Annotated in this window: 81 protein-coding genes and 1 riboswitch (1 of these 82 running past the window's edge); of the genes, 32 read left to right on the top strand and 49 right to left on the bottom strand. The window is 68.1% G+C overall.

The genetic code is table 11. From position 1 onward, the window contains the following. Together AC5592_RS06210 and AC5592_RS06215 are read left to right on the top strand one after the other, a co-directional pair. A protein-coding gene (locus tag AC5592_RS06210; RefSeq protein ID WP_036507346.1) for an MlaD family protein crosses the window boundary here: on the top strand, positions 1 to 127 show its 3' portion. Its footprint begins 1,043 nt before the window's first position; 127 of the gene's 1,170 nt are visible here — the last part of the coding sequence; the start codon falls outside the window, past its left edge; the stop codon is at positions 125 to 127. Positions 128 to 188: 61 nt separating this feature from the next. After that, complete coding sequence (locus tag AC5592_RS06215) at positions 189 to 1,061, top strand: hypothetical protein (protein WP_051025303.1); 873 nt, start codon at positions 189 to 191, stop codon at positions 1,059 to 1,061. A 179-nt stretch (positions 1,062 to 1,240) separates the two neighbouring features. Here AC5592_RS06215 and AC5592_RS06220 read toward each other — a convergent pair whose 3' ends face one another. The 6 genes from AC5592_RS06220 to AC5592_RS06245 all read right to left on the bottom strand — a co-directional run bounded on the left by AC5592_RS06220 (position 1,241) and on the right by AC5592_RS06245 (position 7,098). After that, positions 1,241 to 1,864 (bottom strand): ribonuclease H family protein, encoded by a 624-nt coding sequence (locus AC5592_RS06220; RefSeq protein WP_063063645.1) that lies wholly within the window; start codon positions 1,862 to 1,864, stop codon positions 1,241 to 1,243. A gap of 10 nt (positions 1,865 to 1,874) precedes the next feature. Beyond that, entirely contained in the window at positions 1,875 to 2,390 is a 516-nt protein-coding gene (locus tag AC5592_RS06225; protein ID WP_036507340.1) for an SRPBCC family protein, read from the bottom strand. 225 nt (positions 2,391 to 2,615) lie between these two features. Then, positions 2,616 to 3,380 carry a hypothetical protein gene (locus AC5592_RS06230; protein ID WP_063063646.1) on the bottom strand — a complete coding sequence of 255 codons (765 nt, stop codon included), beginning with the start codon at positions 3,378 to 3,380 and terminating at the stop codon, positions 2,616 to 2,618. A 385-nt stretch (positions 3,381 to 3,765) separates the two neighbouring features. Next, positions 3,766 to 4,557: a TIGR03084 family metal-binding protein gene (locus tag AC5592_RS06235; protein ID WP_036507333.1), complete on the bottom strand. Its 792-nt coding sequence runs from the start codon at positions 4,555 to 4,557 to the stop codon at positions 3,766 to 3,768. Between the two features lie 55 nt (positions 4,558 to 4,612). Beyond that, entirely contained in the window at positions 4,613 to 5,968 is a 1,356-nt protein-coding gene (locus AC5592_RS06240; RefSeq protein ID WP_063063647.1) for a DUF445 domain-containing protein, read from the bottom strand. Between the two features lie 125 nt (positions 5,969 to 6,093). Beyond that, entirely contained in the window at positions 6,094 to 7,098 is a 1,005-nt protein-coding gene (locus AC5592_RS06245; protein ID WP_063063648.1) for a zinc-binding dehydrogenase, read from the bottom strand. A gap of 342 nt (positions 7,099 to 7,440) precedes the next feature. Between AC5592_RS06245 and AC5592_RS06250 the strand changes: the two genes are divergently transcribed. Further along, the gene (locus AC5592_RS06250; protein ID WP_051025302.1) at positions 7,441 to 8,490 is read left to right on the top strand and encodes an AurF N-oxygenase family protein; all 1,050 of its coding nucleotides are present in this window, start codon (positions 7,441 to 7,443) and stop codon (positions 8,488 to 8,490) included. A 24-nt stretch (positions 8,491 to 8,514) separates the two neighbouring features. On the opposite strand, the gene AC5592_RS06255 is transcribed toward AC5592_RS06250, so the two are convergent. Then, the gene (locus AC5592_RS06255; RefSeq protein WP_051025301.1) at positions 8,515 to 9,249 is read right to left on the bottom strand and encodes a TetR/AcrR family transcriptional regulator; all 735 of its coding nucleotides are present in this window, start codon (positions 9,247 to 9,249) and stop codon (positions 8,515 to 8,517) included. A gap of 267 nt (positions 9,250 to 9,516) precedes the next feature. Here AC5592_RS06255 and lon point away from each other — a divergent pair, with 267 nt between their 5' ends. Continuing rightward, positions 9,517 to 11,901 carry an endopeptidase La gene (gene lon / locus AC5592_RS06260; protein ID WP_063063702.1) on the top strand — a complete coding sequence of 795 codons (2,385 nt, stop codon included), beginning with the start codon at positions 9,517 to 9,519 and terminating at the stop codon, positions 11,899 to 11,901. Between the two features lie 94 nt (positions 11,902 to 11,995). On the opposite strand, the gene AC5592_RS06265 is transcribed toward lon, so the two are convergent. The 3 genes from AC5592_RS06265 to AC5592_RS06275 all read right to left on the bottom strand — a co-directional run bounded on the left by AC5592_RS06265 (position 11,996) and on the right by AC5592_RS06275 (position 13,775). Beyond that, the gene (locus AC5592_RS06265; RefSeq protein ID WP_051025300.1) at positions 11,996 to 12,613 is read right to left on the bottom strand and encodes a DUF1707 SHOCT-like domain-containing protein; all 618 of its coding nucleotides are present in this window, start codon (positions 12,611 to 12,613) and stop codon (positions 11,996 to 11,998) included. 90 nt (positions 12,614 to 12,703) lie between these two features. After that, positions 12,704 to 13,192, bottom strand: coding sequence for a PaaI family thioesterase (locus AC5592_RS06270; protein WP_063014383.1), 489 nt, complete (start codon positions 13,190 to 13,192; stop codon positions 12,704 to 12,706). Positions 13,193 to 13,220: 28 nt separating this feature from the next. Beyond that, a complete protein-coding gene (locus tag AC5592_RS06275; RefSeq protein ID WP_036507319.1) occupies positions 13,221 to 13,775 on the bottom strand; it encodes a TetR/AcrR family transcriptional regulator in 555 nt (184 codons plus the stop codon). A gap of 90 nt (positions 13,776 to 13,865) precedes the next feature. Here AC5592_RS06275 and AC5592_RS06280 point away from each other — a divergent pair, with 90 nt between their 5' ends. The 6 genes from AC5592_RS06280 (at position 13,866) to AC5592_RS06305 (ending at position 21,246) form a co-directional block, all read left to right on the top strand. Beyond that, positions 13,866 to 15,023, top strand: a complete 1,158-nt coding sequence (locus AC5592_RS06280; protein ID WP_063063649.1) for a DNA polymerase IV — start codon at positions 13,866 to 13,868, stop codon at positions 15,021 to 15,023. Positions 15,024 to 15,155: 132 nt separating this feature from the next. Then, complete coding sequence (locus AC5592_RS06285; RefSeq protein WP_063063650.1) at positions 15,156 to 15,941, top strand: enoyl-CoA hydratase/isomerase family protein; 786 nt, start codon at positions 15,156 to 15,158, stop codon at positions 15,939 to 15,941. Positions 15,942 to 15,997: 56 nt separating this feature from the next. Further along, positions 15,998 to 18,166: a hypothetical protein gene (locus AC5592_RS06290; RefSeq protein WP_232329215.1), complete on the top strand. Its 2,169-nt coding sequence runs from the start codon at positions 15,998 to 16,000 to the stop codon at positions 18,164 to 18,166. Positions 18,167 to 18,242: 76 nt separating this feature from the next. Continuing rightward, entirely contained in the window at positions 18,243 to 19,238 is a 996-nt protein-coding gene (locus AC5592_RS06295) for an oxidoreductase (protein ID WP_063063704.1), read from the top strand. A gap of 87 nt (positions 19,239 to 19,325) precedes the next feature. Continuing rightward, positions 19,326 to 19,898: a TetR/AcrR family transcriptional regulator gene (locus AC5592_RS06300; RefSeq protein WP_036507280.1), complete on the top strand. Its 573-nt coding sequence runs from the start codon at positions 19,326 to 19,328 to the stop codon at positions 19,896 to 19,898. 100 nt (positions 19,899 to 19,998) lie between these two features. Next, positions 19,999 to 21,246, top strand: coding sequence for a Cmx/CmrA family chloramphenicol efflux MFS transporter (locus AC5592_RS06305; protein WP_063920250.1), 1,248 nt, complete (start codon positions 19,999 to 20,001; stop codon positions 21,244 to 21,246). 49 nt (positions 21,247 to 21,295) lie between these two features. On the opposite strand, the gene AC5592_RS06310 is transcribed toward AC5592_RS06305, so the two are convergent. Then, positions 21,296 to 23,176 carry an ABC transporter ATP-binding protein gene (locus tag AC5592_RS06310; RefSeq protein WP_036507304.1) on the bottom strand — a complete coding sequence of 627 codons (1,881 nt, stop codon included), beginning with the start codon at positions 23,174 to 23,176 and terminating at the stop codon, positions 21,296 to 21,298. Positions 23,177 to 23,360: 184 nt separating this feature from the next. Between AC5592_RS06310 and AC5592_RS06315 the strand changes: the two genes are divergently transcribed. The 3 genes from AC5592_RS06315 to AC5592_RS06325 all read left to right on the top strand — a co-directional run bounded on the left by AC5592_RS06315 (position 23,361) and on the right by AC5592_RS06325 (position 28,555). After that, positions 23,361 to 24,260: an NADP-dependent oxidoreductase gene (locus tag AC5592_RS06315; RefSeq protein WP_371507125.1), complete on the top strand. Its 900-nt coding sequence runs from the start codon at positions 23,361 to 23,363 to the stop codon at positions 24,258 to 24,260. A 95-nt stretch (positions 24,261 to 24,355) separates the two neighbouring features. Then, a complete protein-coding gene (locus AC5592_RS06320) occupies positions 24,356 to 27,124 on the top strand; it encodes an FAD-binding and (Fe-S)-binding domain-containing protein (protein ID WP_063063705.1) in 2,769 nt (922 codons plus the stop codon). A 429-nt stretch (positions 27,125 to 27,553) separates the two neighbouring features. Then, entirely contained in the window at positions 27,554 to 28,555 is a 1,002-nt protein-coding gene (locus tag AC5592_RS06325) for a DNA-3-methyladenine glycosylase family protein (RefSeq protein WP_232329216.1), read from the top strand. A 5-nt stretch (positions 28,556 to 28,560) separates the two neighbouring features. Here AC5592_RS06325 and AC5592_RS06330 read toward each other — a convergent pair whose 3' ends face one another. The 7 genes from AC5592_RS06330 to AC5592_RS06360 all read right to left on the bottom strand — a co-directional run bounded on the left by AC5592_RS06330 (position 28,561) and on the right by AC5592_RS06360 (position 33,943). Continuing rightward, positions 28,561 to 29,841 carry an ABC transporter substrate-binding protein gene (locus tag AC5592_RS06330; RefSeq protein ID WP_036507277.1) on the bottom strand — a complete coding sequence of 427 codons (1,281 nt, stop codon included), beginning with the start codon at positions 29,839 to 29,841 and terminating at the stop codon, positions 28,561 to 28,563. Then, positions 29,838 to 30,677, bottom strand: coding sequence for a carbohydrate ABC transporter permease (locus AC5592_RS06335; protein ID WP_063063652.1), 840 nt, complete (start codon positions 30,675 to 30,677; stop codon positions 29,838 to 29,840). Before AC5592_RS06335 ends, AC5592_RS06330 begins: the two co-directional genes overlap by 4 nt. Beyond that, on the bottom strand, positions 30,667 to 31,533 hold the full coding sequence (locus AC5592_RS06340; RefSeq protein WP_036507273.1) for a carbohydrate ABC transporter permease: 867 nt from the start codon (positions 31,531 to 31,533) through the stop codon (positions 30,667 to 30,669). Before AC5592_RS06340 ends, AC5592_RS06335 begins: the two co-directional genes overlap by 11 nt. 44 nt (positions 31,534 to 31,577) lie before the next feature. Beyond that, complete coding sequence (gene fabG, locus AC5592_RS06345) at positions 31,578 to 32,330, bottom strand: 3-oxoacyl-ACP reductase FabG (protein ID WP_036507270.1); 753 nt, start codon at positions 32,328 to 32,330, stop codon at positions 31,578 to 31,580. A 136-nt stretch (positions 32,331 to 32,466) separates the two neighbouring features. Then, on the bottom strand, positions 32,467 to 33,330 hold the full coding sequence (locus AC5592_RS06350) for a DUF4190 domain-containing protein (protein ID WP_036507267.1): 864 nt from the start codon (positions 33,328 to 33,330) through the stop codon (positions 32,467 to 32,469). Positions 33,331 to 33,491: 161 nt separating this feature from the next. Then, positions 33,492 to 33,743 (bottom strand): hypothetical protein, encoded by a 252-nt coding sequence (locus AC5592_RS06355; RefSeq protein WP_063063653.1) that lies wholly within the window; start codon positions 33,741 to 33,743, stop codon positions 33,492 to 33,494. Next, positions 33,740 to 33,943, bottom strand: a complete 204-nt coding sequence (locus AC5592_RS06360; protein WP_036507264.1) for a hypothetical protein — start codon at positions 33,941 to 33,943, stop codon at positions 33,740 to 33,742. Before AC5592_RS06360 ends, AC5592_RS06355 begins: the two co-directional genes overlap by 4 nt. Positions 33,944 to 34,410: 467 nt before the next feature. On the opposite strand from AC5592_RS06360, the gene AC5592_RS06365 reads away from it, so the two are divergent. After that, positions 34,411 to 34,608 (top strand): hypothetical protein, encoded by a 198-nt coding sequence (locus AC5592_RS06365; RefSeq protein WP_036507263.1) that lies wholly within the window; start codon positions 34,411 to 34,413, stop codon positions 34,606 to 34,608. Positions 34,609 to 34,709: 101 nt separating this feature from the next. On the opposite strand, the gene AC5592_RS06370 is transcribed toward AC5592_RS06365, so the two are convergent. The 5 genes from AC5592_RS06370 to AC5592_RS06390 form a co-directional block, all read right to left on the bottom strand. Further along, positions 34,710 to 35,456, bottom strand: a complete 747-nt coding sequence (locus AC5592_RS06370; protein WP_036507260.1) for a succinate dehydrogenase/fumarate reductase iron-sulfur subunit — start codon at positions 35,454 to 35,456, stop codon at positions 34,710 to 34,712. 2 nt (positions 35,457 to 35,458) lie between these two features. Then, entirely contained in the window at positions 35,459 to 37,402 is a 1,944-nt protein-coding gene (locus tag AC5592_RS06375) for a fumarate reductase/succinate dehydrogenase flavoprotein subunit (RefSeq protein WP_063063654.1), read from the bottom strand. 60 nt (positions 37,403 to 37,462) lie between these two features. Continuing rightward, complete coding sequence (gene sdhC, locus AC5592_RS06380) at positions 37,463 to 38,293, bottom strand: succinate dehydrogenase subunit SdhC (RefSeq protein WP_036507256.1); 831 nt, start codon at positions 38,291 to 38,293, stop codon at positions 37,463 to 37,465. A gap of 307 nt (positions 38,294 to 38,600) precedes the next feature. Continuing rightward, positions 38,601 to 38,891 (bottom strand): Rv0250c family protein, encoded by a 291-nt coding sequence (locus AC5592_RS06385; protein ID WP_036507253.1) that lies wholly within the window; start codon positions 38,889 to 38,891, stop codon positions 38,601 to 38,603. Between the two features lie 178 nt (positions 38,892 to 39,069). Continuing rightward, on the bottom strand, positions 39,070 to 40,086 hold the full coding sequence (locus tag AC5592_RS06390; RefSeq protein ID WP_084506383.1) for an alpha/beta fold hydrolase: 1,017 nt from the start codon (positions 40,084 to 40,086) through the stop codon (positions 39,070 to 39,072). Positions 40,087 to 40,335: 249 nt separating this feature from the next. Between AC5592_RS06390 and AC5592_RS06395 the strand changes: the two genes are divergently transcribed. Further along, on the top strand, positions 40,336 to 41,466 hold the full coding sequence (locus AC5592_RS06395) for an epoxide hydrolase family protein (protein WP_063063655.1): 1,131 nt from the start codon (positions 40,336 to 40,338) through the stop codon (positions 41,464 to 41,466). A gap of 72 nt (positions 41,467 to 41,538) precedes the next feature. Here AC5592_RS06395 and AC5592_RS06400 read toward each other — a convergent pair whose 3' ends face one another. Continuing rightward, positions 41,539 to 43,494: an acyl-CoA dehydrogenase family protein gene (locus tag AC5592_RS06400; protein ID WP_036507246.1), complete on the bottom strand. Its 1,956-nt coding sequence runs from the start codon at positions 43,492 to 43,494 to the stop codon at positions 41,539 to 41,541. A 95-nt stretch (positions 43,495 to 43,589) separates the two neighbouring features. After that, complete coding sequence (locus tag AC5592_RS06405; protein ID WP_036507243.1) at positions 43,590 to 44,774, bottom strand: ATP-binding protein; 1,185 nt, start codon at positions 44,772 to 44,774, stop codon at positions 43,590 to 43,592. A 160-nt stretch (positions 44,775 to 44,934) separates the two neighbouring features. On the opposite strand from AC5592_RS06405, the gene AC5592_RS06410 reads away from it, so the two are divergent. The 3 genes from AC5592_RS06410 (at position 44,935) to AC5592_RS06420 (ending at position 46,764) form a co-directional block, all read left to right on the top strand. Further along, positions 44,935 to 45,222, top strand: coding sequence for a hypothetical protein (locus tag AC5592_RS06410; RefSeq protein WP_036507240.1), 288 nt, complete (start codon positions 44,935 to 44,937; stop codon positions 45,220 to 45,222). Positions 45,223 to 45,456: 234 nt separating this feature from the next. Continuing rightward, positions 45,457 to 45,621: riboswitch (cyclic di-AMP (ydaO/yuaA leader) on the top strand. A gap of 18 nt (positions 45,622 to 45,639) precedes the next feature. Further along, positions 45,640 to 46,317 (top strand): C40 family peptidase, encoded by a 678-nt coding sequence (locus AC5592_RS06415; protein WP_063820449.1) that lies wholly within the window; start codon positions 45,640 to 45,642, stop codon positions 46,315 to 46,317. Positions 46,318 to 46,377: 60 nt separating this feature from the next. Then, positions 46,378 to 46,764, top strand: coding sequence for an RNA-binding S4 domain-containing protein (locus tag AC5592_RS06420; protein WP_036507237.1), 387 nt, complete (start codon positions 46,378 to 46,380; stop codon positions 46,762 to 46,764). Here AC5592_RS06420 and AC5592_RS06425 read toward each other — a convergent pair. The 4 genes from AC5592_RS06425 to AC5592_RS06440 all read right to left on the bottom strand — a co-directional run bounded on the left by AC5592_RS06425 (position 46,741) and on the right by AC5592_RS06440 (position 55,095). Then, positions 46,741 to 48,495: a fatty acyl-AMP ligase gene (locus tag AC5592_RS06425; RefSeq protein ID WP_063920251.1), complete on the bottom strand. Its 1,755-nt coding sequence runs from the start codon at positions 48,493 to 48,495 to the stop codon at positions 46,741 to 46,743. The two genes, AC5592_RS06420 and AC5592_RS06425, sit on opposite strands and share 24 nt — an antisense overlap. 1 nt (position 48,496) lies before the next feature. Beyond that, a complete protein-coding gene (locus tag AC5592_RS06430; RefSeq protein WP_063063656.1) occupies positions 48,497 to 53,728 on the bottom strand; it encodes a type I polyketide synthase in 5,232 nt (1,743 codons plus the stop codon). Then, positions 53,725 to 53,970, bottom strand: a complete 246-nt coding sequence (locus AC5592_RS06435; RefSeq protein WP_232329219.1) for an acyl carrier protein — start codon at positions 53,968 to 53,970, stop codon at positions 53,725 to 53,727. Before AC5592_RS06435 ends, AC5592_RS06430 begins: the two co-directional genes overlap by 4 nt. Positions 53,971 to 54,123: 153 nt before the next feature. Continuing rightward, positions 54,124 to 55,095 (bottom strand): NAD(P)H-dependent flavin oxidoreductase, encoded by a 972-nt coding sequence (locus AC5592_RS06440; RefSeq protein WP_063063657.1) that lies wholly within the window; start codon positions 55,093 to 55,095, stop codon positions 54,124 to 54,126. A gap of 416 nt (positions 55,096 to 55,511) precedes the next feature. On the opposite strand from AC5592_RS06440, the gene fadD5 reads away from it, so the two are divergent. After that, positions 55,512 to 57,077 carry a fatty-acid--CoA ligase FadD5 gene (gene fadD5, locus AC5592_RS06445; RefSeq protein WP_063063658.1) on the top strand — a complete coding sequence of 522 codons (1,566 nt, stop codon included), beginning with the start codon at positions 55,512 to 55,514 and terminating at the stop codon, positions 57,075 to 57,077. A gap of 31 nt (positions 57,078 to 57,108) precedes the next feature. Here fadD5 and AC5592_RS06450 read toward each other — a convergent pair whose 3' ends face one another. The 3 genes from AC5592_RS06450 to AC5592_RS06460 form a co-directional block, all read right to left on the bottom strand. Further along, positions 57,109 to 59,481 (bottom strand): lysylphosphatidylglycerol synthase transmembrane domain-containing protein, encoded by a 2,373-nt coding sequence (locus AC5592_RS06450; RefSeq protein WP_063063659.1) that lies wholly within the window; start codon positions 59,479 to 59,481, stop codon positions 57,109 to 57,111. Positions 59,482 to 59,729: 248 nt separating this feature from the next. Then, positions 59,730 to 60,500, bottom strand: a complete 771-nt coding sequence (locus tag AC5592_RS06455) for an SDR family NAD(P)-dependent oxidoreductase (protein WP_232329220.1) — start codon at positions 60,498 to 60,500, stop codon at positions 59,730 to 59,732. Continuing rightward, entirely contained in the window at positions 60,487 to 61,260 is a 774-nt protein-coding gene (locus tag AC5592_RS06460; protein WP_063063661.1) for a 2OG-Fe(II) oxygenase family protein, read from the bottom strand. The genes AC5592_RS06455 and AC5592_RS06460 overlap by 14 nt, the downstream gene beginning before the upstream one ends. Before the next feature lie 114 nt (positions 61,261 to 61,374). On the opposite strand from AC5592_RS06460, the gene AC5592_RS06465 reads away from it, so the two are divergent. Together AC5592_RS06465 and AC5592_RS06470 are read left to right on the top strand one after the other, a co-directional pair. Beyond that, a complete protein-coding gene (locus tag AC5592_RS06465) occupies positions 61,375 to 61,974 on the top strand; it encodes a GDSL-type esterase/lipase family protein (RefSeq protein WP_232329221.1) in 600 nt (199 codons plus the stop codon). 108 nt (positions 61,975 to 62,082) lie between these two features. After that, positions 62,083 to 62,643: a dihydrofolate reductase family protein gene (locus AC5592_RS06470; protein ID WP_063063663.1), complete on the top strand. Its 561-nt coding sequence runs from the start codon at positions 62,083 to 62,085 to the stop codon at positions 62,641 to 62,643. A gap of 12 nt (positions 62,644 to 62,655) precedes the next feature. On the opposite strand, the gene AC5592_RS06475 is transcribed toward AC5592_RS06470, so the two are convergent. The 3 genes from AC5592_RS06475 to AC5592_RS06485 are packed head-to-tail and all read right to left on the bottom strand — an operon-like array spanning position 62,656 to position 65,285. Beyond that, complete coding sequence (locus AC5592_RS06475) at positions 62,656 to 63,009, bottom strand: glyoxalase superfamily protein (RefSeq protein ID WP_036507186.1); 354 nt, start codon at positions 63,007 to 63,009, stop codon at positions 62,656 to 62,658. 29 nt (positions 63,010 to 63,038) lie between these two features. Next, on the bottom strand, positions 63,039 to 64,601 hold the full coding sequence (locus tag AC5592_RS06480) for a phytoene desaturase family protein (protein WP_063063664.1): 1,563 nt from the start codon (positions 64,599 to 64,601) through the stop codon (positions 63,039 to 63,041). A gap of 12 nt (positions 64,602 to 64,613) precedes the next feature. Continuing rightward, positions 64,614 to 65,285, bottom strand: coding sequence for a class I SAM-dependent DNA methyltransferase (locus AC5592_RS06485; protein WP_063063665.1), 672 nt, complete (start codon positions 65,283 to 65,285; stop codon positions 64,614 to 64,616). A gap of 97 nt (positions 65,286 to 65,382) precedes the next feature. Between AC5592_RS06485 and AC5592_RS06490 the strand changes: the two genes are divergently transcribed. Further along, positions 65,383 to 65,913 carry an NUDIX domain-containing protein gene (locus AC5592_RS06490; protein WP_063063666.1) on the top strand — a complete coding sequence of 177 codons (531 nt, stop codon included), beginning with the start codon at positions 65,383 to 65,385 and terminating at the stop codon, positions 65,911 to 65,913. Positions 65,914 to 65,924: 11 nt separating this feature from the next. Here the strand turns inward: AC5592_RS06490 and AC5592_RS06495 are convergent, their stop codons facing one another. Both AC5592_RS06495 and AC5592_RS06500 read right to left on the bottom strand, forming a co-directional pair. Continuing rightward, positions 65,925 to 66,644, bottom strand: coding sequence for a class I SAM-dependent methyltransferase (locus AC5592_RS06495; RefSeq protein ID WP_084506417.1), 720 nt, complete (start codon positions 66,642 to 66,644; stop codon positions 65,925 to 65,927). A gap of 26 nt (positions 66,645 to 66,670) precedes the next feature. After that, positions 66,671 to 67,693, bottom strand: coding sequence for an NAD(P)/FAD-dependent oxidoreductase (locus AC5592_RS06500; protein ID WP_063063706.1), 1,023 nt, complete (start codon positions 67,691 to 67,693; stop codon positions 66,671 to 66,673). A 78-nt stretch (positions 67,694 to 67,771) separates the two neighbouring features. Between AC5592_RS06500 and AC5592_RS06505 the strand changes: the two genes are divergently transcribed. Beyond that, a complete protein-coding gene (locus AC5592_RS06505) occupies positions 67,772 to 68,362 on the top strand; it encodes a helix-turn-helix domain-containing protein (RefSeq protein WP_036507174.1) in 591 nt (196 codons plus the stop codon). A gap of 3 nt (positions 68,363 to 68,365) precedes the next feature. Here the strand turns inward: AC5592_RS06505 and AC5592_RS06510 are convergent, their stop codons facing one another. Continuing rightward, the gene (locus AC5592_RS06510; protein WP_063063707.1) at positions 68,366 to 69,901 is read right to left on the bottom strand and encodes an FAD-binding protein; all 1,536 of its coding nucleotides are present in this window, start codon (positions 69,899 to 69,901) and stop codon (positions 68,366 to 68,368) included. Between the two features lie 189 nt (positions 69,902 to 70,090). On the opposite strand from AC5592_RS06510, the gene AC5592_RS06515 reads away from it, so the two are divergent. The 3 genes from AC5592_RS06515 to AC5592_RS06525 all read left to right on the top strand — a co-directional run bounded on the left by AC5592_RS06515 (position 70,091) and on the right by AC5592_RS06525 (position 72,873). After that, positions 70,091 to 71,359, top strand: coding sequence for an MFS transporter (locus AC5592_RS06515; protein ID WP_063063667.1), 1,269 nt, complete (start codon positions 70,091 to 70,093; stop codon positions 71,357 to 71,359). A gap of 105 nt (positions 71,360 to 71,464) precedes the next feature. Continuing rightward, complete coding sequence (locus AC5592_RS06520; RefSeq protein ID WP_232329222.1) at positions 71,465 to 71,821, top strand: ArsR/SmtB family transcription factor; 357 nt, start codon at positions 71,465 to 71,467, stop codon at positions 71,819 to 71,821. Positions 71,822 to 71,868: 47 nt separating this feature from the next. Next, positions 71,869 to 72,873: an LLM class flavin-dependent oxidoreductase gene (locus AC5592_RS06525; protein ID WP_086007317.1), complete on the top strand. Its 1,005-nt coding sequence runs from the start codon at positions 71,869 to 71,871 to the stop codon at positions 72,871 to 72,873. Between the two features lie 73 nt (positions 72,874 to 72,946). On the opposite strand, the gene AC5592_RS06530 is transcribed toward AC5592_RS06525, so the two are convergent. Then, a complete protein-coding gene (locus AC5592_RS06530) occupies positions 72,947 to 74,632 on the bottom strand; it encodes a cutinase family protein (RefSeq protein WP_036507164.1) in 1,686 nt (561 codons plus the stop codon). Between the two features lie 253 nt (positions 74,633 to 74,885). Between AC5592_RS06530 and AC5592_RS06535 the strand changes: the two genes are divergently transcribed. The 3 genes from AC5592_RS06535 to AC5592_RS06545 all read left to right on the top strand — a co-directional run bounded on the left by AC5592_RS06535 (position 74,886) and on the right by AC5592_RS06545 (position 77,302). Next, positions 74,886 to 75,470 carry a helix-turn-helix domain-containing protein gene (locus AC5592_RS06535; protein ID WP_063063668.1) on the top strand — a complete coding sequence of 195 codons (585 nt, stop codon included), beginning with the start codon at positions 74,886 to 74,888 and terminating at the stop codon, positions 75,468 to 75,470. Positions 75,471 to 75,517: 47 nt separating this feature from the next. Continuing rightward, the gene (locus AC5592_RS06540) at positions 75,518 to 76,354 is read left to right on the top strand and encodes an AraC family transcriptional regulator (RefSeq protein ID WP_063063669.1); all 837 of its coding nucleotides are present in this window, start codon (positions 75,518 to 75,520) and stop codon (positions 76,352 to 76,354) included. 126 nt (positions 76,355 to 76,480) lie between these two features. Beyond that, complete coding sequence (locus tag AC5592_RS06545) at positions 76,481 to 77,302, top strand: DUF6585 family protein (RefSeq protein WP_036507158.1); 822 nt, start codon at positions 76,481 to 76,483, stop codon at positions 77,300 to 77,302. Between the two features lie 12 nt (positions 77,303 to 77,314). On the opposite strand, the gene dnaB is transcribed toward AC5592_RS06545, so the two are convergent. The 5 genes from dnaB to rpsF form a co-directional block, all read right to left on the bottom strand. Next, positions 77,315 to 79,963, bottom strand: a complete 2,649-nt coding sequence (gene dnaB, locus AC5592_RS06550) for a replicative DNA helicase (RefSeq protein ID WP_157121612.1) — start codon at positions 79,961 to 79,963, stop codon at positions 77,315 to 77,317. Between the two features lie 767 nt (positions 79,964 to 80,730). After that, a complete protein-coding gene (rplI, locus tag AC5592_RS06555) occupies positions 80,731 to 81,186 on the bottom strand; it encodes a 50S ribosomal protein L9 (protein WP_036507152.1) in 456 nt (151 codons plus the stop codon). A 16-nt stretch (positions 81,187 to 81,202) separates the two neighbouring features. Beyond that, positions 81,203 to 81,475: a 30S ribosomal protein S18 gene (rpsR, locus tag AC5592_RS06560; protein WP_025353551.1), complete on the bottom strand. Its 273-nt coding sequence runs from the start codon at positions 81,473 to 81,475 to the stop codon at positions 81,203 to 81,205. Positions 81,476 to 81,533: 58 nt separating this feature from the next. Further along, complete coding sequence (locus AC5592_RS06565; protein WP_036507149.1) at positions 81,534 to 82,073, bottom strand: single-stranded DNA-binding protein; 540 nt, start codon at positions 82,071 to 82,073, stop codon at positions 81,534 to 81,536. Between the two features lie 110 nt (positions 82,074 to 82,183). Beyond that, positions 82,184 to 82,474 (bottom strand): 30S ribosomal protein S6, encoded by a 291-nt coding sequence (gene rpsF, locus AC5592_RS06570; RefSeq protein WP_030514152.1) that lies wholly within the window; start codon positions 82,472 to 82,474, stop codon positions 82,184 to 82,186. Between the two features lie 260 nt (positions 82,475 to 82,734). Between rpsF and AC5592_RS06575 the strand changes: the two genes are divergently transcribed. Beyond that, positions 82,735 to 84,102, top strand: coding sequence for a glycosyltransferase family protein (locus AC5592_RS06575; protein ID WP_371507123.1), 1,368 nt, complete (start codon positions 82,735 to 82,737; stop codon positions 84,100 to 84,102). 1 nt (position 84,103) lies between these two features. On the opposite strand, the gene AC5592_RS06580 is transcribed toward AC5592_RS06575, so the two are convergent. After that, positions 84,104 to 84,643: a CGNR zinc finger domain-containing protein gene (locus AC5592_RS06580; RefSeq protein WP_063063672.1), complete on the bottom strand. Its 540-nt coding sequence runs from the start codon at positions 84,641 to 84,643 to the stop codon at positions 84,104 to 84,106. A gap of 83 nt (positions 84,644 to 84,726) precedes the next feature. Here AC5592_RS06580 and AC5592_RS06585 point away from each other — a divergent pair, with 83 nt between their 5' ends. Then, positions 84,727 to 85,677 (top strand): DMT family transporter, encoded by a 951-nt coding sequence (locus AC5592_RS06585; RefSeq protein WP_232329223.1) that lies wholly within the window; start codon positions 84,727 to 84,729, stop codon positions 85,675 to 85,677. Between the two features lie 10 nt (positions 85,678 to 85,687). On the opposite strand, the gene AC5592_RS06590 is transcribed toward AC5592_RS06585, so the two are convergent. Beyond that, a complete protein-coding gene (locus AC5592_RS06590; protein WP_063008923.1) occupies positions 85,688 to 86,053 on the bottom strand; it encodes a MerR family transcriptional regulator in 366 nt (121 codons plus the stop codon). 49 nt (positions 86,054 to 86,102) lie between these two features. On the opposite strand from AC5592_RS06590, the gene AC5592_RS06595 reads away from it, so the two are divergent. Continuing rightward, positions 86,103 to 87,191 (top strand): alkene reductase, encoded by a 1,089-nt coding sequence (locus tag AC5592_RS06595; RefSeq protein ID WP_063063673.1) that lies wholly within the window; start codon positions 86,103 to 86,105, stop codon positions 87,189 to 87,191. A gap of 142 nt (positions 87,192 to 87,333) precedes the next feature. Here the strand turns inward: AC5592_RS06595 and AC5592_RS06600 are convergent, their stop codons facing one another. Genes AC5592_RS06600 through AC5592_RS06610 form a run of 3 tightly spaced genes read right to left on the bottom strand, consistent with a single transcriptional unit; the run spans position 87,334 to position 92,275 of the window. Next, positions 87,334 to 88,086: an isocitrate lyase/PEP mutase family protein gene (locus AC5592_RS06600; RefSeq protein ID WP_036507142.1), complete on the bottom strand. Its 753-nt coding sequence runs from the start codon at positions 88,084 to 88,086 to the stop codon at positions 87,334 to 87,336. Continuing rightward, positions 88,083 to 89,798 carry a glycosyltransferase family 87 protein gene (locus AC5592_RS06605; RefSeq protein ID WP_063063709.1) on the bottom strand — a complete coding sequence of 572 codons (1,716 nt, stop codon included), beginning with the start codon at positions 89,796 to 89,798 and terminating at the stop codon, positions 88,083 to 88,085. Before AC5592_RS06605 ends, AC5592_RS06600 begins: the two co-directional genes overlap by 4 nt. 29 nt (positions 89,799 to 89,827) lie before the next feature. Further along, positions 89,828 to 92,275, bottom strand: a complete 2,448-nt coding sequence (locus tag AC5592_RS06610; RefSeq protein WP_063063710.1) for a transglycosylase domain-containing protein — start codon at positions 92,273 to 92,275, stop codon at positions 89,828 to 89,830. Positions 92,276 to 92,438 lie beyond the last annotated feature (163 nt).

Here is a 92,438-nt window from a genome sequence, read left to right on the forward strand (position 1 = left end):
CAACGCACCTCCGGACCAGCAGATTCGTGGTTCGGCCAACGCGCCGCGGCCCGACGTTCCGAACAACGGAGCGCAGATGCCGTCGGGTGCCGATCCGAACGCTCGGACCCCGAAGCCGGTGCGGTAAGTAGAGTGGCCCGAAACATACGGCGTGGTTTCCACATGCCGGGAAGGTGACAGATCGATTCATGTCCGATGACGACACCGCCAAGGACAAGGCGAACAACGATGCCGCGTCGACCGAGAAGGTCGACTCGGCGCAAGACAGCACCGCCGCGGACGCAACGGTCAAGTTCGAATCGGACTCGTCGGTTGCCGCCGATAAGGGTGCCGATACCGCGAAGGCGGGCGATGCGGACAAGACGGTGAAGCTCGAGACCCCAGGGCCGGCCGCGGCCGATGCGGCGACCGTCAAGTCGGCGGCCCCTGCCCCGGCCAGTGCGCCCTCCTCCGGGAAGAGCACTCCGTGGGTGCCGATCGTGGCGGCCTTCGCCGCGGGCGTGCTGCTGGTGGCCGCGGTCACCGCGGTGGTGGTCTTCTATCTGAAGGCCGACAACCGCGAGGATCAGCTCGCCGCGCGCGATGATTCGACCAAGGCGGCGTGCGATTTCGGCAAGGCCGTGGCCAGCTACGACTCGAAGGATCTCGACGCCTACTTCAAGAGCGTCAACGATCTTTCGACGGGTGAGTGGGGCAAGTTCTTCAGCGGCGCCTCGGACACGCTGAAGCAGGCCATGGTCAGCGTGCAGGCCAAGTCGAAGCTGGACGAGATCCACTGCGCGTGGGAGTCCGGCAACGACAGCCAGGCCAACGTGGTGCTGGTGATCACGCAGGAGCAGACCAACCAGGCCGTTCCGCAGCCGGACAAGCTGACCATCCCGGGCGTGGCCCAGATGGAGAAGCACGACGGCAAGTGGCTGGTCGCGAAGTTCGACTCGCCGGTCACCAAGGGTATGGGCCCCTCCGGCCCGGCCCCGGGTGCGCCGCAGGCGGCTCCGGGTACCAGCCCGCAGGCCAACGGTGGGGCGCAGCCCGCACCGGCTCCGCAGCCGGGTAACTGAACCCGGTTACAGGACAACACTTTCCGGCCCCGTGACGGTTTCCGTCGCGGGGCCGGAACGCGTTCGTCCCGGTGATCCGGCTGTGAGCACGCCACCGAGGTGGTAGCAACCGGGCGCCTCCGGCGGTGGGCCGACCCACCACCGCCGGAAGCCATTCGGTTGGTCTGACGCGTGCCCGGTCAGAAAAGGGTGAGGGCGTCCGCGGTTTCGGCTGTCGCGCGTCCGCGTTTCGGCACCGGCTTGTCGGTGACGACGACCGTCAGCGGCGTCGTCGCGGCGGTGTCGGACATCGTCTCGGCGGGTGCGGTGGCGGGGCGAACCGCGGAAGGCAGCGGCGGGAGATCGACGATGCCGTTCGGGGTCGCATCGGCCCGGCCCGCGGCGGCGCGGGCGGCCTCCCCGGCAAGTTTGTCGGCCTGTTCGTTGTAGTAGTTGCCGACATGCCCGCGCACCCAGCGGAAACGCACCGGACCCGGCCGGGTGGCGATCGCGTGATCCATCCACTGGACGAGTTCCACATTCTTCACCGCGCTGCCGGTGGCGGTGCGCCAGCCGTTGAGGCGCCAGCTGGGTAGCCATTCCGACGCGCATTTGATCGCGTACAGCGAATCGCTCTCGATGAACAGCGGTTCGGGGCCCGGATGCGCGCGAATCGCCTCCAGTACCGCGCGTAGCTCGGCCACCTGGTTGGTGCCGGAGGCCGCGCCGGCGCTGGCCGAAGTGCCCTGATGATTGACCCACGCCCAGCCGATGGCGCCGCCAGGATTGCGCAGGCAGGATCCGTCGGTGCTCACGATGATCATGACCGGTACCCTACGCAATCCGGCCGACAAGATCCGTGCCGTGGAATTCCTCGATCTCCCTGCGCAATTGCGTCTCGCTACGACGGACCGCCGCCTTGGCCAGCGCATCGATGGCCTTGGCGGCCGGGCGGGCCGGCCAGCCGTGCGCCGGCGGGTACTCGGCCTCCGAGGTCAGCACCGACCGGCCGTACCCGAGCGGATCGAATCGCAGGGTCAGCGTCGCGAGCGCGGGGGCCGCTTCCGGGTCCTGCGCAGGCGCCACCTTCCCCGGCCGGCGCCTGCGCAGGGTGTACCCGATGACCGCGTTGCGGCGGTATTCGGTGATCTCACAGTCGACCGTGGGATGCCACAGCCCGAGCCGGAACGTCGCCGCATAGACCGCACCGGGTCCGTGGCCGGCTTCGCCGACCGGTTCGAACGTTGCGATACCGAACATCCAATCCGGGACGAACAGATGGTTGTCGGTGTACGTGAATGCGACCTCCACCGGAGCCCCGACGTCGCTCGCGTACCTGATGTGGCCCATAGGCCCTCCCTGTTCCACGCTTGCCCCAAAAGTACTACAGAATTCCTCTTTATTAAACGGTTACCGGGGAATAACGTGCGGCCCGCGCGCCGAGTGGCGGATATCCGCTGACGAGGACAAATGCGGCAAACGACCAGTACGTTTCGAGTGTGCTCGACGGGAGCGGGCACAGACGACAACCGGCCGGGCACCTTGACGGTACCCGGCCGGGAGGATGTCGAAACGCTATGCCGACGTGGAATCCGGCGCTGCCGGAATCACTGCCGCCTCCGCGGAATCGGCGGCCGGACCGCCGGTGTGGTCCGCGGGAATCTGCTCCGGACCGGACGTGGGCACCGGAGCCGGGCGCGCGTGCCGCTGGACCTGTACGTCGTGGCGGCCCAGCAGGGGATCGCTCATCGCGACGCTGAACTCGCCACTGTGCACGTCGACGTCGGTGCGGAATTGGGTCACCGCATCCTGTGCGGCGCCCTGCCGAGGGGCCGGGGAGCCGTTCGCGCCCAAGGCGGCCGGCACATTCGTGTCGAGGGTGACGGCGAACGAATGCTGTTGTGTCCTGGACAGATTCGCGCCGACGTAGGTTTCGCCCGTGAGGTTCAGGCGTCCCCCGACGCCGCCCGGACGGGAACTCGCGGGTGCCGTGTCGATGCTCGGTGAGCGGTCCGCCGGTCCGGGCACGATGTGCACCGGCGCTGTCGCGTCATCGGCCGCGAGGAGCGGCAGGCGACGGGATTCGGCGGCCGGGCGCCACGACCCGGTGGTGGGTGTGCTGCTCGGTGACGCCTCGGATCGGTGGGTGTCGGGTGCCGGGACGATGGTGTCGCCTCGTTCGCCGGAACCGATGACGCCCGGCAGGCCGGAACCGCCGATCTGGTTGACGATGTAGGTACCGGCGGCGACGGTCAGGCCGATACTCGCCATTCCGGCGAATACGACGGCGGTGTGTTGCAGAATTTGGCCGGTGGACCGGGACTGCGCGGACTGAGCCATAGCGGTGCGTCCTTTTCTCTCCCCTGGTTCCCCTCGTTGTCGACCCGCACCGTTGAAAGTCGTACGCACGTCCAGGTTACTGCCTGTCGACAGGGGATTCCGAGGCCCTGCGGTCAAGATCACAACAGCGGGCGAAGCGGCGTGAAAACCGCTGTTCACATCGTCCGGAGGGCGCCGATGCGCCGCCTACGGCCGACGGCCGCGCAGGTTTGCGCCGGAACGACGCCGGGTAACCCGACAAAGCTGGCGAGCGTCAACTTCGAGATGCGATCTCGAAGTCCTCCGGCCAACGGCGTCCGGTCGGCCACAAGCACGTCGCACCCTGAGTCGGCGCTCGCCCGCTCTATCCGAAGTTCTTCAGGCGCAAGTCTTCAGGCGCACATCTTCAGGCGAACTGGCCCACTTCGCGCCCCGATCCCGGGGGTCCGGCGAAGGCCTGCGCGATCGTCAACCATTCCGCGGCGTCGCTTCCAGTGGCCACCAGCGGGAGATCGTCACGATGCCGGCGCTGCGTCACCAGCAGGCAGAAGTCCGACGCCGACCCGCTCACGCGCTGCGCGGCATCCTCCGGGCCCCAGCTCCAGACCGACCCGTCCGGTGCGGTGAGCTCGACTCGGAACGGTTCCGCGGGTGCCTGGCGACCGTGCACGGTGTAGGCGAAATCGCGAGTCCGCACGCCGATATGGGCGATATTGCGCAGTCGCGCCGTCGGCGTCCGTTCCGCGCCCAGCGCATCGGCGACATCCTGGCCGTGCGCCCAGGTCTCCATCAACCGTGCGCTCACCATCGACATCGGGCTCATCGGCGGTCCGAACCAGGGCAACTTCGTGCCGGCGGGCACCGCGCGCAGCGCCTGCGCCAAACCGGCCCGGCCGCGACGCCACCGCTCGAGCAGTTCCGGCGCCGGTGTGCGCGCCACCTCGGCGGCCGCGTCGTCGACGAACGTGGCGATCGTGGCGGTCGCCTCGCGCAGCAGCTCGGCGAACGCCGCGGCATCGGTGGCCGCGATCGTCGATACCTCGTCGGTCCAGGTCAGGTGGGCGATCTGGTGTGCGATGGTCCAGCCCGGGGCGGGCGTCTCCCGCGTCCAGCCTGCCGGATCCAGCGGCGCGACGAGACGGTCCAGGTCCGCGCATTCGGCCTCGAAGTCGTCGAGCAGCGCCTCTAGGTCAGCCATGACCGAAAGCATGGCAACGCCCCTAAAAAAATGCAAGCACGCGTGCTTGTATTTTTCACCAACCGAAGATCAGCAGGTGCACCGCACCCACCACCAGGCCCAGTGCCGCGCCGTGCAGATACAACAGCCAGGCGTCCTGTTCGACCGAGGCGTAGAACATCTCCATGAACTCGCCCGGCGTGAGCTGTTTGAGCTTGCGCGCCGCGAATTCGTCGATCTTCTTGGCCTGGTCCAGGGCGAAGGCCTCGTCCTGCACCAGACTCGGCGCCAGGCTCACCGCGGCCCCGGCCGCGCCGACCTGCAGATTGTCGAACTGCCGCGCACCGAAGGCCGCGCGTACCACCGAGCGCGTGGGTCCCAGTTGGGTGCGGATCTCGTCGGCGATCAGATGTTCCACCAACTGGCGGGTCTTGTCCCCGTTGGGACCGTCCAGCAGTTCGGCCGCCAGATTCGGCAGGGTCAGCACCTGGTAGGCCAGAATCTGGGCGAGGTCGTCGGCGGCCTGCGGTTGCCGCTTGGCCAGCAGCGCCTGCCGCCAGAGGTATTTGTAGCGCGGCTGCGGATCGCCGGGTTCGAACACCATCTTGATGGCGATCATGTTCACCAGCACGCCGATGGTGGCGGCCGCGGCCAGGACCACCAGCCAGCCCGGGATCCACCCGAGCACCGGAATGTCGTGATGGACATGCATATACAGCGCCAGCAGCACACCGAACGGGGCGCCGAGCAACCCGATCCGCACCATGAACCGCAGCTCCGGCGCGGCGATGGTGGTGGTCAGATCCTTGAGGATCTCCGGATTGGCCTGTAGATAGCGGATGACGAAACTCTTGATATCGATGAGCTGGTCGACATTGTCGCCGAGTTGCTCGAAACCGCGCCGGCACAGTTTCGGCAGTTCACGGTCGATGCGCTGATAGAGAATCTGTTTCGCCGGCCGCGGCACGGCCCGCCACAGTTCCGGATTCTCCCGGTACATCACATCGTCGACGATCTGCTGCAACTGTTCGTGTGCGCGGTCGGCGATGTAGTCGGCGATACCTTCCAGGTCCAATTCGTGGATGAAATCGCGCGGGCTGCCGATCCGCATGATCGCCATATCCACGCAGATGCTGGCCATCTTCTCCGCGCGGGCGGGAATGAAGCCCTGGAAGCCGAGTCGCTCACCGTCGCCGGAGAACGTCGGCAGCACCTGCACCCGGCGTGGGAAATAGGGATACAGCACCTTCAGTCCCGGAATCCGGACGCCGCGAAATTGCAACGGCCAGAACAACATGAGCACACCGGTCCAGTTGGTGAGCCAGCCGGCCACCGCGCTGAAGATCGGGAAGGTGATCAGGTCCACGACGAATTTGGACTGTCCGGTCAGTTGTTCCCAGTCGATGAACACACCGCCGGCGACTACCGCCATCGTGGATCCCCCTTGCGCCGTGCGGACTTGCGAGTTGACTGGGACCCCACATTCTCACCGGGGCCAGACGGTGTCAATGCGGCGGGGCGGCACTTTCCCTGGTCGGCGGGGCAAACGCACCCGGTTCAGGGGCGCAGGACGAGCCGAATCGGATTGCCCTCTTTGGATTCCAGTGCCCGCACCGCGGCCGGGGCTTCCGAGAGCGGCAGCACCGCGCTGACCGAACGGGCGAGATCGAGACGATGCAGCCGCCGCAGCCCCACCAGTTCGGTGACATGTTCGGGCTGCGATCCGTAGTGTCCGCGCAATTGCTGCTGGAAGAAGCTGAAGCCGATACCCCCGGTGATCGTGATCGGCTTGTCGGTGAGGCCGACCAGCACCAGCCGCCCGCCTGGCCCCAGGCAGGTGACGGCCTGTTCGCGCACCGCCGCCACTCCGGCGAAATCGAAGGCGGCCGCCAAACCGGCGCCGCCGGTCGCGGCGAAGATCCGCGACCGCAGTTCGGGATCGGCCGGATCGAAGGCCAGATCCGCACCGAAACCGAGCGCCCGTTCCCGCGCCGCGGGCAGCGGATCCACCGCCACGATGGGCGCCGCGCCGACCATGCGCAGCAATTGCACCCCGTGCGCGCCGAGACCGCCCACACCCCACACGCCGACCGGTTCGGCGGGCCGCACCTGAGCGGTCGCCGTGATCGCGGCCCACGGCGTGGAGACCGCGTCCGGGATGAAGCAGGCCTGTTCGAAGGGCAGATCGTCGGGAATGGGAACCAGGGTGTCGACCCGGGCCAGGGTGTACTCCGCCCACCCGCCGTCGTAGTCGACACCACGGGTGAACACCGCGCCGTCGCGCAGTTCACCCGCCTGCAGCAGCACCCGGTCCCCCACCTTCGCGCCGGTCACACCCGGTCCGAGAGTGTGGACCGTGCCCGCGACCTCGTGGCCGAGCGTCACCACGTCACCGGCGAGCATCACCGGGGTCAGCGTCCCGTCGATCAGATGGACATCGGACAGGCAGACACCCGCCGCTTCGACCTTGATCAGGACGTGGTCGGGACCCGGTTCCGGAGTCGGCACATCGTCGAGTTCCAGTCGGCGTTGCGGTCCCAGGTGAAGGCGTGCGGCCAGCATGTCGGGCTACTCCTCGTGGATCGGGCGGGCGGACCCGCGGGCCCCGCGCGGTAGCGCAATGTCGGATGCGCGGCGAATCCGGTCGAGTATCGCATCGACATCGCGGTTTCGGCCGGAGTTGCGGGAGGGTGCGGTCGCGGGCGCCGTCCGAATCGCCGGGCTCCGGGGATTGTGTGGGACTACGAGTCCCATATATCCTCGAAGGATCACACCTGCTGGGTGTCGACCGCCGCCGGGGCCGAGCCTCGGGGCCGGGAGCTAGGAGGCCCGATGAGCCACACTGCGAAGCCCGCTCGCCGGGCCGACCGGGTGCGGGGGTTCCGCGGAGCAGAGGAGACATCGATGACGCTGTCGAAATCCATTCGTACCGACATATTCGGCCCGGACTACCGGGAGATGCTGGCGATCCTGTCCGAGGGGTCGGTCCATCGCAATTTCGACCCCTATCTCGATATCGATTGGGATTCGCCGGAATTGGCGATCGATCCCGACGATCCGAGATGGGTGCTGTCGCCGGAGCTCGACCCGCTCGGCGGAACCGACTGGTACAAGTCGTTGCCGCTGGAGCGCAGGATCGAGATCGGAAAGTGGCGCACGGCCAACGTGATCAAGGTCGGCGCCGCCTTCGAGAGCATCCTCATCCGCGGCATGATGCAGTACATCATGAAGCTCCCCAACGGATCTCCGGAGTTTCGTTACTGCCTGCACGAGATGACCGAAGAGTGCAACCACATCCAGATGTTCCAGGAGTTGATCAACCGGATCGGCGTGGACGTCCCGGGGATGCGGCCGCTGTTCCGCGCGTTGTCGCCTTTCATCGGCGTGGCCGGCGGCTACGCGCACGCCATTCTGTTCATCGGCATCCTCGGTGGTGAGGAGCCGATCGACCACTATCAGAAGGCGATCATCCGGGAGGGCGAGTCGATGCCCCCGGCGGTGCTGCGCACCATGCAGATCCACATCGCCGAGGAAGCCCGGCACATCTCCTTCGCCGGTGAGTTCTTGAAGGCGCATATCGAGCGGATGAGTCCGTTCGGTAAGGCGATGTGCGCGTTGGCTTTTCCGATCACGATGCGCTGGCTGGCCGGTGAGATCATGGCGCCACCGCGCTCGTTCGCGAAGGAATTCGACATTCCACGCGAGGTGATCGAGGACGCCTTCTGGCGGTCCCCGAATTCGCGCCGGATCCTATCCGGCTACTTCGGCGATATGCGCAAACTCGCCGACGAACTCGGCTTGATGAATCCGGTGACGCGCAAGCTGTGGACACTGCTGCACGTCGACGGTGATACGTCGAGGTATCGCGGTGAGCCCGAGCGGCGGAACGCTGCGACCGCGGTGGCGGAGCGGCTGCCCGTGGTCGGTTCTCTCGTCGGCTGGTTGGCGGCCTGACCGGCCGAAACTCGGTGCGCCCGATCAGGGGATGTCGTCGACTCCCTCGGCCAGTGCGTTGATGAGTTCGATCAGCGGCAGTTCGGGGTCCAGGGTCAACCCGTGGGCGCGGGCCGCGCCGTCGAGCACGCTCCAGGCGTAGCCGGCGACCTCGGAGATCAGCTGTTCGCGGCTCAGCAGGGGGTCCGGATCGCGGGCCCAGCGGCCGACGGTCGCCTCGGTCATCGACACGATGGCGAAGGTCATCGTGTCGGCCGTGGCCTCGTCGACCACCCCGATCACCCCCGCCAGGCTCGACACGAGCAGCCGGGTCCGCGCCGCGATGGTGGCCTTGATACTGCTGAGCGCGTCCACATCGTCGGGGTCGCCCATCGCCGGCCCGCTGCGTGCGAAGTCGTACAGCCGCGCATGCTCGGTGAGCCAGTCCGCGACCGCGGCGACCGTGCGATGCAGGATCCGATGAATCGATCCGTCCCAGATGTCCAGCGCCGCGTCGACGGTATCGACGAACTGCTCGGCGATCACGCTCCGAGCCCGCCGATCCAGTTCGTCGCGCCCCGAAAACTGGCGATAGACCACGGATTTCGCCAATCCGGACCGCTTCGCGATCTGTTGCATCGAGATCTCGCCGCCGCCGGACTCCTCCAGCAGTTGGATCAACGCCCCGACGATCCGCCCCCGCCGATTGTCGTTGTGCGTTTGCCACCGCGCCTGCCGGCCCCCGATCGGGGCCGGTTCGGACGGGGAGGGAATCGCCACGCGGTCGAGTTTAAATCACCGGCTCCCCCGCGAATGACCTTCGCTCGAGGTCGGCCCGGATGCGGCCGGCGCCGGTCACGCCTCGTTCGCTGCCGGTGAACAAGGGGTCGGAACAACTCGGCACACCCTGTAGTTGAGTAGGTAGCGCTCAACCCTGGAGGCGAAGAAACACAGGATCCGGGGCATGCTTTGGAAGGGGCTGAATCTGTGAGTACTCCACAGCGTCTGCCGGTGCTGTTTCTGACCGATCCGGTCGTGTTGCCGGGCATGGTCGTCCCCATCGAGCTCGACGAATCCGCACAGGCCGCCATCGACGCCGCACGGGCCGCGAAGTCGGACTCCGTGCTGCTCGCACCGCGTCTGGACGAGGGCTACGCCGCCTACGGTGTGATCGCGACCATCGAACAGGTCGGCCGGATGCGCGGTGGCGCCGCTGCCGCGGTGCTGAAGGCCGAGCAGCGGGCGAGGATCGGGCACGGAGTCACCGGTCCGGGCGCCGCGCTGTGGGTGGAGGCCGAACCGGTCGACACCCCCGCACCCGATGCGCACACGAAGGAACTGGCCGCCGAATACAAGCAGTTGGTCGTGTCGGTGCTGCAGCGTCGCGAGGCCTGGCAGGTCATCGACGTGGTCAACCGGCTGACCGATCCGTCGGCCCTGGCCGACACCGCCGGCTACGCGCCGTATCTGACCGATGAGCAGAAGCGCGAACTGCTCGGCACTCCCGATGTCGCCGAGCGGCTGACCCGGCTGATCGGGTGGACCAAGGACCATATCGCCGAGGTCGAGGTCACCGAGAAGATCAGTGAGGATGTGCGCGAGGGCGTCGAGAAGTCGCAGCGGGAATTCCTGCTGCGTCAGCAGCTCAACGCGATTCGCAAGGAACTGGGCGACGGCGAGCCCGACGGCGCGGACGACTACCGCACCCGGGTGGAGACCGCCGAGCTGCCCGACAACGTCCGCGAGGCCGCGCTGCGCGAGGTCGACCGGCTCGAGCGCAGCAGCGATCAAAGTCCGGAATCGGGCTGGATCCGCATCTGGCTGGATACCGTCCTGGATCTGCCGTGGGCGGTGAAAACCACCGACAGCACCGATGTTTCGGCGGCCCGCGCGGTACTCGACGCCGACCACCACGGTCTGGAAGAGGTCAAGGACCGTATGGTCGAATACCTGGCCGTGCGCGCCCGCCGGGCCGCACGTGGCCTGGAGGTCGTCGGCGGTCGTGGCTCCGGTGCCGTGATGGTGCTGGCCGGACCTCCCGGTGTCGGTAAGACCTCGCTGGGTGAGAGTGTGGCGCGGGCCCTGGGCCGCAAGTTCGTGCGCGTCGCCCTGGGCGGTGTGCGCGACGAGGCCGAGATCCGCGGTCACCGGCGGACCTATGTCGGCGCCCTGCCGGGCCGGATCGTGCGTGCCATCAAGGAGGCGGGTTCGATGAATCCCGTTGTCCTGCTGGACGAGATCGACAAGGTCGGCTCCGACTTCCGGGGTGATCCGGCGGCCGCGCTGCTCGAGGTGCTGGATCCGGCGCAGAACCACACCTTCCGCGACCACTACCTGGATCTGGACCTGGATCTGTCCGATGTGCTGTTCATCGCGACCGCGAATGTCATGGAGACCATTCCCGGCCCGCTGCTGGACCGCATGGAGCTGATCACGGTCGACGGGTACACCGAGGACGACAAGGTGGCCATCGCCCGCGACTTCCTGGTGCCGCGGCAGCTGGAACGGAATGCGCTGACCGCCGAGGAGGTGTCGTTCACCGACGAGGCCCTGCGGGAGATCGCCGCCAACTACACCCGGGAAGCCGGTGTGCGCCAGTTGGAGCGACTGCTCGCGAAGGCCTTGCGCAAGGCCGCGACACGGTTGTCGCAGGACGAGATCGCCGCGCAGACGGTTGCGGCGGACGATGATTCGGATGCCACGGTGCTCGACCTGAGCTACGATCCCGCCCTCGGCTACGGCGAAAAGCCCGGTGTCGCAGGCGGTTCCGAGTCGCTGGTGATCGGTCTCGGTGATCTGAAGGACTACCTGGGCCGTCCGCGCTTCACCCCCGATTCGGTGGAACGCACCTCGGTCCCCGGCGTGGCGACCGGCTTGGCAGTCACCGGTGCGGGTGGCGACGTCCTCTACATCGAGGCCAATGCCGCCGAGGGCGAACGCTCGCTGACCCTGACCGGTCAGCTGGGTGACGTCATGAAGGAATCCGCGCAGATCGCACTGACCTATGTGCGCTCGCACCTGGAAGAGATCGGCATCGAGCCGAAGGTGCTGGATCGCAACATCCACATCCACTTCCCGGCCGGTGCGGTGCCCAAGGACGGTCCGTCCGCGGGTGTCACCATGGTCACCGCCCTGGTGTCGCTGGCCCTGGGCCGGCAGGTGCGCGGGGATGTCGGCATGACCGGTGAGGTCACGCTGAACGGACGGGTGCTGCCGATCGGCGGTGTGAAGCAGAAGCTGCTCGCCGCCCAGCGTGCCGGCCTGAAGACCGTGTTCATCCCGGCCCGCAACGAGCCGGACCTGGACGAGGTCCCCGCCGAGGTGCTGGCCGCCCTGGACGTCCGCCCCGTCGCCGACGTGGCCGACATCCTGGCCTACGCCATCGAACCGGTCACCGAACCGGCCTACCAGGCGTTCGCCGCGAGCGCCTGATCCGGACGACCGGCTGTTACGAGTCGAGGGGCCGTTCACCTTTCGGGGTGAACGGCCCCTCGCCGTGTTTCGGTCTGCCGCTCGCCGTGCTCGGTCACCGGCGAGGGCGGCGCAGCAACCGAGCCCAGAAGGAGCGGCGGGGTGGTTTCGGGTAGCGGACGCGGATCGAGCCCGAGGTGATCGATCCGTCGACGCGCAGTGTCGGACAGCCCGGCAGCGGCGGTTCGGTCACCCGGTTCTTCGCCTTCCCGCTGACGAAGGACACCCGGTCCAGATCCACCTGCCAGCCGCGCGGGACGGTCAATCGCAGACTGCCGGAGGCGATTCCGACGTGCATGTCCACGACGGCGTGCGGGCAGATCGCCTCGGTGAAGTCCAGGCGCACCGAACCGGAGGCGGCGGAGACGGTGATCTCGGCGGGCACGATCCACTGGCCGTCCTTGCGTAGCGAACCACTGACGGTGCTCAGCACCAGGGGTTCGCGCGCGGCCGCCACGGGCAGATCGGCGGTGACCGCGGCGAGTTCCTCACGGGTGTCCGCCGCGTAGGCGACGGCCAGGCGCCGGTCGAGCTCGGCGAGATCGAGGGAGCCGTCGTTCAGAGCCAGTCGCAGCAGCCGCTCGACCTGGGCGCGTTCGTGGTCGGTGATGCGTACCGTGGGGGCCGGCCGGTCACGGGCGATGTCCGGGCGGCGGTCCGGGGATTCGGTCATCGGCACATCCTCATGGTCGTGATGCCGAAATCCTACGTGCGGTGCGGCGGCGTAAGGGTTCCCCGCCGGTGCGCCCGCGGTAATCCCCGCCTACGGCTCACGTGATCCGTTGGTGGGCAGAGCTCGCTCGACCACGCGCACCGTGCCCTGCGCGACGGCACATATCGTGCTGGAACCATCGCTGTCGCAATAGATCTCGCAGCGGGTGACGGCTTGGCGGCGGGTGGCGTCGGTGACCGTCGCGTGCGCGCGAAGCCGCCCGCCCCGCGCGGGGCGCAGGTAGGTGACGGTGAAGCCGCCGGTCAGTACGTTCGGGCCCAGCGCGGATCCGGCGGCGAAGGTGAGCGCGTTGTCGGCCAGATAGGCCATCACCCCGCCGTGCACGAAACCGAACTGCTGAGCGTGCTCGGGACCCACGTCGATCACCAAAGTGGCCGCACCGCCCTCGAACTCGGTGATCTCGGTGCCGACGTGCTGCGCGAACGGCTGCGCGGCCAGCACCGCGCGGGCCTGCTCCACGGTGAGCTTGTCGGTCGATACACCAGCCGGTCGCGGTGGTGACGCGGTAACCTCGTCCATCTGCACTGTCCTCTGCTTGTCGGAGTTGTCAGTTGTTACGCAACGACTTCCACGCCGCCGCGGCCAAATCCGTGGCGACATCGGTCGGCGCGGTGCGGATGCTGCCGCTCACCCACTGCCGCGAGTACTCCTGCGCCGGGCCCAGCCACAGCGCGTACAGCAGGTCGAATTCCAGGTCTCGGACTGTGCCGTAGCGGGCGTGGGTGCGCCACCAGCGCGCGACGGAGGTGAGGAATTCCCGATTGCTGTCGCTGTCGCGTACTCCGGGGGGCCGCGGTGACATGAGAATTGTTGCGCGGTACTGGTTTTCGGTGACCCAGCGCAGATGCTCGGTAACTCCGGCGGTGACTCCGCTCTCGGCGTCGGTGCTGTCGGCGATGCTCGCCCAGAAAGTGCGCTGGTAGTCGGCCAGCGCATTGGCCCACACCTGGCGGTACAGATCGGCCTTGTCCGGGAAGTGGTGGTACAGCGCGCCGACGCTCGCTCCCGCGTCGGCCCTGATCCGGCTCAGCGTCGCGTCGAGCGTCCCGTGCTCGGCGAACTGCCGCTCGGCCGCCAGCAGCAACCGATCTCGAATCTTCATACCCAGAATTTAGTTCTGTTTCGGCGTCGGCGCAAGGCACTACCTGCGAAGTCCCACCGGCTGTCGGTGCCGTGCGGTAAGAACGGTCTCGTGGCCAGGTGGCTGTTGCATGTCGACCTCGACCAATTCCAGGCGGCGGTGGAGTTCCGCCGCCATCCCGAGCTGCGTGGGCAGCCGGTGATCGTCGGCGGCAACGGAGATCCGAACGAACCGCGCAAGGTGGTCACCTGCGCGTCGTATCCGGCGCGTGCCTTCGGCGTGCGGGCGGGAATGCCGCTGCGCACCGCGGTCCGCAAATGTCCGGACGGGGTGTTCCTGCCCCTGGACATGACCACCTACGAGGAGGCGTCCGACGAAGTCATGGAGGTGCTGCGGCGGTTCCCGGTGCGGGTCGAGGTGCTGGGCTGGGACGAGGCCTTCCTCGCCGCCGACACCGACGATCCCGAATCGCTCGCACGCGAAATCCGCAGCGCGATAGCGGAATTGAACCTCACGTGTTCGATAGGTATCGGCGACAACAAATTGCGCGCGAAACTGGCGACCGGATTCGCGAAGAGCGTCGGCAAAGGAACGGACGCGAAGGTCGCGGACAGCACCGACACCGAGGTCGAGGGTACGGCTGCTGACGAGGTTGCGGGACCGGAGCATTCGGAAGGGGAGGCAGCGGTGGCGCCGCGGACCGAGCCCGGTGCGGGAATCTTCCGGCTCACCGCCGAGAACTGGAACGAACTCATGGCGCACCGCCCGACCAGCGCGCTGTGGGGTATCGGCACTCGCATCGCGCAGCGAATGTCGGCCCTGGGCATCGACACCGTCGCCCAGCTCGCGGCCGCCGACCGAAATGTCCTCGCCGCCGAATTCGGTCCGGCCACCGGTCCGTATCTCTGGGTGCTCGGCCACGGCGCCGGCGATACCGATGTGGTGACCGAGCCGCGAATTCCGGTGGGCCGCAGCAAATCCGAGACCTTCCCGCATGATCTGACCGATCGCGAGGAGATTCGCGCCCAGGTGGCGCGGCTGGCCCGCGAGGTCGCGGAGGAGATGGCCGCGGCCGGCCGGATCGGCACCCGGGTGGGGGTCACGGTGCGTACCAACACCTTCTACACCCGCACCAAGCAGAAGAAGCTGCCCGAACCGACGATCGATGCCGAGACGATCACCGCGGTCGCACTCGAGATCGTCGACCGCTTCGAACTCGATCGGCCGGTCCGGCTGCTCGGGGTGCGACTCGAACTCGTCCCGCAATAGCCCGAGTCCCGCAACAGCCCGGGCCTCCGCGTTTCCGTGCCCGGCTGCCGGATATGTCTCGGTGGTGGCGGCGTCGCACGCGGTGCGGCCGTTTGTCATGCTGGGCCCGCAGACTCGACCGAAAGGCAGCCCATGAGCGAGTACGAGACGATCACTTTCGAGCGCACCGGCCCCGTCGCCCGGATCACCCTGAACCGGCCGAAGGCCGCGAACGGTATCGACCACGTCCTCGGCCGGGAACTGGCCGATATCGCGGGACAGTGTGTGGACGATCCCGCGCTGAAGGTGGTCGTGCTGACCGGTGCGGGCAGGTTCTTCTCCGCCGGCGGCGACCTCAAGGCCATGGCTGCCCAGGGCGGCGGCGCCGGCCACTACGTGAAGGGCCTGGCCGACGACCTGCACGAGGCGCTCTCGTCGTTCGCCCGGATGGATGCCCTGCTGGTCGTGGCGGTGAACGGTGTCGCCGCGGGCGCCGGATTCAGTCTGGCGATGGCCGGTGATCTGGTACTCGCGGGCGAATCGGCGGCGTTCACCATGGCCTATACCCGCGCCGGGCTGAGTCCCGACGGCGGCGCCTCCTACTATCTGCCGCGCCTGATCGGCCTGCGCCGCACGCAGGAACTGATGCTCACCAACCGCACCCTGACGGCGGCCGAGGCGCTGGAGTGGAATCTCGTGCATCGCGTGGTGCCGGACGCCGAACTCGCCGCCGCCGTGGACGAACTGGTCGCGGAATTCGCGGCGGGCCCCCGGCATTCGAATGCCAGCGTCAAGAAGCTGCTGCTGGTGAGCTCCTCGCACACGCTCGAGGAGCAGACCGCGCGCGAGGCGGCGTTCATCTCCGCCTGCGCCGATTCGCCCGACGGCACCGAGGGCATCGCGGCATTCCTCGGCAAGCGCGCCCCCGTCTTCGAGTGAGGGACTGAGCCGTCGCCACGAGCGAACCCGGTCGCGGGCCACTAGGGTGGGGTGCCATGTTCTCGGCGCCCGGCTTCGCACGCGGGTGGGCGCCGGTCCCGGTGTGGTCGGCGCGGCGGCGTGGCGAGGTGCGCGGAGGTCGCGCGGAGATCGCCTCGTCCGGCATTCGGATCGACAGCACGACGGAGCTCGCCCCGCGCGGCTCGTCGGCCGCAGACCGCCTCGGATCGGCGCCCGCGGTGCCACGCGGCCCATCCGGCGGATTCTCGGGACTCCGCCGTACTGCGGGTTTCGCCGGTCTGCGCGCGGTGACCCGTCGTCCCGTACTGCTGGTGGCGGTACTGCTGATCCTCGCGCAGATCGGGTTGCGCGGCTGGGTGGCCGGGCGCGGCTATTTCTACTGGGACGATCTCATCCTGGTGGGCCGCGCCGACCGCTATCCGCTCTGGTCCGCCGACCTACTGCTCTACGACCACGACGGCCACTTCATGCCGCTGGCCTTCGCCACCGCGTGGCTGGTGACCCGGATCGCGCCGCTGCAATGGGCAGGGCCGGTGGTGACCATGCTGCTGCTGCAGCTCGCGGCCTCGGTCGCGGTGCTGCGCATGCTGCTGGTACTGGTCCCACGGCGAGCCGGGGCGGTCCGCTGGGCCGTGCTGATTCCCTTGATCGGTTATCTGTTCTGTCCGCTGACCCTTCCGTCCTTCGCCTGGTGGGCGGCTTCGCTCAATGCGCTGCCGCTACAGTTCGCGCTGGCATGGGTGATCGCGGATGCGGTGCTGCTGGTGAGCACCGGCCGGGGCCGGTATGCGATCTCCGGTGTGCTGGTGCTGATCGTGGGGCTGTTGTTCTTCGAAAAAGCGGTGGTGGTGCCGTTCGTCGCGTTCGCTGTCGCGGTGCTGGAGCGCTATATCGTCGGCGCCCGCACCGTCGATGCGGATTCGCCTGCGGGCGAGGCGGAATCGGACCCCGGTGCGGCCAGCGCACTTCCCGAGGACCCAGCGCGGGCGGGCGATCGTGGTGGCCCGAGCGGGTGGGCGTCGATTCGCGACGTGGCGCGCACGGGCGCGGCGCTGTGGGCCGGTTCGGCGTTGATCCTGGCGGGCTGGGGCGCGGCCTATCTCACCGTCGCCGACCACATCGCGGTCGACACCAGCCTGGCCGGGGCGCGGCGACTTCTGCACAGCGCCACTTCCTTGGGGATCGTCCCGACCCTGCTGGGCGGGCCATGGGTCTGGGCGCGCTGGCTGCCGTCGACACCGTGGGCCACGCCGCCGGGGTGGACCGTGGTGCCCGCCTGGCTGATCCTCGCCGCGGTGGTCCTGGTGACACTGCGACTGCGCCGTCGCGTGCTACCGGTGTGGATCCTGATCGCGGGATACGTTCTCGCCGTTGCGCTTCCGATCGTGCTGATCCGCGGTGGCCCCAATACCGCCGCCGAACTCATGCAGTCGCTGCGCTATCTGGCCGACGTGGCGGTGGTGCTGGCAGCGGCGACCGCTCTGCTGCTTGCTGCGCGGCCGCGAACAACGAGCCGGCACCCGGCCGCGATCGGGCCGAAATCACCCGGTGCGGTGATTGCTTCTCGAGCAGTCGCGATCGTGCTGACAGCGGCCTTCGTGGTGAGCAGCGTCTACACGACCGTCTCGTTCGCGCGCTCGTGGGAAATCTCCCCCACGCGCACCTATCTCACGAATGCCCGTGCGGCCTTCGCGGATCGGGACGGCGCACCGCTGCTGGAACAGGAGGTGCCGTGGGGTGTGCTGACGCCGATGACCTATCCGCAGAATCTCATCGCCCAGGTGCTGGGCCCGATCGCCCCGGACGGTGCTTTCGGCACGTCCACACCGCACCTGCGGATGATCACCGACGAAGGCAAACTCGTCGATGCCTCGGTCTGGTGGAATCGCCGCATTCTCGCCGGTCCCGAACCCGGCTGCGGATACCGCATCGACGGCTCCGACCCGGTGGCGCTGTGGCTGGACGGGCCCATGATCGAGCACGGGTGGACCGCGCAGATCAACTATTTCGCGAATCGGGACGGCCGCCTCACCATGGCGATGGAACACGGCGAGACGGTGGTGGCGCCCGTGCGTGCGGGTGTCCACACGGTGTTCGTCCATGTGGTCGGCAGCGGTGAGGTGCTGCGAATCGGTTCTCGTACTTCCGGTTTGGATGTGTGCGTCGGTGTCGGTCCGGTAGGGGTCGCCGCATTCGGGCATTGATCACCTCCGCGCCGAACGGGGTGCGGCCGCAAGTCGGTCGTAGCCGCGAGGCGTCCGCCCTCCTATGCTCGGACGCATGCAGTTCCAGGCGATGGTTGCGCACGAGACCGACGACGGCGTGGTACTGGCCCGCGAGGAGGTGGGCGAGGACTTCCTCGGGCCGGGCACGGTGACGATCAAGGTGCACTATTCGAGTGCGAACTTCAAGGACGGGCTGGCGATCACTCCGCGCGGCGGCGTGGTGCGCAATTACCCGATCATCCCCGGCATCGACCTGACCGGCGAGGTGGTGGCCTCCGAGGATGCCGCCTTCACGGCGGGTGATCTCGTGATCGCGCACGGTTACGAGATCGGTGTCGCGCACAACGGCGGCTTCGCCGAATACGCGCGCGTACCCGCCGAATGGGTGGTCAAGCTGGAGGGCCTGAGCCCGCGCGAGGCAGCGGCCCTCGGCACCGCCGGATTCACCGCGGCCATGAGCGTGCAGGCACTGCTCGACCGCGGACTGGCCCCGGGTGACGGGCCGGTGCTGGTGACCGGTGCGACCGGCGGCGTCGGCAGTGTCGCGGTGGACATCCTGTCCGGCCTCGGCTACGAGGTCACCGCCTCTACCGGAAAGACCGATGCGGGCGAACTGCTGTCCACCCTCGGTGCGGCCGCGGTGATCGGCCGCCTGCCCGAGGATCCGGACGCGAAGCCTCGCCCGCTGGGTAAGGCGCAGTGGGCCGGCGCGGTGGACAGCGTCGGTGGTAAATCACTCGCCCACATCCTCAGCACCGTCCGGTACGGCGGGTCGGTGGCCGTCAGCGGCCTGACCGGCGGGACCGAACTGCCCACCACCGTCATGCCGTTCATCCTGCGTGGAGTCGGCCTGCTCGGCATCGATTCGGTGAACTTCCCGATCGACCAGCGGCGCGCGCTGTGGGCCCGGCTCGGCAAGGACCTGAAGCCCCGGCATCTGTCGACGCTGGAGAATATCGCGCCGATCACCGAGGCCGAGGCGGTGCTGCATGCCATCCGCGCCGGCCACCACTCGGGCCGCACCGTTCTGGCGGTGGCCGGCGAATTCTGATCGAGCGGCGGGCGTCGGATCGAACGCTCGCCGCTTCTCTCCCCCCGATTTTGAACTGATATATCCAAAACGTGTTAGCCTGACCGCATGGCACGACCCAAGCAGTTCGACGAACCAGGGGCGGTGGACGCGGCCATGCGCGCTTTCTGGAGCGCCGGTTACGAGGGCACGTCCACCCAGGACCTCTGTGCGGCCACCGGTCTGGGCCGCTCGAGTATCTACAACACCTTCACCAGCAAGCATGACCTGTTCGAGCGTGCGCTGCGGCATTACATGGAGTTCAAGAACGCGGATACGTTCGAATTGCTCGACGGTCCCGGTTCGGTGCGCGACAAGATCGAGGCGCTGCTGCGGCGTGTGGTGGATGCGCCCGAGGGCGATCCGCTGGGATGTCTGGTCGTGAACACGACAGTCGAGATGGGCCCCCGCGATCCCGAGGTCGCCGCGATGCTGCGTGCCGATCTGGATCGTCGGATGTCCGCGCTGGTCGGCGTGATTCGCGCCGGGCAGGCGTCGGGCGAGGTCGACGAAGGAGCCGATCCGTCCGATCTGGCCCAATTCGTCGTCGCCACCATCGGCGGTATGCGGGTCGCGGCGCGCGGCGGCGCCTCCCGGGACGCGTTGGCCGGTATCGCGGAGGTCGCCCTGCGCTGCCTCTGATCGACCGGCCGGGACGGTCCGTCACATGTTCCGGCGGTGAGTCGCGGCTACGCATGCCCGCATTTTGAACTGAATGATCCAAAATAAGAAGGGAAACGAAATGCCCTCGGCGGTATACATATTGGGCCTGGCGATATTCGCGCAGGGCACCTCGGAGATGATGTTGTCCGGCCTGCTCACGGGAATGGCCTCCGATCTCGGTGTCACCGTTCCGCAAGCCGGACTGCTGATTTCGGCCTTCGCCGTCGGCATGCTGGTGGGCGCGCCGATACTCGCCGTCCTCACGGCGCGCTGGTCGCGGCGCACCGCACTGCTCGCCTTCCTCGCCACACACGTCGTCGCGGCGCTGACCTCCGACTACGGCGTTCTCGTCGGCACCCGCGTCGTCGGCGCCTTCGTATACGCGGGATTCTGGTCGGCGGCCGCGGCGACCGCGGTCGGGTCGGTACCGCCGACAGCGCGCGGGCGGGCGATGAGCGTCGTCGCGGGCGGCCTGACCATCGCCACCATTCTCGGACTCCCCGCGGGCACCTTCATCGGTCAGCATCTGGGCTGGCGGGCCGCGTTCTGGACGGTGGCGGCCGGATGCGCGCTGGTGATGGTCGCGGTGGCGATCGCGGTGCCCGAACAGCGCGCCGAGCAGGCGCCGCCGGTGCGAAAGGAATTGCGCGCCTTGGCCACCCGTCCGGTGGCACTGCTGTACGCCACCACCGTGACGGCCACCGCCGCGCTGCTGGTCACCTTCGGATACCTCGGCGCTTTGCTCACCGAGACGACCGGGATCGGTGCGAATTGGGTGCCGGTGGTGCTGGGTGTCTACGGCCTCGGCTCGTTCGCCGGCATCGTGATCGGCGGACGCACCGCGGACGCACATCCGCTGCGCAGCCTCACCGTCGGTATCTCGGGTCTGGTGCTCGCCTCGGTGATACTCGCGCTGACCGCGCACTATGGGGCGGCGGTCGTCGTGGTGTCGTTCCTGCTGGGCGCCTTCGGTTTCGGGACCAATCCGGTGCTGAACAGCCGGGTGTTCGCCCTCGCCCCGGCCGCCGGAACGCTCGGCGCGGCGGGCAACGTGATGTCGTTCAATATCGGCATCACCCTCGGCCCCTGGCTGGGTGGACTCGCCATCGGCGCCGGCGCGGACTACTCGGTGGTGGGCTGGATCGGCGCGGGACTGGGCGTGCTCGCGTTGGGCCTCGTCGGCCTGAGCCGGACCGCGGGTGGGCCGCGTCCGGGTACGGCGGATCGCTCCGATACGGCGGAAATCGCGGGACCGTCGACCGCCGGCACCTCCCGGAGATCCGCGGCCGCCGACGACAGTACGGCTGTCGTCCCGGCGGAGTTGTAGGGACGGATTCCGGCGTGGAGGTGCGAACCGCACCTCCACGCCGGAGACCTTATGCCGCAGCGACTTCCGTATCGTCGGCGAACTGGGTGCGGTAGAGCTCCGCGTACCGGCCCTGTTCGGCGAGCAGCTGCGCATGACTGCCCCGCTCGACGATGCTGCCGTCCTCGATCACCAGGATCTCGTCCGCGTTCCGGACGGTCGAGAGCCGGTGCGCGATGACCAGGGCGGTCCGTCCCTCCAGTGCCTCGGTGAGGGCCTCCTGCACCGCGGCCTCGGAGGTGGAGTCCAGTGACGCCGTGGCCTCGTCGAGGATGACGACCCGCGGTTGTTTGAGCAGCAGCCGGGCGATGGTCAATCGCTGCCGTTCACCGCCGGACAACCGATATCCGCGTTCGCCGACCACGGTGTCCAGACCGTCGGGCAGCCCGTCGATCACCGTGCGCAACCGCGCCCGCTCCAGCGCGTCCCACAGCTCGGTCTCACTCGCTTCGGGCCGGGCCAGCAGCAGATTGGCGCGGATGCTGTCGTGGAACAGATGGCCGTCCTGGGTGACGAGTCCGACCGTGTCCTGGATCGAGCGGGTGCTCAGGTCCCGCACGTCGACGCCGCCCAGCCGGACCGCGCCGCCGTCCACATCGTAGAGCCGCGAAACCAGTTGGGCGATGGTCGATTTGCCCGCGCCGGAGGACCCGACCAGGGCGATCATCCGCCCCGGCTCGGCGCGCAGCGAAATCTCGTGCAGCACCTCGCTGCCGCCGCGATGATCGAGCGTCGACACATCCTCCAGCGAAGCGAGGGAGACCTTGTCGGCCGACGGGTAACCGAAACGCACCCGGTCGAATTCCACCGAGACCGGGCCCGCCGGAACCGCCACCGCATGCGGCGCATCCTGGATCAGCGGCTTCAGATCGAGAATTTCGAAGACCCGCTCGAAGCTCACCAGCGCCGACATGATGTCCACCCGCGCACTGGCCAGCGCCGTCAGCGGGGTGTAGAGCCGGGTCAGCAGCAGCGACAGCGCGACCACGGCGCCGGCGTCGAGCTGTCCGCGCAGTGCGTACCAGCCGCCGAGGCCGTAGACCAATGCCACGGCCAGCGCGGACACGAGCGTCAACGCGGTGACGAACACCGTCTGCAGCATCGCGGTCCGGACGCCGATATCGCGCACCCGCCCGGCCCGCACCGCGAATTCCGTGGATTCCTGATCCGGCCGTCCGAACAGCTTCACCAGGGTGGCGCCGGGTGCCGAGAACCGCTCGGTCATCTGCGTGCTCATCGAGGCGTTGAGCTGGGCGGCCTCACGCTGGATGCTCGCGATCCGGGTGCCCATCTTGCGCGCGGGAAACATGAACAGCGGTAGCAGGATCAGGGCCAGCAGTGTGATCTGCCAGGACAGCCGCACCATCACCGCCACGGTCAACAGCAGCGTCACGATATTGGTGACCACGCCGGACAAGGTCGTGCTGAACGCGCGCTGCGCACCGATCACGTCGTTGTTGAGCCGGCTGACCAGCGCTCCCGTGCGGGTGCGGGTGAAGAAGGCGACCGGCATCTTCTGCACGTGATCGAATACCGCGGTGCGCAGATCGAGAATCAACCCCTCCCCGATCCGCGCGGACAACCACCGGATCACGATGCCCAGGCCCGCGTCGAGCACGGCGACCAGTGCGATCACCGCGGCGAGGGTGAGGACCGAGCGCGGTGCGGCATGGCCGACGATGTCGTTGACCACTCGCCCCGCCAGCACCGGATTGGCCACCGTGAGCAACGCGGAGGCGATGCTGAAGACCAGGAAGCCGATGAGTTGAGCCCGATGCGGGCGCGCGAATCGCAGAATGCGTGCGGCCGTCTCCCGGCGCAGACCGCGCCGCTGCTGGGGTGCGTGCGCCTGCCGGTACAGCTGACTCCACGCGACCGATTCGATGCTCATCCGCATCTCCTTCCGCTGCCGGGTTCATTCAACCCCGGGCCACCGACATTAAGACCTCAACAAAGGTTGAGAGCAAGTAGTCCCGGTTCGCCACGAGCGAAACGCGCCGGGTGACGTGCGCTGCGGCGCTGCGCCCGGCTGCCGGTCGCCGGTCTCCTAAGGTCGAATCATGTCGAACCACAGCATGCGAGCGATCCAGTACGAGCGAGTGGGCGGGCCCGAGGTGTTGACGCAGGTGGAGGTGCCGATTCCGGACCCCACCGGAGACCGGGTGCGGGTGGCGATCCGGGCGGCCGGGGTCAATCCGGCCGATTGGAAGATACGCGCCGGACTGATGCCCGGTCCGCCCGGATTCCCCCGCCGTGCCGGATTCGAGATCGCCGGTGTGGTCGACGCCGCCGGACCCGAGGCCCGGTTCCGGCCGGGCGACGAGGTGCTGGGCTGGGCTCAGGGCGGCGGCTACGCGGAGTACGCGCTGGGCACCCAACTCGTCGCCAAACCGGCCGAGCTGTCGTTCGCCGAGGCCGCCGCCATCCCGGTCGCCGCCAACACGGCCGGTACCGGCTTGGACGAACTGGCCGTGAAGTCGGGCGAGACGTTGCTGGTGAACGGCGCCTCCGGCGCGGTCGGCGCGTTCGTGGTGCAGCTGGCCCGGGCTCGCGGCGCCACGGTCGTCGGCACCGCCTCGCCCGCCAACCAGGAGATCGTGCGCACGCTGGGGGCGATCCCGACCACCTACGGTCCCGGCGTCGCCGAGCGCGTACGCGAGCTGGCGCCGCACGGCGTCGACGCGGTCTACGACTGCGCCGGTCACGGATTCCTCGAAGCCGCAATCGAATTGCGTGGCGGTACCGATCGGATCATCACCATCGCGGACGGCGCCGCCGCCGACAAGGGCGTCACCTTCTTCGCTCGAACCGGCGGCCCCGCCCTCGACATCGTGGCACGCGTCGCGCAGGCGGTCGCCGCGGGCGAATTCCGCCTTCCCGGGGCCGCGCGTACCTACCCGCTGTCCGAGGCCGCCGCCGCCCAGCGCGACAGCGAAACCGGTCACGGACTCGGCAAGATAGTCCTGCTCCCCTAACCGGCTCGGAGACACGCGCCCGCTCGAACGGGCCTCGCCGCGCGTGGCGCTCCCGAGCGGTGAACGGACGGGTGCTCGCGTTCTACGCTGGCGATATGACCGACTCCTGGGTGCGGGCCCTGCGCCACCGGATCGACGGCGAGGTCGACGACGACGCCCGCCGCCGCGCGGAGTATTCCTCGGACGCCTCGAACTATCGCATCCTCCCGGCGGCGGTGGTCTACCCGCGCGGCGACGAGGATGTGGCCGCGGCCGTGCGATTCGCCCGCGAGGAAGGGAAGCCGATCACCGCACGCGGAGGCGGAACATCCGTGGCGGGCAATGCGATCGGGCCCGGACTGGTGCTCGACTTCAGCCGGTACATGAACGCCGTGCTGTCCATCGACGCCGACAGCCGTTGTGCCCGAGTGCAGCCGGGCGTCGTGCTCTCCGGCCTGCAGCGGGCCGCCGGACACCACGGCCTGCGGCTGGGGCCCGACCCGTCGACGCAGAATCGCTGCACCCTCGGCGGCATGATCGGCAACAATGCCTGCGGCCCGCGCGCGGTGTCCTGGGGGCGCACCTCCGATACCGTGCGTGAGCTGCGCATCCTCGACGGCACCGGCGCCGAGCGCGCACTGGCCGCCGATCTCTCCGTGGTGCCCGGGCTGGCGGAGTTCACGCGCCGCAATCTGGCGACCCTGCGCACCGAGGTGGGCCGCTTCGATCGGCAGGCCTCGGGATACGGCCTGCAGTATCTGACCCCGGAACGCGGTGCGTCGATCGCCAAGGCGTTCGTCGGGTCCGAGGGCACATGCGGCCTCGTTCTCGACGCGACCGTGGATCTGGTCCCGCTGCCGAACGCGACCGCGGTCGCGGTTCTCGGTTATCCCGATATGCCTGCCGCCGCCGACGATGTGAAGGCGGTGATGGCGGGCCGTCCCATCGCGGTCGAGGGCTTGGACGCGCGGCTGGTCGATGTCGTGCGCGCGCACGGGCGCGCGGTACCGGAACTACCCGTCGGCGGAGCCTGGTTGTTCGTCGAATTCGCCGGGGAGACCGAGGAATCGGCGTACGACAGCGCGGCCGCGGTGACCGCCGCCTGTGCGGCTCTGGACACCCGGATCGTCACCGACGCCGGGACGGCCGCCCGGCTGTGGCGGATTCGCGCCGACGGCGCCGGCCTGGCCGGGCGCACGCCCGAGGGCGAACCGGCCTGGCCGGGTTGGGAGGACGCCGCCGTCCCGCCCGAACGTCTCGGTGACTACCTCCGTGATTTCGATCGGCTGATGCGTGATCACCGCGTCGACGGCCTGCTGTACGGCCATATCGGCGACGGTTGCATCCACGTCCGGCTCGACCTTCCGATCGCCCGCGCGCCGCAACGGTTCCGCGACTTCCTGTTCGACGCCACCGATCTCGTCGTCCGTTACGGCGGTTCTGCCTCCGGTGAGCACGGAGACGGCCGTGCCCGCTCGGAACTGCTGTCGCGCATGTATTCACCGGCTGCCCTGCGCGTATTCGCCGAATTCAAGGCACTTTTCGATCCGGACGCGATGCTGAACCCGGCGGTTCTGGTCCGGCCCGAACCGGTCGACACCCACCTGCGTCTGCCCGGGCTGCGGCCGGTTCCGGCGGCGGGCGGTTTCCCGTTCCCCGCCGACGGTGATATCGGCGCGGCCGTGCACCGCTGCGTCGGCGTCGGAAAATGTCGCGCCGACACCCGCTCGGCCGGTGGTTTCATGTGCCCGTCCTACCTCGCCACCGCCGATGAGAAGGACAGCACCCGGGGCCGCGCGCGGGTCCTGCAGGAGGTCGTCCGCGGCGCCCTGGACTGGCGTGCCGAGGCGGTCGCGCAGTCGCTGGATCTGTGCCTGTCCTGCCGGGCCTGCTCGTCCGACTGCCCGGCCGGTGTCGATATGGCGACCTACAAATCCGAGACGTTGTACCGCGCGTACAAGGGACGACCGCGGCCGATCGACCACTATGTCCTCGGCCGATTGCCGCGGTGGCTGGCGGTGGGCACGAAAATGCCACGAATGGTGAACGCGCTCACCGGCATTCGATGGCTACGGCGAACGGGTATGCGCCTGGCCGGTATGGATCCGCGCCGTCCGGCGCCGCGACTGGCGCCGCGCTCGTTCCGCGCTCAGTGGGCGCACCGCGGACGGGACAGGCATCCGGACGGTCCGGTGGCGATGCTGTGGATCGATAGCTTCACCGATGCCTTCGCCCCGGACATCGGCTGGGCGGCCGTCGAACTCGTGGAATCGGCCGGATATCGCGTCCGCATTCCGGATCGCCGGGTGTGCTGTGGCCTCACCTGGATCAGTACGGGTCAGCTCGACGGGGCGCGCAAGCGGTTGCGGGCTGGGCTCGACGCGGTGGAGGAGCACGTTCGGACCGGCGGCTTCGTGATCGGCCTGGAGCCGTCGTGCACGGCCGCGCTGCGATCGGATCTGCCGCAGTTGCTCCCGGACGATCCGCGCTCGGTCCCCACCGCCCGCGCGGTGCGCACGCTGGCGGAATTCCTGACGGAGCAACCGGAGTGGCAGCCGCCGGACCGCTCGGGCGACACCGTGGTGGTGCAGCCGCACTGTCATCAGCACGCCGTCACGGGTTTCGACGCCGACCGGCGGTTATTACGGCGGACGGGTGCGAAGATCACCGAAATCAGTGGATGCTGTGGACTTGCTGGAAACTTCGGAATGCAATCCGGGCATTACGAGATTTCGGTCGCGGTCGCGGAGGGCGGATTACTTCCGGCGCTCCGTGCGGCCGATGCGGCGACACCGCTGCTGGCCGACGGATTTTCCTGTCGAACCCAAGCCGAACAGTTGGCCGGCCGGCCGGGTCGGCATCTCGCGCAATATCTGAACGATTGATGATTCAGATGTTCCGAGGTCGCGGCGGAGACGGACCGCGCATGCCCGCCGCGTCGACGCGCGGCGGGCGGGGGCGGTGACGGATCAGCTGCCGAACGGCAGGGTGCCCGGAGGAATCTGGTAGCCCGAGCTACCGGCGGATACTCCACCCCACGCGCTGAGCAGCCAATTCAGGATGTTGGTAAGCATGGACACCTCCGTTGTGACATTGCCGAATGATTGCTGTTGACATCATTCCCCAGCGAAATCGGCGTGCGTGATCGTATCGTTACATGGTGGCGCGAATCCGTCACGTCCGCCATATTCCCACCTGAGAGTTTCCTCGAGACATCGTTCCGACCGGCGCCGCGCGGCTTTCTCCGGCGGGTCCCGGCTCGGCGGTCCCCGCGGGCGGCGCACAATGGGTCGGTGCGAGGACGCGGCAGGCCGATGATCGAGGACCCCAGATCCGGGGTGACCGCGCCCCGGCACCGTTCCCCGCACACGAACGCCTCGCCGGCGAATCGCGGCGCCACCGAACGCGGCCACGCCCGCACCCTCACCACCTCCCGGCCGATAGCCCTCGCGGACACCCTCGCTCCCCTGCGCCGGGGGCAGGGCGACCCGTGCCATCGCGTCACGCCCGACGGCGCCCACTGGCGAGCGTCGCGCATGGCGAGCGGACCGGTGACCTACCGCCTCGTCCAGGCCGGCACCGATGTGGTCGCGGCGCGAGCCTGGGGCCCGGGCGCGCCGGAATTCCTCGACCAGCTGCCCCGCATGCTGTGTGTCGACGAGGAGCTCGACAGCTTCGCGCCCGACCATCCCCGCATCGCCGAGGCGCACCGGCGCCATCCCGGCCTGCACATGCTCCGCACCGGATTGGTCTTCGAAGCCCTGGTGCCGGCCGTGCTCGAGCAGCGGGTGCACACCGTCACCGCTCGCGGTTCGTATCGAAAGCTGGTGTGGCAGTACGGCGAACCGGCGCCGGGTCCGACGCCCGCGCCGATGCGGGTGCCGCCGTCGGCGCAGACCTGGCGCTATATCCCGTCCTGGGTCTATCACCGCGCCAATGTCGATCCGCAGCGTTCGCGCACGATCGTCACCGCCGCGCGGATGGCGGAGAAGCTGGAAGCCGCCGCGACGATGGCGCCGGAGCAGGCTGCCGAGCGGCTGCGCGCGGTGCCGGGGATCGGGGTGTGGACGGCCGCGGAGATCGCGCAGCGGGCCCTCGGTGACGCCGACGCGCTGTCGGTCGGTGATTTCCATCTGGCCGCGATCGTCGGCTGGAGTCTGCTGGGCCGCCCGCTCGACGACGAGGGCATGGTCGAGTATCTCGAACCGCTACGCCCGCACCGCTATCGGGCGATCCGGCTGCTCGAGATATCCGGTCAGGCGCGCAAGCCGGCATTCGGCCCGCGCACCCCGCTGGTCGACCACAGCCGGATCTGAGCGGATCAGCGCTGCGCCGTCGCCTGCGCGGCGGCCTGGGCGCGACGCAATGCCTCGGGCACCGGGACGCGGCCGAGGAACATCTCGTCGAAGATCGGGTCGATCGCCTGCAGCGCGGCCGCGAATCCCGGCCCGCCGCCCGACGCGATCCGCGGCCCCTTCAGCACATCGAAGAACGGGGACACGTCGATCCCTCGCGCCGCCCAATAGTCCCGGTACAGATGCTGATCCGCCACCACCGCCGGAATGGTCTGCCCACCGGCCGCCAGATAGCGGTTGCCGGCGGCGCTGCCGAGCCAGGTCAGCACGCGCCGCACCGCATCGGGATGGGCGGTGTGGGCGCCCGCGGCGATGCCGATCGCATTGTCGGTGCTCACCCGCCCCGCGGGCCCGGCCGGAATCATCGCGATCCCCCAGCCGAAGCGCGCCTGCTGCGCGATCTGCGCGAGCGTGAAACTCCCGGATTGGAACAACGCCAGCTTGCCCTGCAGGAAGGCGTTCTTCGCGAAATCACTGCCGCTGCGGGTATCGGCCGCCGGCGGGGTGAGCCCTGCCCGAACCAGTCCGACGAGATACCCGAAGGCATCCACACCCTGTGGACTGTCGAAGACGTACCGATCCCCGTCCTGGAATCGCCCGCCCGCCGATCCCAGATACGGCAGCGACAGCGACTGGAAATCGTTGGCGGCGTTGTAAGCCCACGGCGCGGCAGCGGTGATCCGGCGCAGCAGCGGCTCGAAGGAATCCGGTCCGTGCGGATTCCAGGTCGCGCGGGCGAGCTCCGCGGGGTCGATTCCGGCCGCGGTCAGCAGGTCGCGGTTGTAGTAGACCGCCGTACCGCCGTCCACGAATTGCGGTACCGCCCAGAGCTTTCCGTGGCGGGTGTACTGCTCCACCGCGCCCGGATCCCACTGCCGCACCGCCTCGGGTCCAAGCATCGCGCCGATATCGGCCAGCCGCCCGGCATCGGCGTAATCGGTGTACAGATTCGTCCAGAACAGGTCGTCCACCGTGCCGCCCGCCACGTCGAGGCGCAATTTCTGCTGATAGGACGCCCACGGCACCACCGTGATCCGGACCTCGACATCCGGTTCGGCTCGCTGGAATTCGTCGAGTGCGGCGCGATAGGCCGGTACGAAACTCGCATCCCAGATCCGCAGCCGGATCACCGTGCGACCCGCGCCGCCCTCGTCGTCGTGGCCGAGCCACAGCGCCGCGGTCACCAGCAGGACCACGCCGAGCACGACGGCGAACACGTTCAGCGTCGAGGTCTTCACGGCTCTCATTTCAGGCCCGTCCATGCGATGGAACGCAGCACCTGCCGCTGGAACACCACGAACAGCACCAGCAGCGGCACGATCGCCAGCGTCGTCGCCGCCATCACCAGCGTCCACTGCTCGTTGTAGCGGGTCTGCAGATCCGCGGTCGCCACCGTGAGCACCTGCCAGCGGCCCGAGCCGGCGACCAGCGGCCACAGGAAGCTGTTCCACTGGGTCACCACGGTGATCACCGCGAGTGTCGCCAGAATCGGACGGCTCATCGGCACCACGACGTGCACGATCACATCGAGGGTGTTCGCGCCGTCCAGCCGCGCCGCCCCGATCAACTCGCGCGGTATGCCCCGGAAGTATTGGCGCAGCAGGAAAATCGCGTACGGCGAGCCGAAGACGAACGGCAGCACCAGCGCCCAGAAGGTGTTCAGCCATCCCAGGTGCGCGAACATCAGATACAGCGGAATCAACGTGACGATCGGCGGCACCATCATGGTCGCGAGATAGATCCAGAACAGCAGATTGCGGCCGCGAAACTCGGTGCACCCGAACGCGTATGCGGCGGCGATCGAGGTGATCAGCTGCCCGGCGGTGATGAACGCGGTCATCAACGCCGTCACCAGCACCGCGCGGCCGAACCCGTGCTCGAACGCGGCGCGGAAGTTGTCCCAGGTCGTCGGATCCGGGAGTGCGAGCGGGGATTCCGTGGCGAACTGCCCCGGTGTCTTCACGGCCGTGAACGTGCCCAGCACCAGCGGCGCCACCGTACACAGCGCGCCCGCGAGCAGCAGCAGGTATGCGGCGACCGATCGCACAGCTGCCGAAGACCGGTGCCGGACATCAGAATTCATAGCTGGTCCTGGTGCGGAAGTAGCGGTGCTGGAGCACGGTGATCGCCAGCATGATCACGCACACCACGATCGCCATGACCGCCGCCCGGCCGGGCCGCGCCGCGTCGAACGCTTCCGAGAAGATCTGCATCGCCACCACATTCGTGCGATCGGCCGGCCCGCCCTTGGTCAGCGCGTAGACCGTGTCGAAGGTCTGGAACGCGGTGATGGTCCCGGTGACCAGGACGAAGAACAGGGTGGGGCGCAGCAGCGGCAGTGTCAGCCAGCGAATCCGCCGCCAGCCGGTGGCCCCGTCCAGCGCCCCCGCCTCGTGGATCTCCGGCGGGATCGCCCGCAGCCCCGCGACGAAGAACAGGGCCACATAGCCCACGTTCGACCAGATGCTCACCGCCGCAACCGAAGGCAGGGCCAGCGCCGGATCGGCCAGCCATTCGATCCGCCGGCCCAGCAGGGCGTTGAGCGCACCGTCGGTGGGTGCGAACAACCAGCGCCAGATCACGCCGACCGCCACCGGCGCGCACATCCAGGGCAGTGCGAACAGCACCCGGAACACACCACCGGCACGCCGGCGCACCAGCAGCGCGGCCACCGCGAATCCGAGGACGGTCTGCAGCGGCACCACGAGCAGGGTGAGCGCACCCGTCACCAGCAGCGAACGGCCGAATGCGCCATCGGACAGCACCGAGCGCCAATTGCGCAGGCCCACGAATTCCATGGGCCCGAGCAGATTCCAGCTGTGCAGGCTGAGCCAGCCGACCAGCACGATCGGCAGGATCAGGAAGACCCCGATCCCGAACAGGCTCGGCGCCAGCAGCACCCAACTCGTCACGGCACGACGAACCGCTCGTCGGTTCACAGCAGGTGACGCTACCGGGCACCCGATACCGGCGTCGGGCTCGCTCAGTCCAGCGGACCGCCGGCGACGTAGACGACCTGTCCGGAGACGAAGCCGGCGCCCTCGCTGACCAGGAACGACGCGGTATGCGCGATATCCTCGGGCCGGCCCACCCGCTGCACCGGGATCTGGGCGGCGGCCGCCTTCTGGAAGTCCTCGAACGGCACGCCCACCCGCTCGGCGGTCGCGGCGGTCATATCGGTGACGATGAAGCCGGGCGCGATGGCATTGGCCGTGACGCCGAATTTGCCGAGTTCCAGCGCGAGGGTCTTGGTGAAGCCCTGCAGGCCGGCCTTGGCCGCGGAGTAGTTGACCTGGCCGCGGTTGCCCTGCGCCGAACTGCTCGACATGTTCACGATGCGACCCCACTTGGCGTCGACCATGTACTTCTGCACCGCGCGGCTCATGAGGAAAGCGCCGCGCAGGTGCACGTTCATCACGGCGTCCCAGTCGTCGACGCTCATCTTGAACAGCAGATTGTCACGCAGGATGCCGGCATTGTTGACCAGGACGGTCGGCGGTCCGAGCTCGTCGGCCAGCTTCGTCACCGCGGCGGCGACCGAATCCTCGTTCGAGACGTCGGCGCCCAGCGCGACGGCCCGGCCGCCGGCGTCGGTGATCGCCTGGACCGTATCGGCGCAGTGCGCCGCGTCCAGGTCGAGTACGCCCACCTTCAGTCCGTCCTGAGCCAGCCGGGTCGCGATCGCGGCCCCGATGCCTCGTGCCGCGCCGGTGACGACGGCAACGCGTTCAGCCATTGGCGGTCCTCCTGTACCTCTCGGAACATTCGCTGTGAGAGAACGGTACGCGCCGCTATTCCACCCCCCGCGGCGGCAGCCGCTATTCCACCCACAGCGGCGGCAGCCGCTATTCCACCCACAGCGGCGGCAGCCGCTATTCCACCCACAGCGACCAGATACTGCTGCGTCCCTGTCCTTCGCAGACGAGTGCGTGCCCGTCCGGGGTGCGGGCCGTCTTGTCCAGACCGGGATCGCATTTCGCGCCGCCCTCGTACACCGCGGTCGACACCGAGTACGGCCCGGTCCAGCGATAGCCGCTGCTGCCGTGCAGGCACAGCAGGGTGGCGCCGTCGCTCGCGGACCCGATCAATCCGGCCTGGGCCTGCGTGCACACCTCTCCCTTGGCCGCCGAGACGGGCCCGGCGGGAGCGGCCGTGGTGGTGGCCGGTGGGGTGGGCGGAGGTGTCATCACCGTCGACGGTGCGACGGTGCGGGAGGTCGCGGTATTCGAGGTGACGGTGTCGGTGCTGAGTGCGGCGGGAACCGTGCCCAGCGTGGTGTGCGGCAGGGTGACGCCCGAAAGTACCAGCGCCGCAGCCAGAACCAACACCTCGGCCAGGCCGAGCAACAGGGCCGACATCGCCATCACCCGCCCGCGCGGATGGCTGAAGGCGATCAGGCCGAATACTATTGCCACCGGGAACAATCCGAGCAGCGCGGCCACCAGCGCCACGATCGCGTACGGATTGACGATCGGCGGCACCTCGACCCGCAGCCGTCCGGTGCGGCGGCGATTGGGTGCGCTGTCCCAGCGATCGTCCTCGGCTTCGGCCGTCGGCCGGCGCCGGTTCGGTGTGGTTTCCCACCGATCGTCGGACGGTTCGGCGACTCGGGGATTGGCGGCCCGTCGCGGCGGTGGCGGATCCCAGCGGTCGTCCGCGGGGACCGGCTCGTCGGCCCAGTACTCCTCCTCGGGGACCTCGGGCCAGCGTTCGTCCGCGTACTGGTTGCGGGCCATGTGGTTCCTCTCGGTCGTGCAGGAACCTGGACACGCGGACCCCGCCCGTTACCGAGAAGAATAGGTGGATCGGCGCGACCCGCAACCCCCGTTTCTCCAGGGCCGGGCGACGGCGCGCCCGGAGGCGCCGGACGTCATCCCCGAGCGTCCGGCGCGCGCCACTAGACCTCGTCGATCACATGCTCTCCGACGAAGGCGATCCGGATCGCCAGCAGCCAACCAGCAATCGCGAGAACGATGCGGTCGTACAGATCCGGTCCGCTGCGCCGCGCATGGCGTGGGCGGCGGGCGCCGCCGACGGGTAGCGGCCGGGTCTCCGGTAGCCGGCCGGTCGTGCGGTATCCGCCACCGACCCGGTGCCGTGCGTGTCGGTGGGCGGCATGCCGGGCGCCTCCCCCGGCGAACGCGGTCACGGAATGGCCCGATCGTCGAGGACGCAGCGGCCCTGTTCGACCAGCACCGCCCGCGCCCGCCGCCTGACCACGCACGTATCGACGGTGCAGTCGAGGTGCAATTGCATTGCGGCATGGGCTTGTTCGACGGTCATGATGCCCGGATCGGCGCCGCAGCGCAGCAGCCCGGCGACCGGCATGTGCAGATTCGTCAGTTGCATTCGGACACCCCCGCCGCGAACCGGCGGCGCGGTGGAGCTGGTGGATCCTGTGGTCCGGTCGCGGCGCGGCCGGTCGAAGCGGACGAAAGTTCGCTGGTCATCAACGACGACCCGATGACATGAACAGCCATGACTCCTCGTTCCTGCATGCGATACCCGACTGTGCCCGGCGAACCGACTCCGGGGGCCCGCTGCGAGCACACTCCCAGCATCCATCAGATCGGCGCTGCGCGGGGCGGAATCGCCGATCCCGTCCGATTCCCAGCGAATCGTCAGCACTGAAACAGCTTGGGAGAAAAGGACTTTTCGCATCCGCTCGAGCCTCGCTACCTGCGAACACGTCGGGCATGCCCCAGCGCCGCGCCCCCGAATCCGCGCCCCGAATATTTGCCCGCAGATCACGAAACCGCACCCGTTTCGCAACGAACGTATGTTTACCCCGGACGTGATCGGGTAATCAAAACTACATGGATCGCGGGCTGAGAAATACCCCACCTCGGTACCGCAAACTGCTTCCGGGTGATTGGGTCGAACATCTGATCGTCGGAATGTTGTTCGTGGTATCGGCCGTCGGGGTTTACGTACTGACCGGGGCCATGCTCTCGTCGCTGCTGGTAGGAGCACTGGTCGCGGTGGTCGCGATCGGGGTCGTGACAATGCTGTAGCCGGTCGGCGAACCGACCGGCTACCTGATTTCCCTTATTCGAAACGGACGAAATCAACGGCGGAATCTGCGATGAATATCGTCGCCGATTCCGCCGTCGAATTATCGCCGGAACAATTTGTTACCCAACCAGACGATGGGGTCGTATTTGCGATCCACCACCCTTTCCTTCATCGGAATGAGGGCATTGTCGGTGATCTTGATGTGTTCCGGGCACACCTCGGTGCAGCACTTGGTGATGTTGCAGTAGCCGAGCCCGAACTCCTCCTGCGCCATCTCGCGCCGGTCGGCCACATCGAGTGGATGCATCTCCAACTCGGCCACTCGCATCAGATACCGCGGCCCCGCGAAGGCGTTCTTGTTGTCCTCGTGGTCGCGCACGACGTGACAGGTGTTCTGGCACAGGAAACATTCGATGCACTTGCGGAACTCCTGCGAACGTTCCACATCGCGCTGCTGCATCCGGTAGTCGCCGGGCTTCAGATCGGCCGGCGGCGTGAAAGACGGTATCTCCCTGGCCTTCTGGTAGTTGAACGAGACATCGGTGACGAGGTCGCGGATCACCGGGAAGGTGCGCATCGGCGTCACCGTCACCACCTCGTCGGCGGTGAAGGTCGACATTCGGGTCATACACAGCAGGCGCGGGCGGCCGTTCACCTCCGCCGAACAGGAACCGCACTTACCGGCCTTGCAGTTCCAGCGCACCGCCAGATCCGGAGCCTGGGTGGCCTGCAACCGGTGAATGATGTCGAGGACGACCTCGCCCTCGTTGACCTCCACGGTGTAGTCCTGCAGTTCGCCCTTGTCGTCGTCACCGCGCCACACGCGGAAGTGGGCATCGTAACCCATTGCTACTCATCCCCTTTCGCGGATGATTCGGCGGCCGCGGGATGAGCGGCGGTCTCCGCCGGGGTGTAATACTTCTCCAGCTCGCTCAACTCGAACAGGGCGAGCAGATCCGGCCGCATCGGCGTCTGATCCTCCGAGGTGACCGTCACCGGCGGCACGGTCTGGCCGACACCGTCCGGATCGATCCGGCACACCAGCAGCCGATTGCGCCACTGCGCATCCATCTGCGGATGGTCGTCGCGGGTGTGACCGCCGCGGCTCTCGGTGCGCAGCAGCGCCGCCTGCGCGACACATTCGCTGACCAGCAACATGTTTCGCAGGTCGAGTGCGAGATGCCAGCCGGGGTTGAATTGCCGGTGGCCCTCGACGGTCACACTGTCGTAGCGCTCACGCAACTCGGCCAGGCGCCCGATGGCCTGTTCGAGTTCGTGCTCCTTGCGGATGATGCCGACCAGGTCGTTCATCGTCTGCTGCAGATCCGTGTGCAGGGTGTACGGATTTTCCCCGGTCCCCGTGGCCGGCGGATCGAAGGGTGCCAGTGCGGATTTCGCGGCCGCGTCGATATCGGCGTCGGCTACGGCCGGGCGCTGAGCCAGCTGTTCGACGTAGGCGGCCGCGCCCAGCCCGGCGCGTCGCCCGAAGACCAGCAGGTCCGACAGCGAGTTGCCGCCGAGGCGGTTGGATCCGTGCATACCGCCGGAACATTCACCGGCGGCGAACAATCCGGGAACGGTGGCCGCGCCGGTGTCGGGATCGACCTCGATGCCGCCCATCACGTAGTGACAGGTCGGCCCGACCTCCATCGGCTCCTTGGTGATGTCGACATCGGCCAGCTCCTTGAACTGGTGATGCATCGACGGCAGCCGCCGCATGATCTCGGCGGCCGGCAGCCGGGACGCGATGTCGAGGTACACCCCGCCGTGCTCGGTGCCGCGCCCGGCCTTGACCTCTTCGTTGATCGCGCGGGCCACCTCGTCGCGCGGCAGCAGGTCCGGGGTGCGGCGCGCGGAGTCGTTGTCGTGCAACCACTGGTCGGCCTCGTCCTCGGTCTCGGCGTACTGGCCCTTGAACACCGCCGGGATGTACTCGAACATGAAGCGCTTGCCCTCGGTGTTCTTGAGCACGCCACCGTCACCGCGCACACCCTCGGTGACCAGAATGCCCTTCACACTCGGTGGCCAGACCATACCGGTCGGATGGAACTGCAGGAATTCCATATTGATCAGCGAGGCACCGGCCCGCAGCGCGAGGGCGTGACCGTCGCCGGTGTACTCCCACGAGTTCGAGGTGACCTTGTAGGACTTGCCCACCCCGCCGGTGGCCAGCACGACCGCCGGGGTCTCGAACAGGATGAACCGTCCCGACTCCCGCCAGTACCCGAACGCACCGGAGATGGCGCCCGTGCCATCCTTGAGCAGATCGGTGATCGTGCATTCGGCGAACACCTTGATCCGGGCCTCGTAGTCGCCGGTCGCGGCGTAATCCTCCTGCTGCAGCGAGACGATCTTCTGCTGCATCGTGCGGATGATCTCGAGCCCGGTGCGGTCGCCGACATGGGCGAGGCGGGGGTAGGTGTGCCCGCCGAAGTTGCGCTGGCTGATCCGCCCGTCGGGCGTCCGGTCGAACAGCGCCCCGTAGGTCTCCAGCTCCCACACCCGGTCGGGTGCTTCCTGGGCGTGCAGTTCGGCCATGCGCCAGTTGTTGAGGAATTTTCCGCCGCGCATGGTGTCGCGGAAATGCGTCTGCCAGTTGTCCTTCTCGTTGGCATTGCCCATCGAGGCGGCGCATCCGCCTTCGGCCATGACCGTATGGGCCTTGCCGAACAACGATTTACACACCACCGCCACCGAGAGGCCGTGTTCGCGCGCTTCGATCACCGCACGCAGGCCGGCGCCACCGGCACCGATCACGACGACGTCGTACTTGTGCCGTTCGACTTCAGGCATGAAACGAATACTCCTGGGACACTGAGGAATGGGGCTCTATGGCGTTGTCTGTCGCCGGAATCAACCGATGAAACGCGGATCGGAGATGGTCCCGCTGGCGACCAGCATGATGTAGAAGTCGGTGATCGCCAGGGTGGCCAGCGTGGTCCATGCCAGCTGCATGTGCCGCGTGTTCAACTTCGACACCTGCGTCCACATCCAGTAGCGCACCGGATGGGCGGAGAAGTGTTTGAGACGGCCGCCGGTGATATGCCGGCAGGAGTGGCACGAGATCGTATATGCCCACAGCAGAACGACATTCACCACCAGGACGATGTTGCCCAGGCCGAAGCCGAAACCGCCGTCCTTGCCGTGGAACGCCATGACCGCGTCGTAGGTGTTGACCACCGACACGACGACCGCGATATAGAAGAAGTAGCGGTGCACGTTCTGGATGATCAGCGGAAGCCGCGTCTCACCGGTGTATTTGCCGTGCGGTTCGGCGACCGCGCAGGCCGGCGGCGAGAACCACACCGCGCGGTAGTAGGCCTTGCGGTAGTAGTAACAGGTCAACCGGAACAGCAGTAGGAACGGCAGCACCAGGAAACCGAGCGGAATCCACATCGGCAGGTTGCCGACCCAGTGCCCGAAGTGGCTCGAACCCTCGACGCACGAGGTACTCACGCAGGGTGAGTAGAACGGCGTCAGATAGTGGTAGTCGGAGACCCAATATGCCGTTCGCACAAAGGCTCTCACGGTTGCGTAGATGATGAATGCGGCCAGTCCGAGCACCGTGAGCAGTGGGGGGACCCACCATCGGTCGGTACGCAGAGTGCGCGTGGAAATGGCCGCGCGGCCTTTGCTGAAAACTCCCGTGCCCGCCTCGGGGGCGCGTGTCGGTGCTGCGCTCACTGCAAGCTGCCTCGCTGGTCTACCCCGTGGAACGTCATCGTTACCTCCGGCGTCGAATGTGATGCTGAGCACCATACGACAACCGGGCTATGACTCGAGGCCGGTCCAGACAAGATCTATCGCCGCTCCGTCCTATGATTTGCGCCACATTTTCTGAGCGTTCGACGGCGGCGGTGCAACGAGTGAATGACGAGCTACTTCGGACCTTCTTCGCGAATACGGCGGGGTTGGGAACCGGCGGGCCGCAGCGCCGTCACGGCGGAATGGACGGCCGCCGCGACGACCCGTGCTGCTGGTGAACGCCGGGTTACTTGGTGCGCGGCCTCGAATGGAAGCCGAGACCCTCGTCCTGTGCGCCCATCCACGCCGCCTCGTCGGACTTGCTGTCCGGCACGTAGATGACCTCCTGCTGCCGGCGGCTGTCCACCTCGGGCGGCGGGGTGTGCTCGAATTCCTCGGCGTCGATGGCGAGTCGTTCGAGATCGTTCTCCAGTCGGCGGACCGAGTTGGCATCTCCGTAGTGGGTGCGCAACGCGCCGACGCATTGCCGGAGCTGTCCGACCGCGAAGCGCAGTTCTGCGATCTCACTGCGTGTCATCGAAACCTCCTGGTGCTTCCGGGCCGATCACCGGATCGGATCCCGCCCGCGGGCAAGATCAAACCTGTGACGGACCGCACATCGTGATCTACAACACATTACGTGATCATTCGCGTTCTGGCTCGTCGCAGATGGAAAAAGATCTCGCCACCTGCGCGCCCCGCGCGGTGCGCGAACCTCATCCGGCGGTCGGCAGGGGCGCCGCGACCGACGGGGACTCCATCCCGACGAGCGTGGCGAGAACCGGAAGCGCGGCGGTCTCGGCTCCACGACCTCCGTGGGTGACGGCCGGTGTTCCGGTCGCGCGGTCCACGAGTGCCGCGACGGCCACCGCCACCTCCTCGGCGCGCTCCAGGATGACGCTGTGTCCGGCGCCGTCGAGCCGGACCAGTTCGGCGCCGCCGAGTTGCGCGGCAAGGACCACCGAATGCGCGAACGGAATCATGATGTCGGCCGATCCGCCGAGAACCAGGGCCGGGAGATCCGACAGCAGGCGCAGGGTGGGCGTCTCGTCGAAGTGGATGAGTGAATCCAGGAAGTAGGCCATGGTCGGCAGCGGGGTGTCGTTGAGCATCGCGGTGGCGAGTGCGGCCATGCGCGGATTCACCCGCCGCGAGCCGAAACTCGCCTCTCGCACCATCGGCTCGAAAACGCGGCGCCCCAACCGCTTCGACACCTGCAGCGCCCGCGGCGCCCGCTGGACCACGACCCGCAGGGAGGTCACGGTGTGCCGGTTCAGCAATCGGCCCAGTCCCACCGCGGTGATGCCGGCGGCCGCCCCGGCGATCAGCCCGACGCCGACCACCCGGGTGCCGATCGTGGCCGGGAACAGGCGAGCGTATGCCAGCACCACCATCGCGCCCATGGAATGGCCGACCAGCACGACCGGGCCCGTCGGCGCGACCGCCCGCAGGACCGCGTCGAGATCGTGGCCCAGCTGGTCGATGGTGTAGGTCATCGGATCGGCGCCGGCGGAATCGCCGTGACCGCGGTGGTCGTAGAACACCATCCGGGTGCCGGAGCCCCAGTGCCGCAAAAGCTGATCTCGCAGGAACCACCAGGATTCGGTCCGCAGGCAGTGACCGTGGACGAAGACCACGGTCACCGAGGCCGTGGGCGGACCGAAGGTCCAGGCGGCCAAAGGGGTGCCGTCGTCGGCGCAGACGGTGACGCGGGTGGCGATCGTCGTGGACATGACGTCCTCCTGCAGAGTCCGTACCTGCCCGGATGTCGGATTTGATTGCCGTCGCGTTAACGGTCATAACCTGGTGTTATGCAGAAGTTGTACAACTGCTGCCGGTCGTTCGCCGACGATCCGGCGCGAGGGGAATCGTCAGAATATTTCCATCTCTACTAAGATTCATAGAAAGCCCTAGAAAGAACTCGACTCCGGCTCCCGGCACTAGGACCGAAACTGACCTATATCGCCCCTAGCGTGGTGTGCATGAGCGCAGAGATCCGCGGCTTCCGCATCGACATTCCGCAGTCCGATATCGACGATCTGCACGATCGGCTCGAGCGGACGCGCTGGGCGCCGCAACTGCCCGGCGCGGAGGGCAGCCGGGGTGTGCCGGTGACTCGGCTCCGCGAACTGGCCGACTACTGGCGCACCGAATACGGCTGGCGGGCACAGGAAGCCCGGCTCAATCGCTTCCCGCAGTACCGCACCGAGATCGACGGTGTCGATGTGCACTTTCTGCACGTGCGCTCGCCCGAGCCGGAGGCGCTGCCGCTGGTTCTCAACCACGGCTGGCCCAACACCTTCGCCGAATTCGCCGGCCTCATCGACCTTCTCGTCGACCCCCGGGCGCACGGCGGCGATCCCGCGCGGGCCTTCCATGTGGTCGTACCGTCGGTGCCGGGATACGGATTCTCGGCCGCGCCTGCCGAAACCGGCTGGAGCACAGACCGTGTCGGCCGGATGTGGGTGGAACTGATGGCCCGGCTCGGCTACGAGAGGTACGGCGTACAGGGCGGCGACCTGGGCACCTACGTGGGCACCGCGATGGCCGAGGCGGCGCCCGACCGGGTGGCGGGGCTCTACATCACCGCCGGTCTCGGCTTCCCCACCGAGGCCGATGTGCCGGTCCTGACCGATGCCGAACGAGCCGGCTACGAGGCGATGATGTCGGCGGACTGGGTCAACGGCGTGGATCATCACGGGCTGCTGCGTGCGGCGCCGCAGACCTTCTCGATCGGGTGGAACGATTCACCCGCCGCCGCCCTGGCCTGGATGGTGCAGAAGTACACCGACTTCAGCGCCGCCGGCGCGCTCGATGCGGCGATCGACCGCGACGCGCTGCTGACCACCGTCGGCATCTACTGGTTCACCCAGAGCTTCGGGACGTCGGCGTGGTCGTACTACGACAGCACCGGCTTCGCCTGGCCGACCGGTTCGGCGCAGGTCCCGACCGGGGTGTACAGCGGCGCACCGGGCATCCGCCGGCTCGCCGAACGCACCGCGAAGATCGTGCACTGGCCGGAGGGTAATCCGGCGGGACACCATTTCATCGCGATGGATCAGCCGGGGGCATATGCGGCCGACCTGCGCAGATTCTTCGGCGATCTCGCCTGAGTGACGTGCCATCGGGAAATCTGAGGCTCTCGATCATTGAAACTAGACAGCCCTAGATTTCCCGATGGATCGCTACACGTCGGCCGCCGTGCGCGTGGACGGCAGGAACGGGGTGAGCAGATTGTGCTCGGTGGACGGGCCGAATTCCCACTCCGCGATCCACGGACCGGTGCCCTCGCTCGGATCGAGCACGCCCGACTCCAGCCATTCGTAGCGGCCCTCGAGCACCTGCCGGGTCAGCGCGGTGTCGGCGTCGTCGGTGTTGTCCCACAGCGCGTCGAAGGCGGCCTCGACCCGCAATCGGGACTGGCGGCAGAAGGTGTCGGCCAGTTCCGTCGCCGCGGCCGCGTCCCGGCTGTCCTCGGCGCGCATGGCCTGGGCCCGGACGCACGCCGCCGACATGGCGAACAGTTCCGCGCCGATATCGACGAGGCGGCCCAGGAACCCCTGCCGGTATTCGAGTTTCGCCTGCCAGCGCGCCATCGCGTACATCAGTTCGCGCGCCTGCTTGCGCGACATCCGCTCGACGAAGCGCAGATGCGTTGCCAGCGGCCCGAATTCGGTGTAGCCGGCGGGGAGCGTGCCACGGCCGACCGCCAACTGCGGGAACCATTTCGCGTAGAAGCCGCTCGCCCCGACCGCGGCGGTTGCCTTGTCCTTCAGTGCCGCATGGCGATCCACGAGCGCACCCGCGGCGGCCATATGCGCATCGGCCATCTCCCGGGCGATCAGCAGCCGCATGATCTCGCTGGAACCTTCGAAGATCCGATTGATCCGCAGATCGCGCACCAGTTGTTCGGCCGGTACCGCGCGCTCGCCCCGATGGCGCAGGGAGGCGGCGGTCTCGTAGCCGCGGCCGCCGCGGATCTGGACCAGTTCGTCGGCGATGCGACAGCTCATCTCGGAGGCCCACAGTTTGGCCAGTGCGGCTTCGATGCGGATGTCGTTGCGCGCCTCGTCGCACATCGTCCCGGACAGTTCGAGGACCGCCTCCAGCGCGAAAGCGGTTGCGGCGACGAAGGATATCTTCGACGCGACCGCCGCGTGTTCACCGACCGGGCGGCCCCACTGCACGCGCGCCGCCGACCAGCCGCGGCTGATCTTCAGCGACCACTTCGCCGCCGCGGTGCACAGGGCGGGGATGGCCAGCCGTCCCGCGTTGAGCGTGGTCAGCGCGATCTTCAGGCCGTCGCCCTCGCGTCCGATCAGATTGCGCGCCGGCACCCGGACCTTGTGCATGCGGGTGACGCCGTTCTCGATCCCGTGCAAACCCATGAAGGCGTTGCGGCGCTCGACGGTGATGCCGGGGGTGTCGGCCTCCACCACGAAGGCGGATATCCCGCCGCGATGGCCGGGGCTCTTCGGCACCCGCGCCATCACCACCAGCAGTTCGGCGACCACACCGTTGGTCGTCCACAACTTCACGCCGTCGAGTTCGTAGGCCTCGCCGTCGGCGGTCGGGGTCGCGGTACTCGCCATCCGGGCCGGGTCCGATCCGACGTCCGGTTCGGTCAGCAGGAAGGCGCTGACCGCGCCCCGCGCGCACCGGGGCAGGAATTCGCGCTTCTGTTCCTCGGTGCCGGCCAGCTTCAGCGGTTCCGGTACGCCGATCGACTGATGTGCCGACAGCAGTACGCCCAAACTCGCGTGCACCGAGCCGACCATCATCAGCGCCCGGTTGTAGCCGACCTGCGACAGGCCCTGCCCACCGTATTCCGGCGGGATCTTGAGCCCGAAGCAGCCGAGTTCGGCCAGGCCCCGGACGTAGTCGTCGGGGATCTTCGATTCGGCCTCGATGACCGACCCGTCCAGCGTCTCGCAGAAGGCCCGCAGGCGTTCCAGATAGGCCTCGGTCCGCGCGGCGTCGTCGGGAGCCGGTTGCGGATATGGATGGATCAGGTCGAGCCGGAACCGGCCGAGGAACATCTGCTTGGCGAACGACGGTTTGGCCCAGGTGCTTTCGCGCGATTCCTCGACCAGTGCGCGGGCCTGCTCTTCGGTGGCGTGAACTTTCGCGGCTGTCGCCATGGGATCCTCCCTCGAAACGTGACCAGGATCACATTCGAGTGTAGGAGAGTTAGTTACTCGCTGGTAGGCCTACGGCGAAATCGGAAGACGAAGAATTACTGGACGCCGCGCAGATACCGCCCGAAATGTGGCACCGTGAAGCCGATGGTGCCCCGCTCGGCCGAATAGATCAGCCCCTTCTTGATGAGCCCGTCCCGGGCCGGAGACAGGGACGCGGGTTTGCGACCCAGTTCCCTGGCGACCGCCGCGGTCGGTACCGGCCCGTCGTCGCCGGCCAGATCGGCCATCGCCCGCATGTACTCGCGCTCGGCGGGAGTTGCCCGCTCGTAGCGGGAGCCGAAGAAGCCGACCGCCAGTTCCTCTTCGGCCGCCGGGGCCGCCAGTTCCACATCCTCGGCGCCGATCGGGCTGCGGGCGGCCACATCCCAGGTGGCCTTACCGTAGGCCTGGACGAAATAGGGGTAGCCATCTGCCTTGTCGTACAAGGCTTTCAGCGCCTCCTCGGTGAACTCCACCGCCTCGCGCTCGGCGGGCGCGATCAGCGCGCGATCCGCGGAATCGCGATCGAGCCGGTCGATGCGGTGGTAGCCGAAAAGTCGCTCGGAATAGCTCTTGGAGGCCGAGAGCACGGCCGGCAGATGTGGCAGGCCGGCGCCCACCACGATCAGCGGCGCTGTCTCCTGGCTCAATTCATGGCAGGCGCCGCAGATGGCGGAGATGTCGGCCGGTCCCAGATCCTGCATCTCGTCGATGAACACGGCGATGCCGACGCCGATATCGCGGGCCAGCTGAGCCGCCTCGAGGAGCAACTCCACCAGATCGATCTCGATGTCACCGGAGTCCGCGCGTCCCGTGACGGCCGGGACGTCGATTCCGGGTTGCCAGCGTTCGCGCATCCCCTTGTCGGCGGTCGCGCGCAGGGCGAAGGCCTTGAGGATGCCCAGGAAATCGTCGACCATCTCGGGATTGCGATGGGCGACCGCGATCTGGCGCACCGCCATATGCAGCGCCGAGGCCAGCGGCCGTCGCAATTCCTGATCCGGGCGGGCCTCCAGTTTGCCGGTTCCCCACCCGCGCGAGCGGGCCGTGGACCGAAGTTGATTGAGCAGCACCGTTTTTCCCACGCCGCGCAGGCCGGTGAGCATCACACTGCGTTCGGGACGTCCGCGCGAGATGCGTTCGAGCACGATGTCGAACGCGTCGAGCTGTTTGTCGCGCCCGGCGAGTTCGGGCGGGCGCTGGCCGGCGCCCGGGGCATACGGATTCCGCACGGGGTCCATGCCCCGACACCGTAGCGCGTTCGCACCGAAATCTCGGGATATATACGGGATGTCCTAGATTGCGCTATCCAATCGAATGGCAGCCGCCGCGCGGGGTGACCGGGCGCCGTGCGCTCTACGCTGGGGGCCGATCGAGGTCCGAAATGTCCGCAGGAGGGTCATGTCCACCGATTCGGAAGATCAGCAGTCCGGCGATCGGCCGAACCCCACGGTGGCCGAGGTCGTCGGATCCTGGGACGTGCCCGCCGGAGCGAGCGTGGCGCGGCAGATTCGCGACAACATCCTGCACGCGATCGCGCAGGGGTACGACGATCCGCAACTGGTGGCCGATCTCGCGGTCGGTCCCCTCGTGATCGCCCTGGGCCGGCTGGAAACCGAACTGGCGGACGCGCGTGGTCGCATCGCGGAACTGGAGCGCGCGGTCCGGCCGCGCGGCGAGGGCGAGTGAACCGGCCGCCGGTGTAACGCCCGGGCGACTCGTTTCGATAACGAGCGCAAGGCCGTGGATACCGTGTCGTGATCTCCATAGCAGATCGATTCGCCGGGCTGTAATCGGGGGTGGTCCTGGCGATTTGGCGACACGCGGGCAGACACGCCGTCGTGTGGGGTGGACAACAACACCGAGCCGTCGTAATCTCTTCGTGACTTCGCGGAGTATGTCGCTTCATTAGAGGGGCGGCCCGTTGAGTCACCGCCTAATCAGCAGTCGAGTGGGCAGCTCGATCGCTGAACCGGGGACCCAGGTTACTGGGGTGAATCCTCTTCGGTCGCAAGGTCGATGGGGTAGGGCCGAATCTTCCCGGTCCGAACCCGTCAGCTAACCCGGTCGGCGCGTGGGCAAGGAAGAAACAGGAGACTCAGCTCGGTGGGTAAACACAGTCTGCAACGGGAATCTCGGCTGCCGAATTCCGTCAAGGGTGCGCTGGTCTGCGGCGCAGTAGCGGCAACAACCGGTGCGATACCGGCGATTCCGGCCATGGCGGCCACGATCAACGTTCCCGGCGTCGGCAACTTCGACGTTCCGCTGGGTTCGGATTTCGACCAGCAGGTCAGCCAGGCGAACCAGGTGCTCGCCGATCACGCGGATCAGATCAAGGGAGTTCAGCAGGCGCTGAGCTCGCAGGCGATCGCGCCCAGCATCCCCAACGCCGCGCAGAACCCGATGGGTAGCATGTTCGGCCAGCCGCAGCAGCAGCACGGCGTCGGCGACGTCGCCCTCGACGCTGCGCGCAGCAAGATCGGCGCCGACTACGTGTGGGGCGCCTCCGGTCCGGCGAACTTCGACTGCTCCGGTCTGGTGCAGTGGGCGTACAAGCAGGCCGGAATTCAGCTGCCGCGTACCAGCTTCGAACAGTCGCATGTCGGCAAGCCGGTCGCTTTCCAGGACCTGAAGCCGGGCGACCTGGTCATCCAGAACGGCGGCGGCCATGTGGCCATGTACGCCGGGGATGGCAAGATTCTCCAGGCGCCGCAGTCGGGTGAGACCGTCAGCTACGCGCATCTGGATCCTGATTCGGTCGTCACCGCACGCCGCGTCGCCTAGTCGTTTCGCTCGACAGCATGGCCCGGCGGTGACCCGCCGGGCCTACTGTGAGGAGCGAAACTGGAACGGGCACAACCAGCTACAGCTCGGGTCGACTCCTGGATCTGGGCTGTCCGGCTGTTCAAAACTCGATCCGCTGCGGCCACCGCGTGCCGCGGCGGTCACGTACGTGTCAACGGCACCGCCGTCAAACCCGCTCATCAGATCAAGTCCGGTGATGAGGTGCGGGTCCGTAATGCCGGAGCCGAACGTATCGTCGTCGTGGTCCGGCTGGTCGTCAAACGCGTCGGCGCTTCGATCGCCACGCAGTGCTATATCGACAAGAGCCCTCCCCCGCCCGCACCCGAAATCGTCGCCGCGATGCCCAAGCGCGACCGCGGTGCCGGACGGCCCACCAAGCGCGAACGCCGCGAGACCGATCGGCTACTCGGCCGCGATTCGACCTGAGGTCGCGGGGCGGGGCTCCGCTTCGATGCCGGTGCCGCCGCCGAACTTCCCTGCCCGATAGAGTTCGCGGCACTCGCCCCGGCGCAGCTTTCCGCTCGAGGTCTTCGGAATCGCGCCGCGCGGCAGTAACAGCACCTCCGCCGGCGAGATGCCGTGCACCGTCGCCACCGCGGCCCGGACCCGCCGGCCGAGATCGTCCGCGGCGGGCTGTGGGCTCGTCATTTCCGCGATGATCACCAGGTCCTCACGTTCGCCGGTATCGACACCGAACGCCGCGATATGCCCGGGCCGCAGTTCGGGCGCCGCGTCGGCGGCGGTGGCTTCGATATCGGCGGGGAAGTGGTTGCGGCCGTCGATGACGATGGTGTCGCGCAAGCGTCCCGCGATGTAGAGACCCCCGTTGTGGACGACACCGAGATCGCCGGTGCGCAGCCATGTTCCGGGCTCGCCGGGCAGCACCGCGCCGAAGGTGGCGGCGGTCCGCTCGCGCAGTCCCGCATATCCCGCACCGACATTCGGGCCCCGCACCCAGATCTCGCCGACAAAACCGTCGTCGCGGGGGGTGAGAGTGATCGGGTCGACGATGAGCACGGTTTGCCCGGCGGGACGGCCACAGTCGACCAGGGCGATACCATCCGCCCGGCCGCCGAGCGCATGGCGCGCGGACGCGACGATCGCCCGGCCCGAGCCGAGGGCGGCGCGGTCGAATTCGACGCAGACCGGTTCCGCCTCCGGGCGCGAGATGGTGACCGGAAGGGTCGCCTCCGCCAAGCCGTATCCCGCGGTGTGGGCCCGGTGGCGAAACCCGTGCGGTGCGAAGGTACGGGTGAAGGCGCCCAGGGCGGTGGCGCGGATCGGTTCGGCCCCGTTGAGCAGCAGATCCAGCGGCGACAGATCGAGACCGTCGCGTTCCTCCGCGCTGGTACCCGAAACCGCCAGGGACAGACCGAAATTCGGGCTCGCGGTCGCGGTCGCGCGATAGTCGCTGCACGCGCGCAGCCATCGGATCGGCCGTTTGGCGAAGTCGGCCGGTGGCAGCGTGATCGCATGGACGCCGAGATACAGCGGCAGCGCCAGGGCGAACACCAGGCCCATATCGTGGAAGAACGGGAGCCAGTTCACCATCGGGCCATCGTCGGCCGGTGCCAGGGCGCCATGCAGCTGATCCAGTGCCGCAGCGAGGTTCACATGGGAAACACACACTCCCGCAGGCGAAGTGGTGGACCCGGAGGTGTACTGGAGGTAGGCGGGATGCGCGCCGACCGTATCCACTCGGACATCGTCGGTGCGAGCGTGCGCATCGACCGTGAGGAGTTCGCGGTGCGGCAGGCGATCGGCATCGGGACCTCGGGCGCCGGGCACCGGCTGCGCCGAACCGGGCGAGACGAGACACAGCCTCGGCTCGGCATCGCCGAGGATCGTTCGCAACCGGCCGGCATTGTGGCGCAACGTGTCCGGGAACAGCGGCACGGCGGTGCGTGCGCTGTAGAGACAGCCGAGGAAGGCGACGACATAGTCCAGGCCGTGTTCGCACTGAATGGCGACGCGATCACCGGGCACCGACCGTTCGCGGATGGCGGCTGCCAGTGCGCCCGCCGCGCGGTGCAGTTCCGAGGTCGTCACGGTGACCGCCACCGGTCGGCCGCCGGGATGAGAGAGGGCGGTGAAGGCCGGATCGTCCGGTGCTTCCGCAGCCCGCGCCGCGACGGCCGCCGCCAATCGGTCGGTCATATCACTCCTGTCGCGGCAACCGCGCTGCCAGTGCCGCCGACAAGGCTGTGACGGAGGGGTTGTCGAACAGCTCGGCCGTTGCGATACGAATTCCCAGCCCGGCCTCCAAACGGCGTCGTAGATCGATCGCCAGAAGCGAGGAGAGGTTCAGCGTCGCGAAGTCGGCATCGGAATCGACGGATTCGACCGGGCGCGAGAGGGCGCCGGCGACTGTGGCGCGAACGATGCGCCGAACCTCCTCCGCGTTCGTCACGGTATCGGCCGGTGCTGCTTCGCGTGCCGGACCGACCGGCAGTGAGCCGGTCCTCTGCGGTGGTCGCCGAGGCGCGGAGGGATGCCGGTCCGGCCGCGACGAAGAATCATGGTGCGGCGCAGCAGGAATCAGCGCCTCGCGCAGCCGGGCTGCGATCGGACCGGAGTCGTCGGTGGGCGTGTAATCCAGCGCGAGCACCACCGGTTGCGGTCGGCCGAGGACCGCGGAGAGCACGGACATGCCGCGGGCGACATCGAAGGGCGTGATGCCGGCCGTTCGCAGATGTGTGGCGCCCCCGGCCGAGCGGGCGAGTCCGGCGTCCCAGCTGCCCCAGGCGATGCTGGTCACCGATCGGCCGGTGGCGCCGAGCGCCAGCGCGTCCAGAGCCGCATTCGCCGCGGCGTACGCGGCCTGTCCGGGGGCGCCGAAAAGCCCGGTCGCGGAGGAGAACAGGACGGTGAAGTCGACCGGGTCGTCCGCTGTCAGTTCGATCAGTGAGGTGGCGGCGGTCACTTTGGGTCCGAAGTGCAATGCCAGCGATTCGCCTGTCACCCTGTCGAATTCGGCGTCCTGCAACATGCCCGCGGCGTGCACCAGGCCGCGAATCGTCGATCCGCATGCCCGGATGTCGTCGAGCGCGTTGGCCAGGTCCGCGCGATCGGCGGCATCACAGCGCACGACCACCACCCGGTCCTCGGCGCCGTCGAGTAGCGGCGGCAGCGGCCGGGGACGCCGGGTCAGGACTACGACATCGCGCGCTCCCTGTTCGAGCAGCCACCGAACCGCGGCGGCCCCCAGCGCGCCGAGCCCGCCGGTGACCACGTAGGTCCCGTCGGCGCAGAGCGGAACCGCGGAACCGGTTCCTCCGAGCCGTCGGAACCGCCGCACGAGCGTTCGCGCACCTTCGACACGCACTTCCGCGGGCCCACCCGAACGGAGCACGAGGTCGCTTACGGCATCGGCGCCTGATTCGTCGGACCAGATCAGGCGCACCGGTCGGCCGGATTCCAACTGCAGGGTCCGTACCAGTGCGGCGACGGCGTTGTGTGCGGCGGATGCCGGATGACGCAGCACCACGGTGAGGCTCGCCGTCGTCTCCGCGGCGATCACCTGCTGCAGGACGCGCAAGGCTTGCCCGAGGCCGGTGACGAGCGAATCGCCGCGTGCGGCGTCGGCCCCCGTATCGCTCGGGCCCGTATCCGGCCAGACCAGGACGACAGCCGTGGGGGCCGATCGTCCAGCTGCCGCCGACAAGGCCGTCGACTCGCCGGGCTCGCGGGCGATCCGCTCGGCGGGGATATGCCGGTCCAGGGCGCGGGCGATCGACTTCGCGAGGCGCGATTCCCCGACGACCGCAACCCGCTCGATCACCGGATTCACCGCCTCCGCACCTCGGGCGGAGAACGGCGAGGCGATCCACTGTTCCTCGCGCAGTACGGAGTTCGCCCACTCGGGTGCCGTGGCGACCGTGGCGTCGTACTCGGCTCGTCCCCGCACGGCGGTGTGCCCGCGAGGCACGTGCATCCCCGCGCTCGCGATGCCGCCGAAATCGACACCGGCACTGCCTGATTCGCGCGGCGCATCCGAAACCGGTGTGCGAGTTTTCTCCGGCTGCGTGTAGGGGCCGTCGCCGGCGGTGGCGCCGGAACGGTCGCCGCCGAACTCGGTGTCTCCGGATGGGCGGGAGGTGTGTCCGGACCGGAAACCCCGCGCTCGCTCCGAGACGAAACCCTTGCCCGAGAAGGCAATCCGCACACCGATGAACGCGAGTGCGGGGGCGTCGTCCTGGTCCAGCGCGATGACATCGCACAGGAGGCCGCCCGGCTCGTGCTCCCGTACGAACGCGTGCGCCTCGGTCAGCAGTACGCGCTGCGCATCGGAAAGCCACACCGACGCGATCGCCACGGGCACCGTGAGTCCGTCCGCGGGCAGTACCTCCCGGCCGGCGGCGGCGATCAGCTGCAGACAGCCGTCGAGCGCGGCGGTGGACAGCGGAATCGAATCGAAGACGCCGACCGCGGTCCGGCTTCCGGCACGAACGGCCGCCAGCGGGCGAAAGCGCGGACCGTAGTCGAGTCCGCGGTGGCGCAGGGATGCGTAGAACTCGTCGATATCGAGTTCGTCCGCTGCCGCAACGGAGGTTCGATGGTGGTCCACCGTGCGCATCCAGCCGAGGATGTCGGCGGGCGCGGCGGCGCTGTCGGCACGTGCAGAGGCGAGCGACACCGGCCCCAGCAGTACACGCAGATCCGAACCGCTGCGGTAGCCGACCGCCGCGAGATCGGCGATATCCGTGCGTTCGTGCACCGCGAAGTCGGCCAGCCGAATCGGGCCGGGTGCCGAATCCAGCAGGCGCCGAATCCAATACGCGGCGGGCACGGTCGGCACCCCGTCCACCACGTGATCGTCGAGACGCTCGCGCCCGGGGTCGGTCGTGGTGCGGGTGAGCAGTGGGAAAGCCTTTCGCCGCCACCGCCGTTCGATCACCGGACCGGCAGCCGGGCCCTGGATCGACCAGTCGACGTCACGCCCCCGCACATACATCGCGCCGACGGTCCGGAGCAGGGCGGCGACCTCGCCGTCGCGCTGCGCGGCCGCGCAGACGGAGTCGGCCAGTTCGGGATAGTCCCGTACGGCCGGCGCCAGCACCGGATGCGGCGATATCTCCACGATCGAGGTGTATCCCCGGCTTAGGGCCGATTCGACGGCAGCGTCCAGATGGACGGTGCCGCAGAGGTTGTCGATCCAGTACTCGGTGTCCATCGCGGCGGAATCGATGACCAGGCCCGGCCGTGCCGTCGAGAACACCGGCACCCTGGGCGCGCGCGGCCGCGGCGCCCGGAGCGCGGTGGTGAATTCGCCGGCCAGCGCGCGAACCTGCGGGCTGTGCGCCGCGAAATCCACCGGTACCGGCCGCACGTAGTACTGGCGCCGCCGCGCTCGCCGCAGCAGCGTCTCCATGTACCGCGTGGTGCCGGAGACCACCACCGTCCGGGGGCCGTTCACCGCCGCGACGGCGACCTCCGCACGCAGTGGCTCGACCAGCCGCCGCGCCTGGTCCGGTGTCGCCTCGAGCATCGCCATCATGCCCTGCCCGGCCAGCCGGCCCAGCGCCCGCGAGCGCACGGTGACCAGATGTGCGGCATCGTCGAGGGACAACGCTCCCGCGACCACGGCGGCCGCGATTTCCCCCAGGCTGTGCCCCGCCACCGCATCCGGTTCGATTCCCCATGTCGCGAGCAATCGGGCCAGCGCCACCTGGTAGACGAACAGCGCCGGTTGCACCGTCTCGGTGGCGCCGAGGCTGTCGGCGAAGCCGTGCCGAGCCGTCCACACTCGTGGCCCGCCCGAATCCGCCACCGCGTCCGCCGCTTCGGCCACCGCCTGGACGAATTCGGGATACCGGGCCGCCAGTTCGCGCCCCATTCGCGGATGCTGACCGCCCTGTCCGGAGAACAGGAACAGCACGCGCCCGCGCCGGCGGCCACCGACTCCGAGCAGGGCAGGCGAGGGGGAACCGCTCGCCAGCGCGCGCAGTGCGTCGGCGGCATCGTCGGCCTCGTCCGCGACGATCGCGGCCCGAATCGGCTGGGGCAGTGCGCGTCCGGCTGCGGCCAAGCGGGACGGTGACAGCTCGCCGGTGGCCGCCAGCCGGCCCGCGGTCTCGCGCAGTTCGTCCGCGTCGCGACCGGTGAGTCCGATGAGCACCGGAGCCCGCACCTCGCGGACCGGTCCAGGCTCCGCCTCCCGCACGACCACATGCGCATTGGTTCCGCCGAATCCGAACGAGCTGACTCCCGCGCAACGCCGATCGCCGGAGTCCGTGGCCCAGCCGACCACTTCGCCCGGCACCCGGAGGCCGCGTTCGGCCAGCCGCAGCAGCGGATTCTCGCGCTGGAAATTGATGGTGGGGACGATGGTTCCGTGGTGCAGGCACAGCGCCACCTTGGCCAGCCCGGTCACCCCGGCAGCCGCCTCGAGATGGCCGATATTCGATTTGATAGATCCGACATACGGTTTCACCGCACCGCTCGGCGCGTCGAGGACGGCGGCCAGCGCCTCGATCTCCACCGCATCGCCGACCGGTGTTCCGGTGCCGTGACATTCGAAATACCCGGCGGAGCGCACGTCCAGGCCCGCGCGTGCCCACGCCGTCCGGATCACCTGTTGTTGCGCGCGTCCGTTCGGCGCATACAGCCCGTTCGAACGTCCGTCCGAACCCACCGCGGCACCAGCGATCTCGGCATAGCGGCGGTTGCCCTCACGCTGGGCGTCGGCGGTGCGCTGCAGCACCAGCACCGTGGCACCGTCACCGCGCACGTATCCGTCGGCGGCCGCGTCGAACGGTTTGCACCGCCCGTCCGGCGCCAGGAAGCCGCCCTGTTCCAGATACTGCGAAGTATGTGGCAACAGTGCGAGATTCACGCCGCCGACGATGGCGTACGGCACCGCCTCGTCGGCCAGCAGCCGCAGCGCGAGGTCCACCGCGGCGAGCGAGGACGAACACGCGCTGTCGAGCACCACACTCGGTCCGTGCAGATCCAGCGCATAGGAGATCCGATTGGCGATGATGCTGAGCGCCGATCCCGTCACCGCGTAGGGCGCGTCCTGCCCGCCGTTGCCGAGGACGACCGCTCCGTGGTCGAAACCGCAGGCGCCGAACAGAACCGCGGTGTTCGATCCGCCCAGCCGATAGCCGATTCCGGCATCGTCGACCGCCTCGACCGCGACTTCCAGCGCCAGGCGCTGTTGCGGATCCATCAGTGCCGCTTCCCGATCGGAGATCGAGAAGCGCTCGTTGTCGAATTCCGCGATCGAATCCAGATAGCCGCCCCGGCCCGCGCCGTCGCGATCCGGCGGTGGGTCGCCGACGCCGCTGCGGCTCTCGATCAGCAAGCGCCACAAGTCGTTCACGCCGGAGGCTCCCGGCACTCGGCATCCGATACCGATGATCGATATCGGTGGGGTGGCGGGTGTCATCGGCCCTCGAGATGGTCGACGAGCCGCTCGATATCCGGGTTGTCGTAGAGATCGGTGAGCGAGATCTCCACGCCCAGCGCGTCTTCCAGCACACCGGTGAGGCGGGCGAGCTGCGCGGAGGAAAATCCCAGATCGGTGAAAGGCAGTGTGGTCGAAACGGATTCGGGATCGGCGTCCAGCATGTGCGCGATCGCCGCGACTGCCGCGTCCGCCATGGTGTCGATCCGCTCCCGCTGCCCCACCGCCACTTCCTCCCCGTATAGTGCAGGTTCCCCAGCGATTATGCCGACAAGTCGGGGCCCGGTGAAGAGGTCGAGACAGCTGAGGCCACAGGGACGAGAGTGACGGAAACGAGCCGCGACCGTGGCGGTCGCGGCTCGCGCCGTATGCCGGAATCAGACGACCAGTGAGCCCAGCCGCGAGTTGATCAGCGCCTCGGCCTCGTCCACGATGCGCGAGATCAGTTCGGCGCAGGTGGGGATGTCGTCGATCAGGCCCTGCACCTGCCCGGCCGACCAGATGCCGGCGTCCAGGTCACCCTCGTCGAAGACGCGGCGGCCGCGCGCGCCGGCGACCAGATCGCGCACATCCTCGAATTTGCCTCCGGCGGCCTCGATTTCGACCACCTTGCGGCTGATCTCGTTGGCGGCCACCCGGGCGGTGTTGTTCATGGTGCGGAAGATGAGCTGCGTGTCCCGCTCGGTGTGGGCGACGATCTGCTCTTTGACCTTCCGATGCACCGGGGACTCCTCGGTGCACAGGAAGCGGGTGCCCATGTTGATGCCGTCGGCGCCCAGCGCCAGCGCGGCGACCAGGCCGCGGGCATCGGCGAAACCACCCGACGCGACGACCGGGATGTCGAGCGCCTTGGTGGCGGCGGGGATCAGGATCAGGCCGGGCACGTCGTCCTCACCCGGGTGTCCGGCGCATTCGAAACCGTCGATGCTCACGCCGTCGACGCCGATCTTCTGCGCCTTGAGCGCGTGCCGGACGCTGGTGCACTTGTGCAGCACCTTGATTCCGGCTTCCTTGTAGTACGGCAGGAACGGCTCCGGGTTGCTGCCGGCGGTCTCCACGATCTTCACGCCCGACTCGATGATCGCCTGGACGTATTCCTGGTATGGCGGCGGATTGATCGACGGCAGGATGGTGACGTTGACGCCGAACGGCTTGTCGGTGAGTTGCCGGGTGCGCTCGATCTCGCGCCGCAGATCGTCGGGGGTCGGCTGGGTCAGCGCGGTGATGAAGCCGAGGCCTCCGGCGTTGGCGACCGCCGCCACGAGTTCGGCGCGGCCGACGTGCATCATGCCGCCCTGCACGATCGGGTGTTCGATACCGAACATCTCGGTGAATCTGGTGCGCAACATCTGGTTGTCCTCCTGGCCGCGGTACGACTCGGTGCGGCGCGCCCGGCATCTCCGGCACGACTCGATGCCGGTGTGTGCACAGACTGCCGCCCCTCGGGTGCCCGGCCGTGTGCGAGCCGGGCCTGCCCGGATGGGTCGATACTGGCATGGCGACCGCATCGGAGACAACAGGATGTGAGTGGCAGTTTGCCCCGACCGCCTCGAAGGCCGTGGAACTGACGTCACCATGCACTCAGATAAAATCCCAGGTTATCGCTATGAGACGGCGCAGTGTGGCGAACCTTCTGTGAACCGGGATTCTCGTATGTAACCCTTGTCACGGCAAAAAGTTAGTTGCTATTCTCGCTGTTGGTTCAGCCGTCGACGCCGCCGGGCCATTCGGTGGCGAACTCCGACGGGCCGAGAGGAGTTCCTGCATGACCACCGGTGTCCAGACCGACGAACCGATCCGGTCGCGTCGCAACCACTGGAACAATCAGATCGCCACGCATGCGCTGATGCGCCCGGACGCCGTGGCGATCCGGTTCCGCGGGCAGGACACCACCTGGAAACAGCTGCACGAGCGGTCACTGAAATTCGCCGATGCCCTGGCGCGGCGCGGTGTCGGCTTCGGCGACCGGGTGCTGATCCTGGCGCTCAACTACACCGAGTACCTGGAGGCCGTGTTCGGCATCAACGCGCTGGGCGCGATCGCGGTACCGGTGAACTTCCGGCTCACCCCGCCCGAGGTCGCCTATATCGTGGCCGATTCGGGCGCCGCGGCGATCGTCACCGACTCGCTGCTGCAGCCGCTGGCCACCGGTGTGATGGCGCAGAGCGAGACGCTGCGCACCTGCGTCGTCATCGGCGGCACCACCGGCGAGGGTGTCATCGGCTACGACGACTTCCTCGCCGAAACCGGCGAACCCCATGTGCCGCAGGATATTCCGGAGGACACTCCGGCGTTGATCATGTACACCTCGGGCACCACCGGCAGCCCCAAGGGCGCGATCCTGTCCTACGCCAATCTGAATGCCCAGGCGCTGACCTGCATTCGGGCGATGAACTCGACCCCCGACAGCATCGGCTTCTGCACCTCGCCGCTGTTCCACATCGCCGGACTGGGCGCTCTCGCCCCGGCGTTCATGCTCGGCTCCACGACCGTCCTGCATCCGCTGGGCGCGTTCAACGCCTCCGAATTCCTCGACGCCATCGAGGCCGAACAGGCCACCACCGCGTTCTGTGTCCCCGCCCAGTGGCAGCTGATCTGTGAGGACCCGACGGTCAAGCAGCGCAAGCTCGCGTTGGAGACGCTGAGCTGGGGTGCGGCGCCGGCGTCGGAGACCGTGCTGCGGGCGATGGCCGAATGCTTCCCGAACGCGCAGAACGTCGCCGTCTTCGGCCAGACCGAGATGTCGCCGATCACCTGCGTGCTCGAGGGTAAGGACGCGCTGCGCAAACTCGGCTCGGTCGGCAAGCCGATCCCGACCATCCAGAGCCGCGTCGTCGACGAGGAGATGAACGACGTCGCGCCGGGCGAGATCGGCGAGATCGTCTACCGCGGGCCGACCATGATGCAGGGCTACTGGAACAAGCCCGAGGCGACCGCGGAAGCCTTCGCCGGCGGCTGGTTCCACTCCGGCGACCTGGTTCGCCAGGACGAGGAGGGCTTCGTCTGGGTGGTCGACCGCAAGAAGGACATGATCATCTCCGGCGGCGAGAACATCTACTGTGCCGAGGTGGAGAACGTGCTGTTCGCGCATCCGAAGATCCACGAGGCCGCGGTGGTCGGCCGGGCCCACGAGAAGTGGGGTGAGGTGCCGGTGGCCGTCGTCGCGCTGCTCGACGGCGAAACGCTGACCCTCGAGGAACTGACCCCGTTCCTCAACGACAACCTCGCGCGATACAAGCATCCGAAGGATCTGGTGATCGTGCCGGAGCTACCGCGCAACGCCAGCGGCAAGGTCGTGAAGGTGCAACTGCGTAAGGACTACGCGGGCTGACCTTCGGCATTCCGCCGAAACGGCCTGCGGCTCAGATCATGTCGTGCCTGGTGAGCCAGTTCATCAGCGGCCAGCCGCAGAAGACCGGCAACCAGCAGGTCAGTACGCGGTAGAGCAGCACCGCCGGCACGCCGATCGCGGCGGGCACACCGAAGGCGGCCAGACCGCCGATCAGCGCCGCCTCCACCGCGCCCACGCCGCCGGGTGTGGGCGCGGCCGAGGCCAGCGTGCCGCCGATCATCGTCACGACCGTCACGGTCACGAATGTCGTTGCGCCGCCGAAGGCTTCGATGGCGGCCCATAGCGCGCCCGCCGCGCCGAGCGTGGTGGTCGCGCAGCCGCCGACGATCATCAGCAGCCGTCTCGGTTCACGTGCCAGCGTCCGCAGTTCCGCGACTACCTCCGCCAGCTGCGGCCGCACCTCGTTGCGCAGCCAGCGCCGCACCGTCGGGACGAACATGGCCGCGCCGACCGCACCCAGCAGACCACCGGCCAGCAGGTACAGCACGGTCGCACTCGGCACGAAATGTTCCAGGTTCGCCGAGACACCGGCCGCCACACTGAAGATGATCAGCAGCGCCACGTGTGTGATCACCTGCACCGCCTGGTTCAGCGCCACCGCGGCGGTCGCCTTCACCGTGCCCAAACCGCTCTTCTGCAGGAATCGCACACTCAGCGCCAGCCCGCCGACCCCGGCGGGTGTGGTGGTCGCGGCGAAGGTGTTGGCGACCTGCATACCGAGCAGCTTGCGGAAGTTCACCGACGTCCCGGCGCATCCCCACAGCGCCATCGCCGCGCCTACGTAGGTGGCGGCCGAAATCGTCAGCCCCAGCAGCGCCCACCACCAGTTCGCGGTGCGCAGTTCGGTGAAGAAGGTCGGCACCTGGCTGATGAACGGGTAGGCCACGTACACCAGCGCGATGAGCAGCACCAGCTGCACGATCTGGTTGCGCGAGTACCGGGTGATCCGCGCGGCCTCGATCCGATCCTTACCGGTCTGCTGAAGTACCTGAGCGCGGACGGTTTTCATCAGTTCGCCGCTGTCGGGCACCGATTTGCGGACCTGCGCGCCGATCCCGTTCTTGGTGAGCCGTCGGGACGCGTCGAGCACCGCCTGTTCCCCCAGCACGTGAATGGCGGTCGCCACCACGGTTTGCGCTCCGAACAGCGAGCTCGTGGTGAGCAGCAACTGCGCGATATCGGCGGAGAAGCGGGAGTCGAAGGCGCCGAATTCCGCGGCCATGAAGCCACCGAACAGCACCCGTCCCTCGGCGATGCGGATTTCCTCGATCCGCAGATCGCCGTGGGTGATCTGGGCCCGATGCATGTTCTGCAGCGACCGCCAGACGTTGGTCAGCACCACCTCGCTGTCGGTGGCGGCCAGCTGCCGGCCCCGGGGCGCGGTGTGCGCGTACAAGGTCCAGCCGCGGCTCAGGGCGGCCACCGTCAGCGGTTTGTTGCTGGCCAGGCCCAGGTCGCCGAGCGCGATACCCATCAGTGCGCGGTGTTCGACCGCGCGGCGCATCGAGGCGAAGGCGGGGGCGCGTTCACTGCTGCGGAAGGTCAGCCAGCGCCGTACCTGCCGCAACATTCCCCAGCTGCGCTGATTCTGTCCGTACATCTCCACGACCAGCTGGCGATGCGGTCCGGTGTCGGCGCTCAGCAGCAGTGGTCCCGGGCCGGCCGGACGCAGCACGGTGAAGCCGGTGACGGTGTATCCGCGTCCGGCCAGTACCCGCACGGCGGCCTCGAGCGGCACCTCCAACGCGGGAGTGCCGACGACCAGCACGATCACCGCGCCGACGAACCAGCCCACGACCAGCCCGAACATCGCCCGCGAGGGCACCACCAGACTGACGAACAGATGCAGCGGCACGAACGCGATCAGCAACGCCCACCACAAGCGCCGCCACGAGACCGGCAGCCACGGGCTGGCCACGGTCAAGCCGGCGGCCAGCATCGCGATCCAGCGCGGATCGTCGAGAAATTGCGACAGGAAGGTGTCGAGCTGACGTGGCACCGCCAGATGCCACTGCGGCGCCGAGATCCCGGATTCGGTGATCGACAGCGCCAGCACCGCGATCAGACCCGCCGCCACGTAGCCGCTGAGCAGTTTCCACTGCATCCGGAAGATCAGTCGGACCAGGATCGCGAAGGGCAAGGCCAGAATCGCGATGCCGTAGAGCAGGTAGACCAGGTTGGACTGTTCGGGCGTGAGGAAGCCGACGATATCGGAGACCGATCGCTCCAGGGCCTCCCAGCGCGGCCGGGTGACGAGCGATCCGGCGACCACCACCGCCACCAGCAGGGCGGACAGCACCACGCGAATGATGTCGCTGGTCCGCCTGATCCGCGGCTGCAGCAGACTGCCGGAGACGGGGATCTCCCGCCCGTCTACTCGCATGTCGTATCGAAACTTTCGGATCGAGGGAGCTGCGTCGGTCCCAGGGTCGGCTCGGGTGTGAGTATGCAGGAGGCTCTCCGAGCGCCCGTCGGCAACACGCCGTTCCCCGGGTTCGCGCAGGTGGGCGTGCGCGTACTCCACACGAGCCGATCGGACTCGGGCGGATGCTGCGCGTCCGGATCTCCGCTCGCTCGCGCCGGGACCACCGCGCGAGGGCCCGGGTCTTCGCGGACCGGCAGGGCGCAGCGTCACCCGGGCGGTCCCGGACTGACCGGGACGGGTTCGGGTGCGTCGGTGTCGCCGACGCTGAAGACGCCACCGGTCATGGTGCCGGTATCGAGTTCGGCGATCGCGGCCGCGACCAGTTCGGTCGGCACCAGCGCGGGAAAGGAATTGGGGGCGACGGCATTCGCGCGGACCCCGAATTCGGCGAATTCCGCGGCGATATGCCTGGTCAGATGGTCGAGCGCGGCCTTGGTCGCGGAGTAGACGGCCTGTCCGCCGGAATAGACCCGGGAACCGGACAAGCTCGAGACGTTGACGATATTGCGATTACGCACCCGATTCTCGTCCCCGCGATGCAACCAGCAGCGTTGCGCGAGCCGCGTCGCCAGTCGCAGCGGCACCTCGACGTTCATCGCGAACTGCGGCGCGAGCGCGTTCAAGGCGGTGTCGCCGTCGACCAGCCCGTTCGGCTGTAGATCCAGATGCGCCGCATTGTTGACCAGCAGATCGACCGCGCCGAACTTCGCCAGTGCCAGATCCACCACGCGCTCGGCCTCGCCCTCGCGGGTCAGATCGGCGCGCACGACGAAGATGCGGGAGTCGTTCTCCGGAACCGGCTGCCACGGCTCCAGCGGATCGATGAACCATTCCTCCTGCGAGGGCGCGGCCGGAACCCGATTGCGGCAGACCGCCACGATGTCGTAGTTCCGGTAGTACGCGCGGCAGAACGCGTCGCCCAAACGCCCACCCGCCCCGGTGAGCAGGCACACTCGGCGGGCGTCACCAGTTGACAATGCGATCCCCTCCCCAGCGGCCGGCCGCCTGCTCCTTCGGCCGATGCAACCACATCACCACACTGCTGCGGCCCGCGGTGTTCGCGCCGAGGAAGGTGTGCCAGGACCGCGGCGTGCATTCGAACACGACCATCGAATTGTCCAAGGGCGGAACCACCACCGTCGGCGCCGCGTCCGCGGTGCCGACATCGGCGAACAGTCCCGTCTCGCCGCCGTCGCCCGGCTGCCATTCTCCGTTGCAGAGATAGAAGAGCACCGCGACCGCGCGCACCATCTCGCGGGCAGGCACCCCGGCGGGCCGGGCACCGGACTTCAGATCGATATCGTCTGCCGGCAGACCGACCGCCTCCGGACCCGGTTCCACCCCCGGGAACCAGGCCGGGGTGAGGTCGTGGTGCGGCCAGCCGCGCGGACTCCCCGGCGGATGATGGTGCAGCGAGCCCTCCACATCGCCGCTGGCCGAGACGCCCGCGACCCGTTCGATCAGGTCGTGCCAGGCGCGCGACAGGAAGACCTCGAGCGGGCCGTTGCGCATCCGGGTCAGGCTCGCCCCCGAGGCGCCGTATCCCGCGGCGACGGGAGCGAACAGATCCGGGCGCTCGGTGCGCACCCGGTCGAATTCGGCCGCGAGCCGCTGATAGAACTCGGCGACGAAGACGTCACGAACGTAGACGTGGGGGAAGGGGCGGGTGCGGCGAATCCATCGCCGATGTGCCAGCAGATCGATGAACCAGCGCGGCAACGGCGCCTCGGACAACATACAAGCTCCCTCCCGGACTACCCCGCCGATCTTATTGCCTTCCCGGTACCGCGCCGAGTTCGTCCCGGTTTGTGCAACCATCACCCGGTGGTGCGCGACGTTCGGGTCTGTTTCGTGGGGGATTCTCTGGTTGCGGGACTGGGAGATCCGCAATGTCTCGGCTGGGCCGGCCGCCTCGCCGGCCGCGCGACAGCGGCCGGAATACCGCTGACCTATTACAACCTCGGGGTGCGACGCCAGACCTCCTCCGATATCGCCGCCCGCTGGGAAGCCGAATGCGGGCAGCGATTATCCGGCGAGGTCGACGCGCGAGTCGTCTTCTCCTTCGGCGTCAACGACACGCTCTGGGAGAACGAGGCGATCCGGGTGCCGGCCGAGGAGTCCGCGGCCAATCTCCGCCGCATGCTGCGCCGCTGCGCAGAACTCGAATGGACCGTCCTGGTGGTCGCGCCGCCGCCCGGTATCGACGACGAACAGAACACGCGCACAATCGAATTGGATGATCGATTCACCGACATGTGCGCCCGCGAACACGTTCAGTACCTTCGCGTTCACCAACCGCTGCGCCACAACGACATCTGGATGCGCGAACTGCGCGACGGCGACGGCTACCATCCCGGCGCGCCGGGCTACGAGCAGCTGGCCGCGATGATCGGCCCGCACTGGCTGCAATGGCTGACCGAACCCCGCACTCGGCTCCCGACGGTGAGCTGATTCGCGGATTTCTCCGCACCGATTAGTTAGCGTTGTTGTCGGAGTCTTCATGGTTCGAACGCATCGGCCGACCGGGCCGGTGACAGGTTGCAGAGGAGCAGGTCAATCATGGGGAAGATCGTTGTCGCCGAATTCGTTTCGCTGGACGGATTCATCCAGGATCCACTGTGGACCGCACCGTTCTGGTGCGACGGCATCGCGAACTACAAATCCGGTGAGCTGGAGGCGGTCGACGCCTTGCTGCTGGGTCGCACCACGTATCAGATGTTCGCCGCGTCCTGGCCGGACCACCCGGAGGAGGGTGCGTACAAGGACAAGATGAACAGCATGTCCAAGTATGTGGCGACCGATTCGCTGCGCGATCTGGAGTGGAACGCTCAGCGCATCGAGGGCGATCTCGCCGCCGGCATCGCGAAACTGCGGACCGAGCAGAACCTGCTCGTCTTCGGCAGCGCCTCGCTGGTGAAGTACCTGCGCGAACACGAACTGGTCGACGAGTACCGCCTGGTCGTCTACCCCGTCCTCCTGGGCAGCGGGCTGCGGCTGTTCGAGACCGTCGAGCCCGAAGCCACCCTCGCCCTCGCCGACTCCGAGGTGCTCGACAACGGCGTCGTCCTGACCACCTACCGGGTCACCGCCAATTCGGTGGTGCGACCGAGCTTCGGCTGACCGGTTCGCGGTTCACTCGCGGTGGCGGACGATATTCAGCACGTTGCCGTCCGGAGCGCGAACCAGGAACCGGCGAACTCCCCACGGTTCGGTGGTCAGCGGATGGACGATCTCGTAGCCGAGCCGCCGCGCCTCCGCATAGGCCGCGTCGACGTCGTCGACCAGCACCGATGCGACGGAGTCGGCGGGCGCGGCCGCGTCCTGGGTGACGAGCTGGATGTTGGCGCCGCTGTCCGGCGAGGTGTATCGGGCCACCCAGCCCATGTTGAATTCCTCGGTGCTCAGACCGAGGAAATCGGTGTAGAAGCCGCGGGCGGCCTCGATATCGGCCACTCGAAGATTGGTGATGATGCGATGGGTGCGCATGCGGTCCTCCTGTCCGCCGGGCGATGACGCTAGTCCGATACCGGGGTGGTGCGGCCCGTGATCTCCAGAACCGCCATGGCCGCGTTGTGGCCGCCGATCCCGCTCACTCCACCGCCGCGGACCGCGCCGGCGCCGCACAGGAAGATGTTGCGATGGCCCGTGCGGACGCCCCAGCGAGCGGCGGGTGCGGCATCGTCGTCGGTGCGATACGGAAAATCCAGGTCGCCGTGGAAGATATGGCCGCGCGGCAGGCCTAGTTCGGCTTCCAGTTCCAGCGGCGTTCGGGCTTCGATACACGGGTCGCCGTTCGCATCAGCGGCGAGACAGCCGGAAATCGGCTCGGCCAGTACGGAATCCAGCTCACGCAGTGTCGATGCGAGCAGTTCGTCGCGAGATCCGCGCTCGAAAAGGTTTGCCGGAGTGTGCAAACCGAACAGGGTCAGCGTATGCATGCCACGTTCAGCGGCGTCGGAACTCAGAATCGACGGGTCCGTCAACGTATGGCAGTAGATCTCCGACGGCGGGGCGCTCGGGAAGCGCCCGGAGGCCGCCTCGCGATATGCCCGTTCGAGCCGGCCGTATCCCTCCGCGATATGGAACGTGCCCGAAAACGCCTCGCGCGGATCGATATCGGTGCGCAGGCGGGGAAGCCGGCGCAGCAGCATGTTCACCTTGAACTGACTGCCCTCGGGCATCGCGTCGACCGGCTCGCCCATCAGCCGGGCGAGGGTTGCCGGCGCCGCGTTGACCAGGACGTGGCGGGCGTCCGCCAGAGCGGATTCGTCCGGCGTCTCGAACCGCACCTGTGCTGTGTCGCCGTCGGTGTCGATACCGGTCACCGTGCACGAGGTGCGCAGGTGCGCGCCTGCCCGCCGGGCCGCATCGGCGAGGGCATCGGTGAGCGCGCCCATCCCGCCGACCGGAACGTTCCACTCGCCGGTCCCGTTGCCGATCACGTGGTAGAGGAAGCAGCGATTCTGCCGCAGCTCCGGATCGTGCGCGTGCGTGAACGTGCCGATCAGCGCATCGGTGAAGACCACTCCGCGCACCGTGTCGTCGCGGAATCGCGCCTCGACGGTTTCGCCGAGCGGCCGCTCGAACAGCATCTCCCAGGTATCCGGATCGTCGAGCGCCCGCCGCAGTTCGGCACGGGTGGGCAGCGGCCGCAGCATCGTGGGGAAGATCTTCTGCGCGGCTCGCGCGGTCGTCGCGTAGAACTGTTGCCACGCTGCGAAATCCGCATCGGATCCGGTGACCCGGCGGAAGCTCTCGCGAGTTCGTCCGGCATCGGCGGTATCGATGAGCAGTCCGGTGTCGCCGACCGGCGTGTACGACGAGATCCGCCGCTCGCGGGTTCGGAACCGCAGTTCCAGATCCCGGACGATCCGGTCGGGAAGCAGGCTCACCAGATACGAATAGCGCGACAGGCGCGCATCGACTCCGGCGAACACCCGTTCCGATACCGCCGCGCCACCGGTGTGGTCCTGCCGCTCGAGCACCAGCACCGACAGTCCGGCGCGCGCCAGATACGCCGCGGCCACCAGTCCGTTGTGCCCGCCGCCGACGATGACGACGTCATAGGAGTCGCGCATCAGCCCTGGATATCACGAATCCGCGCGACCCGCGTCCGATCCGCCGGGTGTCGCTGACTTACGAACCAGCAGATATCCGTGCGGACACCGCTCGTCGGGCTCCGGCGGGCGCACCGTCCGGACCACCGGGACGAACCCGTGCGACCGCAACATCTCCGCCAGTTTCTCGGGCGACCACCGCACCACCGGCGCCACCTTGTGGTCGTAGGGTTGCCGGTCGGCGCCGTCGTCGGCGGCCTGAAACGCCAGCATCAGATAGCCGTCCGCGGCCAGCGCCCGCGCGAATTCCGCGAACAGATCCGGCAATTGCTCCGGCGGCATATGAATGATGCTGTACCAGGCCACGATTGCGCCGAGGCCGCCGTCGGCGACATCCAGCTTCTCCATCGACCGGTGCTCGAATCGCAGGTGCGGATGAACCTCGCGGGCCATCCGGATCATCTCCGCCGACGCGTCGAGGCCGAAGGTGTTCAGTCCCAACGCATCCAGATGCCCGGTGATCCGGCCCGGCCCACATCCCAGATCCGCCACCGGACCGCGGTCCTCGGCCCGCACCAACTCCGCGAACAATCCCAGCATCGCCCGATCGATCGGTGCGTTCACCATCGCATCCCGGAAGAGGCCGGTATAGAGCTCCGCCACCTCGTCGTACGCCGCCGCCACCGCATCGGAATTCGCACTCACTCCGGCAGCCTACCGACGCCGATCCCCGGCCGGCGCGTGGTTTCGGCGCGTAGGGTCGCGGCATGGCCACCTCGACGCAGCACCGGGAGGCGGACGGATGAGGACGCTCACCTCCCGCATCGTGTATCGCAATCCCTGGATCGAGGTCCGCGAGGACAGTATTCGCCGCGCCGACGGCTCCACCGGCATCTACGGCGTGGTGCACCGCGCCGAATTCGCCGTGGTGGTACCGCTGGCGGGCGATCGGCTGCATTTGGTCGAACAGTTCAGATATCCACTGGGACAACGGTGTTGGGAGTTCCCCGCGGGTGCGCTACCGGGCGGCGAGACCGGCGACCCGGTGGAGATCGCCCGCCGGGAACTGCGCGAGGAGACCGGCCTGCGTGCCGCCGACCTGACCCACCTCGGCATCCTCGACGCCGCCCCGGCCACACTCGCCCAGCGCGGCCACGCCTATCTGGCGACCGGCCTCACCGCGGGCGAACCCGACCGTGAACCCGAGGAACAGGACATGCGCTCGCGGTGGTTCGACCGCGACATCGTCGAACGGATGATCCGCACCGGCGAAATCACCGACTCGCAGACCATCGCCGCCTACGGTCTGCTCCTGCTCCACGAGCGCCGCTGATTCGGCGTCACTCAACGCTTCCGAGCGCGGAACACGCTGTCCTGCAGCGTGATCGACTCGCCGCTCGAACGAACGACGGACCGCGTCCGGGTCTCGACCAACCGGATATCCCAGCGATCCGGCGCCAATCCGGCGGCGATCTGTTCGGCGGTGACGTGCACATGGGCAGCGGAGGTGTGCGCGGCCGACTCGTGGTCACCGGGGGCGTGGCCGACGATGAACAGCGTGCCGCCCGGTGCCACCGCGCCGGCGAGGCGCTCGAACAGGGCGTCGTTCGAATCGGCCGGATGCACGTAGCACGCGCAGACCAGGTCGAAGCGGTCGATGCCCGCGTCCCACTCCGTCAGATCCGCTGCGTGCCAATCGATCCGGTCGGCGATCTCGTGACCGGCCCGACCGGCCTTCACCCGCCCGCGCGCGACGGCCGCCGCCGCGATGTCGACGGCGGTGACGTGCCAGCCGCGTTCGGCCAGCCAGATCGCCTCCGCCCCCTCACCGCAGCCGGCGTCCAGGGCCGTGCCGGGCGGCAGGTCGGCGAGTTCGCCGGTGAGGTGGGGATTGGGTTCGCTCGCGGAGGCCGAACCGGCACCGTGGTAGCGCTGTTCCCAATAGCGCCGGTCGAATTCACGTCCGCCGGAGCTGTGCTCGTGATGTGCGTGCCCGCCCGTCGTGTCAGTGCCGTTCGTGTCACTGCCGTTCGTGTCAGTGCCGTTCGTGTTACTGCCGTTCATGTCGACTCCTTCGCCGGGGCGCGAGTTCACAGGCCGTGCCGCCGATCGCCGAGCACGCGCTCGGTCAGGGCGCTCTCATCGTCGGCGGAGAATCCGCGCCGGTGGCGCTCCACGGCCCGGCGCGTCTCCTCCTCCACCAGGTCGGCATTGATCTGCGCGGCCGCGAACGCACCCGCGGCGGCCGCCGCACCCACCTGCGCGCTCAGGTCGGTGACATTGCCCGCCGCCCATACGCCCGCGACGTCGGTGCGGCCCATCGCGTCCGTCGGAATGTATTCGCCTGCGCCCGAAGGATGTTCGACGGGCTCGAGTCCGAGTTTGCGAAGGATCTCGCTCCGCGCGACCATGCGCGGGCCGACGGTGATCACCTCGCGCGCCACCACCGTCCCGTCGGCGAGCCGCACGCCGGTGATGTGGTCGCCGGCGATCTCCAGTGCCGCCACCTCCCCGGTGACGACCGCGATGCCGCGCGCGGCGAGCTTTTCCGCCGCTTCGGCGCCGGGGGCGTCCATGGTGTGGGTGAACAGGACGACATCATCGGTCCACTGCCGGAACAGCAGCGCACCGTGAACCGACATCGGACCGTTGGCGATCACGCCGATCCCGCGGTCGCGCACCTCCCAGCCGTGGCAGTACGGACAGTGCACGACATCGCGACCCCAGCGTTCCCGCAGGCCCGCGACATCCGGGATCTCGTCGACCAATCCGGTGGTCACCAGCAGCCGGCGCGCTCGCACGGTCCGCCCGTCGGCGAGTTCGAGCAGGAATTCGCCGTCCTCGCGGATCGCGCCGGTGATCTCACCCGACACGATGTGCCCGCCGTAGCCGCGCACCTCGGTGCGGCCGCGGGCGAGCAGTTCCGCCGGCGGCATCCCCTCCCGGCCGAGCAGTCCGTGCACCCCGTCGGCCGGGGCGTTGCGGGGCGCGCCGGCATCGACCACCGCCACCGATCGGCGGGCCCGCGCCAGCATCAACGCGCCGTTCAACCCGGCCGCCCCACCGCCGACGATCACCACGTCGTAGTCGCTGTTCAGCTCATCGGTCACCATGACCACCTCCTGGCGTCCACCGTGCCCGACAGACCGGAAATCTGGCAAACATCTTTGCTGAAATGGCAAACTGGGGTCATGGACGACCACCTGGACCGCGCGCTCGACGCCGTGGGCCCACGGCTGCGCGCGCTGCGACACCAACGCCAGACCACGCTCGCCGATCTGTCCGCGACGACCGGCATCTCGGTGAGCACCCTGTCCCGGCTGGAATCGGGTGCCCGCAAGCCGACCCTCGAACTGCTGCTGCCGCTGGCCCGCGCGCACGGCGTCACCCTCGACGAACTCGTCGACGCCCCACCCACCGGCGATCCGCGCATCCATCTGCGGCCGATCACCCGGCACGGTATGACCATGCTGCCGCTGACCCGGCGCGCGGGCGGCATTCAGGCCTACAAGATGGTGATCCACCCCGAGAACCGCCGCGGTGAACCCGATCCGCAGACCCACGAGGGCTACGAGTGGCTGTACGTCCTCAATGGCCGCCTCCGCCTGATCCTCGGCGAACACGACCTGGTGCTGTCTCCCGGTGAGGCGGCCGAATTCGACACCCGGGTCCCGCACTGGTTCGGCCCGGCCGACGAACGGTCCGTCGAATTCCTCAGTCTCTTCGGCAAACAGGGCGAGCGCGCCCATGTGCGGGCCCGCCCCGCAACCAGCGGAGACTGACGGTCAGCGTCCGGCCATATCCAGCGCGGCCAGATGGCTGAACAGCACCGACGCTCCGATCGGATTGCCGCCGCCGGGATAGACGGTCCCGCTCACCGCGGCCATCGTGTTGCCCGCGGCGTACAGCCCGGGAATCGGTGTGCCGGATTCGTTCAGCACCCGCGCGGCCGTATCGGTGCGCAGTCCGCCCTTGGTGCCCAGATCGGAGATGCCGAAGGCCGCGGCGTGGAAAGGTCCCTTCCGAATCGGCACCAGCGGTGATTTGCCCTCCGAGAAGGCGCGGTCGTAGGCCTCGTCGCCGCGGCCGAAATCCTCGTCGACGCCGCGGTCGGCGAAGGCGTTGAACCGGTCCACGGTCTCGACCAGCGCCTGCGCCGGAATGCCGATCTTCTCGGCGAGTTCTTCCAGGGTCGCCGCACTGTGCCGCAGCCCCGCGCGCACGTACTCCTCGTGGTCGACCATCGGGACGTTGCTGGCCTGCACCGGTGGTACCGGGCCGGCACTGTCGTCGTAGATCATCCAGAACGGGAGCGTCATCGCACCCTCGTCCAGGCGCGTGATGATGTCGCGGCCCAGCCGGTCGTAGGGCGCGGATTCGTTGACGAAACGCTGCCCCGCCCCGTCGACGAAAATGCCCCCGGTGAACCACAGCGCGAAGGCCGCACGGCCGTCGGGATGGATCATTCCCGGCGACCACCACGCCTGATCCATCAGATCGGTATCGGCGCCGACCGCCATCCCGGCCTCGTGCGCCTTGCCCTGATTTCCCCAGGGCCCCATGGTGTCGCGAGCCTCGCCGGGGACGCCGAAGCGCCGGCGCAGGTCGTCGTTGCCTTCGAAACCGCCGGCCGCCAGCAGAACTCCCTTGCGGGCCCGGATCGCGACCCGCGTGCCCTCGCGTTCCACGATCGCGCCGACCACCGCGCCGTCCTCGGTGACCAGTTCGACGAGGGGAGTGTTCAGCTGCAACGAGACGTCGGGAAACTTCGACAGCGCCAGCAGGAACCGCCCGACCAGGGCGCGGCCGCCGATCAGATATTTCGGCTGCGGCTCGCCCAGCCGGTCGGTGCCCAGCGGGCCGCGCACGGCGGTGGCGAGGTCCCCGAGAGTCGCGGCGGGCAGCGGTGCGGGAACGATATGCCGCTTACCGTCGGTGCGAGCCTTGGGCGCCGCCCCGAAATAATCCGGCCACGGGAACATCTGGAATTCGAAACTGTCGTCGCTCTCCAGGTATTCGATCACCCGGGCGCCGTTGTGGATATAGGTCTCCTGCAGGTCGGCCGGCGTCCGATCGCCCACGACCGCGCGGAAATAGGTGAGCGCGTCCTCGAAGGTGTCGTCCACCCCGGCCCGTTGCAGCACCGGATTGCACGGAAACCACACTCCGCCGCCGCCGGAATACGAGGTGGTGCCGCCGAATTTCTCGGTCGCCTCCACCACGGCCACCGAAAGTCCTTCCCGCGCCGCGGTATAGGCGCCGGCCAAACCGCCACCCGAACCCGCGACCAGTACATCGACTTCTTCGTTCCAGTCCGTCACCGCACACTCCCAGCACTCGTCTGTGCTCACGGTAAGCGTTCGGCGCCTACGCGTCACCGAAGATCCCGATGGGCAGGAACGTCGTGGTCACAGCCGCCGATCCGTGCCACCGCGATACAACCGGCGGTTGTGGCGAAGTGCGTGTCGGTTGTTTGCGCGGCGCCCGGACCGATTGCTTCGATCACCTCGATGACGAATCGTTCGCTGGGCACCTCGTTCACCCGGCTCTGGACCGCCTACGCGGTGAGCACCTTCGGCACCTGCCTGGCCCTGGATGCCCTACCGCTGATCGCGATACGCGTGCTGCATGCCGAACCGGGTGCGGTCTCCGCCTTGGCCGCCGCCGGATTGGCGGTCGGCGTGGTGCTCGCCGTCCCGCTCGGTCCCTGGGTCGAGTACCGCCCGAAGCGTCCGGTGATGGTCGCGACGGATCTGCTGCGGTTCGCTGCCATGCTGAGTATTCCGGTCGCCTTCGCGTGCGGCGTGCTCGGTTACGCGCAACTGCTGATCGTCTCCGTCGTGATGGCGGCGGCCGATATCGCCTTCCGCGCGGCGAGCGGCGCCTACCTGAAAAATATTGTCCCGCAAGAGGATCTGCTCGTCGCCAACGGCAGATTCGAATCGACCACGTGGACCGCGACCGCATTGGGACCGCCGCTGGGCGGCACCGCGATCGGGCTGTTCGGCCCGGTCACGACCGTCCTCGCGGACGCGTGCAGTTATCTGCTGTCCGCCGCGGCGCTCGGCTCGATCCGCGCCGGCGAACCGCAGCCGGATCGCGGGAGGGTCGCGCGCACCCGCGCCGCCGATCTGTTCGCGGGCTGGCGCTATCTGCTCACCCATCCGGTGCTGCGACCGCTGTTCCTCAACTCGGTCGCGGTGAACGGGCTGATCATGGCGACCGCGCCGGTCGTGGCCGTGCTGATGCTCGGCAGCCTCGGTTTTCCCGCCTGGCAGTACGGGCTGGCGTTCGGAATCCCCTGCCTGGCGGGCCTGCTCGGCTCCCGGCTGTCGCCCCGACTGGTTCGGCGGTACGGGGAACGCCGGATCCTCCTGGTCGCGGGCAGTCTGCGGGCCTGCTGGCCGATCGGATTGGCGGGTATCACCGCGGGGCTCGGGGGCCTGATGCTGGTGATCGTCGTCGAGGCCGGCCTCATCGCGAGCATCGGAATCTTCAACCCGGTGATGGCCACCTCCCGCCTGCGGCACACCGAATCGGGATCGGTCGCACGCGTGCTGACCGCGTGGTCGATCACCGGTAAGGCCACCACCGCGATACTCACCGCGCTCTGGGGCGTGCTGGCCCAACTTACGGGCCCCCGCACCGCACTCGCCGTGGCGGGCGTGTTGTTGCTGGCCACGCCGCTGCTGCTGTTCCGAGGCGGATACGACGACGCGGACAGGGCGGCGGAACCGTCGCAGTCGCCGACGGCACCGGAGCCGCTGCGACAGGGGTGACCAGCGCTCCGAGTGATCAGCGCTCCGAGTGACCAGCGCCACAGTGCCGCGCCGCGCTTCGGCGCCTAAATTCGTTAATTAGCGAAATGCCGAAGGATGGTGGATGTGCGTGACAGCGGATCGGTTCGCGTGGAGGACCTCGCCGAGCTGAACGAGGCCGAATGCGAGATGCTCGAGGAATGCAAGGCCCTGGCCAACCGGACCCGGCTGCAGATCCTGCACTGGCTCAAGGAGCCGCACGCGAATTTCGCTGAGCTGGACCGAGATTCGGCCGAACTCGGCGTCTGTGTCGGACTGATCCAGCGGCGGGCCGGAACGTCGGCCTCGACCATCTCGGCCCATCTGGCGGTACTGCAGCGCGCGGGATTCCTCATCGCCACCCGGCGCGGGCAGTGGACCTACTACCGCCGCGACGAGGCCCGCATCCGGCACTTCACCGACCGACTACACCGCGTGCTCTGATCCACGCACTCCGAATACGAAAGGCAGCGATCATGCCTACCGCGACTGTGCCCACCGCCCTGTCCATCCTCGACCTGGCGTCGGTGGCCCCCGGCGCGACCGCACGCGAGAGCTTCGCCAACAGCGTCGCCCTCGCCCAGGCCGCCGAGCGCAGCGGATATCGGCGCGTCTGGTACGCCGAACATCACAACATGCGCTCCATCGCGTCGAGCGCCACCAGTGTGCTCATCGGCCACGTCGCCGAACACACCGAGACCATCCGGCTCGGCGCGGGCGGCATCATGCTGCCCAACCATTCCCCGCTGGTCATCGCCGAACAGTTCGGCACCCTCGAAACGCTGTTCCCCGGCCGTATCGATCTCGGCCTCGGCCGCGCCCCCGGCAGCGATCAGAAGACGATGCTCGCCCTGCGCCGCGATCCGCACTCGGCCGACTCGTTCCCGCAGGACGTCCTAGAACTGCAGGGATATCTGAGCGGGCAGTCGCGCATCCCCGGTGTGCAGGCGGTGCCGCGCGCGGAAGGCATTGTGCCGCTCTACATTCTGGGTTCCTCGCTGTTCGGCGCACAGCTCGCGGCGCATCTCGGCCTGCCGTACGCCTTCGCCTCGCACTTCGCGCCGGATGCGCTCCACCAGGCGGTCGAGGTCTATCGCGAGAAGTTCCAGGCCTCCGAGCAGCTCGCCGAACCGTATGTGATGGCCGGCATCAACGTCTTCGCCGCCGAGACCCACGACGAGGCGATCGAGCAGAAGACCGTCTCCTACCGGGCCCGCGCCCGCATGATGATCTCCCGCGGCGCCGGCACGGCAACCTTCACCGACGAGGAGATCGACGCCTTCCTCGCCTCGCCCAACGGTGCCCAGCTGGCCTCGATGACGCGCTACACCGCCGCCGGCACTCCGGACGAAGTACGCGACCACCTCGATGAATTCGCCACCTCGATCGGCGCCGACGAGCTGATCCTCGTCCACCACGCCACCGATATCGCCGACCGGGTCCGATCCGTCGAACTGACCGCGGCCGCGATCCGCACCGAGCGAGCGGCCAACTGAAACGGCCGGGCCCGTGGCTACGGGCCCGGCCGTTACCGGCTCACCTGCGGTGACCGACTACCGCCACGGTCGTCTACTTCGTGGCCGTCGTGGTCGGTGCCGCCGACGTGGTGGTGGTCGGCTGCGTCGTCGTCGGCTGGGTGGTCGTCGGCTGGGTGGTGGGCGGTGCCGTGGTCTCGACCGGAGCCGCGACCTGGGTGCGAGCCGGCGGTTCGGCCGGTGCGACGGTCGTGGTCGTGGTGGGCGGGGCCGGCGTCGTGGTGGTCGGCGCCGTGCCGGTGGTCGTCGGCGTCGCGGTTGTCGGCGCCGGCTGCGTGGTGGTGGCGGCGGGACTCGTCGTGGTGGCCGCCTTGGTGTCGGCCGCCTTGCTGTCCTGGACGGTCTTGTACGCCGCCTGGACGTCGGCCTGGGTCGGCTGCGACTTGGTGTCGATCTGCTGACCCGCCTGCGCCTGCTGCGCCAAGTGGGTGAGCCACGCCGCCGCGTATTCGGCCGAACTCATCGGCTTGCCGTTCGCGGCGTCGGAGTCGCGCCAGTAATCGAAGTGGTGGCCGGTGCCGTTGGGGCCGAGGGTCAGCTGGTACGGATCACTCATGATCACCGGGATCGTGTTCTGGTTGGTGACGATCAGGCCGATGATCTCGTTGAGAACCTTCTGCGGCAGATATGCCAGCGGCGCCATCTGCTCGGTCGAAATCGACTGTGCCGGAGTGGGTGCGGGCGGATTGTCGCCCGGCTTGTAGCCCGGTTCGGACACCTTCAGCAGCACCTGCAGGAAGGTCTCGTTACTGGCCATCCAATTCGGCTGCGACGCGATGTAGGAGAAGGCGTTCATCGCTATCCGGCCGAGTGTGACCGCCACGTCCTGACCCGTCGCGGGCGTCAGCCCCTCGTTCTGCAGGTTGTCGACGTTCAATTGCCGGCCCACGTTCGCGGCCAGCTGCAGCAGCGAAATGTTCTGCGGCGCAGCGCAAGTGAGGTCGCCCTCGGAGCAGAACGAGGCAACCTTGCCGTTCAGCGCGCCGAAGTCGCCCGCCTGATCCGGCAGCGCGCCCTGTCCGGAGATCGGCTTGTTGCCGTTCTGGTAGTTCTGACCGAAGCCGTCGGGATGATTCGGATCCTTGGCGCCGGGGAAGGGGCCGTCGCCCGCGGTCCGTCCGGCATCGGCCAGAATCACCACGCCCAGAACGTTTTTCGGGTCGACGACATCGTATTTGCCGTCGGCGCCGGGCTCGTCGTGACCGATGCCCATGGCCACGCGGCGCGCGACGTCGGCGCCTTCGCTGTAACCGACGATGGAGAATTTGGTGTCGGGGCAGGCCTGCGCGATGTCGTGCATGACCTTCTCGGCATTGGCCACACCGGTGTCGACGGCCTGCTCGTAGGTGCTCATATTCGCCGGATAGGCGATGTACACCGCGGCGTAGGAACCCGGATCCACCTTGTCGGCGGGTGCGTTGACCACCGGATCGACCCAGTGGCTGCTGTAGTCACCCGACAGCGCCGCGGGCAGCGCGTTGCCGTTCGCGTCGACCAGCATGGCGGTCTTGTTCGGGTCCGGGCTGTCGTTGCGTCCGGCCACCGAGATGGTCACCATGTCATGACATTCGGTGACCGACGAGGTGAGCCGCGTATCGCGGGTCTCGGGCGTCGCCATCAGGCCCCACGAGGCCGCGACAATGGCCGCCACCCCCAAAACTGCTGGTCCGGCGGCCGCAGAGGCGATGCGGTGCCGTTTGATGAACTCGCGAAGAGCCATGTCCTGATCCCCAATTCGGTCCGACAAGAAAGCGGGACAGGCCCCCCGACGGGCCGTGTGTGTCACGAGAGGTGTCGGGAACCGCATGGCGAGCGTTACCAGCCGGAACAGTTCTGTGATCTGAACCGCGGCGTGTAAACGCGGAGGCCGCCCGCAGCGATAACGCGTTTTCCGCCCCATGGCGAGGTCCGCCGCTTTGACGATCCGGCAAATTTCTTTGCGTCGAGGGCGGTGCACTGGGCACGGTGAACGCGTGGACAACGGGTTCGAACCGGTAGTGGCGGCGCTGGGACCACGGCTGCGCGAACTGCGCCGACGCAGCGGCCGGACGCTGACCGAGCTTTCCGCCGGGACAGCGATTCCGGTCAGCACGCTGTCGCGGCTCGAGTCGGGGCAGCGCAGACCCGGCCTCGAACAGTTGCTGGCACTCGCCCAGGCCTACCGCATTCCGCTGGACGAACTGGTCGGCGCCCCGGCGAGCGGTGACCCCCGCGTCTATCCACAACCGTTCACCCGCGACGGTATGACCGTCATCCCGCTGGCTCGCAATCCCGGTGGTCTGCAGGTGTTCCGCCAGATCCTGCCCGCCGGAGGCAGCCACCGCGAACCGGCGCCGCGCTCGCACGAGGGCTACCACTGGCTGTATGTGCTCGACGGCCGGTTGCGCGTGGTGCTCGGCGATCAGGACCTGGTTCTCGGTACCGGCGAGGTCGCCGAATTCGACACTCACCTCCCGCACTGGTTCGGCAACGCCGACACCCGCGCGGTCGAATTCCTCAGCATCCTCGGCCCCCAGGGTGAACGCTTCCACCTGCGAGCGCGCTACCGCCCGAACTGAATTCGCCACATCCGGCCGCTCGTACGAATCGCTCGTACCATGGCGGCATGCCTGTGCAGCCGGTGGTGCTGGCCGGTGCCGTGATGGACCTCGCGGTCCCGGCCGGGCGCGGCATGCCGGGCGTGAGTATGGCCGGGTTCCGGGGAAGAGCTGGCGAAACGGTCGGTCTGCAGATGATCCCGTATCCGGCGCTGACGATTTTCGTCGATTTCGGTGACGCGCTGGTCGTCGACGGTGTGCGCGGTCAGCGCACGGACGGCCCCCTCGTGGTCGGCCTGCCCCGCGGCGCGCTGCGGGGTTCGGGCCGCGCCGTCGACCTCCTGCAGATCCGGCTCTCTCCGGTGGTCGCCCACGCGGTGCTCGGTGCGGGTGCGGAACTGAACGGGATGGTGGTCGGGCTGGGCGAACTGTGGGGTGGCGATGCCGCGCGAATCCAGGAGCGACTGCGTGCCGCGCGGTCGTGGGATACGCGCTTCGCGATGGCGCACGCCGCACTCGCTCGGCGGCTGGCCACCGGCCCGGAGGTGGATCCGGAGGTCGAATTCGTCTGGCGCCGACTGTCGCACAGCCGCGGCCGCGCCCGGATCGAACCACTGGCGGCCGAGGTCGGCTGGAGCCGTCAGCGGCTGTGGTCGCGCTTCCGCGCCCAGATCGGGATCACGCCCAAACAGAGCGCCCGGCTGGTGCGGTTCGACCACGTGGCCCACCGACTCGCCGCCGGCCACCGCCCCGCCCGGGTCGCCGCAGAAACCGGTTTCGTCGACCAGTCCCACCTCCATCGCGACATCGCCGAGTTCGCGGGAATGACCACCTCGGCCGTAGCCACCGCCCCATGGCTCTCGGTCGACCACATAGCCTGGCCCACCCGGCTGCCCGCCAGGTGATCACCGAAGACCGATATCTGTTCGGCTGGTGAAGCGCTCGTCGGCGGGCGTCGATCACCCGTATCCGGACATAGCGATTCATCAGATAGTGTTGCGGCAGAACAGGATGTCTATCGAGGGGGCGTGATGTCCGAGCCTGAGCCTATCGGTCGAGCTCACGAAGATCCGCAACTGCTGGGCCGGATAGCGCAGGCCGCCTCGGCGGCGGACCTGGGGGCACACAAGTCGGCACATCCTGCACTGCATCCGGTGCATCGCAAGAATATTCGGTGGCTTGCCATCGCCACGCCTGTCCTGGCGCTCGTGACGCTGGTGGGTGTGCTCGTGAACGGTAACTGGTGGTTTCTCACGGGACTACTGGCGCTGGGCTTCGGCCTGGGTCTGGTGGGAAACGTGGTCACCGCGCGCCCGTTCTACGGGAAAGACCGCGGTGTCAGGCTCGATTTGTACACCAACGGTCTGGTCTACGCGCACGGCGGCGGGCTGCATGTGGTTCGTTATGACCGAACGTCGGTTACAGCGTCGATCACCCATCATCGGCGCAACGGCTTGACCGCCTATCGGTATCACCTGATCGATCTCACCGGTACGCAGTTCCTGATGCTCGGTAACCTCGCGAATCCGCAATCCTGGGGGCCGGTGATTCAGGACGCCGTTGTCGATGCGCAGCTGGCGCCGACTTGGGCCGCGCTCGAGGCCGGGCAGCGAGTGCAATTCGGCGATCTGTGGATGACCGGCGCCGAGCTCGGCCGCCTCGACAAGGCCATCGCATGGGAGCGGATCGAGCGGGTGGACATCGACAACGGTGCGATCGCAGTGACCTTGGCCGGCAAGATCTGGCCAGGATTCACCGGCGCCGTCGGTGACATTCCGAATTTCCGCCTCTTCTACACGCTGGCGGAACATTCGATCCGACTGCGCGGTCGAGACGGCGTGAATCAGGTTTGATTGACGCTACCGCTACCCGCGAGCCATGTCCACGAAGCGGCTGAGGTGGAGCTGGTGGGCGACGGTGATGGTCGCGGTGGGGCCGTTTCGGTGTTTGCCGAGGATCAGGTCGGCCTCGCCGCCGCGCGGGTCGTCGCGTTCGAACGCGTCGGGGCGGTGCAGCAGGATCACCATATCGGCGTCCTGTTCCAAACTTCCCGATTCACGCAAATCCGACACCATGGGGCGCTTGTCCGTTCGCTGTTCCGGACCACGGTTCAGCTGACTGATCGCGACCACCGGAACTTCCAGTTCCTTGGCCAGTAGTTTCAGGCTTCGGGAGAATTCCGAGACTTCCTGCTGGCGGGATTCGACCTTCTTACCGGAGGTCATCAGCTGCAGGTAGTCCACCACGACGAGCCGCAGATCGTGGCGCTGCTTGAGGCGGCGCGCCTTCGCCCGGATCTCCATCATGGTCAGGTTCGGCGAATCGTCGACGAACAGCGGCGCCTCACTGATCTCGCTCATCCGCCGCGCGAGCTTGGTCCAGTCGTCGTCGCTCATCCGCCCGGCACGCATATCCCCGAGCTTGATCTTCGCCTCCGCCGACAGCAGACGCATCACGATCTCGGTCTTACTCATTTCCAGCGAGAAGATAACGCTCGCCAAGCCGTGCTTGATCGAGCAACTCCGCATGAAATCCATTCCGAGGGTGGAATTGTGCGTGGGGACCATCGAGCGCCCGGCCAGGTAGAGGTGGTCGGGATTGTCGACCTCGACGCAGCGGACCGGGACGCTGGGGATAGGCCGGATGTCGACGATGAACCGTGAGTTCGACCGCGCGGTCCCGGTCGCACCCCGACGCCGCTTGTGCAGTAGATTCTTTCGGCTCAGGCCGAATACCTCGTCGTCGGTCGCGAACGTGAGGGTGTACGCCACCGAACTGTCCGCGGTGCGTCCGCGAGCGCTCTTGCTCGATCGGTGGCATCGATATCCGAGGCTGACGATCAGTTCTTCGACATCGGAGACCAATCGTTCGTTCGTCACCGCGAATTGCACGGAACCGCCGTGGGTCACCGTGCCGTCGGTATCGAGCAGTCCGGCCAGCAGCGCTCGCCGCTGCGCTTCGGAGGCTCGCAGATAGGCGGTCGGGATGTGCTTGTTCCCCAGAACACCGATGGTGCGCAACCGTGCCTGCACCGTGCCTGTGGCATTGCGGCAGCCCTGGCACGTCCGCAGACCCGTGGAAGGCCGGCCGCATTGCGGGCAGGTCGGCCGCGGCGAGCGGGCGGACACGAATCGCGACTTGCCACCGCAGGATCGGCCGCAGGTCTTCACCTCGGAGGTGAAGGGCACGAACTCGGCTCCGCACACGACGCAGTTGCGAGGAGAAATGGGAGCGGGATCGGGCAATTGCAGGCTGTAGCGCAACTCGGCACTTGCCGACGGCACCGCAACCAGCCCCTCGTTCTCGATGCGCAGCACGATTTCTGGGTCTGCGGTGGTCAGCTGGGCTGAGGCGGAGGTGCCGTCGCCCAGCCAGGCGCCCAAGGTATATGGCGGAACGAGCAGGTCACGCTCCGGCAGCTGAAGGGGCGCCGCATTGGTGACCGAGTGGTTGAGGCGCGCGTCCGCGGTCGTACAGCGAAGGGTTCCGGCGATATCGGCGGTGGTCCGAACCTCGGCGAATGTCCGCTGGTTCCGGTACCGGTTGTAGCTCGTCGCGGCTTGCTGCGCCGAGCGCCGCGAGGCGCGTGTCTCGGTCAGCCATTGATGTTCGGCGTCTGCGACGATCACCGTGCCGTCGGAGAATTCCACCTCGTAGCAAGGGCGTTCGTGCATCGTCTCGGTCGCTGCTACGACGCGGGTCGGTCGTCCGTGAGCGTCGAGCAGTTCGTCTCCGACCGCCACCTCGCCCATGGTCGTCCAGCCATCCGGGGTGGGTAGCGGGGTATCGAGTGCGAGCGCCTTACCGACGCCGGGGCGGGCCGCGACGATGATCATCTGGCCGGGGTGCAGGCCGTTGGTGACCTCGTCGAGTTCGGTGAAGCCGGTCGGTACGCCGAGGGAGATGCCGCCGCGGCTGGCGATGGAGTCGATCTCGTCCATCGTCGGCTGGAGGAGCTCCTCCAGGGGCAGGAAGTCCTCGGTGGACCGGCGTTCGGTGACCTCGTAGATCTCGGCCTGGGCGCGGTCGACGACCTCGGCGACGTCCTGGCCCTCGGAGCCGGCGTAGCCGAATTGGACGATGCGCGTGCCGGCCTCGACCAGGCGCCGCAGAATCGCCTTCTCCGCGACGATTTCGGCGTAGTAGGAGGCGTTGGCCGCCGTCGGCACGGTCTGGGTCAGGGTGACCAGATAGGGCGGGCCGCCGATGCGTTTGAGTTCGCCGCGGCGGTCCAGGGTGGCGGCGACGGTGACCGGGTCCGCGGGTTCGCCGCGGCCGTAGAGGTCGAGGATCGCGTCGTAGACGGCCTGGTGCGCGGGACGGTAGAAATCGCCGGGACGGATGACCTCGACGACGTCGGCGATGGCGTCCTTGCTGAGCAACATGCCGCCGAGAACCGACTGTTCGGCGGCCATATCGTGCGGCGGCTGCCGACCGAAATCCTCGCCGGGCTGATCGTTGTAGTCCGAGTGCCCGCGATCGTCGACGACTGCCACTCGACCGTCCTCTCTCATCGCACCCGGCCTGATCCCACCCGGCTTCGACCCTATTGATGACCTGTTGTACGCCCTGGTACCGACACGTCGGAACATGTCACACCGGCCGTCGCGGCGGCCGCCACATGATCGAGAACCAGCCCGTAGCTAACGGATTTCCCGCAACGAGAATCACGGTGCTACCGGCGCGTGACGACGGCGCCTGGAAGAACCTAAGGGACCGAGTTGGGGATCGCCAAACCGTCCTGTGGAAACAGCTGTGGATAAACTGGGCACAGTTCACCCACTGTTGTGCAGGCCTTGTGCATCAACTGGGGATAACCCGGTATGCGCAGCAGCTATGACCAGGTGGACACGCGTTTTTTCGATTTCCCACATGTGGATTGAAATAGCGTCGGCGTGTCATCCGAGATGAACAGCCGGGCGTGTTGGGTTAACACCGCTCTCCGAAGCTATGGCGTAGATCACATTCGAGATGGTCGGTTTGGCTACTTGTCCACAAATCCCCAGGAGCTGGGTAAAAAGTGCGCAGAGGCTGTCGCAGGCGGGATCCAATGCCCACCGTCACCAACTAGCAAATCTTTCGCAACTCTATCGTGTCGGATCCGATTCCGGTCCGAAACGCGACAAGAGGCGTATACGGGCCTGTCGGACGGAGAAATCCGCGCAGGCGAAGACCATCCCCGCGGTAACCACGGGGATGGTCTTCGATGAACTGTGACCCGTCGGCCGGACCGGGCATATCGGCGAACCGATGGGTGCCGTACCGGACAGCGGGGCGGAGATCACTCCGCGGCAGCAACCTGCAGGTCGAACTTGGCGATCACGTCGGGGTGCAGGTGCACGGTGACGTTGTGCTTGCCGGTGCTCTTGATGTGCGACTTCGGCAGCTCGATGCTGCGCTTGTCGAGCACCGGGCCACCGGCGGCCTTGACCGCGCCGGCGACGTCGGCGGTGGTGACCGAACCGAACAGCTTGCCGGTGCCGGCGGTCTTCACCGACAGGGACACGCCCTCCAAGCCCTCGATCGCGGTCTTGAGCTCCTTGGCGTGGTCCAGGTCGCGCACGCGACGGGCGTCCTGCGCCCGGCGAATGCCCTCGACCTGCTTCTCGGCGCCGCGGGTGGCGACGATCGCCAGGCCGCGGGGCAGCAGGTAGTTACGGCCGTAGCCGTCCTTGACCTCCACGGTGTCGCCGGGCGCACCGAGGTTGTCCACATCAGCAGTCAGAATCAGCTTCATCGTCTGCCTCCCGTTCTCAGCGAGCCGTGGACACGTACGGCAGCAGCGCGACCTCGCGAGAGTTCTTCACCGCGACGGCGATGTCCCGCTGGTGCTGCACGCAGTTTCCGGTGACGCGGCGGGCGCGGATCTTGCCGCGGTCGCTGACGAACTTGCGCAGCAACGCCGTGTCCTTGTAGTCGATGACGGCGCCGGTGCCCGAGCCGTCCTTCTTCGCCTTCTTGTCGTCCTTGCAGAACGCGCAAGCCTTCTTCTTCAGCACCTTTTCGCGTGCCGGTGCTTTGGCCATGGGTCTTCACTCCGTTTGCCTGGGAGCCGCATACCGCGGGCCCCGATATGTGAGCCGTTCAGAACGGCGGTTCGTCGTCCATCTGGCCGCCTCCGAAGGAGCCGGCCGCGGGAGCGCTGCCCCACGGATCGTCGCCGGCGGAACTCTGTCCGCCGCGACTGCCACCGTTGGAGCCGCCGAAGCCCCCACCACTGCCGCCGGAATTGCCGCCGAAACCACCACCGCCACCGCCGCGCGAGGTCTTGTTGACCTTCGCGGTCGCGTAGCGCAGGGAGGGACCGACCTCGTCGACCTCGAGTTCGACGACCGTGCGCTTCTCACCCTCGCGGGTTTCGTAGGAGCGCTGCTTCAGCCGTCCGCTCACGATGACGCGAGCGCCTCGGGTCAGGCTCTCGGCGACATTCTCCGCGGCCTCACGCCAAATGTTGCAGCGCAGGAACAGTGCCTCGCCGTCTTTCCATTCGTTGGCGTTGCGGTCGAACACCCGGGGAGTCGAGGCGACGGTGAAATTGGCCACCGCCGCGCCCGCGGGCGTGAATCGAAGTTCCGGATCTGCCGTCAAATTGCCGATGACGGTGATTACGGTGTCGCCTGCCATGGTTCCTCCTGGTCTCCGGTGCGATCAGCTGTGCACTCGCCTGTTGCGCTAGAGCCTAAGGCCAGGCAACGACAAGTGCGGTTTGCTTTCCGGCAGGTATGCCAGGGGTCTTACTTCTTGTCCTGCCGCAGCACCTTGGTGCGCAACACCGACTCGTTCAGGCCCAGCTGGCGGTCGAGCTCGCTGACCGTGGCCGGTTCGGCGGTCAGGTCGACGACGGCGTAGATGCCCTCGGCGCGCTTCTCGATTTCGTAGGCCAGCCGGCGGCGGCCCCAGAGGTCGACCTTGTCGATCTTGCCGCCCTGCTGCGAGACCACACTGAGCATCTTGTCCAAGTTCGGACCGACAGTGCGCTCGTCCAGGTTCGGATCGAGGATGACCATCACTTCGTAATGACGCACGGGAACCCATCACCTCCTGTGGACTGTGAACGGCCACGGACTTTCCGTGGCAGGAGGGGTCGTTGCGTCAGCAACCCGACAAGGCTACATGAACGGCCGGTCCGGACCCGAATCCGGGGCGCCGGGTGCGAAATGGGTCTCCTTCCCCATGAATATCGCCGTCGGCGGGGTAGCCCACCTATCGTGGTGAACATGCCGATTCGATCCGCCGATCGTGGGAGCTCCGGCGGTGGCGACGGGGTGGCTGCGGAGGTTGCCGCGTGGCCGATGCGATAGTCCGGGCGCGCGCAACCGGCCGGGTCGCGGCCGCGGCCGCGGTGCTGGCCTGTGCGGTCACGTTGATCTTCGCCTATCTCAACAAGGCTCGTTGCGCGGGCGCGCCGTTCGACGGCGACGGGCGCAGTCTGATCTTCGATCGCATCAAGGATGCCGAGGTCTGCTATTCCGATATCCAATTCCTCTGGCTCGGCCGCGGCATCGACGAACATCTGTTTCCCTACGTCGGCGGCGGTATCACCCCGGACGGCACGCTGACCGGTGGCGCCGTCGAATATCCGGTGCTCAGCGGGCTGCTGATGTGGCTCGGTGCGGCCGGCGTGCACGACGACGCCGGCTTCCTGTTGCATTCGGCGCTGCTGCTGGCGCCGTTCGCTCTGCTGACCGCCTGGATGCTGGGACGGATGTCGGGAGCGGTCGCGCTGCTGTGGTCGGTGGGTCCGCCGCTGGTGCTCTACGCGTTCCACAATTGGGAACTTCCGGTGGTGTGCACGGCAGTCGGCGCGGTCTACGTGATGACCACGCTGACTCGATATTCGTTGCGCACCAGGGGAATTGTCGCGGCGGTCCTGCTGGGCATCGGATTCTGCCTGAAGTTGTATCCGGGAATCTTCGTCCTGCCGCTGATGCTCTACCTATTTCTCGGCGAGCCGGACCTCGGCGAGCGGCCGGATGCCTCTCGCCGCGGCTACGATCCGGCCGGTGCGTTCGCGGCCGCGGGTGCGGCGATCGTGACGGTGGCGGCGATCAACCTGCCCTTCGCTCTGCTCGGTTACGATGGCTGGCGGGCCTCGTTCACCTTCCAGCAGATGCGGCAGGCCGACATCACCACCAACTCGATCTGGTACTGGGGTCTGCGGCCGATGTTCGGGCAGGGACAGAGCGGGGAGGCGTCGTTCCAGAACGTCGTGGCGACGGCCTCGCCGGTCCTGGTCGCCGTCTCGTTCGCGCTCGCGATCTGGTTGGGGTGGAAGCGTTTTCCCGCACTTCGCTACTACCCCTGGGTGGGCGTGAGCGCGGCGATGCTGTGTGGATTCCTGTTGTTCCACAAGGTGCATTCACCGCAGTACACGCTGTGGGTGCTGCCGTTCTTCGTCCTGCTCGAGGTGCCGTGGGCGGCGGTCGGCGCCTATCTGCTGGCCGATCTGGCGCTCGGCATCGGGGTCTTCCGCTACTTCCACGCTCTGGGGAGCGGAACGGGTGCGGACTTCTACGAGAAACTCGTGCAGTTCGGGGTGTGGGGACGCGCGATCCTGTTGGTGTTCTTCTTCTTCGCGTTCGTTCGCGCCCGCCCGCGCGGATACCGGCCGATGGTGTCGCCGGTAGCGCGCGAACTCGTTTCCACCCGCTGAATTACGGCTTGCCGCGGCGAGCGCGGAACGACGCGCTCTTGGCGCGGTTGCCGCACAGCGTCATATCGCACCAGCGCCGCGAACCCGCGCGGGAGGTGTCGAGGTAGAGGCGTGTGCAGGTATCGCGGCCGCATTGTTTGATCCGATCGCGATCGGGTCCGCCGAGGAGTTCGATCGCCTCGGTCGCGATGCGCGCGAGGGCGTGCTCGCAGTCGCCGCGGCGGGTCACGCCGGCGTCGGCGCGCAGGGCGATCGAGGGTTTCGGACCGTCCGCGATCCGGTTGACCAGCACCCGGTCGGCATCGCGCCACGGCGCACCGGTGGTGGTGGCCAGGGCCAAGCGGTACACCGCTTCGCGCAGTTCGACCGCCCGGGTCAGGTCGGCCGCGTCGCATCGCGCCGCGGAATCCAGTAATCCGGCCGCGATCAGCCATTCGCCGAGGGTGGTGGGAGCCGTCAGGAGATCGGCGAAACCGCCATTGCGCTCCTGGACCGTGCCGGCGAAATCCAGGGCCACGTTGCCGCTGACGAAGGTGAACACCTCGCCATCGTAACCCCCTTGACAGGTTAGTCGCACCGATGTCAGGGTTGGTAACCAGTTGAAGCGGTTATTCGGGAGGCGTCGTGCGGAAGCGACTGATGGAGACGGCCGCGCCCGCGGCCTTCGTCGTGATGTGGAGCAGTGCGTTCATCGCCGGCATCATCGGCGTCGGTGCGGCGCCGCCGATGGTGGTGCTGTTCGCCCGCTTCGCCTGCGCCGGACTGGTCTTGGCGGTGTATGCCGTCGTCGTCGGGGCGCGGTGGCCGCGCGGCCGGCAACTGGCGCATGTCGCCGTCGCCGGATTGCTCATGCAGATGGTGCAGTTCGGCGCCTTCTACACCGCCATGGCCGACCATGTGTCCGCGGCGGTGATCTCACTGGTGCAGGGATTGAATCCGGTGGTGATCGCGCTGTTCGCCGGGACCGTGCTCGGTGAGTCGGTCACCGTGCGGCAGTGGATCGGATTCGGTGTCGGCGGCCTCGGCGTCGGACTCGCGGTTGTCGACCAATCCCATTTCTCCGCAACGGGTTTGGCGCTGTGCGTGGCCGGTCTGCTGGGGCTCAGCCTCGGCACGGTCTATCAGAAGCGTTTCGTGCCGCAGGTCGACACCCGCACGAATACCGCTGTGCACGTGCTGATCAGCGCGCCGGTGGCGGGAATCTTCATGGTCGGGAGCGGGGATACGCACATCGCCGATCCGCTGCGATTCGCCGGCTCGCTGGTGTGGATGGTGGCGATCAACGCCGTCGCCTGCTTCCTGCTCCTGAATGCGATGCTGCGCCGCTGGGACGCCACTCGCGTCGGCAAGTTGTTCTTCGTCACCCCGTTGGTCACGGCGGGACTGGCCTGGCTGCTGATCGCACAACCGTTGCGGCCCTTGACGATTGCCGGACTGGGCGTCGGGCTGCTCGGGATGGTGCTGGCCTCGCTCCGATCCGGAACCCGGCCGGGTGCCGCGGTGGCCGGGGAGCCGACCGCGCCGGCGTCCGGCGCCGTACTGGAGCGCCGGCCCGGACTGGCCCCCCTGAGGTAGGGATTCGGGCCTACTGCGGCTCGCCGTGCGCCGCGCTGATCACGCCGTCGAGCACCTCGCGGGTGCGGACCAGATCCTTGATGCACGCGTCGATGCGTTTGCGTTCGGCGGCAAGGGTTTCCGAGAGCCACGGGGTGGCGGTCCGCGCGGGCGTACCGTCGGTGTCGTTGATGCACGGCAGCAGTTCGGCGATGGTGCGGCTGTGCAGTCCCGCGGCGAACATCTCCTGAATGCGAACCACGCGGTCCACGGCCTGCTCACGGTATTCGCGCTGACCGCCCGAGGTCCTGGACGAAGCCAGCAGGCCCTGACTCTCGTAGTACCGCAACGACCGCACGCTGACGCCCGTGCGTCGTGCCAGTTCGCCGATGCGCACCGGTTTCTCCCTTGCACCTCACATTGATGTCAGGTTCTACGGTACGCGCATGCTGTTGCTGACCGACTATCACGCAAGCCACCTGCACCTGCCCAATCGCGTCGTGATGGCGCCGATGACCCGGCTGCGCTCCCGCCCCGACGGCTCGCCCACCGACGATGTGGCGACCTACTACGCCCAGCGTGCCGACGCGGGACTCATTGTCACCGAGGGAATCTGGCCGCATTCCACCGGCCAGAGCGAGGCATGGGTGCCGGGCCTGGCCACCGAGGCGCACATCGCCGGGTGGCGGCGGGTCACCGAAGCCGTCCACGGCGCGGGCGGGCGGATCTTCGCCCAGCTCATGCACGGCGGGCGGTGGGGTCATCCCCTGGCCCGGATCGACGGCACCCTGCCGGCCGGACCGTCGGCGGTACCGGCCGCCGATCCGGTCCACCTGATCGACGGGGGGAAGGCCCCGGCGCCACGGCCTCGGGCCATGACCCGCGCCGAGATCGCGCAGGCCGTCGAGCATTATGCCGCTGCCGCCGCCAACGCACTCGCGGCCGGATTCGACGGTGTCGAGATCCACGGTGCGAACAGCTATCTCGTCCATCAGTTCCTGGCCGACAACACCAATCTGCGCACCGACGAATACGGCGGCACGATCGCCAACCGCATGCGATTCGCACTCGAGGTCACCGACGCCGTTGCCGCCGTGGCGGGTTCGCATCGAGTCGGGATCCGGTTGTCGCCGGGCAATCCGCAATTCGGCATGCACGAGGCCGATCCGGCGCCGCTCTACCGCGCCCTGGTCGGTGAACTCGCCGGACGGGATCTCGCCTACCTACACCTCACCGACAACGACGACTATCCGGCACTCGCCGATCTGCGCCCGCGCTGGAACGGCACGCTGATCGCCAATATCGGTGAGAACCGCGCACCGACCGCACCCCCGGCGGCCGAGCGGCTGCTCGCCGACGGCCGGGCCGATCTGGTGTCCTTCGGGCGGGCCTTCATCGCCAATCCCGATCTAATATCGCGGATCCGGCACGATCGAGCGCTGGCGCCGGTGCGCGAGGACGGTCTCTACGGCCGGGGACCGCATGGATATACCGACTACCCGGCGTGGATCGACCGCGCCGAGCGGGTGGCCTGACCCGGGAATCACAGCGCCGATGACCGCCCCGGTCGCATACCGTCGGCTCGCTCATCTCGGGCTTCGTGGCATGCGTGGCGACGGGCATCGGCGTGTTCCATTGTCACAGAACCCGACCCGATTCGGTGCCGGGGTTCCGGGATTACTGCCAGCGCTGCAGCAATCGGTTCGCCTCGGTGCTCAGCGCGCGCTGCAGGAACGGCCCGAAACTGACCCGGGCAACGCCCACTTCGGCGAACCAGGCGCGATCGCCCTGGTCCGGCAGGCCGATGGCGTTGACCGGCAACGGAAGTTCGGCACAGAGCCGGCGCAGGATCTCCGGGTCGCGCTGCCCCACCGGGTAGAGCACGTCGGCACCCGCTTCGGCCGCCAGCCGCATCCGCTCCAGCACCCGCTCGACCCGGTCCGGGGTGTTCTGGTCCTCGCGCAGGAACAGGTCGGTGCGAGCGTTGACCACCACGTGCACACCGGCGGCATCGGCCGCCTGCCGCAGTCCCGCGACGAAGTCGGCGTGTTCGCTCGGCTCGCGCAGGCGGCCGCCCTCGCTGTGCACCGAATCCTCGATGTTGAGGCCGACCGCGCCCGCCTCCAGCAGTCCGTCGATCAGCTGGGCGGGCTTCAGGCCGTAGCCGGATTCGATATCGACCGAGACGGGAATGTCGACCGCCGCGGTGATCTCGCGAACCCGGGCCATCGATTCGGGATAGGTCATCCCCTCCTGATCGGATTTGCCCAGCGAATCCGCCAGCGGATGGCTGCCGACGGTCAGCGCGGCGAAACCGGCCGCCTGCACCAGATTCGCCGACCACGCGTCCCAGACGGTCGGCAGAATCGCCGGATCGCCGGGGCGGTGCAGCTCGAGGAAGGTGGTGGCCTGCTCGCTCAATGCGGTCATGTGTCGATCCTCGCCCATGATCGGGTGTTCGCGCCAGCGGCCGGATACGGCGGCCTGGGTTGCAGCGCCGACGGTAACCACGGCAGCGCCGGATCCTGCGCGCGGTCCAGAATTCCGCCTACCGGGTCGTCCGCGCCGTCGGCTCGGACGAGGTCCTGTTCGGGCCGGTAGATCTGGCGGACCACCAACGCGCACAGGCCCACGACCGCGAAGTCGCGGATCAGGACCGCGCTGGTGAACCACTGTTCGGGGACGCCCTTGTCGTCGGTGCCGAGGTAGTAGTACATGCGCGGGAACCACACCAGCGCGTCGATCGTCATCCACGCCAACAGGATTCGCCGGTGCGGCAGGGCCAGCACCGCCAGCGGGACCAGCCACAGCGAATACTGCGGACTCCACACCTTGTTGGTCAGCAGGAACGCCGCCACCACCAGGAAGGCCAGCTGCGCCACGCGCGGTCGGCGGGCGGCGGTGAGCGCGATGTATCCGATCACCGCGCAGGCGACCGCGAACAGCACGAGCGACACCGAATTCAGCGCGGTCGGCGTGTCGGAGGAGGCGAGTGGACCGTCGAAACCCTGCCAGCCGGTGAAGGAGGTGATCACGTTGTAGAGCGAATCCGGATCGGCATGGCGTTCACTGTTGAGCCGGAAGAATTCCCACCAGCCCTCGGTGAACGGCACCGCGATGGGCAGATTCACCGCCAGCCAGGCCGACATGGCCGACAACACCGTCACCAGCGCCGCCCGCAGCGGGCTGATCCGCGCGCCGGCCAGGTAGTCGCGCAGGGCCCTCACCGCGTTGTTGCCGTTGCGCCGCAGCTGTTCTCGCAGGCCCGGCAGTCGGTCACGGCCGTCGACACGCAGGCAGAGCACCACGATCGGGCCCAGCAGCAACAGCGGATACAGCTTGGCCGCGCCGCCCAAACCGAGCAGGATTCCGGCCAGGACCGGCCGCCGCCTGGCCCAGGCCAGCAGGCCCGTGGCCGCGAAAGCCGTTGCCAACGCGTCGAAATTGGTGAAGATGTGCACGAGCACCAGCGGTGAGAGCGCCACCAGCGCCGCATCCCAGATCCGGCGGCCCGCCAGCATCGCCGACGCCCACACCGTCACCAGCCAGGCCAGCGCCAGTCCCACGGCGACGACGTTGAAATACACCACCACCGACAGCGCCTTCGGCAACGGCAGCGACATCCAGATATTGGCGACCTCCATCGCCAGGTACTGATAGAGGCCCGACAGCACCGGATATTCCATGTACCGGGTCTGCAGTTTGCCGTCGGGGCCGACCTCGGTCCACTTCTTCTTGTAGGGGAACGCGCCCTCGTCGAGATGTTCGGCGCCGTAGAGCGGCACCGTATCCGAATAGCACATGGCCACGTATTGGCGACCGTTGTTCCAGTCGAGGGTGAGATGGCCCTCCGAGGTGGTCGTCTGCTGAATGCAGCCGGCCTTACCCGCCCAGCCGAGGGCGAGGAACACCACCGCGAAGGCCAGCAGAATGCGCAGCGGAGTCCAGAACCGAGCGCGGCCGATCAGGGCATGGTCGCCGACCGGGCCGCCGATCGTGCTGCTCAACTGAGCGGTCATCGAATCGGTGCGGCTGGGTTTGTCCCGGCGCACCGCCGATCTCCGATCCGCGGCGAGGGGAGCCGCGGAAACGAAACCGGTGGCGGTCTCGACACCTTCGTCACCGAACGTCGAGGCCGCCACCGGCTGTTGTTCACTCACGCCACCCGAGGCTACCGGTGACTGTTGGAGTTTCCGTCTCCTGTCCCGTCGGTACTGTTGCCGACGCCGGCGCCCGGACGCTGGGACCGTGAATTGCCGTTGGTGTCGCCGGAATTCGACGTGGTCGGTGAGGATCCGTCGGCGGGTGCCACCGGTTGGCCCGGCAGTGGTCCGGTGTCCTGCGACTGCGGCTGGTTCTGCTGCGGCTGCGAGCGCGGATTCGGCTGGATGCCCGGCACCGGAATGGTGATGCCCGGCAGGATCTCGACCTGCGACGGCTTCACCACGACCGGCGGCTGATACTCCTGCTGGGTGGTGCTCGGTGCGGTGTACGGCGCCGAATAGGACGGCACACCGGCCTGGCCGCCGATCGCGGCCGGCTTCGGGAAGTTCTCCTTCGGCGTGCCCTCGAGCGCGCCGTCCATGGTGTCCTTCCAGATATCCGACGGCAGGCCGGAGCCGTACATGATCGACCCGCCGGGCGTCTTCAGCGCGACACCGTCCGCGGTACCCACCCAGACCGCTGTCGACAGCGACGGGGTGAAGCCGATCATCCACGCGTCCTTGTTCTGACCGGTGTCGCCGAGCTGGGTGGTACCGGTCTTGGAACCGGACAGTCGGCCGCCGGCCAGGCCGTGGTTGCGGGACGAGGCGGCGATCGGCTGCATCGCCGCCGACAGGTTGTCCGCGACGGCGGCGGAGACCCGCTGCTCGCCCGCGACCTGTCCGCGGTCGAGCAGGACCTGACCGTCGGCCGTCACGACCTTCTGCACGAAATGCGGCTTGTGATAGACGCCCGAGGCGGCGATGGTCGCGTACGCGGAAGCCATATCCAGCGGCCGCACCTGGTACTGACCCAGGATGATGCCGTTGTTGGGGCCGGAGCCATCGGGCTCGGTCAGCGTCTGGCCCACGCCCGGAATCGTGTCGGGAATGCCCATGCGGTGCGCCATCGCGGCGATCTTCGTCGGACCGTCCGGCATATCGAGTTCCATGCGGTAGAAGCTGGTGTTCAGCGACCGCTTGAGCGCCTCGGCGATGGTGCAGGTACCGCAGGTCTCACCCTCGGCGTTGGTGATCTTGATGCCGTTGACCGTCAGATCCGAACTGTCGTACATCGTCGACAGCGGCTTGCCGAGTTCGAGATTCTCGGCCAGGCCGAAGACCTTGAACGTCGAGCCGGACTGCAGACCGGCATTGGCGAAGTCCCAGCCGGTCGCGTTGTCGCCGCCGTAATAGGCGCGCACCGCACCGGATTTCGGATCGACCGAGACGACCGCAGTCCGGACCTCGTCGCGTTCACCCTGCATGTTCTTGTGCACCGAATCGATCGCCGCCTGCTGGGCCTTCTGATCGATGGTCGTGGTGATCTGCAGACCCTCGGTGTTCAGCTGGGTATCGCTGATACCGGCCTCGGACAGCTCGCTGAGCACCTGCCGCTTGATCAGGCCGTTCGGGCCCGCGGTCTTGTTCTCGCTGTCGGCGCTGTTGGCGCTGGACGGCAGGACCTTCGGGTACACCATCTTGGCGCGTTCGGCCGCCGGGATGGAACCGGCCTTGACCATGCCGTCGAGGACGTAGTTCCAGCGCTGTTCGGCGCCCTTCGGGTTGTTCTCCGGGTCCAGGCCGTACGGCTGGTTGATGGTGGCGGCCAGCATCGCGCCCTCTTCGACGGTCAGCTGTTCGACCGACTTGCCGAAGTAGGCCTTGCCCGCGGCGTCGATACCGAAGGTGCCGCGACCGAACGGAATGGTGTTCAGATACGCGGTGAGGATGTCGTCCTTACTCCACTGCCGCGCCATCTTCGCCGAGATCACCAGCTCGCGCATCTTGCGGCTCAGCGAATGCTGATTGCCGACCATGGCGTTCTTGACGTACTGCTGGGTGATCGTCGAACCACCACCGGCGGTGTCCTTGCCCATCAGGTTGTCGCGCGCGGCGCGGGCGAAACCGCTGATGGAGAAGCCGGGGTTCGAGTAGAAGTCCCGGTCCTCGGCCGCGATCACCGCGTTGCGCACGTGCGGCGGGATCTGGTCGATGGTGACGTCGGTCCGGTTGCCTTCCGGCGGAACGATTCTGCTGATCTGCGTGGTGCCGTCGGAGGCCAGGATCGTGGCGACCTGAGGGGTTTTGAGATCGCCCGGCTGGGGTATGGAGACGGTCGTGTACGCGATCAGGAAGACCGCGCTCGGCACCACGATCGCCAATGCCACCAGGACATAGATCACTCGCCGCACGATGCGCCACGGCGTTTTTTTCTTCGCCTTCGGGCCTCTGCCCGCCGAACCGCCGGGACCGTCGCCGCCGCCGTTGCCCTTGCGCGGCGGCGGACCCGACGGGGGAGCACCCGCGCCCACCGCGCGGCGTCCGCCGGTGCCCGGACCCGATCCGGGGCGGGTGCCGGCGCCGCCGGGAGCCGACCGGTTGGCCGCTGTCGAGCGCGGGCCGCGCTGCGCCATCGCCTCAGCGAGGGTTCCGGCCGCGATCTTCTGAGTGGCCTGAGGTTTCTGCTCACCGGGACGCGGTGCCGGGTTCGCGGAATTTCCGGGGCGCCGCGGTGGGCCACCGGCCGGATTCGGCTGACCGCCGCGCACCGTGGGCTGCCCGCCGGTGCGCGGTGGG

The sequence above is a fragment of the Nocardia violaceofusca NBRC 14427 genome, from assembly GCF_963869435.1.
GTDB lineage: Bacteria > Actinomycetota > Actinomycetes > Mycobacteriales > Mycobacteriaceae > Nocardia > Nocardia aobensis.

Excerpts from the sequence above, each read along its gene's own strand:
- AC5592_RS06375 (WP_063063654.1), bottom strand. The coding sequence starts at position 37,402 with ATGCCTGAAGTCGAACGGCACAAGTACGACGTCGTCGTGATCGGTGCC.
- AC5592_RS06305 (WP_063920250.1), top strand. The coding sequence starts at position 19,999 with ATGCCCTCGGCGGTATACATATTGGGCCTGGCGATATTCGCGCAGGGC.
- rpsR (WP_025353551.1), bottom strand. The coding sequence starts at position 81,475 with ATGGCCAAAGCACCGGCACGCGAAAAGGTGCTGAAGAAGAAGGCTTGC.
- AC5592_RS06285 (WP_063063650.1), top strand. The coding sequence starts at position 15,156 with ATGAGCGAGTACGAGACGATCACTTTCGAGCGCACCGGCCCCGTCGCC.
- AC5592_RS06225 (WP_036507340.1), bottom strand. The coding sequence starts at position 2,390 with ATGGGCCACATCAGGTACGCGAGCGACGTCGGGGCTCCGGTGGAGGTC.
- fadD5 (WP_063063658.1), top strand. The coding sequence starts at position 55,512 with ATGACCACCGGTGTCCAGACCGACGAACCGATCCGGTCGCGTCGCAAC.
- AC5592_RS06360 (WP_036507264.1), bottom strand. The coding sequence starts at position 33,943 with ATGCAACTGACGAATCTGCACATGCCGGTCGCCGGGCTGCTGCGCTGC.
- AC5592_RS06300 (WP_036507280.1), top strand. The coding sequence starts at position 19,326 with ATGGCACGACCCAAGCAGTTCGACGAACCAGGGGCGGTGGACGCGGCC.
- AC5592_RS06500 (WP_063063706.1), bottom strand. The coding sequence starts at position 67,693 with ATGGTGACCGATGAGCTGAACAGCGACTACGACGTGGTGATCGTCGGC.
- AC5592_RS06240 (WP_063063647.1), bottom strand. The coding sequence starts at position 5,968 with ATGGCGGTAGTCGCCGGCGGTGTGTTCATCGACTGGGAACAACTGACC.
- AC5592_RS06430 (WP_063063656.1), bottom strand. The coding sequence starts at position 53,728 with ATGACACCCGCCACCCCACCGATATCGATCATCGGTATCGGATGCCGA.
- AC5592_RS06505 (WP_036507174.1), top strand. The coding sequence starts at position 67,772 with ATGGACGACCACCTGGACCGCGCGCTCGACGCCGTGGGCCCACGGCTG.
- AC5592_RS06275 (WP_036507319.1), bottom strand. The coding sequence starts at position 13,775 with ATGAAGATTCGAGATCGGTTGCTGCTGGCGGCCGAGCGGCAGTTCGCC.
- AC5592_RS06515 (WP_063063667.1), top strand. The coding sequence starts at position 70,091 with ATGACGAATCGTTCGCTGGGCACCTCGTTCACCCGGCTCTGGACCGCC.
- dnaB (WP_157121612.1), bottom strand. The coding sequence starts at position 79,963 with ATGAGAGAGGACGGTCGAGTGGCAGTCGTCGACGATCGCGGGCACTCG.
- AC5592_RS06315 (WP_371507125.1), top strand. The coding sequence starts at position 23,361 with ATGCGAGCGATCCAGTACGAGCGAGTGGGCGGGCCCGAGGTGTTGACG.
- AC5592_RS06350 (WP_036507267.1), bottom strand. The coding sequence starts at position 33,330 with ATGGCCCGCAACCAGTACGCGGACGAACGCTGGCCCGAGGTCCCCGAG.
- AC5592_RS06425 (WP_063920251.1), bottom strand. The coding sequence starts at position 48,495 with ATGACCGACCGATTGGCGGCGGCCGTCGCGGCGCGGGCTGCGGAAGCA.
- AC5592_RS06405 (WP_036507243.1), bottom strand. The coding sequence starts at position 44,774 with ATGGACCCCGTGCGGAATCCGTATGCCCCGGGCGCCGGCCAGCGCCCG.
- AC5592_RS06335 (WP_063063652.1), bottom strand. The coding sequence starts at position 30,677 with ATGAATTCTGATGTCCGGCACCGGTCTTCGGCAGCTGTGCGATCGGTC.
- lon (WP_063063702.1), top strand. The coding sequence starts at position 9,517 with ATGGTCGTCCCCATCGAGCTCGACGAATCCGCACAGGCCGCCATCGAC.
- rplI (WP_036507152.1), bottom strand. The coding sequence starts at position 81,186 with ATGAAGCTGATTCTGACTGCTGATGTGGACAACCTCGGTGCGCCCGGC.
- AC5592_RS06475 (WP_036507186.1), bottom strand. The coding sequence starts at position 63,009 with ATGCGCACCCATCGCATCATCACCAATCTTCGAGTGGCCGATATCGAG.
- AC5592_RS06230 (WP_063063646.1), bottom strand. The coding sequence starts at position 3,380 with ATGGCTCAGTCCGCGCAGTCCCGGTCCACCGGCCAAATTCTGCAACAC.
- AC5592_RS06290 (WP_232329215.1), top strand. The coding sequence starts at position 15,998 with ATGTTCTCGGCGCCCGGCTTCGCACGCGGGTGGGCGCCGGTCCCGGTG.
- AC5592_RS06470 (WP_063063663.1), top strand. The coding sequence starts at position 62,083 with ATGGGGAAGATCGTTGTCGCCGAATTCGTTTCGCTGGACGGATTCATC.
- AC5592_RS06565 (WP_036507149.1), bottom strand. The coding sequence starts at position 82,073 with ATGGCAGGCGACACCGTAATCACCGTCATCGGCAATTTGACGGCAGAT.
- AC5592_RS06245 (WP_063063648.1), bottom strand. The coding sequence starts at position 7,098 with ATGCTGGCCGCACGCCTTCACCTGGGACCGCAACGCCGACTGGAACTC.
- AC5592_RS06250 (WP_051025302.1), top strand. The coding sequence starts at position 7,441 with ATGACGCTGTCGAAATCCATTCGTACCGACATATTCGGCCCGGACTAC.
- AC5592_RS06365 (WP_036507263.1), top strand. The coding sequence starts at position 34,411 with ATGGATCGCGGGCTGAGAAATACCCCACCTCGGTACCGCAAACTGCTT.
- AC5592_RS06545 (WP_036507158.1), top strand. The coding sequence starts at position 76,481 with ATGTCCGAGCCTGAGCCTATCGGTCGAGCTCACGAAGATCCGCAACTG.
- AC5592_RS06480 (WP_063063664.1), bottom strand. The coding sequence starts at position 64,601 with ATGCGCGACTCCTATGACGTCGTCATCGTCGGCGGCGGGCACAACGGA.
- AC5592_RS06220 (WP_063063645.1), bottom strand. The coding sequence starts at position 1,864 with ATGATCATCGTGAGCACCGACGGATCCTGCCTGCGCAATCCTGGCGGC.
- AC5592_RS06325 (WP_232329216.1), top strand. The coding sequence starts at position 27,554 with ATGATCGAGGACCCCAGATCCGGGGTGACCGCGCCCCGGCACCGTTCC.
- AC5592_RS06490 (WP_063063666.1), top strand. The coding sequence starts at position 65,383 with ATGAGGACGCTCACCTCCCGCATCGTGTATCGCAATCCCTGGATCGAG.
- AC5592_RS06295 (WP_063063704.1), top strand. The coding sequence starts at position 18,243 with ATGCAGTTCCAGGCGATGGTTGCGCACGAGACCGACGACGGCGTGGTA.
- AC5592_RS06330 (WP_036507277.1), bottom strand. The coding sequence starts at position 29,841 with ATGAGAGCCGTGAAGACCTCGACGCTGAACGTGTTCGCCGTCGTGCTC.
- AC5592_RS06610 (WP_063063710.1), bottom strand. The coding sequence starts at position 92,275 with ATGGCGCAGCGCGGCCCGCGCTCGACAGCGGCCAACCGGTCGGCTCCC.
- AC5592_RS06595 (WP_063063673.1), top strand. The coding sequence starts at position 86,103 with ATGCTGTTGCTGACCGACTATCACGCAAGCCACCTGCACCTGCCCAAT.
- fabG (WP_036507270.1), bottom strand. The coding sequence starts at position 32,330 with ATGGCTGAACGCGTTGCCGTCGTCACCGGCGCGGCACGAGGCATCGGG.
- AC5592_RS06270 (WP_063014383.1), bottom strand. The coding sequence starts at position 13,192 with ATGGACGAGGTTACCGCGTCACCACCGCGACCGGCTGGTGTATCGACC.
- AC5592_RS06540 (WP_063063669.1), top strand. The coding sequence starts at position 75,518 with ATGCCTGTGCAGCCGGTGGTGCTGGCCGGTGCCGTGATGGACCTCGCG.
- AC5592_RS06265 (WP_051025300.1), bottom strand. The coding sequence starts at position 12,613 with ATGACCGAATCCCCGGACCGCCGCCCGGACATCGCCCGTGACCGGCCG.
- AC5592_RS06235 (WP_036507333.1), bottom strand. The coding sequence starts at position 4,557 with ATGGCTGACCTAGAGGCGCTGCTCGACGACTTCGAGGCCGAATGCGCG.
- AC5592_RS06320 (WP_063063705.1), top strand. The coding sequence starts at position 24,356 with ATGACCGACTCCTGGGTGCGGGCCCTGCGCCACCGGATCGACGGCGAG.
- AC5592_RS06215 (WP_051025303.1), top strand. The coding sequence starts at position 189 with ATGTCCGATGACGACACCGCCAAGGACAAGGCGAACAACGATGCCGCG.
- AC5592_RS06310 (WP_036507304.1), bottom strand. The coding sequence starts at position 23,176 with ATGAGCATCGAATCGGTCGCGTGGAGTCAGCTGTACCGGCAGGCGCAC.
- AC5592_RS06495 (WP_084506417.1), bottom strand. The coding sequence starts at position 66,644 with ATGAACGGCAGTAACACGAACGGCACTGACACGAACGGCAGTGACACG.
- AC5592_RS06410 (WP_036507240.1), top strand. The coding sequence starts at position 44,935 with ATGTCCACCGATTCGGAAGATCAGCAGTCCGGCGATCGGCCGAACCCC.
- AC5592_RS06385 (WP_036507253.1), bottom strand. The coding sequence starts at position 38,891 with ATGACACGCAGTGAGATCGCAGAACTGCGCTTCGCGGTCGGACAGCTC.
- AC5592_RS06400 (WP_036507246.1), bottom strand. The coding sequence starts at position 43,494 with ATGGCGACAGCCGCGAAAGTTCACGCCACCGAAGAGCAGGCCCGCGCA.
- AC5592_RS06390 (WP_084506383.1), bottom strand. The coding sequence starts at position 40,086 with ATGTCCACGACGATCGCCACCCGCGTCACCGTCTGCGCCGACGACGGC.
- AC5592_RS06395 (WP_063063655.1), top strand. The coding sequence starts at position 40,336 with ATGAGCGCAGAGATCCGCGGCTTCCGCATCGACATTCCGCAGTCCGAT.
- AC5592_RS06370 (WP_036507260.1), bottom strand. The coding sequence starts at position 35,456 with ATGGGTTACGATGCCCACTTCCGCGTGTGGCGCGGTGACGACGACAAG.
- AC5592_RS06600 (WP_036507142.1), bottom strand. The coding sequence starts at position 88,086 with ATGACCGCATTGAGCGAGCAGGCCACCACCTTCCTCGAGCTGCACCGC.
- AC5592_RS06530 (WP_036507164.1), bottom strand. The coding sequence starts at position 74,632 with ATGGCTCTTCGCGAGTTCATCAAACGGCACCGCATCGCCTCTGCGGCC.
- AC5592_RS06460 (WP_063063661.1), bottom strand. The coding sequence starts at position 61,260 with ATGTTGTCCGAGGCGCCGTTGCCGCGCTGGTTCATCGATCTGCTGGCA.
- AC5592_RS06450 (WP_063063659.1), bottom strand. The coding sequence starts at position 59,481 with ATGCGAGTAGACGGGCGGGAGATCCCCGTCTCCGGCAGTCTGCTGCAG.
- AC5592_RS06440 (WP_063063657.1), bottom strand. The coding sequence starts at position 55,095 with ATGTTGCGCACCAGATTCACCGAGATGTTCGGTATCGAACACCCGATC.